Source organism: Mesorhizobium sp. WSM1497 (assembly GCF_001672455.2).
Lineage (GTDB): Bacteria > Pseudomonadota > Alphaproteobacteria > Rhizobiales > Rhizobiaceae > Mesorhizobium > Mesorhizobium ciceri.
Genome location: NZ_CP021070.1, coordinates 796,480 through 906,077, shown reverse-complemented (window position 1 = coordinate 906,077; position 109,598 = coordinate 796,480). Strand labels below are relative to the sequence as shown.

Genomic DNA, 109,598 nt, shown 5'->3' with positions numbered 1-109,598 from the left:
CTGTCGGCGAGCTTGCCGAGCAGCGCATAGATCAGGATCGACAGCACGACGACATCGATCAGCAGGAATTCGCGCGCCTGCATGGCCATGTAGCCGAGGCCCGAACTGGCCGAGATGGTTTCGGCGACGATCAGCGTCAGCCACATGATGCCCAGGGCATAGCGCAGGCCGACGAAGATCGCCGGCAGCGCGCCGGGCAGGATGACGCGGAAGAATAGCGTGCGACGGTCCATGCCGTAGACGCGGCCCATCTCGACCAGCTGTGGGTCGACGCTCTGGATGCCGAGCAGCGTGTTGACGTAGATCGGAAAGAACACGCCGAGCGCCACCAGGAACAGCTTGGCTTCCTCGTCGATGCCGAACCACAGGATGACCAGCGGGATCAGCGCCAGATGCGGAATGTTGCGGATCATCTGCAGCGTCGTGTCGGTCAGGCCGCGGCTGAGCGTCGACAGCCCGTTGGCAAGGCCAAGCGCAAAACCGATCGAGCCACCGACGGCAAAGCCGGCAAGGGCGCGCGCGGTCGAGACGCCGATGTTGCGGATCAGTTCGCCCGACAACGTCAGCCGCCAGAAGGCCTCGGCGACCGCGCTGGGCGCCGGCAGCACGTTGGCCGGCATGACGCCGGCGCGGCTGGCAATCTCCCAGCCGGCAATGATCAGCGCCGGCAGCAGCCAGCCGATGGCGTTGCTATGCAGGCGCGTGGAAAAGCTCATGACGAAGCCTGCAGGCGGTTGGCGCCATGGAAGCCGACCGAGAATTCGTTGGCGATGTTCTCATGCGCCCGCTGCCGCCTGGTGCCGAGCCCGAGCTTCGGAAACAGAAGCTCGGCGACGCGGTAGGCCTCCTCGAGATGCGGATAGCCCGAGCCGATGACGGTATCGATGCCGATCGCCTGGTATTCGCGGATGCGCCCGGCGAGCTGTTCCGGCGTGCCGACCAGCGCCGTGCCGGCGCCGCCGCGCACCAGCCCGACGCCGGCCCACAGATTGGGCGACACCACCAGCCTGTCACGGCGGCCGCCATGCAGCTCCGCCATGCGGCGCTGGCCGACCGAATCCATCTGGTTGAGGAAGCGCGCCTGCGCGTTTTCGATCTGGGCGTCGGTGACATGGCTGATCAGCCGGTCGGCGGCGCGCCAGGCTTCGTCCTCGGTCTCGCGCACGATGAAATGCAGCCTGATGCCGAAGCGCAGTTTTCTGCCGCGCCGCGCCGCCTTTGCGCGCGCCGCGGCCAGCTTCTCGGCCACCTGTGCCGGCGGTTCGCCCCAGGTCAGATACATGTCGACGAGGTCCGCGGCGAGGTCCTGGCCCGCATCCGACGATCCGCCGAAATAGAGCGGCGGCCGTTCCTGGTGCGGCAGAAGGTCGAGGCGGCCATTTTCGACGCGGTAATATTTGCCGTTGAAATTGACCCGCTCGCCGGACACTAGGCCGCGCCAGATGGTCAGGAATTCATGCGCCTGGGCATAGCGCTCGTCATGCGGCAGGAAGACGCCGTCGCCGGCGAGCTCGGTCGGGTTGCCGCCGACCACGACATTGAGCAGCAGGCGGCCATTGCTCAAGCGATCGAGGGCGGCGGTCTGGCGTGCGGCGAAAGTCGGCAGCGTCACGCCCGGCCGCAGCGCGACCAGGAACTTCAGTTTTTCGGTGAGTGTCGCGAGGCCCGTCGCGGTGATCCAGGAATCCTCGCAATTCTGGCCGGTCGGCAACAGCACGCCGGGAAAGCCGAGCCGGTCGACCGCCTGCGCGATCTCCTTGAAGTAGCCGAATTCGGGCGGCCGCTGCTGCTCCTCGGAACCGAGATAGGAGCCGTCGCCATGCGTCGGGATGAACCAGAAGAAATCGAGCGGTGCGGTGCTGGCAGGCGCGGTCATGTCTGGCACAGTCACGGGCGGATCTCCTGGAGATATGGGTGCGAACGCAAATGGCGCCGGGCGTTCTCATCCGGCGCCGTCAGGGGACAAGTCAGTTGCCGGGTGCCGTCCACACCGCGTCGGAGATGCGGACCGCGTTCGGGATCAGCCCGAGCTTGAAGAAGCGGTCTGCAGTCGCCTGCTGGCCGGCGATGATCTCGTCGGTGATCGGGAAGACGCCGAATTTGGTGCGGTTGGCGGCGATGATCTGCGCGTCGAGCGGCACGCCGGTCACCTCATGCAGCGCCGCGGCCACCTTGTCGCGGTTCTGGTCGGCCCATTTCGCCGCCTCGCCCAAGGCTGATATCGTCGTGGTGACGGTTTCGGGATGCGCCTTGGCGAAATCCTTGTTGGCGAGGAAATAGGTGTTGACCTTCAGCACCTCGCTGGAGCGGGCCAGCACACGCGGCTGGTAGCGGGTTTCGGCGATGGCGAAGAACGGATCCCAGACGGTCCAGGCATCGATCTGGTCGCTGGCAAAGGCTGCGGCCGCATCCGCCGGGCTGAGATAGACCGGCGTGATCTGGTCGAACGGGATGCCGGCCTTCTCCAGCGCGGCGACAAGCAGATTGTGCGCGCTGGTGCCCTTGCCGACACCGACGCGCTTGCCCTTGAGATCGGCGACCGACTGGATCGGCGACGCCGGCTTGACGAAGATCGCCTCGCCCTCGCCATTCGACGGCAGCGCTGCGGCATAGACGATGTTGGCACCGGCCGACTGGCCGAAGATCGGCGGCGCGTCGCCGGTCCAGCCGACATCGATGGCGCCGACATTGAGCGCCTCGACCAGCGGCGGACCGGCGGTGAACTCGACCCACTTGACCGTCACGCCCTTGTCTTCAAGTGCCTTCTCGATCACCTGCTGCTGCCTGGCGATCACCGGCAGGCCGGTCTTCTGATAGCCGATGCTGAACTGCTTCAGCTCCTGCGCCGTGGCGCCGAACGACACGGCAACCGTCGCCGCCAGCAGGCCGATGCCGAAAACACGTCTCGTTAGATTGAACATTGATCCCTCTCCTTCGCTGCGGATCGGCGCCGGAAATGGCCTCGCCGGTTGGAAGATGGATGAGGTTAGGTAATTCTATAAATTTAGTAGAGGAATGATTTTGCGAATTAGAGGGGAGAATGGGAATTATCTTCTTTGGCTACCTGGAATTCGTCATCCTGGGGTCTGCGCTGCGTCGCTTCGCTCCTTGCTCCGCCCTAGGATGACGAAGACGCGGGGGCTAGTGCCAATCGCCAATCCCCTCACTGCGACCAGTACTGCCAGGCCCAGTAAAAACTCTCGTCGCGTGGCGGCAGGCGGTCGCGCTCGGCGTCCCAGCGGACCGGCGTTGGCGATTTCGGTTGCTGTTCAAGCGGCTGGCTTTCCCTGGTCCAGGCGAGAAGCCAGTTGCCGGCTTGGGCGAACAGCACGGCGGTGGAATGGGTCATCGGCATTCTCTCCTGCTCTTCTGGTTCCCAATCATTCGCGTCCCGCCCACGGGACGAGCACGCGCTCGATCCTGCGGAGGGTGAATTCCAGCACGAAGGCAATGGCCGCGATCACCAATATGCCCATCACCACCACGTCGGTGACGAGGAACTGGGCGGCCGACTGGATCATGAAACCAAGCCCGCGCGTCGCCGCCACCAGTTCGGCGGCGACCAGCGTCGACCAGCCGGCGCCGAGCGCGATGCGCAGGCCGGTCAGGATCGCCGGCAGTGCGCTCGGCAGGATCACATGGCGGACCACTTGGCGCTGAGTAGCACCCAGTGAGCGCGCCGCATTGATGCGTTCCTGCGAAACGCCGCGAACGCCGGACGCGGTCGACAATGCCACCGGCGCCAGCATGGAAATAGTGATCACCAGGATCTTCGACGGTTCGCCGATGCCGAACCAGATGATGACCAGCGGCAGGTAGGCGAGCGGCGGGATCGGCCGCAGGAACTCAAGCAGCGGATCGAAGATGCCGCGCCCGATCGTGCTGATGCCGATGGCGAGCCCAACCGGCACGCCGACGAGGATGGCGGCGACCAGCGCGGCGAAAACCCGGCCCAGGCTGGCGACGGCATGCTGCAGCAGCGTCGCATCGACGAAGCCGTCGCGGGCGACGGTGATGAACTTGTTCCACACCGCAACCGGCGAGGGCAGGAACACTGGCGACACCAGTTGCAGGCGGGCCGACAGCGCCCACAGCGCCAGCACCACCAGGATGGTCACCACGCTGACCGCGCGCGCGGAAACGCCTTTGCGTTTCGGGCTGGACCGCGACCACGGCACCGACAGGCCGTCGGTCTCGTCGACCTTGTGTCCCGGCCGCTCGGTGTAGGAGGTAACGGTCATGCCGCCTCTCCTTCGAAGATCGCGTCGGTTAGTTCGCCGCGCGCCGCGGCGAAGGCCGGGTCGGCCTTGATGGTGCGGATGGCCTCGCCCGATGCGTAGCGCCTGGAGAAGCCCGGTTCGAAAGTTTGCACCACGCGGCCCGGGCCAGGCGCCAGCACGACGATGCGGGTGGCCAGCACCAGCGCCTCCTCGATGCCATGCGTCACCATCAGCACGCCGACATCGCTTGCCGTCCACAGATCGAGCAGCGTCGTCTGCATGCGCTCGCGCGTCAGCGCATCGAGCGCGCCGAGCGGTTCGTCGAGCAGCAGGAATTCGGGTTCGGCGGCGAGCGCCCGGGCCAGGCCGACACGCTGGCGCATACCGCCGGAAAGCTCCCAGATGCACTTGTCGCCGGCGTCGGCGAGCTTCACCAGCGCCAGCAGCTCATCGGCGCGCCGCGCCCGCTCGGCCGGAGCGACACCGCGCAGCCTGAGCGCGAAGGCAACGTTTTCGCGCGCCGTCAGCCATGGGAACAAAGCATCGTTCTGGAACACCACCGCCCGGTCCGAGCCAGGTGCTGTGATCGGCTTGCCGTTGATTGAAGCCGTACCGCGCGCCGGCGCGACAAGGCCGGCGGCGACGTTGAGCAGCGAGGTCTTGCCGCAGCCGGAACGGCCGACCAGCACGACGAAATCGCCCTTGGCGACATCGATCGACACCCGCTCGACCGCAGGCGCTGCCTGGCCGTCATAGTGGATCGAGACCTTGTCCAGTACGAGATGGGGGTCGAGCACGAGATGCGGCATGGATGCCTCGCGGTTCGTTGAAATCCGACTGCCCCGGCCCTCGTCAGCGGTTCCGGGGCAGTCAGCACGCGGCGTTAGGGAAAAAGATCCGCGCGCGTTCAGAGCAATTCCAGGAAAAGTGTGAAGCGGTTTTCCGTCCGGAATTGCGTTAAGCGAGTACTAGTTCGAGGCGAGCGCCTCGGTGACGTATTTCGACGATACGTATTTCGAATAGTCGGGAAGCACGGCGTCGATCTTGCCTTGCTCCTTGAGGAAGGTGGATGTCGCTTCGATCGCCTTGACCGTGCCGCCGCCGAGGAATTTGTCGGAGGCCTGCTCTTCGAGCGTCGGGAAGACATAGCCCTTGAGCAGTTGCGGCACTTCTTCCAGTTTGGCGCCGGTGAGTTTGGCGATCGCGGCCGCCTGCGGCGACGATACCGACCAGGCTTCGGGCTTGGCGAGGAACTCGGCATATGCCGCGCCCGTCACCTTGACGAAGTCGCGCACCGCTTCCGGGTTCTTTTCGGCGAAGTCGGTGCGCACGATCCAGGCGTCGAAGGTCGGCGCGCCCCAGGCGGCGACCTGCGAGGAATCCACCACCACCTTGCCCGTCGTCTTGATCTGGCCGAGCGCCGGATCCCAGACATAAGCGGCGTCGATGTCGCCGCGCGAAAAGGCGGCGGCGATTTCCGGAGGCCTGAGATTGAGGATCTCGACCGACTTCGGATCGACGCCCTCATGCTTCAGTGCCGCGAGCAGGCTGTAATGCGTCGTCGAGACGAACGGCACGGCGACCTTCTTGCCGGCGAGGTCGGCTATTTTCTCGATGCCGGCGCCGTTGCGTGCCACCAGCGCCTCGGATTCGCCGATCAGGCCGACGATGAAGATGGTCTGGATCGGCAATTCGCGGCTCGCCGCCGCCGCCAGCGGACTCGAGCCGACATAGCCGATATCGACCGAACCGGAAGCGACCGCGGCGATGACATCGGCGCCGGAATCGAATTTGCGCCAATCAATGGTGGCCTTAGTCGCCTTTTCATAGGCGCCGTCGGCCTGCGGCACTTTCGAGGGTTCGACCACCGTCTGGTAGCCGATGGTGATCTTGAGGTCGTCGGCCAGGGCCGGGCCGAGGAAGGCCGCGCCGGCAAGTGCCGCTGATGAGAGGAGAACAATGCGTCGCGAAATGGTGGACATGAAGGGCTCCTGAAAAGAGAAAAACCGGAATGCTTCATAATAGTCAGCTAATTCTATGGTTCTTGTAGAGTTAAATCCTTCCAACGAAGGCGGGCTTGTTAGAAAAAAGCTGTCGATGGTGAGGTGGTGAGGCGGATAGGGTGGTTGCGGTGGGCAGAGTGTCGCCACAGGGCAGACCTTTCGACGCCGGCGGGCCAGCGCCCCCTCTGTCCCACCGACCTTTAACCTCCTGAACTGCCGTGATGGCTCCGCCTACGCCCACCGCGAACTAGAATTCCCGCTTCCGGCCTCTTCCAGGCAAATTCATGCCTCAAACAACCGCCGATTTGACAACCCATTCCGCGTGTTCGAGGGTAAGTATAGTAATCTTATCGACATTGAGACTGGAGGCGACGATGAGCAGTCACCATATCGCGATGATCGCGCCCCCACTCGTGCGCTTTTGTGTCCCTGTGGGCACAAAGGCTGGTCAAAATGGCCCGCGCGGCTTGAAAACGAAGCAAAATCAGCAGTTCTCGGCTTGTACATCATGTCACTAGAATTTATGTGTCATGCGGGCTTGGACGCGGCGGCAACGCACGCCAGGCGTTTTGCAACCGATGGTTCCATGCAGTCGCATGCCAGAGAAAATTTGATCTCATGCTCACCAAAAAAGGTAAGTACGGCCTCAAGGCGCTTGTCCACCTCGCGCGATTGCCGGCCGGGCAGCTCGCCTTCGTCAACGACGTCGCCACCGGCAACAACATCCCGAAGAAATTTCTCGACGCCATCCTGGGCGAGTTGCGCAATGCCGGCTTCGTCCAGAGCCGCAAGGGCAAGGATGGCGGCTATCGCCTGGCGCGGCCCGCCGACGAGATCAAGGTCGGCCATGTCGTGCGCGTCCTCGACGGTCCGCTGGCGCCGATCCCCTGCGCCAGCCGCACCCAGTACCAGCGCTGTGAAGATTGCAACGAGGCGACATGCCAAGTCCGACATCTGATGCTCGAGGTCCGGCAGGCGATCGCCGAGGTGCTCGATCAGCGCAGCCTCGCCGAAATGCGCGATATCTCTCTCGACGACCTGTCGGTCGGCATCGGCGATCTGCCGGTCGCGGTGAAGGTCCAGGCCTGACACTGGCGCTGCGCAGAGCGAAGGCATGCCTATGACCGGGCGCGCCAACTCCATCATCATTGTCGGTGGCGGCGCCAGCGGCGTCGTGCTGGCCGCGCATCTCCTGAAGTCGCCCAATCCCGACCTGCGCGTCACGCTGATCGAAAGGCGCCCGCATTTCGGTCAGGGCATCGCCTATTCGACGCTGCTGTCGGCGCATGTACTGAATGTCAGCGCCGCCGGCATGAGCGCCTATGCCGACGATCCCGGCAATTTCTGGCGCTGGCTTCAGGAACGCGGCCTGGCAACGGCTGAGGAGGCGCCCTTCTATGCGCCACGCAGCATCTATGCCCGCTATCTCGGCGAGTTGCTGGTCGATCTGGAAGCGCGGGAAAAGCAGAGCGGTCGGCTTCGGCTGATCCGCGAGGAAAGCCTCTCGATCACGCCCACCGCCTCCGGCGTCGAAGTGGCGCTGGCCAACGGCACCAGCGTGGTTGCGCATCTCGCCGTGCTGGCCACCGGCCATGACGAGGAGCCGGCGCAAGGCCATGCCATCAGGATGGGATCGGAAGCCGATACAGCACTTCCCCCGGACGCCGGCGTCATGGTGCTGGGCACCGGCCTCAGCATGGTCGATGCTTTCCTGGCGCTGGAGCAACGCGGCCATCGCGGCGACATCATAGCTGTGTCCAGGCGCGGCCTGCTGCCCTCGCCGCATCGCAAGGGCAATCCGATCAAGCTCGACGTCGCCGACATTCCGCTCGGCACGCAGCTCTCCTATTTCGTCGGCTGGTTCCGCGACCTGATCAAGGAAAACCAGAAGGCCGGCATCGACTGGCGTGACGTCGTCGACGGGCTGCGGCCGTTCAACCAGAAGATCTGGCAGAACTGGCCGGCTTCCGCCAAGCGCCGCTTCGTCGAGCACACCAAGGCCTGGTGGGACATCCACCGCCATCGCATGGCGCCCGAGGTCTACGCCCGTGTCACCGAGGCCGTGCAATCCGGCCGCATCCGCCTGGTCGCCGGCCGCGTCGTCGACATTGCGCGCAACGGCGAATTCACCGTCCAGGTCCAGTCGCGTCACACGCAGCGTCTCGAGACCTTCGAGGTCGCCCGCATCTACGATTGCTCTGGCATCGTCAGGGACATCTCGACCTCGTCGAACAGCGTCGTGCGCTCGCTGGTCGACCGCGGCCTGGCAAGGCCGGATCCGCTGCGCATCGGCCTCGACGTATCGACCAAATGCGAGATCATCGCCGGCGACGGAACCGTTTCGGCCAAGATCCTCGCCGTCGGCCCGCTGACGCGCGGCACCTTCTTCGAGATCGACGCCATCCCCGATATCCGCGTGCAGTGTGCGAGGCTGAGCAAGCAGCTGCTGGGGTAGGCTGTGTCGATATTCAGGTGATGCCGGCCTGCAAATGCGGCTTCCTGTGGCTTCCGGTGCTCACGTACCCAAAAGTACGCTCTGCTCCGGTTCTCGGAATCTGCCATTTTCGGCTCGGCCTGACCTGAATCTCGACACACCCTCCAAGCCCTTGAGGCACAAACCGGAATTTCATTCCGCATCTGGCCGGTTGATTGGCACGATCTATCTTCTTTCCGACTGCAAAGGGCTGGAAAAGAGGCTACGCTGCCGCCCTGCCCAGAGGCGGTCGCTTGGTCATGGAGCATCGATATGAGCGAGCATGAGATCGCCGCACTGGACAGTGCCCCCTCGGAAGCCGAATTGTCCCGCCTGCGTCCGCCCTACAAGTCGGTACTCGACCTGATCGGCCAGACGCCGGTGGTCGAGCTGACCAAATTCGACACCGGCAAATGCCGGTTGTTCATCAAGCTCGAAAGCCAGAACCCCGGCGGCTCGATCAAGGACCGCATCGCGCTGTCGATGATCGCCGCAGCTGAAAAGCAGGGCAAGCTCAAGCGCGGCGGCACCATCGTCGAGGCGACCGCCGGCAACACCGGGCTTGGCCTCGCCCAGGTCGGCATCCCCAAGGGCTACCGCATCGTGCTGGTCGTGCCCGACAAGATGTCGCGCGAAAAGATCCAGCACCTGCGCGCGCTCGGCGCCGAAGTGCGCATGACGCGCTCCGATGTCGGCAAGGGCCATGCCGAATATTACCAGGACATGGCCGAGAAAATCGCGGCGGAAACGCCCGGCGCCTTCTATGCCAACCAGTTCGCCAACCCGGCCAATCCGCTGGCGCATGAAACCACCACCGGCCCGGAGATCTTTTCGCAGCTCGACGGTGATGTGGATGCCGTGGTGGTCGGCGTCGGCTCGGGCGGCACGCTGACCGGGCTTGGCCGCTACTTCGCAAAAGTGTCGCCGAAGACCGAAATGGTGCTGGCCGATCCGGTCGGCTCGGTGCTGGCGCCGCTGATCAAGACTGGCAAGATGGAAGAGGCCGGCAGCTGGACCGTGGAAGGCATCGGCGAGGATTTCGTGCCGCCCAATGCCGATCTGTCGCTGGTCAAGAAGGCCTATTCGATCCCCGACAAGCAGAGCATGCTGGCGGTGCGCGACCTCTTGTCCAAGGAAGGTATTCTTGCCGGCTCATCCTCGGGCACGCTGCTGTCGGCGGCGCTGCGCTATTGCCGCGAGCAGACGGTGCCCAAACGCGTCGTCACCTTCGTCTGCGACAGCGGCAACAAGTACCTGTCGAAGGTGTTCGACGATTTCTGGCTGGCCGAGCAGGGGCTGGCCGAGCACGAGCAGCATGGCGATCTGCGTGACCTGGTGATGCGCTCGCACCGCACCGGCGACACCGTCTATGTCGGCCCGGACGAAAGCCTGCTCAATGCCTATGGCCGCATGCGCCGCTCCGATGTCTCGCAGCTGCCGGTGCTCGACAATGGCAAGCTCGTCGGCATCGTTGACGAAAGCGACATCCTGGCCAAGGTCGACGGCCCTTATGACGGCCGCTGGGAGCGCTTCAACGGCCCGGTGCGCACGGCCATGACCTCCAACCTGCACACGCTGCAGGCCAGCCAGACGCTGGACGCGCTGCTGCCGGTGTTCGACCGCAACGAGGTCGCCATCATCTTCGACGGCGACGAATTCGTCGGCCTGATTACCCGCATCGATCTGATCAACCATCTGAGGCGCGCACGATGACCAGCAATACTCCGCCAGCCGGGAAAAACCGTCTGGCTTTCTCGACGCGCACCATCCATGGCGGCCAGAGCCACGACCCGCTGACCGGCGCGGTGATGGTGCCGATCTACGCCACCTCGACCTATGGCCAGCAATCGCCCGGCGTGCACAAGGGCTTTGAATATGCCCGCAGCCAGAACCCGACGCGCTTTGCGTTCGAGCGCGCCGTGGCCGATCTCGAAAGCGGCTCGGCTGCGTTCGCCTTCGCGTCCGGGCTGGCGGCGATCGCCACCGTGCTGGAGCTGCTCGATTCCGGTGCGCATATCGTTGCCACCGACGACATCTATGGCGGTTCCTTCCGGCTGATGGAGCGGGTGCGCAAACGCTCGGCCAATCTGCAGGTCTCGTTCGTCGACTTCACCGACCTTGCCGCCGTGGAGGCCGCGATCCGGCCCGAGACGAAAATGCTGTGGGTCGAAACCCCCACCAACCCGCTGCTGCGCATCGTCGACCTCGAAGGCGTCGCCGCACTTGCCAGGCGCAAGGGCATTTTGTCGGTCGCCGACAACACCTTCTGCAGCCCCTATATCCAGCGGCCGCTGGAGCTCGGCATCGATATCGTCGTGCATTCGACGACCAAATATCTCAACGGCCATTCCGATATGGTCGGCGGCGTCGCCGTCGTCGGCGATAACAAGGATTTGGCCGCCCAGCTGAAATTCCTGCAGAACGCCATCGGCGCCATTTCGGGCCCGTTCGACAGTTTTCTGGCGCTGCGCGGGCTGAAAACGCTGGCGCTGCGCATGGAGCGCCATTCCGCCAACGGCCTGAAGATCGCGCAATGGCTGGAAGCGCGCCGCGACGTCCGCCGCGTCATCTATCCCGGCCTCGCCAGCCACCCGCAGCACGCCGTCGCCGTCCAGCAGATGCATGCCTTCGGCGGCATGATCACGGCCGTGCTCGACCGCGACCTAGCCGGCACCAAAAAGTTCCTCGAACGCACGCAATTGTTCACGCTCGCCGAAAGCCTCGGCGGTGTGGAGAGCCTGATCGAGCACCCGGCGCTGATGACGCATGGCTCCATACCGGCGGAGAAACGGGCCGAGATCGGCATATCGGATTCCCTGGTAAGGTTGTCGGCGGGGATCGAGGATGGCGATGATCTGATCGCCGATCTGGATCAGGCGCTGGGGGGTTAAAAGCTCAATCAACTTGCAACTTCAGCGTTGCCCCTCATCGCCCTGCCTTGGCTCCTTTCCTTTCCCTCCGGAGGGGGGGAGAGGTGGCTCGGCGAAGCCGAGACGGAGTGGGGGAAGGCGTTCGCAGACGCGCAGTCGCCGCAAGACAGGCACAATCTGACGAGCAAGAGACCTCAGGCGCGCGGCGAGGGTCGACCCCCACTCCGTCGAGCTTCGCTCGACACCTCTCCCCCGATCGACGGGGGAGAGGAAGGGCAAAGGGCGGCGCCGACGTCTTATGATGATGGACCGGCCAATTGACCCCGAACCCCATCTGCCCGAAATGTAGCGCCCCATGGCCACGCGCGAACCACCCAAGCCCACTGAACCCCTCACTTTCGCCGTGCTGGTGTTCCCAGGTTTTCCGATGATGGCGTTCAGCTCGGTCATCGAGCCGCTGCGCGCCGCCAATGTCCTGGCGAAAAGAGAATGCTATCGCTGGATCATCGTCGGCGGCACGAAGGGTGCGGTCGAGGCGTCGAACGGCGTCGTCATCCAGCCGGGCTTTTACGCCGAGGATGCCCCGAAGGTCGACCGCATCGTCGTCTGCTCGGGCGGCGATGCCGATCACCTCGTCGCCGAGGACGCGGCACACTGGATCCGCAAGAGCCTGCGCAATGGCGCCCATATCGGTGCGGTGGCGGATGCCGCGTTCTTCCTGGCGCGCGCCGGCCTGCTCGACGGCCATGCCTGCACCTTGCACTGGACCAGCCAGGCCGCCTTCACCGAAGCCTTCCCCAACATCGAGCTCAGGCGCGACCTCTATGTCATCGACCGCAAGCGCTTCACCTCGGCCGGCGGTGTCGGCAGCCTCGACATGATGCTGGAGATCATCACCCGCGATTACGGCGCCGAGCTTGCCGCCGGCGTCGCCGAATGGTTCGTGCACAGCCAGCTGCGCTCCAGCATCGACCGCAAGATGATGCCGCTGCGCCTGCGCACCGGGGTCCAGAACGAGCTGGTGCTGTCGGCCATCGCCATCATGGAGGATGCGGTCGAGGAACGGCTCGGCATGGCCGAGCTGACCGCGAAGCTCGGCGTGTCCTCAGACAAGCTCGAGCGCTCCTTCCGCTCCGAACTCGCCATCTCGCCCAATGGCTACTACCGGCGCCTGAGGCTCAAACGCGCCGCCGATCTTTTGGCGCATTCGACGCTCGCCGTGCGCGACGTGGCGCTGGCATGTGGGTTTGCCTCGATGTCGAGCTTTGCCCGGGCGTTTCGCGAGGAGCATGGGCACCCGCCGAAACTGGCGAGACGACATTGGGCTTGGCGCTCGCTGACGCTGTGAGAGGTTAGCGCATCTCTTGTTAGGCCAGCGGCATCCCGCACAACACATGCGGTTTTCCGCACAATCCATCCGCCTCGCCTGCGCCATGCTGCGACCTCGCAACCCAGCCAAGGCCGAGCCCATGAGCATCGTCGTTTTCGACCCCGACAGCACCGAGGACGTGGACTTCAAGGATCGCATGCGCCACCCCGCGGCGGCCGATCCGGCCGGCGGCATGTGGCTGTCGGACACCGAACCGTCCTTCATCGATGCCGACGCCCTGCGCAAGGGCCGGCTGGCCAAGCTGCGCGGCTGGATGCGCAAGGCCGGCTATGGCGGCGTGGTGCTGTTCGATCCGTACAACCAGCGCTACGCCACAGGCTCGCGCAACATGTTCGGCTATTTCCTGCGCAACTCGACCCGCTATTTCTTTATCCCGACCGACGGGCCGATCGTGCTGTTCGAATATCCGCAGAGCTATCATGTCTCCATGGTGCTCGACACGATCGACGAGGCGCGGCCTTCCAAGCTGGTCTGGTCGTCGGTCTCAGGCCGCGACGACGAGACCGCAGGTCCGTTCGCCGACGAGATCGCCGAGCTTTTGAGAAAGCATGGCGGCGGCTCGATGAAGCTCGGCCTCGACCGCTGCAGCCATCTGCAGGCGCTGGCGCTTGAAAAGCGCGGCTGTGAGGTCAGGGATTGCCAGGGCGAGATTTTGGCGGTGCGCGCGGTGAAGACGCCGGAGGAAGTGAAATGCCTGCAGGTGTCGATGGCCGGCGCCGAGGCTGCCGTCTATGCGGTGCGTGAGGCGATCAAGCCCGGCGTTTCCGAAAACGACCTGTTCGCCATCATGTATGGCGAGGTCATCCGCCAGGGCGGCGAGTTCATCGAGACGCGGCTGCTGACATCAGGCCAGCGCACCAACCCCTGGTTCAACGAGGCCAGCGGCCGCAAGATCCGCCCCGGCGAACTCTTGGCGCTCGATACCGACACCATCGGCTGCTACGGCTATTATTCGGATTTCTCGCGCACCTTCCGCTGCGGGCCGGGCAAGCCGACGCCCTACCAGAAGTCGCTCTACCGCATGGCGCACGACCAGGTTCAGCACAACATCGGGGTCGTCAAGCCCGGCATGGCCTTCCGCGAGATCGCCGAGCAGGCGTGGAAGATCCCCGACCGTTTCGTCGACCAGCGCTACACCTCGGTCATGCACGGCGTCGGCATGCATGGCGAAACGCCGTTCATCGCGCATGCCATGGATTACGAGACCTATGGCCGCGACGGCCATATCGTGCCAGGCATGGTGGTGAGCGTCGAAAGCTATATCGGCGAAAAGGGCGGCCGCGAGGGCGTCAAGCTGGAGGACGAGATCCTGATCACCGAGACGGGCACGGAGTTGCTGTCGCGCTTTCCTTATGAGGACGAGTTTCTGGAGACACAGGTTTGATACGGGCAACCAATGAGCGCCTCGTTGCCTGGCGCCCCCCTCTGTCCCGCCGGCATACGGAAGGGTCTTTGACTGCCTCGCCCATGCATCACGCAGGCGCCGCATGAAAACGCCCATCTCCATCAAGCGCGGCACCGTGGCCGCGATCTTCATCGACCTGCAGGAAGAGCACCGGCAGGACCCGCGTTATCTGGTTGAAGGCTTCAGCAGCATCCTCGCCAACGTCCAGCGCCTGCAGGCGGCGGCGCGGCGGAACCAGGTGCCGCTCTACCACTGGGCCTACATCGTCGATCTCGACAGCCAGGACCGCCCCTTTCATCCGCTTGGCGAGGACGGCAAGTCGGCCTTTTCCGACAAGAGCGATCCGCTGACCGAAATCTGCCATGAGGTGGCGCCGGCCAAGGGCGAGGCGCTGCTGATCAAGGCCGAGGCCAGTGCCTTTCGTTCGGGGCCGGCGGCGCGCGACATCAAGTCTTCAGGCATCGAATGGCTGGTTGTCGCAGGCGTCTGGACCGAGGCCTGCATCGACGCCTCCGTCAAGGATGCGGTGGCCAAAGGCTTTCGCGTGCTGCTGGTCAAGGATGCCTGCGGCAGCGGCAGCGCGGCCATGCACCAGACCGGCATCCTCAACCTCGCCAACCGGCTCTATGGCGGCGCCGTCACCGACACCGACGGCGCCTGCCGGCTGCTGGCCGGCGAAACCGTCACCGTCTGGCAGGTCGAGGGCTCGGTGCCGCTGCGCTTCTCCTTCGACAACGCGGCCGCGCTCTACGCCGATCTATGACGCGCGGCCCCTACGAAACACGGCTCGACCCGGCCCTTTGGGCCTATATCGACGCCGTCAACGCCTGGTATCCGCCCGAAATCATCGGCCTGCCAATCGACAAGCAGCGCGCCGTCTATGACCGGATGAGCCGGGCCTTCCACCAGGGCCGCCCGGCCGGCGTCAAGGCCAGCGACGGGCTGATCGCCGCCGCCGGCCGCGATATCCCGGTCCGCCGTTACCGGCTTGCGGGCAAGGCCGCCCAGGCGATGGTGATCTACTATCACGGCGGCGGCTTCATCCTCGGCGGGCTGGAAAGCCATGACGACATCTGCGCCGAGCTCTGCGCCGGCACCGGTTTCGACGTGCTGTCGGTCGACTACCGGCTGGCCCCGGAGCATCTTCATCCCGCCGCCTTCGACGATGCGGTGGCCGCCTTCGAATGGGCAGCAGCGACATCAGGCCTGCCGCTGGTGCTGTGCGGCGAAAGTGCGGGCGGCAATCTCGCCGCCGCGGTGGCGCAGGCGACGCGCCGCCATGCCAGCGCTGCCATTGGCCAGGTGCTGATCTATCCCGAGCTCGGCGGCGACGAGCGCGCCGGCTCCTACATCGAGCACGCCGAGGCGCCGCTGCTGTCGGTGGCCGACATCGCCTTCTACCGCGACGTCCGTTCGGCCCGGCGGCAGTCACCCGACGATCCGACTTTTGCGCCGCTGCGCGACAAGGATTTCACCGGCCTGCCGCCGACGGTGATCGTCACGGCGCAATGCGACCCGCTGTCGTCGGATGGCGAGGCCTATCGCGACCGCATTCTGGCCGCCGGCGGCAAGGCGTGGTGGCACGAAGAGCCGAGGCTGGTGCACAGCTTCCTGCGTGCACGGACGACTGTGCCTGCGGCGGCGGAAGCGTTTGCGCGGATTGTTGGCGCGCTGGGTAAGGGCGAGTGGCCGTATTGAGCAGTTGCCGACGGTAAAGCGCCAATCTCCCCCCTTGAGGGGGAGATGCCCGGCAGGGCAGAGGGGGGCGCTGTCCCGCCGACCTACCTTTCTGATTGAAGTTCAGACTGACGTGTCTTGGTAACGAAGTGCACCGAAGGTTTGCGATCCTTGGCGCCCCCCTCTGTCCTGCCGGACATCTCCCCCTCAAGGGGGGAGATTAGCCCTGCGGAACCCCGCACAATCACTGCGGAAAAGCGAACACTCCGCAGCGTCACCCCGCTCTATCATTCCCCCTCAGGCAACGGCGCCCCGGCGGTCGCGTCCGCCCCCGCGCCTGTCGATCGGCCGGGGCGATTTTTCTGTGCATGCATTGTCCCAAAACCGCTGGGCACCTTTGGGCGGCATGCATCAACAACAGGGGAACGACGATGAAATTCATGCTGACCGACCGCAAACTCCACCCGCAAGCCAAACCCGTTGCCGACGATTTCAGGACCGGCGGCATCAACCGCCGCGAATATCTGGCGCTGATGGCCGGCCTCGGCGTCAGCGCCGCCGGCGCGCTGGCGCTGGGCGGGCTGGCCGCCACGCCGGCCCGCGCGGCGGAACCCAAGAAGGGCGGCGTCCTGCGCGTCGCCATGAACGTCAAGGGTTTCAAGGACCCGCGCACCTTCGACGGCGTCGAGATGTCGAATGTCGCCCGCCACTGCAACGAATATCTGGTGCGCTGGAACACCGACTTCTCCTTCGAGCCCTGGCTGCTCGAAAGCTGGGAGGCGAGCGACGACGCCAGGACGCTGACCCTGCATGTGCGCAAGGGCATCTCCTGGTCGAACGGCGATGCCTTCAACGCCGACGATGTCATCCACAACCTCACCCGCTGGTGCGATGCCTCGGTGCCCGGCAATTCGGTCGCCGCGCGCATGGGCGCGCTGGTCAATGCCGACACCAAGAAGGTCGTCGATGGCGGCATCGAAAGGGTCGACGACTTCGCCATCAAGCTGAACCTGCCCAAGCCCGACATCTCGCTGATCGCCGGCATGGCCGACTATCCGGCACTGATCATGCACCGCTCCTATGAGGGCGACGGCGATCCCCTGAAGGCGCTGGCCATCACCACCGGTCCCTGCGAGCTGGTAAGCTGGGATGCCGAGACGGGTGCCGAGGTGAAGCGCAAAGACAAGCCCTGGTGGAAGGGCGAATTCTACTTGGACGGCATCAAATGGGTCGACTACGGCTCCGACCCCAACGCCATGCTCTCAGCCTTCGAATCCGGCGAGATCGACACCGACCACGAGACCGCTTCCGATGCCGTCTCGCAGACCGAGCAGATGGGGCTGATGAACTCCGAGATCGCCACCGGCTCGACCATCGTCGCCCGCTTCAATGTCGCCAACGCGCCCTATGACGACGTCAAGGTGCGCCGCGCCGCCCAGCTCGCCGTCGACAATGCCGCCGTGCTGGCGCTCGGCCTCGGCGGCCGCGGCAAGCCCGCCGACAACCACCATGTCGGCCCCATGCACCCCGAATATGCCGATATCGGCCCGGCGAAGCGTGACGTCGAGCAGTCGAAGAAGCTGTTGGCCGAGGCCGGCAAATCAGACCACGAGTTCGAGCTCATCTCCGTCGATGTCGAATGGCAAAAGAGCACCGGCGACGCCATCGGCGCGCAGATGCGCGAGGCCGGCCTCAAGATCAAGCGCACCGTGCTGCCCGCCGCCACCTTCTGGAACGACTGGAGCAAATACCCCTTTTCCTGCACCGAATGGCTCGGCCGCCCGCTCGGCGTCCAGGTGCTGGCGCTGGCGTATAAATCCGGCGCCGCCTGGAACGAAAGCGCCTACGCCAACCCCGAATTCGACACGCTGCTCGACAAGGCGCTGGCCACCCCCGACGCCAAGGCGCGCAAGGAGATCATGGGCAAGATCGAGCAGAATCTGCGCGATTCAGGCATCATCATCCAACCCTACTGGCGCTCGGTCTACCGCACCTACCGCAAAGGCGTCGAAGGCTGCGAACAGCACCAGGCGCTGGAGCAGCACTTTGAGAAGGTGTGGATTGAGAGTTGAGAGGCGGTCCGCGCTAGCGGACGTAAAGCCAATTGCTTGGCTTTACGAGCCTCGAACGCTCTGAGCCTGCGAAGGGCCGGGCGACGGTGATGCGCCGGCATTTCTAACCTTCTCCCCTTGTGGGAGAAGGTGGATTGCCGCGCAGCGGCAAGACGGATGAGGGGTGTTCCAGCTTGGCGATACGCCAACAGTAAACGCCCTGAACCAGAGCAGAACCTTCACCGCCTCACTCCGTCACGCACCCCTCATCCGTCTCGGCGCTGCGCGCCGATCCACCTTCTCCCACAAGGGGAGAAGGTCAGAAGCGTCAGCGCCCCTTCAAGTGCAGGGCTAGCCGGTGGATCGCTGCGATCATCTGCGGGTTGAAAATGGCCGGCGCGAATGCCGGTGAGGCAGTTGCCTGAGCCCGCGCCGGCCACTGGCGAACCTGGGTCCGCCGCCCGGATTTTTTACCGCCCCGCCGATGCCCGATCAACCAGGCCGGACGTTTGGTACGCAAGCGGACAAAGCCTCACCGGGCCGGCTTCAGCAGCGTCCAGATCCAGCCGGCAAAGGTCAGCACCAGGAACGGATAACCGGCGGCGGGCAGCGGCGCCGAGGTCGGCAGCAAGGGCGCGCCCCAGATAATCATGCAAGCCGAGACGACAAACAGCACGGCCGCCACGAGCGCGGCGAGCCGCATCCACAGGGCGAATGTCTTCGGCGCGCTGACCATGACCAGGGCGGCCGCCCAAAGCGAGATGCCGCCGACATAGGAGGGCACGCTGGCCTCCAGCCCCGCCGCATTGCCGGCCATCAGCAGCGTCTCGCCGGCCAGGAAGGTCAGGAATCCGGCAGCGACACAATCATTGCCGAGCCGCTGGTATTTCATCGTCAGCAGCGCGGTGGCGACCACGAGAGCCACGCCGTCGATCGTCCAGAGCGTTTCGCGCAGCGGAGCGCTGGCGACGAAGGTGCCGGCAAGGCCGAAGGCACCGCCGATGGCGAGGCCGAGAGAGGCGACGGTGTCTGCTGTGGTGCGCATGTGATGTTTCCCCCCAAGCTTCGGGAGGATACGGCAGGTTGACGGGTTGTCAAAGGGGAGCGCGATCTTTCCCAGGGCTCCGAACTCAGCTTAACAAAAGGCCGGAGGACGGCCAATCCAGCGGTGTCGGCAGCTTTTGCGCCAATGGGTTTTCACGTAGATAGGAATTTATTCTTGACAGGGTGACGGCAGCTATGCTACATTTTTCCCTATGGTTCTGATTTGCGTCAATGATCCGCTGCCGAGGCGGGTTTTTACGTTTGATGAACCCCGCTGTCGAACCCGCTGCTCGCCTTGTACAACCCCTAGCCGAGGCAGCCGCGCGGGGTGTCTGACGAAGCGCCCTCTACGCCAACACCCCGGCAATCGCCGCGCCGACAAACGGCGCGATCAGCTGGAAGCTGTTGCTGGAGGCGCTGCTGCGGATTTCGACGGGGGCGGACATGGCTGGGGAGTGAAGCGGAAACGGGCGGAAGTGCCGAGAGGCGGAACCTACTCTGACGTTTAGCCTTCTACTTCTTCAAAGAACTCATCAATGTTTATGCAACGCACACCGACCTGCTCCGCCAGAACCTTAACTCTTGTAGTTGTGGATACAAATTCGCCAGTCACCACGGTCACGTCACAGCGAGAAGCAGTTGCCAACAACGAGATTTTATCCTGAACTTCTTCCGAATCTATATCAGGATAATTTTGCAATTGATCTGTAAATGCCGCAGCAATCCTATTGTCCGCGACCTTCTTCCTAAGAATCTTGAACTTGGCAATCTTCTCCTTTTCGTCGGGAAAGACGTTCAAAAAAACGTCTTTCGACGCACTCGTAAGACAAAGTTGTCCATCCTCGCAGCCGTCAATGACATCATGCTTTTCTTCTGTGCCCTCGGCCAAGGATCGCTCGAGAGCTTCGTCATCAAACAGATAACATCGGGGCGGATCGTCAGGTCCCTTCATACGACCGGACCTCCGAGAGCCGCTGTTTCGCTGCTCTAGATAAATCCGGCAAATATCCAGGCTTCAATCTGCTGGCCTTGTACACGGCCATCCCCGTCAGACCATTCTCCCGAAACCGATCCGGAACTAGTTGACCAAAAAGGAATCCGAAATAGGCCAACTTTACGAGGCCTTGATCAACACCCTCTTCGGAGCCGCCACCGCCGCCTGCGTCCTCTTCGCTTGGTAGATACCCGCTAAATTGTGACTTCCAAGTCTGCCAAAAACCGCTCTCGGCAAATCCACATTCGACAAGACGAATGACCACAGCTTCCAGACTCACCTTAAGCTTGTTTGAAAGCCATTTGATTGTTGCGTTTGACGTAAAAGAACCTCTGCGTCGTTGCAAAAGTTCTGACATCAAGTTTCTAGGCATGAGAATCGCGGCCGCAAAATTGTTGCAAAACCGCTCAATTCGGGTCGAAGGATCGTACGGATTCGACACGCCGTCTTCCTCTAAGAGCACATGCCCGAGCTCGTGCGCGAGCGTAAAAGTCCTAGAAGATTTCTGCTGTTTGTATGAATTAATCAGTACTACCGGCACATCTTCTTTTGACCCAAAAGTAAGGCCTTTGAATGCCTTCTCTTCGAACGAGTATACAAGAACACTTATACCTTTTTGCTCCACACGACTCCGAAAAAACATAAAGAACTTGTCGTGCGACGGGATATCGAGCTGGACTGAATCTTCAATGGCAAGGCTTTTTCGCCACCATTGAGCCTCAGTCTCAACATCCGAGTTTAAATTTAAGGATCGAGTGTTTTGAGATCGCCAGAGACTTCGCGTATCAGACACAGAAAGTAGAAGTCGTTGTATACCAGATGCAAATTCAATCGCGTCAAGAATCGGGCCTGGCTCTCCCTTATATCGAGGCATCCGGGCTCTAAAGTTAATTTCCTTAGATTTGCTAGGCGCAGACCTCCTCAGGAAGCTAAACTCTTTAACACGAAAAAACTTTGCAAGCCTTTTAAGCTCGGCGCTTTTCGGTTGTGCCTCGCCAACTTCCAGAGCATGGTATCTGTCGGCAGGGATATTGCTCAATCCGGCTACCTCATTAGCAGAATAGGCTAACTGAGTGCGCAGCGATCGTAAGACGGCTGGATTGAACTCAACAGATTCATAATTTGCCATGGTAATGATTATGCCTACAGTAGCAGAATATTCAAGTGTTATTCAGGTCGGATTTGGACTGAATTTGGCCGTCAGCTATGTGAATTTATTCGTGAATCCAGCCTTGTCTCGCTCCCAGCGGGATGTAGAACGCTTCAGTTGGTGGATAGAATCTCCTGAACGACTGGCGGAAATTGCCGGTAAGCATCTAGACCCTGCTGAATTTGAAGAAGCGCTTAGCCATTGGCTTCAAAAGGCAGATCGGATGAAACTTGCGATCGAAAAGCATCAGCGGGGACCTGTCTTTTTCGCACTTATAGCTGCCTTGGCTCTTTACGTGCTGATGTTATTTCCGGCTATCGAGCTGAGTATTTGGGACATCGCGGCCATGGTATTTACGTCGGTCGCCCCCGTTATCCTAGGGTCCGCATACCTTTGGCTTCGAACCAGCGAAGAACGAGTAGCGGAGAGAGACGCTTGTAATAAAGCCAATAGGCTTTTTATGGCTCACGGCTGACTGTCCATATGAGCTAGCCACGTATTGGGGCGCGAGTTGATCGCCTCTTCATGAGGCCGAGGCGACGGTAGGATGGATGGGCAAAAATCTCCACCGCGCAGCTTCAACGCCGCGCTGGCGGGGGACCCGCTGCCTCCGGCAGCTCCCCCGCTTTCGAAGCCTGTCATCGATCCACCGGATCGATGACTTGGCGCGCTATGCGCGCCAACCGGCTTCTCAATCCCCCATCTTCAAGGCCTGGATAAACGCCTCCTGCGGAATATCCACCTTGCCGAACTGCCGCATCCGCTTCTTGCCTTCTTTCTGCTTGTCCAGCAGCTTGCGCTTGCGCGAGACGTCGCCGCCGTAGCATTTGGCGGTCACGTCCTTGCGCAGCGCCGAGATGGTTTCCCGGGCGATGACCTTGCCGCCGATCGCGGCCTGGATCGGGATCTTGAACAGGTGGTTCGGGATCAGCTCCTTCAGCTTCTCGCACATCTGCCGGCCGCGCTTTTCCGCCGCCGTGCGGTGCACCAGCATGGAAAGCGCATCGACCGGCTCCTCATTGACCAGGATCGACATCTTCACCAGGTCGCCCTCGCGGTAGTCGGTCAGGTGATAGTCGAAGGAGGCGTAGCCCTTGGAGATCGACTTCAGCCGGTCGTAGAAATCGAAGACGACTTCGTTGAGCGGCAGGTCGTAGATCAGCATGGCGCGCTTGCCGACATAGGACAGGTCGGCCTGGATGCCGCGCCGGTCCTGGCAGAGTTTTAGAATCCCGCCGAGATAGTCGTCGGGGGTCAATATGGTGGCGCGGATCCACGGCTCCTCGATCGCCGAGATCTTCACCACGTCCGGCATGTCGGCCGGGTTGTGCAACTCCTTCATCGAGCCGTCGGTGAGAGCCAGCCGGTAGACGACGCTGGGCGCGGTGGCGATCAGGTCGAGGTTGAACTCGCGCTCCAGCCGCTCCTGGATGATTTCCAGATGCAGCAAGCCAAGGAAGCCGCAGCGATAGCCGAAGCCGAGCGCGGCGCTGGTTTCCATTTCAAAAGAGAAGCTGGCGTCGTTGAGGCGCAATTTGCCGACCGCGGCGCGGAGATCCTCGAAATCGGCGGCATCGACCGGGAACAGGCCGCAGAACACCACAGGCTGCGCCGGCTTGAAGCCGGGCAGCGCCTTGGCGGTGGCGCGCTTGTCCTCGGTGATGGTGTCGCCGACGCGGGTGTCGGCCACTTCCTTGATCGAGCCGGTGAAGAAGCCGAACTCGCCGGGGCCGAGCTCGTCGACATTGATGCGCGCCGGCGTGAACACGCCGGTGCGCTCGACCAGATATTTGGCGCCGGTGCCCATCATGCGGATGGTCTGGCCCTTCTTCAGCACGCCGTCGATGACGCGCACAAGCACGATGACGCCGAGATAGGCGTCGTACCAGGAGTCGACCAGCATCGCCTTCAGGGGCGCCGTGGCGTCGCCTTCACGCGGCGGCGGCAATTGGTGGACGATGGCCTCCAGGACGTCCGGAATGCCAAGGCCGGTCTTGGCCGAGATCAGCACGGCGTTGGAGGCGTCGATGCCGATCACCTCCTCGACCTGCTCGCGGATGCGCTCGGGCTCGGCGGCCGGCAGGTCGACCTTGTTCAGCACCACGACGATCTCGTGGTTGTTGTCGATCGCCTGGTAGACATTGGCCAGCGTCTGCGCCTCGACGCCCTGGGAGGCGTCGACCACCAGCAGCGAACCCTCGCAGGCGGCCAGCGACCGCGACACTTCATAGGCGAAGTCGACATGTCCGGGCGTGTCGATCAAATTGAGGATATAGTCCTCGCCATTGTTGGCGCGGTACTTCAGCCGCACCGTCTGCGCCTTGATGGTGATGCCGCGCTCGCGCTCGATGTCCATCGAGTCCAGCACCTGCTCCTTCATGTCGCGCAGCTCCAGCCCGCCGGTCAGCTGGATCAGCCTGTCGGCAAGCGTGGATTTGCCATGGTCGATATGGGCGACGATGGAGAAATTGCGGATGTGGTCGAGGGGCGTGCTCATGGCGCGCGTTTAGCAGGGGTGGCTTGCCCGAGCAAGCTGTGCGCCTTTGCCGGAGCAGGCAGCACGGGCACCTGTCGCTTTTTTCGCGCTTTTCGCGAAAAATCTATAAATTTTAACCAAGCCCGTTAGAGCATAATTTGCGAACGGGATGTTAGCGGAGGGAAATATCTGATGTAAGGACGAAGGCATGCGGGGGCTTGCAGGCAGTTTTATCGAGTCGCGGAGCGGCTCGTTCGCACCGATACTCATTCTTGCCATGATACCGTTGATCACCGCGATCGGCTTTTCCGTCGACTACACCTCCGCTGTCCAGACCAGGTCGACCGAGCAGGCGGCACTCGACGCCGCGATCCTGTCGATCACCACGATGGATACGGCCTCGACGAAGCCGCAGCGCCAGGTGGCGATGCAGGCTTCCTACGTGGCCAATGGTGGACAGGGCACCGCGACGCTGAACAGCTTCGACGTCAGCGCCAACGGCACCGCCACCGCGCAGGCCTCGGCAAGTTTCGCCATGCCGACCGTGTTCATGCAGATCGCCAGGATTCCTTCGGTGGCAGTCGGCGTTACGTCGGCGGTGAACAAGGCGCCGGCTTTGGTGGAGGCCACCTTCAAGGTCACCGGCGTGTCGGGCTACTGGAACAAGAAAATGACGCTCTACGGCACGATGTTCGGCGCCGCAGCGGGCAAGCCGCTGATGACGATCGACTATGCCTATGGCAAGACTGGCGATCCGAAAGGCTACGGCACCACGACCGTCAGCGTTCTCACCACCGATTCAGCCGGCAAGACGGTCACCACGGTGGCCCAGAAGCAGGTCTGCAAGCTCGTCGATTCCAGCACGCCCGCTGGCGCGGTGATCCTGACCGACGGGTTCCAGACGAAATATTACTGCGTCGATACGATGTATCCCGCCGATGGCGCCGGCGCGCAGATCAATGTCAGCCAGATGGCCGGCCTCTATCTGCAGATGGATGTGCCATCGGGCAACCCAAGCAAGCTCATGTCGAACGATCCGACCACGTCCAACAGGCTCTACAGCGGCCTCAAATCGGACCAGACGGGCGCTATCGACTACAACGAGATGGCGACCGGCCAGATCGTTGATATCTTCGGCCTCGTGCCTTGCGGCGCGACAGCCTACCAGGCCTGGGAAGACGGCGGCAACAAAGTCCCGGCGCCCGTCAGCAACGCCGACTTCTTCTACAACGTGACCGGCAAATGCGACTTCAACAAGCGGCCCAACAACACGCGGCTGACGCAGTAGATGCTGCTCCTCTTGCCTTCTCCCCTTGCGGGAGAAGGTGGATCGGCGCGTAGCGCCGAGACGGATGAGGGGTGCTGGACGGAGCGCAATAGCCGGCTAATCTAAGCCATGCCGCATCAACCTGTCCCGCCAGCCAAACGAAGCTTCGCCCGTTCGCTCCGGTGTGTAATGACGGAAGCGGAAGACCGGCTGTGGCATGAACTGCGCGACCGCAGGCTCGACCGGATAAAATTTCGGCGCCAGGTTCCCATTGGAAAGTACATTGCTGATTTCGTCTGCTTCGAAGCACGCTTGGTCGTCGAGATCGATGGCAGCCAGCATGCGGAGTTGGAGTCTGACAGCGTCCGCAAAACTCACCTGGAAGAGAAAGGCTTTCGCATTCTGCGCTTTTGGAACGATGACGTTCTGAAAGACATGAACGCCGTTTGCGATACCATCATCGCCTATGTACGGGATACCAGCCTACAGCCTTGGCGGTAGGGGCGCGTTCTTCCCTTCTCCCCCTGTGGGGAGAAGGTGGATCGGCGCGTAGCGCCGAGACGGATGAGGGGTGTTCCAGCGGAGTGAGACGTTGGCTTTCCCTGGAACACCCCTCATCCGTCGCCTGCGGCGACACCTTCTCCCACAGGGGGAGAAGGGAAGAACGCCTGCGGCCCGATCACAAACCGGTGAGCGCTGTAACGAAGGCGCCGACAGCGGCGAAGTGGGGATATCTGCGGTGCTTCCAGGCGCCGCCGCCCACGGAGCAAGCCGATGTCAGGGTCCAACACGTTCATCAAAATGCCCAGCCTCTCGGCGATTGCGCTGGCAGCGTCGCTCGGTGCGGCCGCCGCCCAGCCGCTCAGCGTGGTCGAGCTGTTCACCAGCCAGGGCTGCTCGTCCTGCCCGCCGGCCAATGCCAATCTGATCAAGGTCAAGGACCAGCCCGGTGTGCTGGCGCTGTCGTTCAACGTCACCTACTGGGACTATCTCGGCTGGAAGGATATTTTCGGAAAACAGGAATTCACCCGCCGCCAGGTCAGTTATGAGCCGGCGCTCGGTCATGACGGGCCGTTCACGCCGCAAGTGGTGGTCAACGGCCATGCCGATGTCGTCGGCGCCGCACCCGGCGAGATCGAAAAACTGATCTCGGTGAGCGGCCGGACGAGCGGCCCGGCATTGTCGCTCGATGGCGGCAAGATCAGCATCGGCGCCGGCGCCGCACCTGGCGGCCACGCCGATGTCTGGCTGGTGCGCTATGCCAAGGGCGTCGTCGAGGTGCCTGTGGCGCGCGGCGAAAATACCGGCCGCACCTTGCCGCACGCCAATGTCGTGCATGCGCTCGAAAACCTCGGCAGCTGGACCGGCGCGGCCGCGACGTATCCGCTGCCCGCCGCATCCGGCGGCCTGAGCACCGCCGTGCTCGTGCAGTCGCCCGGTGGCGGACCGATCCTGGCCGCCGCGACCGACTAGATCGCGCTTCGACAAGAGATTGCGCAACGCCGCATGGAGCGGCGCCGCATAGCACGGCCGTCAAGAGGACGCGCCTTCAACGACCGACCAACCCCAAGGAGATCATCATGACCACTTCCCGCCTGACGCTGCCGGCGCTCGCTCTCGCTCTGTGCTCGACGGCGCTGTTTGCCGGCGGCATCGCCCGTGCCGACGACGCGACCAATGCGATGAAACCGGCCGCGGATGCGATGAAGCCGGCCGCAGACGCCATGAAACCTGCAACGGATGCGATGAAGCCTGCCGACCCGATGGCCACCAATTCCATGAAGCCGGCGGCTGACGCCATGAAGCCGGCAACGGATGCGATGGCTCCGGCCAAGTAAAGGCGGTGCTGTTTCCGGCTTCGGTCCCGCGGGTCCGAAGCCGGATGCACGTGAAAGTGAGGCTTCGGCCGCAACTCGCCCGTCGCATGATCGTATCTTATCCAATAGACTCCACATGATGGACGTCACAGGAGCTCAAGCCATGACCGACATTCAAAAACCAGTCATCAGACAATCGTCGAACGTCTTCCGCAGCGCGCTCGCCGCTCTTGCGCTGGCCGCCGCTGGCGCCGCCTTCTGGCTGACGCCGGCGGTTTCGGCCGAGGACGCGGTGAAGATCCCGCCGCCGGCACTCGACGAGAAGGCGGCCACCGGCACTGAAAAGGCAATCTTCGCCGGCGGTTGTTTCTGGGGCGTGCAGGGCGTGTTCCAGCACGTCAAGGGCGTGACCAGGGCCGTCTCCGGCTACACCGGCGGCGACAAGGACACCGCCGTCTACGAGACGGTCGGCTCAGGCCGCACCGGGCATGCCGAATCCGTCGAGATCACCTACGATCCGTCGAAGGTGACCTACGGCCAGCTGCTGCAGGTCTATTTCTCGGTCGCCCACAACCCGACCCAGCTGAATTTCCAGGGTCCGGACTCCGGCACGCAGTACCGCTCGACGATCTTCGCCGAAAACGATGCCCAAAAGAAGATCGCGCAAAGCTACATCGCCCAGCTCGACCAGGCCAAGGTGTTCCCGGAGCCGATCGTCACCACGCTGGAAACCGGCAAGACCTTCTATCCGGCCGAGAACTATCATCAGGATTTCCTGACGCTGAACCCGACCTATCCCTACATCGTCTACAACGACCTGCCCAAGGTGGCGAACCTGAAGGCGCTGTTCCCGACGCTCTACAGCGAGAAACCGGTGCTGGTGCTGGCGGCAAGCAACTGAGAACGCGCAATCTCCCCCTCGCGGGGGGAGATTGCGCACTCAGCCGCCCCGCCTCTGCCGGCTACATGGCCTTCATCGCGTCACACGTCACAGTCGGGTTCATGTCGGCGAAGGTACCGGCCGGGTTCTTCTTCCAGGCCCAGACATGCAGTTCATAGAACGGGCCTAGACCGTAGCGGTTGGGCGCGCTGTCGAAATTGAACAGCTGCCCTTCCAGCGAAGCCGGACCTTTCGAGGTGATGTACTCGACGGCCACCAGCCTCAGCTTGCCGTTTGCCATCGGCTCGTACATCACCGCCTCGGGCTTGGCGAGTTCGACCGCATCGTCCTTCAGATAACCGGCATTGACATAGTGGATGCCCATGGCGCCGCCGGTGATGCCGCTGGCGCAAGGGATCGGCGCATAGCCCTCGGCCGTCGCCATCGCCACGTTCTCGAAGCGGCTGTTGGCTGCCCGCACCTTCTCGTCCAGCGCGCCAGCGTTGTGAGCATTGGCCGCCGTGGCCGCGATCGACAGGATCGACAGGTTGATGAGGTGTTTGGTCCACAGATGGATGTTCATGTTCTCTCCTCCTTGTTGATGGCGCGCGGGAGCAGCCGCTCCCGCTGCGACGTCGGATCTCGGCTGCACGCATCATTGGTACCGGGTGAAGTCCCAGTAGTGCGGCAGACCCTCGAGCTCCGGCAGGCCGATGTCGCGTCTCAGATAATCGTCCTGCGGAGGCAATCGACGCCGACTCTTGCGCAATGGCGCGAACAGCAGCGAGGCCAGCCGCCAGAAAGCCCGGCCCGGTAACGGGTCTCGTCCGACGGGTCTCGACGCCGCCGACGGCCCGCTGAACGATTCGTCAGGCACGCTGCCGTCGCCGCGAAGGGCAGTTTGATGCTCATCGATCGGGTCAACGGTAAAAGTAAGGGTCAAGAACCCGCACCTCCGTGATCTTGTCGACAGGCAGCGCGTTTTTCTGGGCCGTGCTGCGGATCGCTTCCGGCGAAGGCGCGTCATAGATGCAGAAGCTCTGCTTCTTGTCGGGCGAGACGAAGGACTGCACCCAGGTCACGCCTTTCTCCGCGTTGCGCATGATGACGCCGCCCAGCGCATCGGCGCCGGCATCGTTCACCGGCACGCTGAGGCCGTTGGGAAATGTACGTTCAACCACATAGCGAGGCATATCAGGTTCCTTTTTTACTGTTTCACGCCCGGTTTTGAGCGCGGAGGACATTGATCACGCTCGCCAGGGGCGCGCATCGGAACCTTTCCCTATGTTTCGTGGGACGATTCCCCATGTTAACGGCGTTCACTGCTGGAGCCACAAAGCCGATACCGGGCCGCGCTATCCTGCCTGACGAAAGCGGGGTGCGGCAGCGACCCGGATCACGAAAAGCGGACGATCATGCTTCTGGAACGGCAGACACAGCTGGAGCAGCTTGACGGACTTCTCGCCGAAGCCGCGCGTGGTCGCGGCAGCGTGGCGGCGTTGTCGGGCGAGGCCGGCGCCGGCAAGACCGCACTGGTCGAGGCCTTCGTCGCCGGCGCGGCCAAGGCTACGCGCATCTTGCGCAGCGCCTGCGAGGACCTGTCGATCCCCGATCCGCTCGGACCGCTCTATGACCTCGCCCGCGAGGCGCAATGGGCGATGCCGCAGGCGATCGACGCCAGGCAGGGTCAGCGGCTGCCACTGTTCTCCGGTGCCCTCGACGTGTTCGAGACAAGGACCCAGCCGACGCTTCTGGTAATCGAGGATCTGCATTGGGCGGACGACGCGACGCTCGATTTCGTCCGCTTTCTTGGCCGGCGCATCGCCAACACCCACATCCTGGTCCTGTTGACGGCGCGCACCGACCGCAGCGAAGGACAGGCGCGTGTGCGCCGGGCGCTGGGTGAAATTCCGTCGGGCAACGTTGCCCGTATCGACGTGCCGCTGTTGAGCGAGGCGGCCGTCCTGTCGCTCGCCAGCGCTGCCGGCCGCGATGGCGACGCCATCTACCGGGTCACCGCCGGCAATGCCTTCTTCGTCACCGAGCTCCTGTGCGCCGACAATGAGATGACGCCGCCGGCCAGCGTGCGGGACGCCGTTGTGGCGCGGGCCGAACGGCTGTCCGCCGGTGCCCGCTCGATGCTCGACGCGGTGTCGGTGTTTCCCAGGCGGGCCGATGCTTGGGCTCTGCAGGGCCTGTGCGGCGTCGCCAGCGCCGGACAGCTGGCAGAATGTGTGTCGAATGGGCTGCTCGACGATCTGGGCGATGGCTATGCCTTCCGCCATGAAATCGCACGCCGCGCCATCGAGATGATGCTGACGACAAGTTACAGGAGACTGTTCAACCAGCGCGCGCTGTCGGCGCTGCTTGAAAACGGCGGCGTCGCCACCGCACGCCTGGTCCATCACGCCGTGGAAGCGCACAATTTCGAGGCGGTGCGCGAATTCGCGCCGATCGCCGCGCGCGAGGCTTCGCGTGTCGGCGCCCATCGCGACGCCGCCGGCTACTATGAGGTCGCCTTGCGGCAGGCCGACACCTTGCCCGTGGAAGAACGCGCCGGACTTTACGAGCAGTATGCCTTCGAGTGTCACTTGATCGCCCGCATTGACGAGGCCATCAAGGCGCAGGAACAAGCCCGCGCGTTGCAAAAGGCGCTTGGCAACACGCTGAAGGAAGGCGACAGCCTCAGGTGGCTATCGCGCTTCGCCTATCTGTTGGGCGACCGCCCGGCAGCCGACCTGTTCGGCGCCCAGGCGGTCGCGTTGCTGGAGGCAGTTCCCGCCAGTGCCGAACTTGCCATGGCCTATTCGAACCTTTCGCAGCTGGCGATGCTGGCCGAGAGGCTCGACGAGACCCTGTCGCTGGGCGGCAGGGCGATCGAGCTTGCCGAGCAGCTGGACCGGCAGGATGTCGTTTGTCACGCGCTCAACAATGTCGGCGCCGCCGAGCAGTGGCTGGATCTGGCCAGCAGCCGGCTGCATCTCGCCCGCAGCCTTGAAATCGCGCTGGAGCAGAATTTTCAGGAGCACGCCGCGCGTGCCTTCACCAATTGCGCCTGTGGCGAGATCAACCAATTGGGCTACAGCCAGGCTCAATCCTTCCTCGATCGCGGCATCGACTATTGCGTCGACAACGATCTGGCGACTTGGCGTGACTATATGCGTGGGGTTCGGGCACAGTTGTTGTTGCGTCAGGGATACTGGAACGAAGCTGCCGCCGAGGCTCTGGATGTCATAAGCAATGACCAGGCGACGGCGCTGGTCCGCTATCCCGCTTTGGTGGCCCTGGTGAAACTGCGTCTTCGGCGCGGAGATCCTTCGGCCGAGCCGCTGCTGGCGGAAATGAATCGGTTCCTGGAAAGGGGAGCCGAATTGCAGCGGCTGTTGCCGTACGCCGCCATCGTCGCCGAGCAGGCATGGCTCGGCGAGGCGGAAATCGCCGAGGCGCTGCGGCTGATCGACCTTGCCGAGACCCTGTCGCCGACGCGGGCTATGTTTGCCGAACTGGCCAGCTGGCGCCAGATCCTCTCCGCCGGTAGCGACGCGGGGGATACGGCCGGCATGGCCGCGCCGTACCGAATGCTCCTGGCTGGCGACTGGCAAGGGGCGGCCGCGGTCTGGGCGGATCTCAACGCACCTTATGAACGTGCGCTCGCGCTCGCCCAGGGCGATGAGCCGGCGCAGCGTGCGGCACTCGAGATATTCGAGACCCTTGGAGCCAAGCCGGTTGCGAGCCATGTGCGCGAAATCATGCGGCGCAACGGCGTCATTCGCATCGCCCGGGGGCCGCGCCAGACCACGCGCGCCAACAGCGCCGGCCTGACCCAACGCCAGATGGAAGTGCTGCAACTGATCGAGCGCGGCTTCTCCAACAAGCGGATCGCAGAGCATCTGACCATTTCACCAAAAACCGTCGATCACCATGTCTCCGCGGTTCTGGGTAAGCTGGATGCCATCTCGCGTGGCGAGGCCACAGCTGCCGCGCGCGATTCCGGGCTGATCTGAAAGCAGCCCTTCCTGGGGAAAGCGCATGGCGCTTTTGCGTCAAAGAGGTGGAGCGGATCAATCGTAGGTCAGGTCGGTCGCCTTGCCGCCGAACACCCGGTAGGCATAGAAGGAATAGAAGATGATGATCGGCAGCACGACCACGGTGCCGGCCAGGATGATGGCTAGGCTTTCCGGTGCCGAGGCTGCCTGCCAGATGGTCAGGCGATCCGGCACCACGAACGGGTAGAACGACCAGGCGAGGCCGGCAAAGCCAAGCGCGAAGATGGCCGCCAGCGTCAGGAACGGCGTCAGTGAATGGCGGTCGTCGGGCTTCGGCAGATGGAAGGTCTGCCGCCACAGCCACAGGAACAGCAGTGCCGACAGGATCGGCAGCGGCGACAGATAGAGCATCTCCGGCCAGACGAACCATTTGTCGAAGATGCGCGGGCTGGCGAAGGGCGTCGCCAGCGACACTGCCGCCATGCCGAGCGCGGTCAGCACCAGCGTCGTGCGCAGCCAGCGCACCGCCTTCTTCTGCAGCTCGCCTTCGGTCTTGTAGATCACCCAGGCAGCGCCCATCGCCGCGTAGGCGGCGGCAAGGCAGAACGCCACCAGCACGCCGAACGCCATGCCGCCGAGGCCGACATCGAGGCCGAGCACATAGACACCCAGCATGTAGCCCTGCGCCAGCGAGGCGATGAGCGAACCCAGGAAGAAAATACGGTTCCAGCGATGCTTCCGGCCAGCTGGCACCTTGGCGCGGAAATCGAAGGCAACGCCGCGCAGGATCAGCCCGAGCAAAAGCACGAAGACCGGAATGTAGAGCGCCGTCAGGATGACGCCATGCGCCAGCGGGAAGGCGACCAGCAGCAGGCCGACGGCCAGCACCAGCCAGGTTTCGTTGGCGTCCCAGAACGGGCCGATCGCGGCGATCATCGTATCCTGTTCGGCGTCTTCGGCGGCGGCGAACAGGATGCCGATGCCGAGATCGAAACCGTCGAGAATGACGTAGATCAGGATGGCGAGGCCCATCAGGCCGGCGAAGATGAGGGGAAGCGCGGTTGGCCAGTCGAAGCTCATCTTCTTCTCCTACTCGCCAGCCGCCGGCTGCGACATGGCGGCGTTCATGACGCCCGGCAACGGCGATGAATCGCCGTCCTTCGCCGCCTTCAGCGCCAGGTGCACCAGCACGCCGAGATAGGCGATCAGCAAAAGCACATAGAGAACGAGGTAGGTCGCCAGCGTCAGCGCGACATGGCTGCCCGCCACCGGGCCGACCGCGTCTGCCGTTTTCAGCACGCCCGTCACCAGCCAGGGCTGTCGGCCGATTTCGGTGGTGTACCAGCCGGCCAGCGTTGCCAGCCAGCCCGACAGCGCCATCGGTACCATCAGCATGGCGAGCGGCTTCGGCAGGCTGTGCCGGCGCTTGAGGAAGAAGGCGGCCGACCACGAGACGAGCAGCATCAATATGCCTGTGCCGACCATCACGCGGAAACCCCAGAACACCGGAAAGACCGGCGGATGGTTGCCGGGATAATCGTTCAGTCCCGGCACGACACCGCTGGTCGAGTGCCGCAGCACCAGGCTGGCGCCGTCGGGAATGGCGATCTCGAATTTGTTTTCCTTCGCGGCCTCGTCGGGAAGCGCAAAAAGCACCAGCGGCACGTTGGGGCCGGTGTTCCAGTTGGCTTCCATGGCGGCGATCTTCTGCGGCTGGTGCTCCAGCGTGTTCAGCCCATGCTGGTCGCCGGCGAAGATCTGGATCGGGATCAGGATCGCGGCCGTGAAGACGCCGGTGCGCAGCGCCTTCCACATCGATTCCGAACGGTCGCCGGTGAGATAGCGCAGCGCCGACAGGCCAGCGATCAGGAACGACACCGTCAGCCCGGACGCCAGCAGCATGTGGGTCAGCCTGTAGGGCATCGACGGGTTGAAGATGATTGCCCACCAGTCGACCGCATGCGCCACGCCGTCGCGCATCTCGAAGCCGGCCGGCGTCTGCATCCAGGAATTGAGCGCGATGATCCAGAACGCCGAGACGGTGGTGCCGCCGGCGACAAGCACCGTCGCCAGCGTGTGGATGCGGTTGGAAACGCGGCGGAAGCCGAACAGCATGATGCCGAGGAAGGCCGCTTCGAGGAAGAAGGCGGTGAGGATCTCGTAGGCCAGCAGCGGCCCGGCGATGTTGCCGACCTTTTCCATGTAGCCCGGCCAGTTGGTGCCGAACTGGAAGCTCATGGTGACGCCCGAAACCACGCCCATGGCAAAGGACAGCGCGAACACCTTCACCCAGGTGAAATAGGCGCGCATCCAGGCGGAATCGTTGGTCGCGTTGTAGCGCAGCTTGAAGAACAGCAGCACCCAACCCAGCGCAATGGTGATCGTCGGAAATAGAATGTGGAATGAAATATTCGCGCCGAACTGGATACGCGAAAGTATGAGCGGGTCCATGATGGGCTCCGGCTGCTGCAAATACTCGCGAAGAATAGGCCCGAAGCGAGTTCAGGTCAAAGCGGCGTCCTGCCGCGAGGCTGAACGCCACAGGACAATTTTCCCGGTTGCATGCCGCGCAACTCCGGGCCTGTGCGCCGCACCTGCAATGGCCGGCCGGCAACGATTGTCGAGAACTGTCAGCAGGGCATTGACTTGCGGTTGCAAGCACCGACATTCGGCCTATATCAGGGGACCTCTTTCAAGCAGCCGTTTTCATCCATGCCTTCCATCCTGTCCATTTCCGGGGTCTCCAAGACCTACGCCACCGGTTTTACCGCGCTCAAGGAAGTCAATCTCGACATTCAGCGCGGCGAAATCTTCGCGCTGCTTGGGCCCAATGGCGCCGGCAAGACGACGCTGATCTCGATCGTCTGCGGCATCGTCAACCGCTCGTCGGGCACCGTCACCGTCGACGGCCACGACATCAACAAGGATTATCGCGCCGCGCGCGGTCTGATCGGGCTGGTGCCGCAGGAACTGACCATCGATGCCTTCGAGAGCGTCTGGGCGACGGTCAATTACAGCCGTGGCCTGTTCGGCAAGCCGGCCAACCACGGCTTTGTCGAGAAGGTGCTGCGCGATCTCTCACTGTGGGACAAGAAGGACGCCAAGGCGATCACCCTGTCGGGCGGCATGAAGCGCCGGCTGATGATCGCCAAGGCGCTGTCGCATGAGCCGCGCATCCTGTTCCTCGACGAGCCGACCGCCGGCGTCGACGTCGAGCTGCGCCAGGACATGTGGGCGATGGTGCGCCGGCTGCGCGAGGACGGCGTCACCATCATCCTCACCACGCACTATATCGAGGAAGCCGAAGCGATGGCCGACCGCGTCGGCGTCATCAACCGCGGCGAGATCATCCTGGTCGAGAACAAGGCCGAACTGATGCGCAAGCTCGGCCGCAAGCGGCTGGTGCTGGAACTGCGCAATCCGCTGACGGCCATTCCCGAGGCGCTCTCGCGCTATGCGCTGGAATTGTCGCCCGATGGCGGGCAGCTGACCTACACCTATGACAACCAGGCCGAGCGGCCCGGCGTCGCCTCGTTGATGCGCGATCTCGAGGCCGGCGGCATCCAGTTCCGCGATATCGACACGCAAAACTCTTCGCTCGAGGAGATCTTCGTCAATCTGGTGAGGAGGGAGCCATGAACCTTCGCGCAGTATGGGCGATCTACCGGATGGAAATGGCACGTGCTTTCCGCACCGTGCTGCAGAGCATCGTCTCGCCGGTCATCTCGACGTCGCTGTATTTCGTCGTCTTCGGCTCGGCCATCGGCTCGCGCATCACCGAGATCGACGGCATCAGCTACGGCGCCTTCATCGTGCCGGGTCTGATCATGCTATCGCTGTTGACGCAGTCGATCTCCAACGCCTCCTTTGCCATCTATTTCCCGAAATTCGTCGGCTCGATCTACGAGCTTCTGTCGGCGCCGGTCTCCTATCTGGAGATCGTCATCGCCTATGTCGGCGGTGCCGCGACCAAGTCGATCATCCTCGGCCTGATCATCCTGGCCACCGCCTCGCTGTTCGTGCCGCTCACCATCCTGCATCCGTTCTGGATGCTCGCCTTCCTGGTGCTGACGGCGGTGACCTTCAGCCTGTTCGGCTTCATCATCGGCATCTGGGCGAAGAGTTTCGAGCAGCTGCAACTGGTTCCGCTGCTGATCATCACGCCGCTGACCTTCCTCGGTGGCAGCTTCTATTCGATCAACATGCTGCCCGAGGTCTGGCGCACGATCACGCTGTTCAACCCGGTCGTCTATCTGATCAGCGGTTTCCGCTGGAGCTTCTACGGCAAGTCCGACGTCTCGGTCGGCGTCAGCCTCGGCATGACGGTCGTCTTCCTGCTGATCTGTATAACGATCGTCGCCTGGATCTTCAGGACAGGGTATCGGTTGAGGAATTGACGGCAGGACGCCGCCAGGTCTGTTGAGATTCAGGTCAGGCCGAGTCGAAAATGGCGGATTCCGAGAACCGGAGCGGAGCGTACTTTTCGTACGTGAGCACCGGAAGCGCAGGAAGCCGCCATTTGCAGGCCGGCCTCACCTGAATATCGATAGATCTAGATCGCCTTGACCAGCCGCAGCAACCCCAGCATCTCGACATACGTCCCCTTGCGGAAGGCGATGTAGACCGGCTCCTCGACACCGTGGAAGCGGCGCTTGAAGGCCGCCTGGCCCTGCAGGTTGAACCTGCGGCGATTGACCCAGGGCGAATCGTAGGCGCGCTGGAAGGCATTGCGCCAGAAATCGCTTTCGGCAAAGCCGCTTGGCCCGATATCGAGCATCGGCGACAGGCCGAGCGTGACCACCGAGATGCCCTCTTCGCGAAAACGATCGACGGCGAATTTGGTCAGGCCGACTTCGGCATGCGGCGAAGCGTCGATATGCTTGCGCTTGAAGGCCGTCGTGTAGCCGATGACCTTTCCGTTGCGGCACAGCGGGTCGAAGTCGAGCAGAGCGACCAGTCCGCCGTCGGGACCGTGCAGGACGAAACGGCGCATGTCGGTGCCGAGATGGTCGGCAAAGTGGCGGTTGAGAAAGCCCATCTCCCAGCGCTTGACGATGCGGTCGCCGCGCCAGTTTTCCGAAAGCCGGGCAATTTCATCCAGAAAAATCGTGCGCTTGTCCTCGTCGAACGAAAAGCCTTTCTTCAGCAGCCAGCGCTCGGAGTAGCGCACGGTCTCGTTGCGCTTCCCGGAAAAATCATGCTCGGGCAGGGTGAGGCGGGTGTCGATGCCGAGGCGATTGACCTTGTAGCCAAGGCCGGCCAGCACGCGTGCGGTTTCCTCGCCGACCTGCACGAACCACGGGCTGCCGGCGGTCTCGACGAAGCGCTTGATGTAATCGGCCCGACGCGCCGGAGCCGCCACCGGGTCGCCGAGCGCGAAATGGTGCTTCATCTTGGTACCGAAGGCGATGTAGCCGTCGGCGTCGCCGAAATAGGAGAGCTTGCCTTGCACGGCGGTGGAATAGGCGAGCGAGAAGTCGCCATAGCGGCGCACCAGTGCCAGGCGTTCGACATGGGTCAGCGCCTGCCGCTCGACCTCGGGCGCGGCGGCCTCAAGGATCTTGTCGAAATAGAACCGCAAGGAGGGCATGGTCGAGATTCCGCGTGCCGCCTACAGCGCCGGCCGTCCAGGACGCGCCAAGGTGCTGTAACACTTTGATTCTGCGCATGACTCGAAATCGGAGTCGATTTCGGGCATGCGCGTGGGGATAACCGAGACCCGCCAGCCACCCCGAGCCTCGAATCAATCACATTGCCGCGACCTGATTACCGTTGATATCGCGCATATGCCATATAGAGCGCAACCGCGGCCCGGCGTACGGAGCTAATTCGCATCGCTCGAAATTTCGGCCGCGGTTTGCTGCAGGGATCCTGCGCGGGATCAAACGGTTACAGCGTCCTGCCAGCCTGGCGTCGAACGGGATTCGAGTGAATGACTGATACGACAATCAGATCGGTTGTGGATCTGCCGGCCAAGGTCGAGCCGGCAATCGTCGTCGGCGCCGGTGCTGCCGGGCTGGCCGTCGCGCACGCCTTGATGAACGCCGGCGTGCCGACGGCGATCCTGGAAAAGGAAAGCCGGTTGGCTGAGCCATGGCACCGGCGGCACCAGCAATTGCATCTCAACACCCACCGCGATCTTTCTTCGCTGCCTGGTCTCCCCTATCCCCCCGGCACCCCCGCCTTTCCGCACCGGACGGTCGTCATCCGCCACATGAATGATTTCAGGGAGGAAAACCGGCTGCCGGTGCAGTTTGGCGTCGCTGTCGAAGAGATTGCCTTCAAGGGCGATCACTGGGCGGTACGGACCAGCGCTGGCCTGCGGCTGGCCCGCAATGTCGTCGTCGCCACCGGCCGCGACAGGCAGCCGTTCATTCCCGAATGGAAAGGCATGAAGGATTTCGTCGGGCGCATCATCCATTCGGCGGATTTCGGTGACGCACAGGCCTATGCGGGCCAGAAAGTGCTGGTCGTCGGCGCCGGCAATTCGGGTTTCGATGCGCTCAATCATCTGGCCGGCATAGACACGGCCGCCATCTGGCTGTCGGCCCGCAGCGGTCCCGCCCTGCTGCCCAAGCGCATCGGCAAGATCGCCGTGCACCGGCTTTCGCCGTTCATGGCTCGCTTGCCGTTGCGGGTCGCCGACGCGGTGATGTCGGCGACGCAGCGCCTGGCTTTCGGCGACCTGACCAAATTCGGCCTGCCGCCCGCGCCTGCGGGCGGCGCCAGCCGCCTGACCTCGGATTACACCGCGATCGCCGCCGACGACGGCGCCGTCAGCGCCATAAAGGCCGGCAAGATCACCGTCGTACCCGGCATAAGGGAATTCACCCGTGACGGCGTGATCCTGGCCGATGGCAGCCTGATCTATCCTGACATCGTCATTGCCGCGACAGGCTACCGCACCGGGCTGGAGCCGGTGGTCGGCAAGCTCGGCGTGCTCGACGCCAAGGGCGTTCCGCTCTTCAACGGCGGGCAAGCCGATCCGAAATTGCCCGGTCTGTGGTTCACCGGCATGCGGCCGAGCATTCGCGGCTGCTTCGCCAATGCCGGCATCCTGGCCAAGGCGATCGCCAAACGGATTGCAGGGTCGGCCTCGCACCAACCCGGCGCATCACGCTGATTTGGGTTCCAGCCGCCGGAAACCGACGGCCTCCATCAGCATGTCCTCTTCCACCATGCCGGCATTGTGCAGGGCGAGCAGGTTAAGCGCGATTTCCCGCGCGTCGGCGGAATCGGGATGTGCCTCGCGCCGCCGGCAGGCCTCGTCGAACACGCGCTGCAGCTTGGCGATATCGGCTGGCTTGAGCAAGCCACGGTCATAGACGGACTTCGACATGGCGATCTCCTGATGAAGATCTAGGGCGCCATGCTTAAATTGCCAATCTTTCCCGAGGCTTGACCAACTTCACCCTATGCCGCGACATCAAAGGGCGACAGCGGTGCAAATCTGCTCCGCTGCTGCGCCCCATGCTGGAGGGCAATCAGACCGCGATCTTGCCGCCGCCCTGTCTGGTGATGGCGACCACCGACGGCCGCACCGGCATGTCGGGCTTGAAGTCGGGCCAGCGCGTCGACAGATCCTCATAGTAGGACGGGCGGCCGAACGCTTCCCAGTCCTCGCCGCCATCGCCCGGATGCTGGACGGCGACGAAGGCGGTCTGGTCGTCGGGCGCAAACAGCGGACCGCACATTTCGGCGCCGATCGGCACGCGGAAGAACAGTTTCGAGGTCGCCCGCGCCGCCCCCTCCGTGTCCACCGCCCACAGACCATCCGTGCGGCCGGTGGCTTTCGGGCCCTGGCCGTCGGTCGCGACCCAGAGACGCCCGGCCGAATCGACCGCGCAATTGTCGGGCATGCCGAACCAGCCATTGGCCGTCGTTGCCGTCGAGAAGGTGGCGCCGACATCGGCAACCGCCGGATCACCGCATTTCAGCAGCACTTCCCACTTGCCCTTGGCGGCGGTGAAATCACCGCCGTCCTCGGCGATCTCGATGATGTGGCCAAAGGCGTTTTCGGCGCGGGGGTTGGCGGCGTCTACCTGATCGGCCTTGCGCTTCGAATTGTTGGTCAGCATGACATAGACCTTGCCGTTGACGGCATTGGGCTGGATGTCTTCGGGGCGGTCCATCTTGGTGGCACCGAGCAGGTCGGCGGCGCGGCGCGTCTCGATCAGCACGTCGGCCTGGCCAGTGAAACCGTTTTCAGCCGTCAGCGGTCCCTGGCCGAAGACGATCGGCAGCCATTCGACCGTGCCATCTTCGGCGAACCTGGCGACATGCAGCGTGCCATCATCGAGCAGGTCCCTGTTGGCGGCATGATCGTTCGGATCGAACGCGGCCTTGGTCACGAACTTGTAGACATAGTCGAAGCGCTCGTCGTCACCGAGATAGAAGACGACGCGGCCGTCCCTGGCGACAATCGATTCGGCGCCCTCATGCTTGAAGCGGCCCATGGCGGTGCGCTTCCTCGGCGTCGAGGTCGGGTCGTTGACATCGACCTCGACGATCCAGCCGAAGCGGTTGGCCTCATTGGGCTCCTTGGCGAGGTCGAAACGCTCGTAATGCGCCGCCCATTCATAGGCGCCTTCGGGAATGCCGAGACGCTTGTAGTTCGCGGCTTCCTTGTGGCCTTCCGGCAACTCGCCGGAGAAATAGCCATGGATGTTCTCCTCGGCCATCACATAGGTGCCCCAGGGCGTGACGCCGCCGGCGCAATTGTTGAACGTGCCGAACACCTTGGTGCCGGACGGATCGGCATTGGTCTTGACGCGGTCATGGCCGGCAACCGGACCGGACAGCGCCATTTCGGTGTTGGAGGTGATGCGGCGATTGAGCTTGCCGTCGCGCACCACCTGCCATTTGCCTGATGTCTTGCGGATCTCGACGATGGTGCCGCCGTGAGCTGCCATCTCGACATCGACCTGCTCCTTCGAGAGGGGTGCGACTTCGGCCGACTTCTTGCCGTCCTTCTCGACGATCTTCACGATGCCCGGGAACATCAGATGCGGATTGGTGTATTCGTGGTTGACCACCAGCAGGCCATGTTCGGCCGAGCCGTCGACCGGGATGTAGCCGACATAATCGTTGTTGTAGCCGAACTGTTTCGCCTGGGCCTCGGCCGACTGTTTCGTCGGGTCGAAGTCGGGCGAATCGGCAAACAGCGGATCGCCCCAGCGCAGCAAGACATCGGCGTCGTAACCCGGCGCGACATGGTGCTTGTCGTCGATGCCGGCCTCGAGTTCGTCGAACGTGAAGGCCGAGCCTTCAGCGGCCCGGGCCTCGTCGGCGCTGATCAGCGCCAGCGGGCTGACGGTGGCGGCGATGGCCGAGACAGCCAGCGAACCCTTGAGGAAGCCGCGGCGCGAGAACCGCGCGGCGATGATCTCGCCCATGGTGCGGTTGTCGGAAGCGTTGATGGCCGGGCCGTCGTTTTCCTCGAGCAGGCTGGTGCGGAATCGAGTGTCGGGGGAGCGAAGGTCAGTCATGGCTTGCCTCTGGCTGTTGGATTGGCTGGAGCGTGGGTACCTGTTTGACCCCCTTATAATCGCCGGATCACATTTTCGTGACATCGGGAGACCTTTCAGACGCGACAGGCATTGCGCGCAGCGCTGGCTAAGCATTCCCGCAGACCGTGAACTGCTCCAGAATCGCCGGTTCGAGATGAAAGGAGACCTTAGGCGGCATCTTGGCCGCGCATCCTGCGACGGCGGACGACATCAGTCGTTTGCAAAAAACAGATCAACGGGCAACTGCACCCTCGACAAGTCACCTCCGCCGCCCCCGGCGGAGGTGACTTGATGTTCGGCGTCTGCCGTCGTCAGGCATCGGGAAAGCCAGTCTCCCGTTTAGCGATGGCGGTCACGGCGCCGTTCATGCGAAGCTAATGTAGCATATACTTGGGACTTTAGTCCAACCTTGCGCTTGCAATGGTCCTGGTTGACAACCGCAACGGTCGGAGGTCGCTTCCGGGCGCCGCGTCTTTCGGCAATGTTGGTTGCACTGCAACGTTGGGGTGGGGCGCGCCGGGCTCAGTCGTCGGAGATCAGAATGCACAGATCGGTCACGACCCGTTGTTGCCGGCTGGCGCTCAAATCGGCAGCGGCGCTGGTGTTGACGATTGCGCCCTATCAAATTGTCCTGGACGGCTCCGTTTCCGGCATCCACACCGCCAGCGCATACGCCGGCAAGGGTGGCGGCGGCAACGGTGGCGGTGGGGGCGGAGGCAACAGTGGGGGCGGCAACGGCGGCAATTCCGGCGGAAGCAATAGCGGGAACAGCGGCAACGGCAATGGGAATAACGGCAACAGCGGCAACAGTGGCAACAACGGCAAATCAGGATCCAGTCAGGGTAAGAGCGGGAGCCATGTCAATGCAAAGACCGGTGACAAGGTCGACGTGACCGGCAACAAGATCACAGTCAGGCATCCCGACGGCATAACGGAAAAGCTCGAGAACGGTCGTTTCAGCATGAAAGACGCTCTCGGTCGCACGATCATCGACCGCCAGGCCACGCCGGCCGATGCCAATCGTCTCAAGGCCTTGTGAAGCTGGCCAACAGGCAACGGTCAGCTTTGCACGTCACCTCCGCCGCCCCCCGGCGGAGGTGACCTCGTTTCCGGCCGGCGTCGTCCCGGTTTTCGGCACCGCAATGGCTGCGGTCCCGAGGCGCGACGCGCTTTTGCGCAATCCGGGACGGGAAACCGCTGCGCATTTCTTCGGACCTGCCCAGAGCAATTCTAGAAAAAGTGTGAAGCGGTTTTCCCGGGAAATGCGCGTAGCGCTTTTCCCTTGGGAATTGCGTCAAAACAAAGAGTTAGAGCAGCTCGCCGTTTCCGTGAAACGGTGAAATGCTTTAGGAGGGCCTGTCGCGGTCGCGCCACTCACGCATCATCAAGGCCGCTTCGGTGCGATTTCGCACATTGAGCTTCGACAGCACTCCGGTCATGTGATGTTTGACGGTCTTCTCCTGCAACTCAAGCCGCAAGGCGACTTCCTTGTTGCTCAGCCCCTCCGCCACCAGCCGCAGGATTTCCGTTTGCCGATCGGTGAGCTGCCGCAGCCGTTCCGCCAAGCCGTCGGTCGGCTGCTGGGACTGGAGATCCGAAAGCAGCCGGGCCGATAGTGTCGGCGAGAGATAGCTTTCGCCGGCTGCGACATTGCGCAGGATGTCGGCGAGGCCGCGTGACCCGACGCCTTTGAGGACATAGCCATTCACCCCTGCGTTCAGCGCCTTGGTTACATCGGCATTGGCCTCCGAAACGGTCAGCATGACGATCTTCTGGGCGGGATGGTTGGCGAGGATGCTTGCGACCGCGCTCAGCCCGCCGCCCGGCATCGAGATGTCGAGCAGCAAGATGTCGGGCCGCATCGTCGCGGCGAGGCGTTCGGCATCCTGCGCCGTGGCGCCCTCGCCAACCATCTCGAAGCCTCCGATCTCCGACAGGCTGCGCGTCACACCTTCGCGAAAGAGGGGATGATCGTCGACAATGGCGATGCGAATGGTCCCAGTCATGCTTGCTCCTCGACCGACAGACGGATCACCAAACGCGTACCTTGCGGCCCGGTCAAGGTTTCGAACTGTCCGCCAATACTTTCGACCCGTTCCCTGAGGCCGGCGAGCCCGAGGCCTTCGACCCGTGCCGTCGGATCGAAACCCGGCCCGCGGTCCGACACTTCGACAAAAAGCCTGCCACCTTTCATCCCGGCACTCACCGCCTGATCCTTGCCTAGCCCGTGGTGATAGGCATTGTTCAGCCCTTCCTGGACGAAACGATAGATGCTGATCTTCTCGGAGGCGCCGGGTTCAGGCAACTGTCCGGCCAGCGTCAGCGTCACCGACGTTCCCGTCCTCTGTTCGTGTTCCTTGACGGCCAGCCGCAGAATGTCGGTTGCGGCAGCCGTCTCGATCTGCGGCAGGACAAGGCCGGTGCAGATGCCGCGTATTTCGCGCATCGCATCCTCCAGCGTCTTGCGAATCATCGTGACCTCGGTCGAGCGGCTTGCGCCCGAATGGCCATCGCTGGAAAATATCGGGCTGTCCATGCGCAGCGCCGCCAGGGCCACGAGTTGGGCCGGGCCGTCATGAAGGTCGGCGCCGATGCGGCGCAGATATCTTTCGTTGAGCGCGGTGGCGCGGCGCGAGGCCTGTTGCACGCGCAGTCGCAAGGCACTGTTTTGCGCCACCAGGCCCTGCAGTTCCGACACCTGGCGGCGCAGCGCCCCACGCTGGTCGTCGATGGTGCGGCTGCCGCGCAGGACGATGCCCGACAGGAGCAGGAATGCCGCCAGGGTCGCGCCGGCCACGATCAGCCAGCTCGACCACAGAGCGGAAGCCAGGGTGGCCTGGAAATCGTCGGCGATCTCATAGAACTCGGTAACCGCCACCACCTCGCCCGACCAGGGCTCGCGCACGGGATTGTAGATCTCCAGCAATGGCAAGCCGGTCGCCTTCTCCTCGCTCTCATCCTCATCGAAAGTATTGAATTCAGCGACGACATTGCCTTGGAAAGCGGAACGCAGATTGTCGCTCGGAGCGAAGCGGCGGCCGATCAGGGCCGTCTCCTTGGCATAGAGGACCGTCCCGTCGCGGCGCCAGAGCATGAACGATTCGAGGCGCTTGCCGAGCGCGCCCTGGCCAAGCGTCTCGTCCAGCGCCTGCTTGACGGAATCGCTGAGCTCCTGCTCCTTGCGCAAGTCGGGTAGCAGCGGCGCAATCACGCTGTCGACATAGAGCGCCGTCGTGGCGGCCGAATTGCGGATGACGCCCTCTCTGATCTGCGCCGTCACCCAGGCGCCCACCACCAGCATGACGGCCAGCAGGCCAAAACCGCCGGCAACGACGAATTGCAAGGCAAGAGAGAGTTCGCTCCAGCGTCGCGTCAAGTTCTGCAGAATACGAATCATGAACCCCTGACCGCCCTTCAATCGACTGGCTGGACGATGTCGGTACATTGAGCCTCCGTCTTGCCATTGCCAAGAGCTTCGTTTGGTCGAGCGCTTGACGTCCCGGCGCGCTTCGGAAACAACGTCCGCGACACATGCGGCGGGAGCCGCTTCGAGAGGGGACGGAACGTTGAGTTTTTCGGGACTGCTGCAGCTCGGCTTTTCAACGGTCATTTTCCTGCTGGCGGCGACAGCCGCCAAGCAATGGGGCCTGGCGCCGAGCCTTGGCAAGATCGCGCTGACGCTGGCGCTCTATTCGCTGGGCAATCTGATCATGCTGCGGCTGATCCGCGAATTCGGCATGTCGGTGTCGTTCAGCCTGTCTGCCGTCATCCAGCTGGTCTCGGTGAACGTCGTGGCACTGGTCTTCTTCGGCGAGCGCGTCAACGCGCTGCAGGCGACCGGCATCATGCTGGCGATCGCCGCAGTGGCGCTGATCACGCTCGGACCCTATCTGCAAGGCCGGCTGTAACGGGCGGATTGCCGATGAAGAATGCCGCGAACGCTTTGTTCAACCGGGTCGAATTCCCGGTGCTGCTGGCCGGCCTGGTCATCGCGGCCGGCCTTTGGGGATTCGAGGAGCTGATGGAGATGGCGCGCGCCACCACCCCGCACGCCTTCGACACCGAAATACTGCTCGCCTTCCGCCAGGCGGGGCGGCCTGACAGCCCGATCGGCCCGCTGTGGCTGCAAGGGGCGATGCGCGACGTCACAAGCCTTGGCAGCGGCAGCGTGCTGGTGCTGATCGTGACGGCGGTAATCGTCTATCTCCTGCTTATCCGCAGGCCGGCGACCGCCCTTTTCATCTTCGTGGCGGTGGCCGGCGGTCAGGTGCTGTCGAGCCTGCTGAAAGCCGGAATCGACCGGCCGCGCCCCGAACTCGTCTCGCATCTCGTCAACGAAACGACGCTGTCTTTTCCCAGCGGCCACGCCATGCTGTCGGCGGTGACCTATCTGACGCTCGGCGCGCTGGCGGCACGCTTCCTGCCCGGTCGAACGACGAAGATCTATGTGCTGTCGCTGGCGGTGCTGACGACGCTGCTGGTCGGCATCAGCCGCGTCTATCTCGGCGTCCACTGGCCGTCGGATGTGCTGGCCGGCTGGTGCGCCGGCTTCGTCTGGGCGATGCTGTGCTGGCTCGCTGCCCGGACGTGGCAGCGATGGCGTGGGCAGCACCCGGACGGCGAGACTGGAGACTAGATCAGCCGGTTGATCAGCCCGTGCCCGCAGCCGGCCAACAGGAAAACCGCCGACAGCAAGGCTGCCGATGTCATGAAAGTCTTGAAGATATTCAACCGCGTTACTCCCTGCCCAGATGGAAGACCTTAGCGCGCAATCCCGGGAAAGTATCTAAAAAATGGCCAGTCAGGCGCCGCTACTTACGTCTCAAACATTCATCCTAATGCTTGAAACATCAGAATGATGATATTATACCTTACTCCTGCAGACTCAGACGGGGATTCCGGCCGATGATCACTGCCGCGCAGATGCGCGCCGCAAGGGCGCTGGCCGGCATCGATCAGAAGACGCTCGCCGAGCGCGCCGGCGTTTCGCTTCCGACTATCCAGCGCATGGAGGCGAGCGATGGCGTGGTCAGGGGCGTGGTCGACACGCTGATGAAGGTCATCCAGGCCCTCGACGAGGCCGGGGTGGAGCTGATCGGCGAGAATCAGGCCAGCGAGCGCGGCGGCCGGGGCGTGCGCCTCAAGTCTGCCGTGCCGCCGGATCCCAAGGCTGAGCCGGCATAAAGTCGCGACGGCGACCGCCGACAGCCCTGCCGACGATCCCGCCGCCTTTCAGGGTGCGAAAGGCAGTCCATGGATCAGACGCAGCGGGCAGTGCATGAACCGGCCCACAGATCGGCCCAAAGGTCGGCCCACCAGTCGGCAAAGCCGACATTTTCCGAATTGTTCATGCCAAAGCTCGTGACGGTCTGGCGCGAGGGCTACACGTTCGCCGACTTCAAGGCGGACGCCATTGCCGGGCTGACGGTGGCCATTGTCGCGCTGCCCTTGTCGATGGCCATCGCGATCGCCTCGGGAGTCACGCCCGAGCGCGGCCTCTACACCTCGATCGTCGGCGGCTTCATCATTTCGGCGCTCGGCGGCAGCCGCTTCCAGATCGGCGGCCCGGCCGGCGCCTTCATCGTGCTGGTGGCCGCGACGGTTGCCCGGGTCGGTATTGACGGGCTGCTGCTGGCAACGATGATGGCAGGGGTCTTCCTGCTCGCCATCGGCTATCTCCGTCTCGGCACCTACATCAAGTTCATTCCCTATCCGGTGACGGTCGGCTTCACCGCCGGCATCGCCGTCATCATCTTTTCCGGACAGATCGTCGAACTGTTCGGGCTGAAGCTTGCCGGCAAGGAGCCGGGACCGCTGGTCCCGAAGCTGATCGCGGTCGGCGAGGCGGCCGGCACCATCAACCCGGCGGCGACCTTCGTGGCGGTGTTGACCATCGCCACCATCGCTGGCCTGAAGCGCTGGCGACCGACATGGCCCGCAATGCTCATCGCCATCGGGCTGGCATCGCTGGTCGTGGCGCTTCTCGCGCTGCCGGCGGAGACGATCGGCACCCGCTTTGGCGGTATACCGCGCAGCCTGCAAATGCCCGCTTTGCCGCCGATCAGCCTGGACAGGATGATTGACGTGCTACCGGATACCATTGCCTTCGCCTTGCTGGGCGCCATCGAATCGCTGCTTTCGGCGGTGGTCGCTGACGGGATGACGGGCCGCCGGCATCGTTCCAACTGCGAACTGGTGGCGCAAGGCTTCGCCAACATCGCATCCGCCCTGTTCGGCGGCATTTGCGCCACCGGCACCATCGCCCGCACGGCGACCAATGTGCGGGCCGGCGCCCACGGACCGGTTTCGGGCATCGTCCACGCCGCCATCCTGCTCGCCTTGATGTTGGTGGCGGCGCCGCTCGCCAGCTATATCCCGCTCGCCGCCCTGGCCGGCGTGCTGGCGGTCGTGTGCTGGAATATGTTCGAGAAACAGGCCTTCGCCACCTTGCTGCGTGCCTCGCGCGGCGATGCGCTGGTGCTGATGGCGACCTTTCTGCTCGTCATCTTCCGCGATCTCACCGAAGGCATCGTCGTCGGCTTCGTGCTCGGGTCGATCCTGTTCATCGACCGCATGGCCAAGTCGATTGCGGTCGAGGCCGATCAGCCGCTGGTGCAGGAGGATGTCGCCGACAGCACCAACGCCTACGATGCCAGCGAGGCGACCGACGCCGACACCGTCGTCTATCGCATTTCGGGCGCCTTCTTCTTCGGCGCCGCATCGACCGTCGGCACCGTGCTCGACCGCATAGCCGACCAGCGCAGGAACTTCATCCTCGACTGCTCGGCCGTACCGTTCTTCGATTCGACGGCGGCCAACGTCATCGAAGGCGCCGCCCACAAGGCGAAACGCGCCGGTGTCCGCTTCATCATATCAGGCGCCGCGCCGCAGATCCGACGCATGCTGATCACCCACGGCGTCAAGCGCCCGCTGGTGACCTACGCCGCCTCGATCAAGGATGCGCGGGCGCAGCTGAAAGGGAAGATCGAGGCGGGGTAGGGGCCGGGATTTGCCGGCCGGTGGCCATTGTCAGGACAAGGTGTCCACCTGTTGAATGCCAACTTCTTGACGTTGAGCTGACTCACGCACGGCGCGACGTGAACACCGCTTTGCGCCGCTCCTCGCGGTTTGTCCGATACCATCGCCCGCGCCTTCGAAATTGATGCGGTGACGAAATGGCGTCGGAAAGAATACGAGATACTCTCGCAATCTTCACACCTGTCCTATATAGCCGCTGCACTGACGATCTTGTCCGGAAAGCTCGGTCAAGAAGAGGTGTTCGCACCCGCCATTTTCGAACTAGCCTCAGTGCACTCGCCTCACACGATCTTCTACGCTGCGGCTACTACATGGTATTTTTCGCGGCTTAGCAACTCGGTCCTGCTAGGGAAAAAGGCGGGTGAATGTGCAATCGTCCTCGACAAGGAGAACGACTGGCATCAGCGAATGGTAGCAGTACGCGACACCCTATCTGACGTGATGCTGAAACATCGGTCGACCCAAACCGGTGGTCACGTCGAGGTTTAGTTTCGGTGAAGAACATCCTTTGGGTCGTCGCATGACAGACGACCGCAACGGGCCAGACGTCGTTAATTAGCCGCACTGCGAGTTCGAGTTGGTGATCATCGCCGACGAACGAACTTTCCCCTCACGGCTGCGAACGTCTCGCAGCTCTGCCCTGAGGCGCCGACCATGGCTCTCAGTCGAGCTTCAGCGCCACAACCTCGCCATCGTTCATCAACGGCACATAAAGGATCGACTTGCCATCGGTGCCGATGTCGGCGCTGCCCGGCTTGAACTGCGCCACCACCTCCGGCGCGCCGCCCGCATGATAGCGGTAGAGCGTGCCGGTCATGTAGGCGGTGGCGTAGATGGTGTCGCCGATGGCTACGACGCCGTCGAGATCGGCGAATTTCTGGGCAGCCGGCAAGGGCGAAACCACCTTGCTGGCGATGTCGACCGACAGCAGGCCGCCAAGCTCCGTCGTGCTGAAGTCGGGCTTGATGCCCTTGCCCCAGGAGGCGACGATCAATCGGCCGCCATCGGCAAAGACGCCGTTGGGCGAAGCCAATCCCCCGTCCTTGACGAACAGCTCCGGCCGGTCGCCATCGATGCGGTAGATGGCGTCGGCCAGCATGTCGGTGACATAGACCTTGCCGGATTGGTCCGATGTCATGTCGTTGAGGAAGACCGCGTTCGGCACCGAGATGCTGGCGACCAGCTTGCCGCTGGCGAGGTCGACGACGCGGACTTTCGTGATGTCGGCGACATAGAGCTTGCCGCCCGAGATCGCCATACCCTTGGGTGCGTCCATGCCGTCGGTCCAGTGCTGGGTGACCGTCTTGCCGTCCAGCGACAGCACGGAGAGATAACCGTTGCCGTCGGCCTCGCCGGGATTGCCTGATATGTTGGAAACGATGATGCGATTGTCAGCGGCGTCGAACAGGGCCGATTCCGGCTGTTCGAGCCCGGTGGCGCGCCAGAGTTCGCCGGCCTCCGCGGCGGGCACCGCGGCAATGCCGATGACGGCGATAAAGGTTGAGGTGATGAGGGTGTTCATGACTGCTCTCCTGAGATGACGAGGCAGAGCTATGGCTTTCGATACTTTTCGGAAAGGCCTGACGCCGCTAGTATCGAATATCGATACGAAACTAGCGGCAAGAGGTGCATCCAATGAACGGTCTGATCTTCCAGGCGCTGAAGCGGACGTTGAAGGCGAAGGGCGTCACCTATCGCGCGCTGGCCGAACGCATGGGCGTTTCCGAACCGACGGTGAAGCGTATCTTCCATGAGCGCAATTGCAAGCTCGACCGGCTGATGGAGATTTGCGCTGCGGCCGGTGTCGAACTGGAAAACGTGCTCGGCTCGATGAACCGGGGGCCTGGGCCGGTCAACCACATCGCGCCGGAGGTCGAGCGCAAGCTCGCCGGCCGGCCGGCGCTGCTGTTCATCTTCGTCATGCTGTCAGAAAAGTTCACGCCCGAAGGCATCATGCGCTCGCAAGGCCTGAGCGAGGCTTCGATGTTCCTCTATCTGCGCGATCTCGAGGAACTCGGCCTGATCGCGCTCGGACGGGGTCTTTCGGCGAGACTGCTGGTCGAGACGCCGATCCAGTGGAACTTCGAAGGGCCGCTCAGGGCCGCTGTTCGAGATGACCAACAAGAATTTCATCGGCTGGGCCATCACCCATATCGACAAGGAAGCGACCTTCGTCAGCTTCTCCAGGCGGATGCGGCCGGAGACGGCTGAAATGGTGCGGCGCGAGGCGGAGGATCTCGCCGACCGCGCCAAGCTGCTCGCCCATCACGACCAGCACACGACGCCGGAGGATGGCCTGATCGGCTACAAATGGACGTTTGCCTTTGGCGCGACGCCATTTCCGGCAATCATGCCGATCGGGCCGCACGCGCGAGATGCCGGGGCGAGGCCTGATACGCCCGCCGCCGCGAAAGGACGGCGGCCGCTGCCGGCCTGACCAGGCACCGCGTCAATCGTCTCAGCACGATTGCATCTGGCGGCTGAGCTTGCCGCGCACGACCCTGGCAGTGCCGACCGCCACCATTTTTGCCGCTGTCTTGCCCCCCGGACCCGCCATGCGACCGGCGACGCCGACCGCGCCATTGACGGCGCCCATCGTCTTCATCTGCCCGACCGTCTCGTTCATCCGCGCCCGGCAGTCCCGCATTTTCCTGGTCGCCTCGACTGCAGCCAGGGCCTCGCCAAGGCCTGCCGGCGAGTCCGGGCCGGCCGCCAACTCCGCCAATTGCGCATGCTGGTCTGGCGTGATCGGCGGGCTGGCGGCCGTCTGGCTGCAGCCGGAGGCCAGCAGGCAGATCAGCATCGCGATCGGGCTGCCTCGCCCGGCACGTGCCGTGGCTGGAAAAATATCGCGATGTTCGGCCTCAAGGCTCCCGCCCGGAGTTGCTTTTCCGGCCACCCGTTTCCTGTTGCCCAACATCCTATTGCCCCACCGCCGGGCCGAGGATGAGGCTGCGGATTTTTGGCGTCAGCGGCCTGACGACATCGGCGAAGGGATCGCCCTCGGCCCGCAAGGCCATCAAGCCTTCGACCTCTTCGTCGATCGCGGCGATGGTCTCCGTCTTCTGTGCCTCGGTCAGCTCCCTCATGCCGGATATGGCATTTCTGAGCTTGGCGAAAATGGCATCGAGTTCTGCGACCGGCATCGTCGCCAGGAACCCGCGCATGGTCTCTCCAAGCGCGACCTTCCAGCTGTCGGCGGTGAAACCGGCGCTGCCGATCAAGCCCTTGTCCGCGGCATCGCGCTCGTACCAGTCGGCGGCGATCTCCTCGTCATAGGCGAACTGACCGAATTCGGGCTGCAAGGCCTCGATCAGGCCGACGACCGCCGACGCATCCCGCGCTGTCAGGGCCAAGGCAGGCGGGCTGTCGAAGATCATGCCGGCAAGTGCGAGCGCGCCGGCCAGCCGGCGCATGGCTGCGAAACGCCGCTCAGCCATAACAGTCCTGCGCAATGCCGGCCCGGGCACTGCTCGTTGCCTGGGACTGCAGAACCGAGCCGCCGATCGAGGCGGCCTGGCCGGCAATGACCCCACCATTGCCAGCCAGACCGCCAAGACCCCCCGCCATCGACAGCACACCGCCGAGCAGAGCCGCATTGGTCTGCGCCTTCGCCGCCTTCTTGGCCGCATCGGCGCAGGCCGTTTCCGTCGTCGGTTCGTTCCGGGCCTTCTTGCTGCCGGCCGCGCTCGCGATCGATGCCGGCCTGTCGTCGACCTGGCCCGTTTGGCAGCCCGCCAGGGCAATGGTCAGGGCCAGGAAAATGCTCTTTTTCATGGTGCTGCTCATCATCGGGCAGCGCGCGGCGGCAGCTTGGCCTCGCGATGATCGGTCACTGCGTTGCCCAAGGCGATCGACAGCAGATAGATGCGCGGATTGAACCCTGCCGCAGCCAGTGCCGACAGCGTCTTGAACAGTTGCAAATGAAACATCGTGCCCCCTTTGGATTGCCGCCAATGCGGTTCCGGTTCCGGAATCGCGCCGCAAACTAGGGGCATAAAAGGGGGTCAGCTTGGACAGAACGGCACTGAAAGCGGCCAAAACGGCCCGGGATTGACGTTTTGCAGGCTCCGGCGCATATGACCGCGCTCTTGGGCATGGGGGGTGTCGATGACTGCGACGATGGGGACGTCAGCCTCATTCAGGCTGTCGACGGAGATGTTTCCGGAGCGGGATCGCGTCGAGATCACGCGTGAGGTTTACGGCCGCACGGTTCTGAGGGTGGACCTCGATCCGCTGGCGCCGGCGCAGATCGACATGCGGGTGCGCGCGTTGCCAGGCCTCGGCATCGCCACCGGCAGCTCATCGGAATTCCGGGTGCATCGTACGTCGTCACTGATCGACAATGACGACTTCGTTCTCCTGGCGGCCCTCGACGGGGGCAGTGTGATGAAGCATCGCGGCCGCGAGGAGGCGGTCGGCAACGGCCAGGCGCTGATGATGAGCGGTGAAGAGGTTGGCCTCAACCTGATCGGCGCCGGCGGGTTTCGCTTCGTCAATCTGAGTTTTTCGCGCAAGCAGCTTTCGCCTCTGATCGGCGATCCGGCCGCGGTTCTTATGCGGCCCTTGCCGACCCAAAGCGGGGCGATGCGGCTGTTGCTCGACTATATCAGCTCGATCCAGGAGGTCGGAGACGAGTTGACTGCGGAGGCCTGCCACCTTGCGGCGGCGCATGTCTTCGACCTTGCCGCACTCGCCATGGGCGCGACCAGGGATGCGGCCCAGATCGCACGCGGCCGCGGCGTCAGCGTTGCCCGCTTGCGCGCCATCAAGGCCGATATCGTCGCGCATGGTGGCCATGTCGACCTGTCGGCGCAGGACGTCGCCGCCCGCCACGGACTGTCGGCCCGCTACGTCCGCAAGCTGTTCGAGAGCGATGGCACATCCTTGATTGATTTCATGATGACCCAACGGCTGGCGCGCGCGCATCGCATGCTCGGCGATCCGCGCCATGCCGGACGCAGCATCACCGCGATCGCCTACGAGGCCGGCTTCAACGACCTTTCCTATTTCAACCGGGCGTTCCGTCGCCGTTATGACGCCACACCCTCGGACGTGCGGGCCGCGGCTTGCAAGCACTGACGCCCGGCCGCCGGCCAGCGGTCCTGTGCAGCGGCTGGACTCATTTGATCGCGTTTATTCGGCGGCCTTGGCCCCGGGATCGGCAAGCTTGTCGTCCCAGGTCACCGCCCGGTAGTCGAAACCATATTCCAGCGTCGGCTTGACGATGCGGAAATAGGGCGACAGGTCGAAATCGCGCGGCGTGTAGAGCGAATGGTGGCGGATGTGCAGGATTTCCTTGCGCGAATAGTTCGACTGCGCCGAGGCGCGGCCGGGCGCACGGGTGATCTCGGGCAGGATCGGATAGCGGATCTGGCCATAGGCCTCGGCAATCAGCGTCGAGCAGATCGCCCGTGTCGGATCGCCGGAACCGAAGGCCAGCATGCGGCGGCGCCAGCGCACCGGCACCGGCGGTGTCGGGAAGAAAAAACGCAGCATGTCGAAAATGTTCTTGAGGTCGTATTTCAGGCCGAGCTTGCCGATCATGAAGGCGACGACCTTGTCGCGATCCTCCGGCGCCAGCCCACTCGCCCGGCAGATACGGGTGTTGTAGGTGCGGTAGCGCGACAATGGAACGGCGACGCAGCCTTCGCCGATCGTGACCTCGATCAGGCGCGGCCGCTCCGAGCCGTCCGCCGGCGCGGGCAAGGCATCGCCGATATAGAAGGCCGCATGCGACCAGGTCGACTGGGTCAGGTACTTGATCGCCGCCGAGATCTTCTGGTTGCCCTCGATCAGCAGGATGTCGCCGGGCTCAAGCGTGCGACGCAGCGTTTCGGCATCGGAGGGGGTGTAGGGCTCGTAGCCGGACGATTCTTCCTGCAGCCGGCCGGCAAGCCAGCGGCCAAGTCGATCCAGAAGCGTGTCGCCGGGCTCGGTCATACTCCATGGCGATTAGCATGGGCGGGTAATGAGGGCTAGCGCACGCCTTTCTTCCCCCCGTCAGGACCGAGAGGAAAAGCGCCAAGTCATCCTACGATGCCGCGGCCTCTTCCGGCGGCGCAGCCAGATCGTCGCGCGCCTTGCGGGCCAGTTTGCGTGTCGAGCGTTTGGGACTGTCGCCGAACAGCTCGGCCGCCGAGGCAAGGCAGCTCTTCTTCAGCTGCTTCTCCGACCGCTTCAAAAGCTTGGCCAGAAGTTTCGTGTCCTCGGGCGGCCCGAGCAGCTGGTCGTCGGCCTCGAGCAGGGCGCGCATCACCAGCACATCGTGCAGGTCGCCCAGCCGCTCGCCCAGTTCGTCGACCGCCTTGCGCCGCGCCTTGATCGGTGTCGGCCACAGCCTGCCGAGCAGCGACAGATGCATGCCGTGGGTCTTGGCCGCCTTGCGCAGATCGTGGAAATCATCGGCCGCTCCCCGCGATCCGGCCTTGTCGAGCGCCTTCCTGGCGCGGCGCAGCGTGACGCGGGCGCCTTCGGCAAGCACGTCGGCCGCCTGTTCCGGCTGGTCGGGCAAGGCCAGCGTGCCGATGCGGTGCAGGCCCTCCTCGCAGGCGGCGGTCGCCGCGCCGATCGCCGCTTCGAGCCCTGTACCTTCGTGCAATTCATGCTGGCGCGCGATCAGCCTGTCGCGAACCGCGCCCAGCCCATCGTCGGCGCTCTCCTTGGGAAAGCTTGCCGCCAGGCGGTCGATGGTCTCGATCAGCGCTGTCGCCTCGCGCGGGCCGGCAAGCAGGGCCGCCACGTTGCGGTAGCACTGGTTTTCTGTCTCACAGAATGTTTCGTCACCGGAACGAATAAGCCGCAACAAGGCGCGAGCGCTCTTCAGCCGCTTGCGGCATTTGTGCAGCGCCTGTTCCGGCCGGCTCCGTGCGGCGTCAAGATGATGCAGCGCCTTGCCGATCTCCTCGGCAAGGATTCTCCTGACCTCGCCGGTCAGCGGCAGGCGCGGATCGATGCGAAAGCTCATGCGGCGATCTCCGGAATCCCACCAAGGGCGAGCGACGCGTTGTAGAATTTCTGCTCGCCGGTGACTTCACGGCCGAGCCAGTCGGGCAGCATTTCGTCCGGCACGTCCTCCGGCGTCTCAAGCTCGGCGACCACAAGTCCCGCAAGCGATCCGCCAAAGACATCGACTTCGTAGAGATAGCCACGGTGCCTAACATGGTGACGTGTCTTCTCGATGACACGTCCGATGGCGAAGTCCAGCATCTCCACCGCCTCCGACAGCGGGATCGGGTATTCGAATTCGTCGCGCTCGCGCGCTTTGCTGCCGAATTTGAGCGTCAGCTTGGCGGAAGTGCCGTCGCTGATGCGGATGCGCACTGTGCGCCCGGGGCCGGCAGCGAGATAGAACTGGAGAATGCGGATATTGGCCTCGGCCAACTCCCGCCATGCGGTGCTGGTGACCAGGAATTTTCGTTCGACTTCCTTGCCCATGGCCGCGCACTAAAGCGTTTGCCGCCGTCGATGGCAAGACAATGACGAACAGAAGTTGACTTTAATCAATCGATTGATTAAAGTGCGCTTATGATCAAACTACCTGAGCCCAAAGTTCTTCGTCGCGAGCCCGCCGAGATGACGCGCGCGGCGCTTGTCCAGGCGGCACTGAAGCTGTTCGGACGGCAGGGCTTCGACGGCACCTCGACGCGCGAGATCGCCGCCGAGGCGCGAGCCAATATAGGCTCGATCGCCTATCATTTCGGCGGCAAGGAGGGTCTTCGCACGGCCGCCGCCGACTTTATCGTCGAGACCATCCAGACGGTCGCCGGCCCGGCGCTCGGCAATGCGCAGGCGCCCGCGCCGGTCGGTCCGGAGGCAGCGCAGGCGCAGCTCTTCGCGGCGCTGGAGCGAATGGTCGGCTTTGTCGTGGCCAGTCCGCAGGCCGGTGAGATCGTGCAGTTCATCCTGCGCGAACTTTCCCATCCAACGGCAGCCCTCGATCGTATCTATGACGGTGTCTTCGAGCCGAGCCATCGCCGGCTGTGCCAGCTGTGGGAACAGGCAACTGGCGAGCCCGCCGAAAGCGAGGCCACAAGGCTCACCGTGTTCACGCTCATCGGCCAGGTCATCTATTTCCGCATCGGCCGTGAGGCGGTGATGCGCCGCATGGGCTGGCCCGATATCGGCGCCGCGGAGGCCGCCAAGGTGGTGGCGGTCACATCGGGCAATCTCAAGGCCATATTGGCCGCCAGAAAAGGGGCAAAGACAAAGGGGCAAAGACCATGAGCTTTCTGTGTTCGCTGCCGCTCGCCGCGCAGCTCTTCTCGGCCTGTGCCCCGGCAGCACCGCTGGCCGTCGGCTATGTCGAAGGCGACTACGTGCTGCTGGCGCCGATCGAGGTGGCGCAGGTAGAGACCGTCACGGTCAAGCGCGGCGACCGTGTCATGCCCGGCACCACCGTTGTGACGCTGGAAAGCGCCGATGCAAAGATCGCTGTGGCGCAGGCGCAGGCAAGCCTTGCACAGGCGCAGGCACAACTCGCCGACCTGCAGATCGGCAAGCGGCCGGAAGAGATCGCCGTGCTGAAGGCCGAGGTCGATATGGCCAGCGCCCAGGCCGCCGACGCCAAGCGCAAATACGACCGCGCCGCCGATCTGTTCAAGCGCGGCGCCGGCACGCAAGCGGATTTCGACACCGCGTCGGCCACGCTCGAAACGGCCAATGCGCAGGTCGGCCAGGCCAAATCCAATCTCGCCGTCGGCGGCCTGCCGGCGCGCCCCGAGACGATCAAGGCCGCCGACAATCAGGTCAAGCAGGCGCAGGCCGCGTTGGAGCAGGCGCAGTGGCGGCTGTCGAAGCGCGTCCTGGCAGCCCCTTCGCCGGGCCGCGTCAACGACGTCATCCGCAATCCGGGCGATACATCAGGTCCGACCGCGCCTGTGATTTCGATCCTGCCCGACGGCGCGGTCAAGCTCAGCGTCTATATCCCGGAGAGCGCCTTCTCCTCGGTCAAGGTCGGCACCTTGCTCGGCGTCCATTGCGACGGCTGCGGCCCGGATGTTAAGGCGCGCGTCAGCTACGTCTCGCCAGATCCCGAGTTCACCCCGCCGGTGATCTATTCGCTTGAGAACCGGCAGAAGCTGGTCTACCTGGTCGAGGCGCGGCCGGAGGGCGATGCCGGCCCGCTGCAGCCCGGCCAGATCGTCGATGTCGATCTGGCGGACAGCGCAAGATGAACGCCATCGACGTCCACGGCCTGGTCAAGCGCTTTGGCGACAAGACCGTCGTCGACCATGTGACGATGTCGGTTGCCGAGGGCGAGATCGTCGGCTTTCTCGGCCCCAACGGTTCGGGCAAGACGACCACCATCCGCATCATGTGCGGCCTGCTGACGCCGGACGAGGGCGAAGGCACGGTGCTCGGTTTCAACATCCGCACCGACAGCCTGCGCATCAAGCGCGAAGTCGGCTACATGACGCAGAAATTCTCGTTCTACGAGGATCTGACGATCGGCGAGAATCTCGAATTCGTGGCGCGGCTCTACCGGCTGAAGCCGGTCGAGGAGCATGTCGCGAGCACGTTGGAGGACCTCGGCCTGACGTCGCGCCGCAACCAGCTGGCCGGCACCTTGTCGGGCGGCTGGAAGCAGCGGCTGGCGCTGGCCGCCTGCATCATGCACAAGCCGAAATTGCTGCTGCTCGACGAGCCTACGGCCGGTGTCGACCCGAAGGCGAGGCGCGAATTCTGGGACGAGATCCATCGCCTCGCCAGCGGCGGGCTGACCGTGCTGGTCTCCACCCACTATATGGACGAAGCCGAGCGCTGCCACCGCATCAGCTACATCTCCTATGGCAAGATGCTGGCCACCGGCACTGTCGCCGAAGTGGTGAAAAATGCCGGGCTGACCACCTTCGTCCTGCAGGGTCCGCGCCTCGATCAGGTCGCCGAAGCGCTTCAGGGCCGCCCCGGCGTCGACCAAGTGGCGCCGTTCGGCGCGACGCTGCATGTCGTCGGCTCCGACAAGAAGAAGCTCGAAGCCGCGCTTGCCGATGTCGAGAGAGAGCACAAGGGCGTGAAAGTTTCGCCCGGCGAAACCAGCCTCGAGGACGTCTTCATCCAGTTCATGTCCGGCTCGAAGGACAACATGGCATGAACAGCGTCTTTTCCTTCGCTCGGCTTGGCGCCTTGCTGATCAAGGAATTCATCCAGATGCGGCGCGACCGCATCACCTTCGCCATGATGCTCGGCGTGCCGCTGATACAATTGGTGCTTTTCGGCTACGCCATCAACAACGACCCGAAAAGCCTGCCGGCAGCACTCGTGGCGACGAGCAACGATCCCTATACGCGCGCCATTGTCGCGGCGCTGCAGACCACCGGTTACTATCGTTTCGACCATGTCGCGCAAAGTGCCGCCGAGGCCGAGTTCCTGATATCGCGCGGCGACGTTGCCTTCGTCGTCACCATCCCGGCCGATTTCGCCAGGAGGGTGGAGAGCGGCAACAGCCCGCAGATACTCATCGAGGCCGACGCCACCGACCCGGCGGTGGCAAGCGGCGCCATCTCGACGCTCGGCACAGTCGCCAGCCAGGCGCTGCTGAGGGCGCAAGGGACGCAGGAAGCCGCCGCCGAGGCCGCCAAGGGTCAGCTCGATGTCGTCGTACACCGGCGCTACAATCCCGAAGGCATCTCGCAATACAACATCGTGCCCGGCCTGCTGGGCGTCATCCTGCAGATGACCATGGTGATGATGACCTCGATCGCGCTGACACGCGAGACCGAGCGCGGAACGATGGAGAACCTGCTGGCGATGCCGTCCAGCCCGCTCGAGATCATGATGGGCAAGGTGCTGCCCTATCTGGCGGTCGGCGGCGTGCAGGTGGTGGTGGTGCTGGCGGCGGCGAAACTTCTGTTCGCCATCCCCTTCACCGGATCGATGTCGCTGCTCCTGACCGCCGTGCTGATCTTCGTGCTGGCGCTGGTGCTGCTCGGCTACACGATTTCGACCATCGCCCGCACGCAGATGCAGGCGCTCCAACTCACCTTCTTCTTCTTCCTGCCGTCGATCATGCTGTCCGGCTTCATGTTCCCGTATCGCGGCATGCCGGACTGGGCACAAATCTTCGGCGAGATCTTCCCGCTGACGCATTTCCTGCGCATCACCCGCGCGGTGATGCTGAAGGGCGCCGAACTGCCGGCGGTGGCCGGCGAGATCGGTTGGCTGGTGGTGTTCGTGGCTTTGTTTGCCGGCGTAGCATTGGTGCGATTCCGGCGGACGCTGGATTAGACGCCGCGCTCGTGGAGGGCGATTATATATGTGAACTGGCGCGCAAGATTGAGACCACCGATTCCGAAGAGCCCGCAGCAACTAAGAAGGCGGTCAAGGCGCCTCCCGTGCCTGAAAAGAGGTCCAAGCCCATCAAAATAATTGCACCGGAACGGTGACGAAACGATTGCAAAAGCGGTCGAATACGGCCAAGATTCGCTTGTTAAAAAAAGACCCCGCCGAAGCGGGGCTTGGAGTTGAAGTCTCTTACTAATTACACCGTCGGGTAGGACCGACAATGCTCTCGGACGAATTCCAATCGTCCGAACCGTACACGCCAGTAAAATACGACGTGTACAGCCTTCGGCCATGAACATGCTACCATGTTCTTGTCCTCCGCCGGGATAACCCCCGGTTGACCAGGTACGCAGGATCGCGCCCCGCCTGTTATCAGGGCGGGGCCTGTGGCCGGTCTGGAGTAGGCCAAACCAAACATTAGGTGATTCGTAGGTGCCCGACGACCCTAAGGCGTCGCCGTACCCGGTTTTCACAGGCAAACACGGCACAAACGGGGCTAAGGAAACACATGCGCGTGCTTTAGCGGGCCAATCCCCCTACGGCTGGCTGGGTAGCGCCTAGGACTTCGATTCCTTTTTTATGATGTCGAGCATCCCGTGCCGCCAATAAAGCAGCGCTCCGGAGGCTATCCAAAGAGCGATACCGATATAGAGGCAAATGGGCTGCACTACGCCGACCATAGCTTGGGCTGCCGCTGGGATTTGCGCCGCCATCTCCGTGTCTTTGTAGACATCGAGACCAAAGGCGAAAAACGCCGATCCAATCCCAAACGTTCCGGAGATAGCCAGGTTCGCAAGCCCTAGCTGCTTCAGTTCGCTATCGGTGACGGTGTAGCACCTCATTTCGCGAGACCCCATGACAAGCCGGATCGGCTCTGCGGGTCTTTCTGTGTAAGTTGTCGTCTGAGTAATTTGCACCTCATTTTCCATCGGACGGGTCCTTTGGTATGACACCGGACGCGATGGCACTGAAGGTGAGCATGTGACTGCAATTGTTGCAGACGACCATGAATTGCGGATAATTCGGACCGCCCATGATGATGCTCCCGCCATAGTGAATCTGAGGGGTCAAAATATGCTCGACAATGGCAAACGAAGAATGCTTGCATGCCGGGCACACCATGTTCGGAGCTTTTCTGTTTAGCCAGTCTATCGCCTTCTTTTGCTCTTCTGGCGACATCTTTCCTTCGGTATCCGGCATATGCTTCCTTACACAATGAAATCTGTGCGCGACTCACATCACCGGCCTCCTGTCTAGCCTAGGGTCTGTCAACTATCTAATCCCCTCGTGGCGTCGTCGTCCCAAGGCGAAGCGGGTGTCCGCTGGCTTCCCTCGAGCCTCACCCGAGGCTGCCGGCGAAGCGCTCGGCAAAGTGTTCGCGTCGGAAAGCGTCGACGACGAAATCGATGAAGACGCGGGTTTTCCCGGGCAGCAGCCTGCGGCTGGCGAAGTAGATCGAGAGCGCGCCGGCATCGGCATACCAGCGGGGCAGCACCCGGACGAGGTTACCATTTTCAAGATGCTGCAGTGCGTCCGGCACCGCGATCATGGTGACACCAAGCCCCAGCAGGGCGGCTTGCCGCATGGCGGCCGGATCGTTGACGACAATGGTCTCGCGCGGTGAGCCCGCCATCTCATTGCCTGCGGCATCCCGCATCGTCCAGTGACGGATGCGGCCGGTACTGAGCGAGCGCATGAGAATGCCATCGAAGGCGGCAAGGCCGGAAGGATCGGTCGGAGGCGTCTGCGCTGCCATATAGGCGGGCGAGGCGACGGCGATGACGTGGACCGGCGCCAGCGACCGCGATACGACGCCCGGCGAGAGGTCGAAGCCACCGCCGATTGCCGCATCATAGCCCTCGGCCACGAGGTCCACCGGTCGGTTCTCGAAATGCCATTCCGGGCGGATGAGCGGATAGCGCATGAGAAATGCCGGCAGCAGAGGCAGGCAATAGGCGATGCCAAACGTCGGCGACAGGCTGAGCTTGAGCACGCCGGCTGGTTCGCTGCCGCCACTGGACGTTGCCGCAATGGCGTCCTGCAGCGCTTCGAGATTGCCGCCAATGTCGTGCAGAAAACGCTCGCCGGCTTCGGTCAGCGCGAGTTTGCGCGTCGAGCGATGGAACAGGCGCAGGCCGAGATTGCGCTCCAGCATGGCAACGTTGCGGCTGACGGCGGCAGGTGTCAGCCCGAGCAGCCGCGCGGCGGCGGAAAAGCCGCCGGCTTCCGCACTGCGAACGAAGGATTCGAGGTTGGCGAGCGTCTCCATCGTTCTCCGTAACGAACAATCTTCAACTGATGTTTGAGAATAAGACAAGCAAATACCGGCTAATCCTAGGCCAATAAAAGGGCGATATCCACTCCACACGAACCAACGGAGTGAAGATCATGAACAGCATCGGCATCATCGGCGCCGGCAATATCGGCCAGGCATTCGCCCGAACGCTGGCCAGGAACGGCATCGAGGCCACCATCGCCAACAGCCGCGGCCCGGAGACACTGGCGGAACTCGTTACGTCAATCGGCCCCTCGATCAAGGCCGGCACGCTGCAAGAGGCGGCGGCCAAGGACATTGTGCTTGTCGCGGTCAACTGGTCGAAGCTTCCGGGAGCACTTGCCGGCCTGCCCGACTGGAACGGGCGCATCGTCATCGACGCCAACAACTCGATCGAGGCGCCGCTGTTCAGGCCGGTCGATCTCGGCGGCCGTTTCTCAAGTGAGGTGTTTACCGATCTCGTGCCTGGCGCCAGGGTGGTGAAGGCGTTCAACCATTTGCTGGCACAGCTGTTGGCCGACGACCCGGCGGCGGAAGGCGGCAAGCGCGTGCTGTTCTATTCGGGTGACGACGCGCAGGCCAAGGCTGAAATCGGCGCGCTGATCGGCAGGCTTGGCTTCCATGGCATAGATCTCGGACCCCTGGCGCTCGGCGCTCGCCTCGTCCAATTTCCGGGCGGTCCGTTGCCGGTCCTCAATCTCGTTCGCTTCGAATAATGCACCCAGGCTGGCGTCCTCTTGCTGGCGACCAGCCCGTCGTCTAGCCGTTCAGCGAAGCTGGGCCGCTGACGAACGGGCTCTTTCTGACATGGAATCGCAGCAGGCGGTCCGCATCTTTCGAAATACCGATCCTGACGCTTTCCCCTATTTCGTCGGGTTCATGATCATCGCGTGCCAGCCATAGCGGGCCTTTGCGGCAGAGATCGAGCCCGTCGAGCGAACGATCGATCCGCAACGCCTGGGCCAGCCTTCCCGGTCCTCGCGCAAGGTCGCGCAAGCGCTCGATGCCGCGATTGAGCCGCATGAGCGCAATGCCTTCGAGCGGTTCGAGCGCCCTGATGAGCACGCCGGTTCCGACCCCTGCCATCTCGCTCGAGACGTTGAGCATGTAGGAGATGCCGTAGGCGAGATAGACATAGGCGTGCCCAGCGTCGAGAAACAGCGAACGGTTGCGCGGGGTCATCCCCCGATAGCCGTGCCCGGCGGCGTCACCGGTCACATAGGCCTCGGTCTCGACGATGCGGCCGCTGGCGATGCCTTCGGGCAGTTCGCGCACCACGATCTTGCCGATGAGAGTGCGGGCAAGGGATGCTGTATCGTCGGGCAGCTCAGAACGCGTGAGCGGGCGGTAGATGACCATGTTCAGCCCGCCGACGATTTGGAGGCGGGCGAGGAGTGATCCAAGGCAAAACCTGCCTCAGATCCATGTCGGACCCCTTGGACATCTCGTCTCAAGCCGCCGCCATGATCCCGGCATAAGTGCCGAAATCGACATTGCCGCCGGACAGCACCACGGCAACGCATTTGCCGGACAGTTCGATCTCGCCCGACGACAGCGCCGCCAACGCCACGCAGCCGCCGGGCTCGACCACCAGCTTGAGATAGGCCATGGCGTCGCGCATCGCCTGTGCCGTCGCCTTGTCGGAGACGGCGATGCCGCCTGCCAGGTTCCTGCGGTTGATCTCGAAGGTGATCAGGCCGGGCTCCGCGGTCAGGATCGCGTCGCAGATCGACGCGTGGCCGGGTTCGTTCGACACCCTGGCGCCGGCGGCCAGCGACCGGCGGGTGTCGTCGAAATGCTCGGGCTCCACCGCCCAGACCGCAGTGTTGGGCGAGGCGTCCTTGACGGCAACCGAAATGCCGCTGGTCAGGCCGCCGCCGCCGCAGGGAATGACGACCGCGTCGAGGTCGACGCCAAGCGCTTTTGCCTGGCGCATCAATTCGAGGCCGATCGTGCCTTGGCCCGCAATGATGGCCGGGTCGTCGAAGGGTGGCACCAGCACCATGCCTCTTTCCACGTAAGGGCGAACCACGCTCATGCGGTCGTCGCGAAAGCGGTCGAACGGCACCACCTCCGCCCCCATCTTGCGGACGTTAGCGATCTTCATCGCCGGCGCGTCTGAAGGCATGGCGATGACCGCCTTGACGCCGAACATCGCGGCCGAAGCGGCGACACCCTGCGCATGATTGCCCGACGAGAAGGCGACGACGCCCTGGCTGCGTTCTTCGTCGCTCAGCGACGACAGCTTGTTGTAGGCACCACGGAACTTGAACGAGCCGGTACGCTGCAGCGTCTCCGGCTTGAACAGGATGCGGCCGCCGAAGCGCTTGTTCAGCTCCTGCGATTCGATCAACGGGGTTTCGACGATCAGGCCGGCGAGACGCGCGGCGGCGGCGTGGATGTCGGCGATGCCGGGAGGGGTGGTGGCGGTCATGTGAGGTCCAGTGGACAGGGGTCTTTCCATGATGCCCGCAAAGGGAGGCGGCGCACCATGGGAAAAATGTGACCGTTACAAGGTTTAGCGAGGCGGTCGCCAACGCCTCGGCTGCACGCCCCCCTCTGGCCTGCCGGACATCTCCCCACGGGTGGGGAGATCGGCTGAGTATCCGCTTTCGCCAATTTCCAACGTTGAAGAAGGGGCACACCTAATGAAGCTGACAATCTCCCCCTCGTAGGGGAGATGTCCGGTAGGACAGAGGGGGGCGCCGTCCCGCCGCCGTCTCACGAGTTTCACCCCAACAGCGTCCTCTGCCTCTTGCTCCCGCCCAGCTTGCGCCAGTTGTTGAAGCGGTGGCTGGCGGCGGCAAAGGATATCTTCATCTGCTGGGCGACCGAATAGCGCGACTTGCCCTCGTCGAACATGCGGTAGCAGCACTCGACGCCTTCCTCGGTCAGTTTGCCGTCCGGCGCCTTGTTGTGCGGATTGGCGGGGTCGAATTTCTCGACCTGCTGCTCGACCAGGCCTTTCAGGCGCTGCAGATCGGCTTCGATGCTGGCGATGAGATCGAGAACGGGCTTTGGGTCATAGGGATGCGGAGGCTGTTTTGCCGTCATCTGCGGGTTCCTTGTTCTGGCTGGGTTGAATTATATAGGTGAACATTCACTGATAATGAAGGGGTCGGCCCGGCATGCGAGCTTCAACAATTCTTGACCGCGACCCAAGCGCGCAATTGACCGGAGGCACCTTGAGCCCTAGTTTAGAATTATTCTAAACTAGGGTGAATTCCTCATGCTTTCCCGTGTTTTCGGCTTCGGCCGCCGCCCCTTCGAATCGCTTTCCGAACAGGAGATCCTGGCGCTGGCCATTTCGTCCGAGGAGGATGACGGTCGCATCTATCGGGCCTATGCCGACGGCCTGACGGAAAACTTCCCCCAATCGGCAAAAGTGTTCGAGGAGATGGCCGAGGAAGAGGATGGCCATCGCGATTCGCTGATCGAGCTTTTCCGCAAGCGTTTCGGCGAGCGCATTCCGCTGATCCGGCGCGAACATGTGAAGGGCTATTACGAGCGCAAGCCCGACTGGCTGGTCCGGCCGCTCGGCATCGAGCACGTGCGCAGCCAGGCCGAGGCGATGGAGCGGCAAGCCTACCTTTTCTATGTCGAGGCTGCCAAGCGCACGGCGGATGCCTCGACGCGAAAACTGCTCGACGATCTGGCGGTGGCCGAACTGGGCCATGAGACACTGGCGCAGCGGCTGGAGCAGAAACATGTGCCGGGCGAAGTGAAGGACGAAGAGACCGCCGCCGAGCAGCGCCAGTTCATCCTCACCTATGTGCAGCCAGGGCTGGCCGGGCTGATGGACGGATCGGTGTCCACACTGGCGCCGATCTTTGCTGCCGCCTTTGCCACGCATGACACCTGGCAGACGCTGCTGGTCGGGCTTGCCGCCTCGATCGGCGCCGGCATTTCGATGGGCTTTACCGAAGTCGCTTCAGACGACGGCAAGCTGTCGGGCCGCGGCTCGCCGCTCAAGCGCGGTCTGACCGTCGGCATCATGACGACGCTGGGCGGTCTCGGGCATGCACTCCCCTATCTCATTCCGCATTTCTGGACGGCGACCGGGGTTGCCGCGGTGGTGGTGTTCTTCGAATTGTGGGCGATCGCTTTTGTCCAGAACCGCTACATGCAGACGCCCTTCCTGCGCGCCGCCTTCCAGGTGGTGCTGGGCGGCGCCCTGGTGTTCGCGGCCGGCGTGCTGATCGGGAATGCGTGAGTAGCCTCACTCACCCATTCACCGCCCGACTGTCGGCCGGCGCCTCGTCCCTTTCCGTCAGCCCATAGTCCCTCACGACATGGGCGATGCGCAATCGGTAGCCGGCAAAGATGCCGCCGCGACCGGCCTTCTGCGCCTGCCGGTGTTCCTCGGTGTTGCGCCAGTCCTTCACGGCTTCCTCATCTCGCCAGAACGACAGCGACAGGATGCGGTTCGGATCGGCCAGACTCTGAAAACGCTCGATGGAGAGAAAGCCGTCAATGCCGTCGAGCAGCGGACGCAGGTCCGCGGCGATGCTCAGATAGGCATCGCGCCGACCCTCCGCCGGTTCGACCTCGAAGATGACGGCAATCACGGCAGCACCAGTTTCGCGTGCGGGCCTGAGGCCAGTTTCAGGAACATGCGATCCTCCTTCAGGATGAATCTCTCGCGTTTGGCGAACTCGTAGTTTGCCTTGCCGGCGGGATCGGCGGCAAGCCGGGCGCGATAGGCTTCGTAGGCGGCCAGGCTTTCGATGTTATAGGCCGCATAGGCGGTCGTCGCCGAGCCCTCATGCGGCGCGTAATAGCCGATCAGATCGGCGCCGCAGCGCGGAATGGCCTGGCCCCAGTTGCGCGCATACTCCTCGAAGGCCGCCTTGCCGAACGGGTCGATCTCGTAGCGGATGAAGCAGGTGATGGTCATTGTGGTCTCCTCGGCTTGCGTCGATAGTTTGAGCGGCATTGAAACGTCGTGCCGACTGGTCTGCTAGGGCTGCCAGAAGGACTTCGCGCATTCGCGGCGCACGTCTTGCGGCGTCAGGCCAAGGTCGCGCAGCTGATGGTCGTCGATCTCGGCAAGGTCGAGACGCTGGAGATGGCGGTCATACCAGCGGGCCAGCAGCCGCGAACGCAACCAGCTGACGAACGGGAAGAACCGACGGCTGTGGAGCGGGGCTGAGGGGAAAGCGGTTCGTGCGGCCATCGTCGTCTCCTTGATCTCACCGGAGAATAGTGATTATCTGACAAGAACGCTTCGATGAGGAACGAACTATGCGCGAAGGACCCGACATCGCCCGCATCGCCAGCCTGGTCGGCGACCCGGCACGCGCAAACATGCTAAATGCCCTGATGGGCGGCACGGCGCTGACGGCAAGCGAGCTGGCGCTCGAGGCAGGCGTCTCGCTGCCGACCGCCAGCTCGCACCTGGGCAAACTGATGGAAGGTGGGCTGCTCACGGTGGCGAGCCAGGGCCGGCATCGCTATTACGGCCTCGCCGGACCGCAGGTGGCGGGCATGATCGAAGCCATCACAGGCGTCGCGGAAGCCGTCGGTCCAAAGCGTGTGCGGCCGGGTCCGCGCGATGCAGCGATGCGCGTGGCGCGCGTCTGCTACGATCACCTCGCCGGCGAGCAGGCAGTGGCGATGCTCGACCGGCTCGTCGCCAAGAACGTACTGGTCCGCGACGAACAAGAGATCAGGCTCGGGCCATCGGCGGCTTCGCATTTCGCCGCGATCGGCATCGACGTCTACACCAAGCCGCGCCGGCCGGTATGCCGCGCCTGCCTCGACTGGAGCGTGCGCCGTTCGCACCTCGCCGGCACGCTGGGCGCCGCCATCCTCGACAAGATCCTTGCCGAGAAATGGGCGCGCCGCGAGAAGGACAGCCGCGCGGTGATTTTCTCGCTGCCGGGCAAGCAGGCTTTCGAGAAGGTGTTTCTGAGCTGAGGAGCCGACGCTGATTTCGTCACGCTGGCAGGCCAGAGGGGGCGCGAAGGATCGCTGCGCTGGCAAATTGCGCGAACTACCCCCGCTTCAACGCCTTCCCCTGCTTGAAAAATTCCCTCCACGGATCGGCTTTCGCCAGCTGCTTCAGCGTCGTCTTGTCGCCGATCGGGAAAGCGTTCGGCGGCAAGCCGGCCTCGATCTCTGGCCAGGTCACCGGCATCGACACGGTGGCGCCCTTCTTGGCGCGCGAGGAATAGGGCGCGACCGTCGTCGAGCCCCTGCCGTTGCGCAGATAGTCGACGAAGATCTTTCCCGTGCGCGCTTTTTTCGACAGCGTCGCCGTGTAGCGATCGGGGGCACCCTGCTCCAACGCGCGGGCAAAGTCATGGGCGAAGCCCTTCACCGCGTCCCATTCGGCACACGGCTTCAACGGCACCAGCACGTGATAGCCCTTGCCGCCCGAGGTCTTGACGAAATTCGGCAGCGACAGCTCGTCGAGCTTGCCTCTGATATCGAGCGCCGCCTCGCGCACCGCCTTCACGTCGACGCCTTCATCCGGGTCGAGATCGAAGATGATCTGGTCGGGCTTTTCGATCTCATCGATCGTGCACCCCCAGATGTGGATCTCGACCACGCCATACTGGACCAGTGCGGCAACACCATCGAAATCCCGGATGAACAGGATCTCCTCGCCGTCGGTCGGGTCCTTCATGCGCGCGATCTTGTCGCTCATGCCAGCCGAGGCATGTTTCTGGAAGAAACGCTGGCCGCCGACACCGTCCGGCGCCCGCACCAGGCTGAGCGGCCGGTTGACCACGAACTGTTCCATGCGCGGCCAAACCTGTGCGTAATGGTCGAGCAGGCCCTGCTTGGATATGTTTTCGTCCGGCCACAGCAGCTTGTCGGGATGCGAGAGTTTGACCGTGGTCGTCATCGACCCGGCGGCTTTGCCGCCTGATGCCGGCTTGGCCGTGCTCTTGCCTGTCGATGGCTTGCCTGTCGCCGCTTTGGGCTTTTCCTGCACGACTTCCTCCGCCGGCTTGTCCTCGCGCAACCCCTGGAACGAGGCGTGGCGTATTATACGGTCCGAGGTCCAGCTGCGAAACTCCACTTCGCCGACAAGTTCAGGCTTGACCCAGACCAGGCCCTTGCCCTTCGGCACGGCGGTGGAGAAGGGCGATGATTTTGCCGTCAACGCATCGAGTTTTGCCTTCAGCTCATTGGCGCCCTTGCCCGAAAAACCAGTGCCGACGCGGCCGGCATAATGCAGCTTGCCGCCCTCGTGGAAGCCGACCAGGATCGAGCGCAGTCCGCGCCCGGTCTTGTCCGACGGCAGGTAGCCGCCGATGACGAATTCCTGCCGCGCCGTGCATTTCGATTTGACCCAGGTCGGGCCGCGGCCGCTGCGGTAGGGTGCATCGGCACGCTTGGAGACGACGCCTTCCAGGCCCATGCGGCAGGCATGCTCCAGCATGATCTTGCCGGGTTCGGCGAAATGGTCGCTGAAGCGGACCGCCGCATTGTCGGACTGTTCGCCGAGCAGTTCCTGCAAGGCCTGCTTACGCTCGACCAGCGGCTCGCGCCGAAGATCCTGCCCATCGAGCCGCATCAGGTCGAACACGTAATAGATGAAGCGATTGGTCCGCTTCGCCGACAGGTCCTGCTGCAGCAGCGCGAAAGACGAGACGCCGCTGTCGGCCAACACCACCACCTCGCCATCGAGGATGGCATCGCTGCACTTCAGCCCGGCCAACTCCGCGACGATCTCGCCGCCGAATTTCTTCGTCCAGTCGAGGCCGGTGCGGGTCAGCAGCCGCACATCGGTGCCGGCGATCTGCGCCTGCATGCGATAGCCGTCGAACTTCACTTCGTGCAGCCAGTCCTTGCCCGGCGGCGCATCGCGCTCGAGCGTGGCCAGCTGCGGCTCGATAAAGTCGAGGCGTTTGCCGGCTTTTGTCTTGACGGCGGCCGGCTTGTTGGAATGCCAGACTTTCGGCTTCTCGCCCTTCGCGGTCTTGCCCTCGCCGACCTCCTCGATCGTCAGGCCGGACTTCACCGATTCAGGCGCTTCCTTGAGGATGTCCTCGCCGGGACGCGCTGCGGCATCGTCCGACTTGATCAGCAGCCAGTTGTCGCGCTTTTCACCCGCACGCGGCTTCAGCCGCACCAGATGCCATGCCCCATGCAGCTTGTGTCCCCTGAGCTCGAAGCTGATATGGCCCTTTTTCATCGCCTTGGCCGGGTCGATCTCGGGAATCCAGGTGCCCTCGTCCCAAACGATAACCGAACCGCCGCCATATTCGCCCTTGGGAATGGTGCCTTCGAACGGCGCATAGTCGATCGGGTGATCCTCGACATGGACAGCCAGTCGCTTCTCATGCGGGTCGAGGCTCGGGCCGCGCGTCACCGCCCAACTCCACAGCACGCCATCATGCTCGAGCCGCAAGTCGTAATGCAACCGCGTCGCGGCATGCTTGTGGATGACGAAGATGCCGCCCGCGCCGCCCTGCTTGGTCCGGGCGACCTTGCCGGCCGGTTCGGCGGTTTTCTTGAAATCGCGCTTGGAATGATATTGTTCGAGGCTGGCCATTCGTTGGGGTTCCTCACGCCGATTTGCGTTTGGGCGCGCTGGCTTTCGACTTGGCGCGTTTGGCCGCTGGCTTGGCCTTCGCCGACGAAGATGTTTTCGATGACCCGGAGTCCGACAGGCTCTTCTTCAGCGCGTCGAACAGATTGACGACATTGGAAGGTTTAGGCGCCGCCTTAGCCTTCGGCGCCTTGTGGCCGGCCTTCTTGGCGCGGATCAGCTCCAGCAGCGCGTCCTCGTATTTGTCGTCGAATTTCGAGGGATCGAACTTCGTCTTCTTCTTGTCGATGATCAACTCGGCCAGATCGGTCATCTCCTGATCGGTCTTCACGGGCTCGATGTCGCCGAAGACGGTGTCCGGTTGACGTACCGTGTTGTCGTAGCGCAGCGTCGTCAGCACCATGCCCTTGCCGAGCGGTTCGATCACCACCGGCCGTTCGCGTCGGTAGAGCACGATACGCGCCAGCCCGGCCATCTTCTTGCCCGCCATCGCATCGCGAATGACGGCGAACGCCTCTTCCGACACCTTGTCGGCGGGCGCCACATAGTAGGGCGTGTCGAGATAGATCTGCTGGATCGAAGCTTTGTCGACGAAACCGTCGAGCGCCATCGTGTGCGAGGATTCGATCTGCACCGCCTCGATCTCGTCTTCCTCGATATGGATGAAATTGCCATCGTCGAGTTCATAACCCTTGATCTCGTCATCCTCCTCCAACGGCTTGCCGGTTTCGGCATCGACATAGAGGCGCTTCACCGTGTTGCCGGTCTTGCGGTTGAGAATGCGAAACGAGACCCGCTCCGTATGGGTGACGACATTGGTCAGTTCGACGGCACAGGTGACCAGCGAAAGCTTCAGATAGCCTCTCCAGGCCGGACGCGGCGCCATGATATCTTCCCTTCAGAACCAGATGAAGGTGAGAACGGACAGATCGCGCTCCAGTTCCGCGCTCCCGCGCCGATCTGGATGCCAAGGGGCCGCCTGGTTGGTTCTGGCCGCCAGCACGGAAATTTCGCGGGCTCGGCAAAAGTTGAAACAGAACCGCGCGCAGGCGACATTCAAACGAAACATATGTGATGCAAAAGTCACATTGGCCGGAATGCCAACCAACTGCACGGAAAGACCCCGAATCAGCCGCATTCCAGCCACGAAGCAAGGCACTTTCGACCAGATATTAACATCACGTTCACCGACTATTCACGCCTCGACGCTATGATGACCGCAATTCGGAAGGGACATCCGAAAATCGGGACAGGGACAAGGTAATGAACTTCCTCGCGCACCTCATCGGCTATGCCGCCGCCATCCGCGAATTCGTCGCGCCGACCTACCGGCCCGAACGCTATTACATGCGCGGCCCCGGCCCGGCCTGCGCCCGTCGCGGCAACTCGCTGGGCGCGCACTGATCATGGCTTTCGAAAATCGCCACAACAGCCGGATCTGCAGGCCGGCCGCCTCCACCCGCGCCACCACCTATCGCGCCGAGCGTCCCGCTCTCGCCGACAGGCGCCGTGCGACATCGCCACGGCTTTGATACCATCGCTGGCCGGCTTAGTGTCATAGGACACGAGCAGCCGAGGCCAGCGTGACGGACCATCCTCAACCAGTTCGACCCCAGTCAACTCGTCCTTTCGAAACAGTTCTCGACTCACGCCATCCATTGATCGTTTTCGATGGCGTCTGCGTGCTCTGCTCCGGTTTCGTGCGCATGGTGGTCAGGCTCGACCGCCAAGGCCGTTTCCGCTTCGCCACCGCGCAGTCGCCCTTCGGTGAAGCGCTGTTCCGGAAGCATGGACTGCGCACCGACTCTTACGAAACCAATCTCGTCCTGATCGACGGCGTCGCCTTCACGCGGCTGGACAGTTTTGTCGCCGTCATGGCGGAACTCGGCTGGCCTTGGCGGGCGGCCAAGGCACTGTTGCTGTTGCCGCGCCCGCTGCGTGGTTGGCTCTATGATCGCATCGCCAGGAACCGCTACGCCCTGTTCGGCAGGAAGGACGCTTGCGACATTCCTTCTCCGGAGCTGCGCGAGCGGTTCCTTGGCTGAGGGTGTGGCTATGCGCTACCGCGGCTGGCTCGTGCCATCCGGCCGGCACGGCTCGAGCACGATCGGTCCGCCTGCCGTCCTCCCCAATTCCCGGCAGCCCTGAACCGTGCACAGTGTCCAGCCGTCGCTGGTTGCACCTGAAGCGGCGAGCACGACGCGCCGCTGCGGGCCGACATCAGGCGCATAGCTCCACCAACCCTCCTTCAGCACAGCGCCTTCCGGTGGCTCCATGCCGGCGCCCGAGCCCTCGATCCGGGCTTCGACCACCTGCAGGCCGGAGAACGTGACCTTCCAGTCTTCTTGCCAGCGCGTCCGTTCCACCGAATGCGTCCAGGACAGCGTGAAGGCGGCGACGGAGAGCGTTACCGTCTTGCCCGCGGCCAGGATGCACAGGCTCATGTTCTGACTGAAGCCTGCCGCGCGCGAAAACAGTGCCAGCCGATCCAGGCCAGCGCCAGCACCCAGCCGGCCTCGTCGGTGAGCGGCACCGCGGCGACCAGCAGCACGCCGGCCGCGAAGGCGACGAGCCGCTCCCACCACGCCATGCGGGTGACCAGAAAACCGACGGCGGCGGCACCCCACAGCACGATGCCCATGCACGCCTTGGCGACGATGTAGCCGACCTCGACGGGATAGCCGAACTGGGCGGCGATCGGACCTGCGTCCTGCAGCATCAGCGCCGGCGTGTAGACAGCCAGGAACGGCACGACGAAGCCGGCAATGGCCAGCTTGGTCGCCTGGATGCCGATTTTCAGGCCGCTTTCCCTGGCCATCGGTGCGGCGGCGAACGCCGCCAGCGCCACCGGGGGCGTCAAATCGGCCATGATGCCGAAATAGAACACGAACATGTGGCTGACCAGCAGCGGCACGCCAAGCTCGAGCAGCGCCGGCCCGGCCAGCGACGAGGTGATGATGTAGTTGGGAATGGTCGGAATGCCCATGCCCAGCACCAGGCAGGTGACCATGGTCAGCACCAGCGACAGGAACAAATTGTCCTCGCCGATCGAGATGATCCAGCCGATGAAGGTCGAGGCGATGCCGGTCAGCGTCAGCGTGCCGATGACGATGCCGACAATGGCGCAGGCAATGCCGACCGGCAGCGCGTTCTTGGCGCCTTCGGCGAGCGAGTCGACACAGATTTGCAACGTCTCGCGGCCGCCCTTGAACGTGAAGCAGGCGACGACCAGTGCGGCGATCACCAGGCCGAGGAGGTTGACGCCGAACTTCATGAACGAAGCGGCGGCAAGCCCGAGCGCGATCCAGAAGACGATGCGGAAGGCCAGCGGCCCGATCGCTGCCGCCAACGGCGTGCCGAGGATGAGCACGATGGTCAGCGCCAGGCCCATCGTGCCGGCGAAGATCGGCGTATAGCCGGCAAACAGCAGGTAGATGAGCGCGGCCAGCGGCAGCACCAGCGGCCAGTGTTGCCGCACCGCGTCCCACGGATTGGGCAGCTCGGCCTTGGCCATGCCGTGCAGGCCTGCCTTGCCGGCTTCCAGATGCACCTGCCAGAAGCAGGCGCCGAAATAGAGCAGCGCCGGGATGATCGCCGCCTTGACCACTTCGGCATAAGGCACGTTCAGCGTCTCGGCCATGATGAAGGCGACCGCGCCCATCACCGGCGGCATGATCTGGCCGCCCATCGAGGAGGTCGCCTCGACGGCGCCGGCAAAAGCCGAGCGGAAGCCGAAGCGCTTCATCAGCGGGATGGTGAACTGGCCGCTGGCCACCACATTGGCGACACCCGAGCCGGAAATGGTGCCCATCAGCGCCGAGGACAGCACGCAGACCTGCGCCGGGCCGCCGCGCCACGAGCCGACCAGGCCAAGCGCGAAATCGTTGAACAGCGCGATCATGCCGGCGCGTTCGAGAAAGGCGGCAAAGACGACGAAGATGAAGATGTAGGCAGCCGAGACATAGATCGGTGTGCCGTAGATGCCTTCGGTGCCGTAGGCGAAGGTGTCGACGAGCTGGGCGAAATCATAGCCGCGATGGATGAGCGGCGGCGGCAAATGGTTGCCGAAAAAGCAGTAGGCGAGGAAGATGAAAGCGATGACCGCCAGCGGCAGGCCCATCAGCCGCCGCGCTGCCTCGAAGACCAGCACCACCAGCACCGCGCCGACGACGAGGTCCGGCGTGGTCAGGAAGCCGGAGCGGCGGATCAGATCAGTGTAGAACACCCAATTGTAGAGGCCGGTGCCGAAGCCGAGCGCCCCGAGCGTCCAGAACGCGGCTTTCGCCGGCATGCTCTTGGCGCGTAGATTGGCGATCAGGCCAAAGCCGAGCAGCAGCAGGAAGCCGACATGCATGGCCCGCACCACCTGGCTCGGAATGCTGCCATAGGCGGCGACATAGATCTGGAACACGGAAAAGGCGACGGCGATGAGAAAGGCGGCCTTGCCCGCAAGGCCGTCGCCGAAGCCCGGCGGCAGCCCTTCGACCTGTTCTTCGACGGCAGGTAGATGGAAGGTGGCGGATTTGCCGTCGGTTGACGTTCCAGACGTTGCTTCGGTCATCCGACGGACCCGCCCTACTTCAACAAGCCCTTCTCCTTGTAGTACCGCTCGGCACCGGGGTGCAGCGGCACCGGCATGGCGTCGAGCGCCTTGGCCGGGTCGATCGCCTTGGCGGCGGCATGTGCCGCAGCCAGTTGGTCGAGATGGTCGAACATCAGCTTGGTCATCTGGTAGGCGGTCTCGTCGGAGACATCGGCGCGGGTGATGAGGAAATTGCCGACGGCGGCGGTGGCGACATCCTCGCTTTGGCCTTCATACGTGCCCTTGGGAATGACCACCGACAGATAGGGCGCGCCGATCTTGGCGACGTCCTCGGCCGGCACCGCCACGACATTGATCGGCACGGAGGTGGCGAGGTCGCGGATCGAGGCGACGCCGAGCCCGGCCGATTGCAGCGTGGCGTCGAGCTGCCGGTTCTTGATCAGCTCGACCGATTCGGCGAAGGGCAGATACTCGACCCGGCCGAGATCCTCATACTTCAACCCGGCGGCGGCGAAGATGGCGCGGGCGTTGAGCTCGGTGCCGGAGGCCGGCGCGCCGACCGACAGGCTCTTGCCCTTGAGGTCGGCCAGCGTCTTGATGCCGGACTCCCGGCTGGCGACGATCTGGATGTAGTTGGGATAGATGGCTGCGATGCCGCGCAACTTATCGAGCTTGCCGGGGAAACCGGCCTCGGCATTGCCTTCGGCGGCCAGCTTCACGGAATCGCCCAGCGCAAACGCGATCTCGCCCTTGCCCTGCTGCAACAGATTGAGGTTTTCGACCGAAGCCTTTGTTGCCTGCACCTGGGTGCGGGCGCCTTCGATGCCCTTGCCGTAGATTTCCGACAGTGCCACGCCGAGCGGATAATAGACGCCAGATGTGCCGCCGGTGAGCACATTGATGAATTCCTGCGCCTTGGCTGAAACAGCGCTCAGGCCAAGCGACAGCGCCACGGCGCCGGCCGCAACAAGTTTCGTCCTGAAATGGAACATCTGATTTCCTCCCTGAAATAGCAGCCGCATCACCTCCCTGACGCGAACAGAAGCGAGTTTAGACAGCGAGATGGAAATGCCAACCCGCAATCCCATGCGTTAGACGAATGGTTGAGTGCGGGATGCACAGATGGCCGCTTGCGTGAAATGTCTTCGGAGCCGAAAGATTTTTCCAATGCCTGTCGAAATCGGCCAGGGCCGCGCGACATACGTCCGGCTCGCAAACGAAGCAGCCTTCGAAACAACGGGAGAAGACCATGCGATACATGCTTTTGATCTACGTCAATGAAGCCGCGATGGCGGCCGCGCCGACCGATAAGACCTACGAGATCAGCGCTGCCTATGGCGCGTATACCGATGCGTTGAAGAAATCCGGCGCCTGGCTGGCCGGCGACCGGCTGAAGCCGACCCAGGCCGCCACTTCGGTGCGGATGGTCAATGGCAAGACCAACGTGCTCGATGGCCCCTATGCCGACACCAAGGAGCAGCTTGCGGGCTTCTACATGATCGAGGCCGAGGATGCCGATGCCGCTATCGCCTGGGCGGCGCGCTGCCCCGCGGCCAGCGCCGGCACGGTCGAGCTGCGGCCGATCTGGGAACAGACCATGTGATGGAAAGTGGCCTGGAGATCGCGCGGGCGGCAGCGGAAACCGCCGCCCGGCAAAGCTACGGCAAGCTTGTCGCCTGGCTCGCGGCCCGCACGCGCGACGTGGCCGCAGCCGAGGACGCGCTGGCCGATGCCTTTGCCGCCGCCCTCGAACGCTGGCCAAGAACCGGCGTACCCAAGAAACCGGAAGCCTGGCTGCTGGCGGTGGCAAGGCGGCGCCGCGTCGATGCGGTGCGGCGCCGGCTGACCAGCGAGGCCGGCCGCGAGCATCTCAAGCTGATTGCCGAGGAAGCGGAGGCGCGCATGACCGACGAAGACCTGCCCGACGAGCGGCTGCGGCTGATGTTCGCCTGCGCCCATCCGGCGATCGAATCGAGCGTGCGTTCGCCGCTCATCCTGCAGACGGTGCTGGGGTTCGACGCCGCGACGATCGCTTCCGCCTTCCTGGTCTCGCCGGCAACGATGGGCCAGCGCCTGGTGCGAGCCAAGTCCCGCATCCGTGAAACCGGTATTCCGTTCCGCGTGCCGGAGCAGGCCGAACTCGGCGAACGGCTGGATGCGGTGCTGGAAGCGATCTACGCCGCCTTCGCCGAAGGCTGGTCCGACCCGGCGGGAACCGAGACGCGAGGGCGCAATCTGGCGACCGAAGGCATTTGGCTCGGCCGGCTGGTGGCTTCGCTGTTGCCGGAGGAGCCGGAGGCGCTGGGCCTCCTGTCGCTGATGCTGTTTGCTGAGTCGCGCCGCGCCGCACGGCGCAGCGCCGCCGGCGACTTCGTGCCGCTGGCGGAACAGGATTGCCTTCTATGGGACCGCGCCCTGATCGATGAGGCGGAGGCGCTGCTTTCCAACGCCGCGGCCAAGGGCATCATCGGCCGCTACCAGCTTGAGGCGGCCGTGCAGTCCGCGCATGCGGCACGACGGCTGACCGGCCGCACCGACTGGGCGGCGATCCGCGAGCTCTACGATGCGTTGCTTTCGATCGCAGGATCGCCGGTGGTGGCGATAAACCGCGCGGTGGCGATCGCCGAGGCCGAGGGCGCAGTGGCGGGATTGGCGGCCCTCTACGTGCTGGGCGACGACAAACGGCTTGATGACTATCAGCCCTATTGGGCCGCACGCGCCGGTCTCCTGGCCAGGCTTGGTCAGGTACTGCAAGCCTGCGAAGCCTATGACCGGGCGATCGGCCTCGAGCGCGACCCGGCGGTGCGCCGCTTCCTGCAGGAAAAGCGGGCAGTGCTCAGAAATTGAGCTTCAACCCGGCCACATCTCGTGCGAGGTGTTGAGCGCCTTCATCAGCGGATGGTCGCGCAGCCGCGCCCACAGGCGTTCAATGTTCGGCCATGCCGTCCGCGCGCTGTCGATGTCGGGATGCCAGGCCACCAGCATGACCAGATAGATGTCGGCCAGCGACATCCGCTCGCCGACCAGCCAGTCACGGCCTTCAAGCGCGGCATCCAGAACGGCAAAGCCACGGTCCATCTCGGCCACGGCTGCCTGCTTGACCGCCTTGGTGCCTTCGGGATCGGCAGTGTAGCGGTATGCGTAGTAGAAACGCAGCACCGCCGGATAGAGCACCGACGACATGAAGGCCATCCAGCGCAGGAAATCGGCGCGGGCAGGCGCGTCTGCTGCCGGCGCCAAATTGGCATCGGGATGACGCTCGGCAAGCAGGATGCAGATCGCCGCCGATTCCGTCATCGAGCTTCCGTCCGGCAAGGTCAGCACCGGCACCTGGTTCAACGGACTGATGTCGAGGAAGGCGGGGTCGGGCCGGTCGGTCTTCGGCACGTCGATCTGCTCGAACTGTGCATTCGCCAACGCCAGCGCTGCCTCGACGACGAAGCCGCCGCTGCCAGGACGGGTATAAAGCTTGTACATGAAATTCTCCCCCGGCCGCGCAAAGCAGGCCGGGGCGATATGAACCGGAAGCGGTGCCGCGCTCAAGCCGCCGATGGCGGCCACGCGCGTTTTTTCAGCGGGCCAGCTTGGACGCGAAGGAGCGTCGGACTACGATCCCAGCCCCTCGAACAGGATTGTCGACAGATAGCGCTCGGCGAAGGACGGGATGACCACCACAAGATTTTTGCCCTTGTTCTCCGGCCGCGAGCCGACGACGATGGCCGCCTGCAGGGCGGCGCCCGAAGAGATGCCGACCGGCACGCCTTCGAGGCGGGCGACGAGGCGGGCATTGGCCACCGAATCCTCGTTCGACACCTTGACGATCTCGTCATAGATCGTCGTGTCGAGGATCTTGGGCGCAAAACCGGCGCCGATGCCCTGGATCTTGTGCGGGCCGGGCTGGCCGCCCGACAGAACCGGCGAGGAGTCGGGCTCGACGGCGACGACATGCACGGAGGGCTTGCGCTTCTTCAGCACCTGGCCGACGCCGGTGATGGTGCCGCCGGTGCCGATGCCGGCGACGAAGATATCGACCTCGCCATGCGTATCGTTCCAGATTTCCTCGGCCGTCGTCGTGCGGTGGATTTCCGGATTGGCCGGGTTCTCGAACTGCTGCGGGATGATCGCATTGGGGATCGTCGCTGCCAGTTCGTCGGCCTTGGCGATGGCGCCCTTCATACCTTTCGGACCCTCGGTCAGCACCAACTCGGCGCCGAGCAGCGCCAGCATTTTCCGGCGCTCGACCGACATTGTTTCGGGCATCGTCAGGATCAGCTTGTAGCCCTTGGCCGCGGCGGCGAAGGCAAGCGCGATGCCGGTGTTGCCCGACGTCGGTTCGATCAGCGTTGTCTTGCCGGGAGAAATCTTGCCTGATGCCTCAAGCGCCTCGATCATCGCCACGCCAATGCGGTCCTTGACCGAGGCGATCGGATTGAAGAATTCGAGCTTGGCGATGAGATTGGCGACGATGCCCTTTTCCCTGGCGAACTTGTCGAGCCGCACCAGGGGAGTGTCGCCGATCGTATCGGTGATGGAATTGTAGACGCGGCCGCGGCCGGGCACGCGGGCTGATGTGGCGGACTTGTTCATTTGTTTCGCTCCCAGAACTTCAGGCGAGTAAGGATTTCAGGCAGTGGAATTGCAGCCGGCAAGATAGGGCCTTCGGTCGCGCAAGATAGACTGTCGGCTGAAAATATCCGAGTGGGACCTGTGTCTAAAACCGTGCCGTCCCGGAAAAGCATTTCTCGCAAAGGCCCGTTTGCGAAATGCTTTGGCGGAAAGCTCTCTATTGCCGAGCGGCAATCGCTGCAGCAGCACCGACCATGAAGCCGGCCGCCGTGCGGTTCAGCGCCTTGAGCGCGCGGGGCGATTTCAGAAACCAGCGCGCCTTGGCCGCCAGCGCCAGATACGGCACCAGCACCACCAACAGCACGACAACGGTCAGCGCGACGAGGATGCCGTAATCCGCCAGCGTGATGGTTTTCAGGTCGACGATGGTCGGCGTGATCGCGAGATAGAAGATCATCGTCTTCGGATTGCCGAGGGTAACGGTCAGGCCGGCGGCAAAGCTCGACAGCAAGCCGCCCTTGCCTTTTCCGGCCTCGACGGTCTCGGGCGTGATGCCGCTGTTCCAGAAGCGCCAGCCGAGAAAGGCGAGATAGGCGACGCCGAGCCATTTGATGGCCAGGAAAACCATGCCGAAGGATTGTGCGACGAAGGCGAGGCCAAGCACCACGGCGGTCAGATAGGTGATGTCGCCAACCATCAGGCCAAACGACATCGCCAGCGACGATCGGAAGCCTGAGCCGAGCGCACGGGCGACCAGCGCGGTGATGCCGGGACCAGGAATCGCGGCGGCGATGCCGAGGGCCGCACTATAGGCGAGGAATCCGGTAAGGGTCATGGCACTGGTCTCGGATCAGAGCGTTTTATTGCATGGGACAGGCCAAGATTGAATTCCCTGGGGCCGGATTCTATTGCACCAGATATTGAGGGCTCGCCTTACGAAGCCCCCTCATCCGGCCGCTTCGCGGCCACCTTCTCCCCGAGGGGAGAAGAGACGGGCGCCAGCGTCTGCTGACTCCTCTCCCCTCGGGGAGAGGTCGGATTGTCCCGAATTGCTCTTCGCAATTCGGTTGGCAATCCGGGTGAGGGGGCCTGCGTTACCTGAGCAGATCAGGACGGACCGTCGCCATGGGTGACACGCCAGATGGTGCCGTTGCCGTCCTCGCTGACGATCAGCGCACCGTCGCTCGCAATCGCCACGCCGACCGGCCGGCCCCAGACCTCACCGTTGGAAACGACGAAGCCGGTGATGAAATCCTCATACGCGCCGGTCGGCTTGCCGTCCTTGAACAGCAACCGCACCACCTTGTAGCCGGTCCTGTTGCCGCGGTTCCATGAACCATGCAGAGCGACGAACGCATCGCCCTTGTATTCAGCTGGAAAGCTCTTCCCCTCGTAGAAGGCGATGGTGAGCGGCGCCGAATGCGCCTGCATCAGCACATCGGGAACGGTCGTTTTGCCGGCAAGATCGGGGCGCTCACCCTTGTGGCGCGGATCCTCATTGTTGCCGATATAGTACCAGGGCCAGCCATAGAAGGCACCCTCCTTGACCACGGTCGCGTATTCGGGTGGCACATTGTCGCCTAGCGCATCGCGTTCGTTGACGACGCACCACAGCGCGCCGGTCGCCGGCTGCACGGTCATACCCGAGCAGTTGCGCAGGCCGGCGGCAAAGATGCGGCCGTTCTTGCCATCGGGATCGAAGGTCAGCACGTCGGCGCGGCCGTCTTCAGAACCCCAGGCTGCACCCAGCGGCTGCGATTTCGCCCAGGCATCGAGTCCGCCTTTCGGCTCCCGGCCCATGTCCTCGGCGACATTCGATCCCGAGCCGACCGAAAGGTAAAGCGTCTTGCCGTCCGGCGAGAAGGCGATATCGCGGGTCCAGTGATGACTGGCGGGGATGTTGCCGACGATGGTTTCCGGATCGCCGGAGGCCTTCAGTTCGCCATTGCGGTAGGCAAAGCGCACGATGCTGTCGCTGTTGGCGACATAGACCCATTGTGGGTCAGGGCCCGGCGGATAGAAGGCAATGCCATAGGGTCGGTTGAGATTGCCGGCAAAGATGCCGTCCTGCGCCGGCTTCGCACTGCCTTCGGCGAGGCGATAGATGCGGACCTGGTTGGCTTTGCTGTCGGCGACGAACAGGTCGCCATTCGGCGCGACGCGCACGACGCGTGGATTGTCGATGCCCGATGCAACCAGCTCGGCCGAGAACCCCGGCGGCAGTTGCAGCTTCGCGTCTGCCGGCATGTCCGCGATGCCGGCGCTGTTCGAGGTCGACCGGGTGGCATTGGGCTTGGGCAGATCATCCGGTCTGATCAGGCGGCGTGTGCCCGGCTTGTCCGCTCGCCAGTCGCCGAAGGCGGCCGCGCCCTTCAGCACCGGCTCGTCCGCCTGCTGGGCGAATGAAGCGGTCGAGACAAACAGTGCGGCGGAAAGTGCCGGGCCGGCAAAACGCATCATTCGGTCCTCCAATGTTCGGCGTGAAAACAGGAACGACCGGTTTCGTCGATCGTTCCACGGCACACGATGAGGTGAAGGAAGCTTGCGGTTTCCCGGTTCAGGTCCCGGCGGCGTAGAAATCGTCGTCGAGGCGTTTTTCCAACTCGACGAGGTCGGCCGGCAGCGGCAAGCCCATGGCGCGCATTTCCTGCAGTTTTTCGCGCAGCTGCTCCTGGATCTCGTGCTGGTCTTCCGGCTGGTTGACCATCTCCTCGAGCAGCAGGCTGATCCGGGCCTTGAATTCTTCGAGCGCCATCGTCGTCTCCTCGGTTGGATCAGCTCAGCGCAGCATGCGTGAAATCAGCTGCGCCGTATAGTCGACCATTGGGACGATGCGCGCGTAATTCAGCCGGGTCGGGCCGATGACGCCGAGCGCGCCGACGACGCGGGCATCCTTGTCGCGATAGGGGGCGACGACCAGCGACGAGCCCGACAGCGAAAACAGCTTGTTTTCCGAGCCGATGAAGATGCGCACACCCGAGCCCTGCTCGGCGAGGTCAAGCAGCTGGATAAGCCCGTCCTGCGTCTCCATGTCCTCGAACAGATGGCGCAGCAGCTCGATGTCGGCCTGGGCGGTGACGTTTTCAAGCAGATTGGCACGCCCGCGCACGATGAGCCGTGCCGGCAGGCCGCTGTCGGCGCCGGCCCACACCGCCAGCCCCTTCTCCACCAGGTCCTGCGACAGCGTGTCGAGCGCGGCCCTGGTTTCTTCCTTGATGCGAGCGATCTCGATCCGCGCCTCGGCAAGCGTGCGACCGCGTATATGGGCGTTGAGGAAATTCGAGGCCTCGTGCAGTTGCGAGACGGTGATGCCGGCGGGCAGGTCGACGACGCGGTTTTCGACGTCGCCATTCTGCGACACCAGCACCGCCAGCGCCTTCGTCGGCTCAAGCTGGATGAATTCGATGTGCTTCAGCGCCACCTCGTTCTTGGCGGCCAGCACCAGGCCGGCGCCGCGCGACATGCCCGACAGCATCTGGCTGGCCTCGGTCAGCATGTGCTCCAGCGTCGCACCGGAGCCGGACGCCCGCACCTGTGCCTCGATGGCGCGGCGCTCCTCGTCGGAAAGGTCGCCAAGCTCCATGAAGGCATCGACGAAGAAACGCAGGCCGGCCTGCGTTGGCAGCCGGCCGGCCGAAATGTGCGGCGCGTAGATCAGGCCGAGATGCTCGAGGTCGCTCATCACGTTGCGGATGGTCGCCGGCGACAGTGAGGACGGCAGGATACGCGACAGGCTGCGCGATCCCACCGGTTCACCGTCCCTGAGATAGGAATCGACGATGCGCCGGAAGATGTCGCGGGAACGCATGTCGAGCGCCTGGAATACTGGCGACTGAAGCGCGGGCGACTGCGAACTCGGATCGACTGCCTTGGTCATACGGCCAAAAACCTCCGGCCCAAGGATATAGACTTACACTGCACCCGCGCAACCCGGTGTCTGTGTCAGATCGTCAGGCCATTTTCCTTTGCGCCACGCGTCCCATGCGGTTACAAGCCGGCCAAGATTCCGAAAAATGACAAGAAAGCAGCCCTGAATGCGCCCTTCCAAACGCCAATTCGACGAAATGCGTGCCATCTCCTTCGAGCGTGGCGTCTCCAAGCATGCCGAAGGCTCATGCCTGGTGAAGTTCGGCGACACGCATGTCCTGTGCACGGCCAGCCTCGAGGAAAAAGTGCCGGGTTGGATGCGCAACTCCGGCAAGGGCTGGGTGACGGCGGAATACGGCATGCTGCCGCGCTCGACCGGCGAGCGCATGCGCCGTGAGGCTTCGGCCGGCAAGCAGGGCGGCCGCACGCTGGAAATCCAGCGGCTGATCGGCCGCTCCTTGCGCGCCGTGGTCGATTTGCAGGCGCTGGGCGAACAGCAGATCACCGTCGACTGCGACGTCATCCAGGCCGATGGCGGCACCCGCACTGCCTCGATCACCGGCGGCTGGGTGGCGCTGTATGACTGCCTGCGCTGGATGGAAGCCCGCCAGATGGCCAGCGTCGCCAAGGTGCTGAAGGATCATGTCGCTGCGATCTCCTGCGGCATCCATGACGGCCAGCCGGTCATCGACCTCGACTATATCGAGGATTCCGCGGCCGGCACCGACGCCAATTTCGTCATGACAGGCAAGGGTGGCATCGTCGAGATCCAGGGCACCGCCGAGGGCGAGCCTTTCTCCGAGGAGCAGTTCGCGGACCTGATGGGCCTGGCCAAGAAAGGCATCCAGCGGTTGGTGAGTTTGCAGCAGATGGCAGTGGCTTAGTTTTTAGATGTCGAGCCTGAGCGCCCCCCTCTGGCCTGCCGGCCATCTCCCCCTCAAGTGGGGAGATCGGATGTCGTCTAGGGCTTCGCCAATCTCCGGCGTTGTAGGGTGCGCGACAATGCAGAAGCTGCCAATCTCCCCACCTGAGGGGGAGATGGCCGGCAGGCCAGAGGGGGGCGCCTCGTGACACCCTCCGCGATCCTGGAATCGGCCCTCTACGTCACAGACCTGCCCGCCGCCGAAACCTTCTACACCGACATCCTCGGCCTCAATCCCCTCGGCAAGGTCGACGGCCGCCACCTGTTCTTCCGCTGCGGCCCCGGCGTGCTGCTCGTCTTCAACGCCGAGGCAACCAAAATCCCGCCGGCGCCCGGCGCGAGGCTGCCGGTGCCGCCGCATGGCGCGGTCGGCCAAGGTCATCTCTGCTTTGCGGCGACCGCCGATGAAATCGCCGGCTGGAAAGCGCATCTCGAGGCAAAGAAGATCGCCATCGAGAGCGAATTCGAGTGGCCGCAGGGCGGCCGTTCGATCTATATACGCGACCCCTCGGGCAATTCGATCGAATTTGCCGAGCCAAGAATCTGGGGCCTTTGATGCATTCTCTCGATGGCAAGAAGATCGTTGTCGCCAGCCATAATGAGGGCAAGCTGCGCGAATTCGCCGACCTGATGGAACCGTTCGGCTTCGAAGCCAAGTCGGCCAGGGAGTATGGCCTGCCGGAGCCTGATGAGACCGGCACCACCTTCGAGGAGAACGCCTACATCAAGGCGCTCGCCGCCGCCAAGGCGACCGGCCTGCCGGCGTTGTCGGACGATTCCGGCCTGTGCGTCGACGCGCTTGACGGCGCGCCCGGCGTCTACACCGCCAACTGGGCCGAAACCCCGGACGGTTCGCGTGACTTCGGCATGGCCATGCAACGCACCGAAGTGGCGCTGCAGGAGGTCGGCGCCGCCTTGCCGGAGCAGCGCAAGGGACGCTTTGTCGCCGTCATCTGCCTGGCGTTTCCCGACGGCGAGGCCGAATATTATCGCGGCGAGGCCGAGGGCACGCTGGTCTGGCCACCGCGCGGCGAGCTCGGCTTCGGCTATGATCCTGTGTTCCTGCCCGAGGGCTTCGAAAAAACCTTCGGCGAAATGAGCGCCGAGGAAAAGCATGGCTGGAAGCCCGGCCAGGCCACGGCGCTGTCGCACCGCGCCCGCGCCTTCCAGAAATTCGCCCAAGCTCGATTGGGCTCGGCATGAGCATGCTGCTCGACCGGACGCCCGGCTTCGGCGTCTATGTCCACTGGCCGTTCTGCGCGGCCAAATGCCCCTATTGCGACTTCAACAGCCATGTTCGCCACCAGCCGGTCGACCAGGAGCGCTTTGCCGCCGCCTTCGAGGCCGAACTGGCGACGATGCGCGAGCGCACCGGGCCGCGCGAGGTGACCAGCGTTTTTCTAGGCGGCGGCACGCCCTCGCTGATGAAGCCGGAAACCGTGGCCAGGGTTCTGGACGCCGTGGCGAAGAACTGGACGGTGCCCGCCGGCATCGAGGTGACGCTGGAGGCCAATCCCTCCTCGGTCGAGGCCGAACGCTTTCGCGGCTACCGGGCAGCCGGCGTCAATCGCGTATCGCTCGGCGTGCAGGCGCTGAACGACAAGGATTTGCGCTTCCTCGGCCGTTTGCACAATGTCGAACAGGCCCTGCACGCCATCGGCTTCGCGCGGGAAATATTCCCAAGGCTGTCCTTCGACCTGATCTACGCCCGCCCCGGCCAGACGCCGGAGGCTTGGGCATCGGAGCTGGAACAGGCGATCGGCCATGCCGCCGACCATCTGTCGCTCTACCAGCTGACCATCGAGGAAGGCACGCCCTTCCACGCGCTGCATGCGGCAAAGAAATTCGTCATCCCCGACAACGACCATGCCGCCGACCTCTATGCGCTGACGCAGGAGATCACCACGGCGCACGGCCTGCCGGCCTACGAGATTTCCAACCACGCCAGGCCGGGCGCCGAGAGCCGGCACAACCTGACCTATTGGCGCTATGGCGAATATGTCGGCGTCGGGCCGGGCGCGCATGGCCGCTTCGTCGAGAACGGCCGCCGCACGGTGACAATCGCCGAGCGGATGCCGGAAACCTGGGCCAATCTGGTCGAGGCCAAGGGCCATGGCGTCACCGGCGGCGAGATCCTGACGCGCTCGGAAGAGGCCGACGAATTCCTGCTGATGGGCCTGCGGCTGGCCGAAGGCATCGATCTCTCCCGCTACGAGGCGTTCTCCGGGCGCGGCCTGTCGAGCGCGCGGCTGTCGATGCTGCAGGGCGAAGGGCTGGTGGCGCCGATCGGCAATGCGCGCCTGCGTGCCACGGCCGCCGGCATGATCGTGCTCGACGCGGTGGTCGCCGATCTGGCGCGCTAACCCTTGAAGAACGTCCTTTTCGTCTGCAGCCAGAACCGCTTGCGCAGCCCGACCGCCGAACAGGTGTTTTCAACGCGCCGCGATATTGAGGTGGCCTCGGCCGGAACCAACCACGATGCCGACACGCCGCTGACGCATGAGCTGGTCGCTTGGGCCGACATCATCTTCGTCATGGAAAAGGCGCACCGCACCAAGCTGCAGAAGAAATTCAAGGCCAGCCTGAAGAAGGCGCGTGTGATCTGCCTCGACATACCTGACAATTATGAATTCATGGATCTGGAGTTGATTGGCCTTCTGAAGGCGCGCGTTTCGCGGTATCTCGGTTGAGACGTCATCCGCGAAGGCCACCTTGATGAACCTGACCGTATCCTCCTGGCAATTCTGGGCATTGCTCTCGGCTGCATTCGCTGCCCTGACGGCGATCTTCGCCAAGGTCGGCATCGAGAACATCAATTCCGATTTCGCCACCTTCATCCGCACGATCATCATCCTGATCGTGCTCGGTGCCATCCTGCTCGCCAGCGGCCAGTTCCAGTCGCCGGCTACGATCTCGGGAAAGACCTGGGCTTTCCTCGCCCTGTCCGGTCTGGCGACCGGCGCTTCATGGCTCTGCTATTTTCGCGCCCTGAAGATCGGCAATGCGGCGCAGGTGGCGCCGATCGACAAGCTAAGCGTCGTGCTTGTGGCGGTGTTTGGCGCGGCCTTTCTCGGCGAGCGGTTGTCCGGAGCGAACTGGCTTGGCGTCACCCTTATCGCGGCGGGTGCTGTGCTGGTCGCCTATCGAGGGTAGTTGCGCGCCATGGCGTGCGTTCTTCGTTTCAAGACGGGTGATGAAGATATCGAAGCGATTGGGCATCGTCCGGTCAGTGCTCCGTCGTGCTGTCGGGTTTGTTGTCGGAAAGGCTGACGTTCGTCGGCAAGGTGCTGGCGACGCGCTCTTCGGTCAGGCTGTGCTCGGTCTTGGCAGACGGGCGCTTGTCCCTGGGGGTGGCAACGCGGTTGCGGCCGGCATAGTAGGGCTCGAAAGCGTCTTGTATCTTGAGGCTGTCCATCCTGTCCTCCTCCGGAATCAGGGGGCTAATCTGCCAACGCCGGTTTGGTTCCCCACTGTGGCAAAGGAAAGGCGAATTCCCTACATCGGCGTCAGCTTTTGCAAGCCCGCGCCAGCCGTGCCAAACAGGGTCGAACGGAGACTTGATCAGTGACCGCAGAGACGGGCAAGCGCAGCTATGTGGTCGGGCAGACCGAGATCGCGGCCCGGCCGCTGGAGCCGGCGCTCTATCTGGTGGCGACGCCGATCGGCAATCTCGCCGACATCACGCTGCGCGCGCTGGAGACGCTGGCCGCCGCCGACATCGTCGCTTGCGAAGACACACGGGTGTCGCGCGTGCTGCTCGACCGTTATGGCATCCGCCGCCGCACCACAGCCTATCATGAGCATAATGCCGGCGAGGCCGGGCCGAAGCTGATCGCGGCGCTGCAGGCCGGACAGAGCGTGGCGCTGATCTCCGATGCCGGCACGCCGCTGGTGTCCGATCCCGGCTACCGGCTGGTCGGCGAGGCGCTCGACCACGGCATTCGCGTCGTGCCTATCCCCGGCCCATCGGCGCCGCTCGCGGCGTTGACCGCATCCGGCCTGCCCTCCGATGCCTTCATGTTCGCCGGATTTTTACCGGTGAAGACCGGGCAGCGGCTGACGCGGCTGGAGGCACTGAAAGCCGTGCCGGCGACATTGATTTTCTTCGAATCGCCGCGCCGGCTGGCCGAATCCCTCGGTGCCATGGTCGAAGCGCTGGGCGGCGAGCGCAAGGCCGCGATCGGCAGGGAATTGACCAAGACCTTCGAGGAGATGCGAACCGGCACGCTGCAGGCGCTGGCCGACCACTATGCCGCGGCCGATACGCCGAAGGGCGAGATCGTCGTCTGCGTCGCTCCGGCCGAGGCCAGGGTCGACGAACCCGCCGACATCGACCGTTTGCTTCTGTCGCTTGCCGCCGAGATGCCGGCCTCCAAGGCGGCGGCGGAAGCCGCGAAGATGACCGGCGGCCAGAAACAGGCGCTCTATCGGCGATTGCTGGAGCTCAAGGATGCTTCGGGAGAAAGCGACGGTGGCTGAACGCCCGAGCGCCAGCCGCCAGAAAGCCTATCGGCGCGGCCATCGCGGCGAATGGCTGGCGTCGGTAGCGCTGATGCTGAAAGGCTATCGCATTCTCGCCCGCCGCCACCGCACGCGCTTCGGCGAGATCGACCTGATCGCGCGGCGCGGCGACCTGGTGCTGTTCGTCGAGGTCAAGGCGCGCCGGTCGCTGATGGAAGCCATGGAGGCGATCGGTCACGAATCGGAGCGTCGCATAGAAGGCGCGGCCGACATCTGGCTCTCGCGCCAAGCGGACTACGGCAGACTGTCGATGCGCTTCGACATGGTCGCGGTGCTGCCCTGGCGCTGGCCGGTGCATGTCGAGAACGCGTTTTATGGGAAGAGTTAGAGGGGGCAGCCCTCCTTCATTTGTCATCCACGGGCGGAGCAGGAGCGAAGCTCCGTCGCGGAGACCCGAGGATCCATGCCGCGACCTTTAAGCGCCTCTACGGTGCAGAAAGTGAAAGACTTCGCAGGCGATAGCGAGCCTAGTGATGGCTATTTTCTACCGCCGCGCTCTTCGGTCCACGTCGCGGCATGGATCCTCGGGTCTGTGCCGCGTCGCTACGCTCCTTGCTCCGCCCGTGGGACGAAGCGTGAGGGCTGCTACGCGGAACACTCCTCACCCCCAGATCATCAACGCCACCAACCCGACACCGCCCACCACCAGCCGCCACCAGCCGAACAGCGAGTAACCCTTGCGCGAGACGTAATCGAGCAGGAAGCGCACGACGATGAGCGCCGTGACGAAGGCGGCGACGAAGCCGACGGCGATGATCGGCAGGTCGGCGCTGCTCAGCACGTTGCGGTTCTTGAACAGGTCGAAGGCGAAGGCGCCGACCATGGTCGGGATTGCAAGGAAGAAGGAAAATTCAGCGGCCGCGCGCTTATCGACGCCCAAAAGCAGGGCGCCGACGATGGTCGAGCCCGAACGCGATGTGCCGGGAATGAGCGACAGGCACTGGAAAAGCCCGATCTGCAGGTAAAGCCGGGTCGGGAAGCGCTCGACGTCGCGATAAACCGGCTTGAGGTTCATGCGGTCGACCACCAGCAGCACGACGCCGCCGATGATCAGCATGATGCAGATCAGCCTTGGCGATTCGAACAGCACCGTCTTGATGAAATCATGCGCCAGCGCGCCGATGAATGCCGCCGGCAGGAAGGCGATGAGGATGCCGATGACGAAATGCCTGGTCAGTCGGTCGTGCGGCAGTTCGAGCAGCATTTTCCAGAGGCGGCGGAAATAAACGCTGAGGATCGCCAGGATGGCGCCGAGCTGGATCAGGATCTCGAAGGCCTTGCCGGTCGAGTGGAAGCCGAGGAAATGGCCAGCGAGCAGGATATGGCCGGTCGAGGACACCGGGATGAACTCGGTCAGCCCCTCCAGCAGGCCGAGCAGCAGGGCTTCGACGATGGTCTGGCTTTCCATGGCTACCTCGGCATTGGCGTGACGGCTGACAGAAGGGCTTGCTTGTCATGGCGTTGAAGTCCCCCTATAGGTCGCAACACCCTGACGGCCCGCTAACCGGGCGGCCAAGACTTACCGGTGCGCCCTGCGATTCGCCAGTGCGCTTTATCATCGCGGAACCATGCTGACGCTTTTCCACCACCCCATGTTCGCCACCTGTCGCTTCGTCCGCCTCGCTTTCGGCGAGTATGGCGAGGAGCTGGCCCTGATCGAGGAAAAGCCGTGGACCCGGCGCAAGGAGTTCCTGGCGCTGAACCCGGCTGGCACGCTGCCGATCCTGCTGGCCGAAGGCGACGTGCCGATCGTCGGCGCGACGGTCATATCGGAATATCTCGATGAGACGCGCGGCGTGCTGAAGCGCGACAAGCGGCTGTTCGCCGAGGACCCGATGCAGCGCGCCGAAATCCGCCGGCTCATCGACTGGTATCTCAACAAGGCTGAAAGCGAAGTCACCCGCCATCTGGTGCGTGAGCGCGTGCTGAAGCCGGTCATGCCGGAAACGGCGGGCGGCGGCTCGCCCGACTCGGGCGCGATCCGTGCGGCGCGCGCCAACATCCGCCAGCACATGAAATACACCAACTGGCTGGCCGGCACCCGCCACTGGCTGGCCGGCTCGAGGGTCACCTATGCCGATCTCGCGGCCGCGGCGACGCTGTCGGTGCTCGATTATCTCGGCGAGATAGACTGGCGCGAGCACAGCGCTGCTCGCGAATGGTACACGCGGGTCAAGTCGCGGCCTTCCTTTCGGCCGCTTTTGACCGACCGGGTGCGCGGCCTGTCACCGGTGTCGCATTATGCGGACCTCGACTTCTGACGCCGCAAAACTGCGCGCGCTGATCGACGCGGAGGCGCAGCGCGCCGGCTTCGATGCCGTCGCCGTCACCTCCCCCGATGCGATCCCGCTGGCGCCGGCGCGCCTGGCCGAATTCGTCGCCGATGGCTTTCACGGCTCAATGGACTGGATCGCCGAGACGCTGCAACGCCGCAGTGAACCAACGGCCCTCTGGCCGCAGGTACGCTCGATCGTCGTGCTGGCGATGAACTACGGCCCCGACCATGATCTTCGCGAAGTGCTGGCCAAGCGCGACCGCGGCGCGATCTCGGTCTATGCGCAAAACCGCGACTATCACGATGTGATGAAAGGCCGGCTGAAGGAGATCGCCGGCAAGCTCGTTGCCCGCGCCGGCGGTGACGTGAAGGTGTTCGTCGACACCGCACCTGTCATGGAAAAGCCGCTGGCCGAAGCCGCCGGGCTTGGCTGGCAAGGCAAACACACCAATCTGGTCAGCCGCGAGCACGGCTCCTGGCTGTTCCTCGGCACCATCTTCACCACCGCCGAACTGGTGCCCGACCGCGCCGAAATCGACCATTGCGGCTCCTGCCGCGCCTGCCTCGACGCATGCCCGACCGATGCTTTTCCGGCGCCCTACCGGCTCGATGCGCGGCGCTGCATTTCCTATCTCACCATCGAGAACAAGGGGCCGATTCCGCACGAATTCCGCGAAAAGATCGGCAACCGCATCTATGGCTGCGATGACTGTTTAGCCGCCTGCCCGTGGAACAAATTCGCCCGGGCGGCTTCGGAAGCAAAACTCGCCGCGCGCGATGATCTGCGCGAACCACCGCTCGCCGACCTTTTGGGTCTCGATGACGCGGCCTTCCGCGCTTTCTTCTCCGGTTCGCCGATAAAACGCATCGGCCGCGATCGGTTCATCCGCAACGTGCTGATCGCCGCCGGCAATTCCGGCGAAGCGTCGCTGTCCGGCGCGGTGCTTGCGCTGCTCGGCGATCCGTCCCCGCTGGTGCGGGGCGCGGCAATTTGGGCGCTGGCGCGGCTGGTGCCCGATGCCGAATATTCAGAAAGGGCAGCCCTCGGCCTGAAAACCGAGAGCGACGAAGCCGTGCGCGACGAATGGCGTCTGGCGCGGCCAACCAGGGCGAATGCATGAGCGAAAAGCAGATATTCATCTTCGGCGCCGGCTATTCCGGCAGGGCTTTTGCTCGGGCCAACAAAGGCGCCGCGACGATCTTCGGCACGACACGCTCGCCGGAAAAATTCGAGACGCTACGGCAGGCCGGCATCGCGCCGCTGCTGTTCGACGGCGCGATGAGGGATGAGATTGGCGATGCATTGCGGAAAACAACGCATCTGCTGATCTCGGTCGCCCCGGAGGAGGCCGGCGATCCCGTGCTGGGTGCGGCGCGAGAGGCAATCGCTCAAATGCCTTTGCTGGAATGGATCGGCTATCTCTCTACAGTCGGGGTTTACGGCAATTATGACGGCGCCTGGGTCGATGAAACGGCTGAATGCCGGCCGGTGTCGAAGCGTTCGATGATGCGGGTGGCGGCAGAGCAGGACTGGCTGGAGCTGGGCCGCGAGATTCGCCGGCCGGTGGCGATCCTGCGACTCTCCGGCATTTACGGGCCGGGCCGCAATGCCCTGGTCAATCTGGAAAACGGCAGCGCAAGGCGGCTGGTCAAGCCCGACCAAGTGTTCAACCGCATTCATTGCGACGACATTGCAGGCTCCCTGTGGCAGCTCATCCAAGGCAATAAAGGCGGCATCTTCAACGTCACCGACGATCTGCCGGCGGCGCCGCAGGACGTCGTCGCCTATGCCGCATCATTGATGGGCATCGAACCGCCGCCCGAGATTCCTTTCGACGCCGCCCAACTTTCGCCCATGGCGCGGTCCTTCTATGGCGAGAACAAGCGCGTCGGCAACGCGGCGATCAAGGCGGCGGGCTATTCCCTGCGCTTTCCGGACTACCGCGCCGCCTTCGACCATATGTGGGCGAGCGACGACTGGCGCGACGGCGAGGCGCGCAGCCCGATGAAGCGCTAAAAGCAATTTCAGGAAAAGTGTGACACGGTTCTCCGTCCGGGATTGCGTCAAAACAGAGATAGAGCGGTTCACCGTTTCGGTGAACCGCTCTGTCGATCGAAGCGTTCCGCGTTGCATGCTATGATTCGGCCTGGTGGGGATCCGGTTTCATGAAAACACCGATACAGCCATCTCTCGGCAAAAAATTCAGGCTGGCGGCCGCTCTCGGCCTGTTCGTCCTTACCGGTCTAGCCGTACGGCCGGCCGCGGCCGAGGAACGGGCAAAAGACCTGTTCGGCGCCAAGAAACTGCCAGCCGCGAGCGCGGCGCAATCGATCGGCTTCTATTCCAAGGGCTGTTTTGCCGGCGGCGTCGCCATTCCCATGGACGGTCCGACCTGGGAGGTGATGCGGCCGTCCCGCAACCGTCGCTGGGGCCATCCGGCTATGATCGCGGTGATCGAGAAATTGTCGCGCGATGCGGCAGCCGACGGTTGGCCGGGCCTGCTGATCGGCGACATTTCGCAGCCGCGCGGCGGCCCGATGCTGACCGGGCATGCCTCGCACCAGATCGGGCTCGACGCCGACATCTGGCTGACGCCGATGCCCAGCCGCCCGCTGTCGATGGCGCAGCGCGAATCGATGAGCGCCACCTTGATGGTCGATGAGAAGACCCATCTGGTGAAGGACGCGCTGTGGACGCCGGCGCACACAAGGCTTCTGAAGCGGGCGGCGAGCTACAGCCAGGTCGAGCGCATCCTGGTCAATCCGGGCATCAAGAAGAAACTCTGCGACACCGTCAGGGGCGACCGCGGCTGGCTGCGCAAGATCCGGCCGTTTTGGGGCCACGACTATCATTTTCACATGCGCATCGGCTGTCAGCCGGGATCCCCCGGCTGCAAGGCGCAGGAAGCGACGCCGGACGATGACGGTTGCGGCAAGCCATTGGCCTGGTGGTTCACGCAGGAGCCGTGGCGGCCCAACAAGAACCCGGATGCCCCCAAGGCACGCGACCTGATGACGATGGCGAACCTGCCGAGCGAATGCCGCGCCGTGCTCGACGCGCCGGGGCCGGCCTCGGCCGAGGCGGCGACCTATCATGGCGGCGGCGTGCCGGTCGCGGCTGCCGCACCCGAACCCGAAGCGCCGTCATTGTCCGCCACGCCGGCCGCCGCCGGCTTGCCAAGTACGGTGAACGCCTTCACGGCGACCCCCGAGACCGGCGTGCCGCTGCCGCGACCGCGGCCGCCAGGAAACTGACGGTCACGGCCCAATCGGTTCGGGGCCTTATTTTTGCGAAACCGTGTCGGTTTGGCCGCACAGCCGGCCTCAGCGCGCCGCCGGGGTCGAAAACCGTTTCCCTTTTCAAACCCATGCGCTAGTCAACGGAAGAACGGCTAGAGGCCGTCGGTGGCGCCGGAGACGGACGAGAGCATGCCAGGCACAGGCGACGACGATACTTTGTTGCGGTTTCCGATCCTTATCGGCGACATCGGCGGCACCAATGCGCGCTTTTCGATCGTGCTCGACGCCAATTCCGAGGCAGGCGAGCCGACCATCGTCCAGACGGCGAACTACAACACCATCGACGAGGCGATCCAGGCGGCCGTGCTCGATCGCTCGTCGGTGCGTCCCAATTCGGCGGTGCTGGCGGTGGCCGGTCCGGTCGACGGCGACGAGATCGAACTGACCAACTGCCCCTGGATCGTCAAGCCGAGAAAAATGTTCGCCAGCCTCGGCCTGAGCGACATCGTCGTGCTCAACGATTTTGAGGCGCAGGCGCTGGCCGTCGTCGCGCTCGGCGAGGAGCACATGGAAAAGATCGGCGGCGGCACGCCGGAGCCCAATGCCGGCCGCGTCGTGCTCGGCCCCGGAACCGGGCTCGGCGTCGCCGGGCTGGTCCATGCGCTGCACCACTGGATACCGGTGCCCGGCGAGGGCGGCCATATGGACATCGGTCCGCGCTCGGCCCGCGATTTCGAGGTTTTTCCGCATATCGAGAAGCTGGAGGGCCGCATTTCGGGCGAGCAGATCCTGTGCGGACGCGGTCTGGTCAATGTCTATCGGGCGGTTGCCAAGGCGGACGGCAAGCCGTCGCCCTTCACCACGCCGGCCGAGATCACTGCCGCGGCACTTGCGAAAACCGATCCGGTTGCCGAGGAAGCGCTGGAGACCTTCGTCACCTGCCTTGGGCGCACGGCAGGCGACCTTGCTCTGGTGTTCATGAGCCGCGGCGGCGTGTTTCTCACCGGTGGCATCGCGCAGAAGATCGTGCCGGCGCTGAAAGCCGGCAATTTCCGTGCCGCTTTCGAGGACAAGGCGCCGCACAGCGCGATGATGCGCACCATGCCGGTGTATGTCATTACCCATCCGCTGGCCGCACTTCTGGGCCTTGCCGCCTATGCCAGGAACCCCTCGCTGTTCGGTGTCCAGACTTCGGGCCGGCGCTGGCGCGACGAAGTTAGTCACCCCGAGGCATAGGCAAGCTGGCTGCTTGGCGTTAAGAGGGGTGCCAAATTGCCCGGCCGCGGGAAGCGGAAATCTACGAAGCGCTCCAATTTGACATTTCAGCCCCCCAATTTGTCGAAACCCCGTGCGGGAGAGATCGTGGCGGTCATCCGCCGTATCCTCCAGGAAAATGGCCGCGACTATCGGGGCGCGTATGTTTTCACCATCCTCTGCCTGCTGACCGTGTCGGCGACGACGGCGCTTGCCGCCTGGATCATGAGCCCGGTCGTCAACCAGATCTTCTACGAACGACGCGGCGACCTGATCCCATGGATCTGCGCCGCACTGCTCGGTGCTTTCATCCTGCGCGGCCTTGCCGGCTACGGCCAGGCGGTGACGATGGCCAGGATCGGCAACAATCTGGTGGCGCGCTATCAGCAGCGCATCTTCAACCATCTGATGAAGCTTGGCGTCTCCTTCTTCAACGACACAAGGTCCGGGCGGCTGGCCGCGCAGGTCAACGAGAACGTCAACGGCATTCGCGACCTGTTGTCGATGACGGTGACCTCGACCGCGCGTGATGCCGTCTCGCTGGTCGGCCTGGTCGGCGTGATGATCTATCAGGATCCGATACTCTCCTTGAGTTCGCTGCTGATCGGGCCGCCGCTGATCTGGACCGTCACCTATCTAATGCGCCGGGTGCGCCGCATCACGCGCGAATCGGTGCAGATCAACTCTCGGCTGATCGGCGCCATGCAGGAAGCCACGCAAGGCATCGCCATCGTCAAGGCCTTCACCATGGAGGACGAGCTGTCGCGCCGGATCAGCCAGCTCGCCGAGGATGCCGAGCAGCGGTCGAACAAGATCGCTCGCGTCTCCGAGCGGCTGACGCCGGTTTCCGAACTGCTGGCCGGCATCGCCTTCGCCAGCGTCATCGCCTATTCCGGCTACCGGGCCACCGTTCTCGGCCAGCCGCCGGGCGCGGTGTTTTCCTTCATCACCGCGCTGACGCTCGCCTATGATCCGGCCCGCCGTCTGGCGCGCATGCAGGTCGGCATGGAACGCGCGCTTGTGAATGCGCGCATGATCTACGAGCTTCTCGACATCGAGCCGCAGCAGAGCGACGCCCAAGGCGCCGCCGAGGCGAAATTCACCTCCGGCGAAGTGCGTTTCAACAACGTCTCCTTCCGCTATGTCGAGGAGGCTCCGGTGCTGCAGGATCTGAGTTTCGTCGCCGCGGCCGGCAAGGTGACGGCAATCGTCGGCGCTTCGGGCGCCGGCAAGACGACATTGGTGGCGCTGCTGCAGCGCTTCTACGATGTCGAGGCTGGGTCGATCGAGATCGACGGCCAGGACATCTCGAAGGTCACCAAACAGTCGCTGCGCGGTTCCATCGCCTATGTCTCGCAGCAGCCCTATCTGTTCGAAGGCACTATCCGCGACAATATCCGCTACGGCCGGCTGAGCGCCACCGATGCCGAGATCGAACAGGCCGCGGGCCAAGCCGCGGCCGACGACTTCATTCGCCAGCAGCCGCAGGGCTACGACACGCCAGTCGGCGAGAATGGCGTGACGCTGTCCGGCGGCCAGCGCCAGCGCGTCTCGATCGCGCGGGCCATCGTGCGGCAGGCACCGATCCTTTTGCTCGACGAAGCGACATCGGCGCTCGACAACGAGGCCGAGGCTCGCGTCCAGCAGGCGCTGACAAAGGTCATGGAAGGCCGCACCACCATCGTCATCGCGCACCGGCTGTCAACGGTGGTCAATGCCGACCACATCATCGTCATGGAACAGGGACGGCTGGTCGAGGAAGGCACGCACGCCTCGCTGATGGCCGATCCGCACAGCGTCTATGCCCGCTTCCACCGCATCCAGGGCGTCAAGGGTCTGGGGCTTGTCGACGACAGCGCGCCGATCCGGACTTCGGCGCAACGCCTGTCACAAGGCATCGACACGCAGAGCATCGCCGGGAGCACGACATGAGCGCCACGCCCGCAACCGACGGACCGGCAAATGATATGGGCCTGGTGGTGGTAGGCGCCGCCGGCCGCATGGGCCAGACGCTGATCCGCGCCATCCACTCTATATCAGGCGCGCGGGTCATCGGCGCGGTCGAGCGGGCGGATTCGCCGCATCTGGGCAAGGATGCCGGCGAGCTGGCCGGCATCGGCATCATCAACGTGCCGATCAGCGACGATCCGCTGCCGGTGTTCGCCAAGGCCGACGGTGTGCTCGATTTCACCACGCCTGCTTCGACGGTCGAATTCGCCGGCTACGCGGCGCAGGCGCGCATCGTCCATGTCATCGGCACTACCGGCTGTTCGGCCGATGACAATGCCAGGATCGCTGCGGCGGCGCGCCATGCGACGATAGTCAAGTCGGGCAATATGAGCCTCGGCGTCAATCTGCTGGCGGTGCTGGTCGAGCAGGCGGCGCGCGCGCTCGATGCCGACGATTTCGACATCGAGATCCTCGAAATGCACCACAAGCACAAGGTCGACGCGCCTTCGGGCACGGCGCTGCTGCTGGGTGAAGCCGCCGCCGCCGGGCGTGGTATCGAGCTCTCAGGCAACGACGTGCGCGTCCGCGACGGCCACACCGGGGTGCGCAAGACGGGCTCGATCGGCTTTGCCACGTTGCGCGGCGGCTCTGTCGTCGGCGACCACAGCGTGATGCTGGCCGGAACCGGCGAGCGCATCACCCTGTCGCACCACGCCGAGGACCGCGCCATCTTCGCCCGCGGCGCCGTCAAGGCGGCGCTTTGGGCGCGCGGCAAAAAGCCGGGACTGTATTCGATGCGGGACGTGCTCGGCCTCAGCTGAGCCGGCCTGATCCATAAACCTGAAGGAGCAAACATGTCGCGAACCCTCGTGCTCGTGCGCCACGGCCAGAGCGAATGGAATTTGAAGAACCTGTTCACCGGCTGGCGCGACGTCGACCTGACCGAACAGGGCCACGCCGAGGCCAAGGCCGCCGGGCAAAAGCTCAAGGCGCGTGGCCTGAAATTCGACATCGCCTTCACCTCGGCGCTGATCCGGGCGCAAAAGACCTGCCAGCACATCCTCGACGCGGTCGGCCAGGGCGACCTGAAGACCATCCGCGACCAGGCGCTCAACGAGCGCGACTATGGCGACCTCTCCGGCCTCAACAAGGACGACGCCCGCAAGAAATGGGGCGAGGAGCAGGTGCATGTCTGGCGCCGCTCCTACGACGTGCCGCCGCCTGCCGGCGAAAGCCTGAAGGACACCGGCGCCCGCGTCTGGCCCTATTACCTGCACGATTTGCAGCCGCATGTGCTGCGCGGCGGCACCGTGCTGGTCGCCGCGCACGGCAACTCCCTGCGCGCGCTGATCATGGCGCTCGACGGCAAGTCGGGTGAGGAGATCGTCAAGCTGGAACTCGGCACCGGCGTGCCGGTCATCTACCAGCTCAACGCCGATTCCACCGTCGCTTCCAAGGAAGTGCTGGACGACTGAGCCGGCGAACGGAGCAACCGCGAAAAAAGCGCGTTGACACACATCGCTTGCCCGCTTACATGAGCCCGCACCAGCCCAGATGGCGGAATTGGTAGACGCGCACGGTTCAGGTCCGTGTTCCGCAAGGAGTGGAGGTTCGAGTCCTCTTCTGGGCACCATTTTTCCCGACTACCAACGGGATCAAGTAGACAAGCTCTTTCGGCGGTTTCCGCTCGGGTCCCCTGTTGGCGGCTCAGTGCCCACACGGGCATAAGCTAACCTCGCGCACCAGCACGAGCTCCGCAACCACTCCCAAGTCCATGATGCCGTGTCCATCTCATCACCGTCCCGGTGTTGCATGGTCAATCACTTAGCGCAGCAGACTTTGCGGACGTAGGTGTTGCCCCAGGTCATATATGCGTCGTCAGGGATGGCACGCCTCGCCTTAAGTTCCGTCACGAGACCCTTGGCCATCACTTGATCGAAGGTGTCTTCGAGGGTGACCGCAAACCATCCATTGGTCGCAAGGTAGGCCGATAGCGGGATGGGAGCGGAGCGAACATAGCCCGAAGCCTCCGCCAAGTTGTCGAAACTCTTTACCTGTATGTGACGCTGCTCGAATGGCCCGCTTTCATACTGATCCACGTAGACCCAGGTGTCGTGCATATAGCCAACTTGGCCATTGGCTTGCACGCGGTACCACCGAGCCACATTCCCCAGGATTATAACGGGGCTCCCGTTGCGAACGTTGACGAGGGTTGCAGACCTTCCATCCGCGAGAGCTTTTAACGGAGCTGCGCCCTTTGGGTGCCGGATGCGGCCGGAGTGCGCTTGGGGAATCTCAAGAGAGGCATGCTCCGGGGTCGTGGGCAAAGAGGCAACAGGCGGTTGCGAGAACGGCGGTGGTGACGTTGGTGCTTGGTTGGCAATCGATGGCTGGCCGGCGTCATTGTCCAAGGTGGTGACCCTGTATTTCGCCATCTCGCTTCTGGACAGGTACCGTATGTCATCACTGTCATATTGCAGTGAAAGCTGGAGTAGGGCTGGGTCTACGCCCATCTCGATCATATAGGTGATGATGTCGGCAGTAACCTGCTGGATACCGGAAACGGCGTCCTCGGTATTAACGGATACATCGCCACTGAAGGATGACTTATGGACGCCGATGGAGCCCGGCTCGGCGTATCGCACGGTACCGCCAAGAAAGGCCAGGGAGCATGCTGAAGCACACTCTACAGCCCTGAACTGGGCCGTGCTTAGGCCGAGTCTGCGGATGAGCCGTCCAAGGTCCATCGCCTTCTGAATATTCCCGCCAGGTGATTGGAAAGTTACTGCGATCGCCGAGTTAGACCGTGCCAGCGCCTCAAAGGCCGACAGGTCGTCCTGATTAGCGAAATCACCTGATACAAAAATATAGTGGATGCCGGCATCAGTCTGCCCGGCCTGGAACTTCAAACCAGCATATGCCGCAGGAGTTCCCACCAGCGCAGTCAACAGGCACGACAGGATACTAGCTAAGAAAACACGAGACATGTCTAAAGCCCAACCCCAAACCTTTAGTCTAGCGCTAGTGGGGCGAAGCTGTCGAATCTTGTTCCGAATGCTAGGGGGGGCTCTGAGTGCAATCCTCTTCTGGGCACCAAATTCCCGTTTCGAGCCACTCGACGGTTCAGAAACTTAGAGAAAAAGCCCGGTTCGTCCGGGCTTTTTCTTTTCAGCCAACCTCCCCTTCCGGCCAGTCCCCTCACAAACCGCTTCAAACTCCGCGGCCGCTTCGCTACGCTCAAAACCATGGCTCAATCCACCAACCCGATCTTCGGTGCCCGCCGCGACCAGGCGTTCCCCACGCTGGCCGAGGTGGACATCGACCGCATGCGCCGGTTCGGCGAGGCCAGCGCCTATGCAGCCGGCGAGCACATCATCGAAGCCGGCGATGTGGCGCCCGGCCTGATCGTCGTGCTGTCGGGTAGCGTGGACATCACCCAGGACGGCGGGCTCGGCCGGCGCGAGACGATCGTCACGCACGGCCCGGGCAGCTTTGTCGGTGAGCTGGCGCAGCTTTCGGCCCGTCCCTCGCTGGTGAATGCGCAGGCCGCCGAGCCGGTGGAGGCGTTCGTCATCCCCTCGCAGCGGCTGCGCGACCTGATGGTGCAGGAGGCCAATCTCGGCGAGCGCATCATGCGGGCGCTGATCCTGCGCCGCGTCGGGCTTTTGGAGAGCGCCACCAGCGGGCCGATCATCATCGGACCCCAGGACAATGCCGACGTGTTGCGGCTGCAGGGTTTTCTGGCGCGCAGCGGCCAGCCGCACCGCGTGCTCGATTCCGACAGCGATCCCTGCGCCAAAACGCTGGTCGAACGCTTTGAGGTCGATCCGCACCACCTGCCGATCGTGCTCTGTCCAAACGGCAGGCTGCTGATGAACCCCGGCGAAAAGGACCTCGCCCGCTGCGTCGGCCTGTTGCGCCCGATCGATGCCGATACGGTGTATGACGTGGCCATCGTCGGCGCCGGCCCGGCAGGGCTGGCGGCGGCGGTCTATGCGGCATCCGAAGGGCTGTCGACGATCGTGCTCGATTGCCGTGCCTTCGGCGGACAGGCCGGCGCCTCCTCGCGCATCGAGAACTATCTCGGTTTCCCGACCGGCATCACCGGCATGGCGCTGATGGCGCGCGCCTACAACCAGGCGCAGAAATTCGGCGTTGAAATGGTCATCCCGGACGAGGCGAAGCTTTTGAGCGCGGCCACCGACACGTCAGGCGCCCGCTATCTGCTCGATGTCGGTGACGGCGAGACCGTGCGCACGCGCAGCGTGGTGATCGCCAGCGGCGCGCGCTATCGCCGCCTCGACATCGCCGATCTTGCGCGGTTCGAGGGGACGTCCGTGCACTATTGGGCGTCGCCCATCGAAGGCCGGCTTTGCGCGGACCAGGAAGTGGCGCTTGTCGGCGCCGGCAATTCGGCCGGGCAGGCGGCTGTCTACTTGGCCAGTCATGCGCGGAAGGTGGCGCTGCTGGCGCGCGGCGGCAGCCTCGAGGCCAGCATGTCGCGCTATCTGGTCGAGCGCATCCGGGCGCAGCCGAACATCGAGGTGCTGACCGGGACCGAAATCGAGGCACTGGACGGCGAAGAGGGCAATCTTGCCACCGTGCGCTGGCGCAACCGCGCCAGCGGCGCGGAAACGACGCGCCCGATCCGCCATCTCTTCCTCTTCATCGGCGCCGATCCGAACACCGATTGGCTGGCCAACTGCGATGTCGCGCTGGACGCCAGGGGTTTCGTGCGCACCGGATCGGACATAGGATCGGCGCAGATGGAGACGAGCCGCAGCGGCGTGTTCGCCATAGGCGATGTCCGCGCCGGTTCGGTCAAACGGGTCGCGGCGGCTGTCGGCGAAGGCGCCCAGGTGGTCGCGGCTCTGCATGCCTACCTCGCGCGCGGCAACGCCGACACATTTCAAATGGCCGGGAGACCATGATGGATGAATGCAGACATACGCGCGACATCAGGAAGGTCACGCCGAGCGCGCTCGGCTGCGAGGAATGCCTGAAGAGCGGGTCGCAATGGGTGCATCTGCGGCTGTGCCGTACCTGCGGCCATGTCGGCTGCTGCGACGACTCGCCCAACCGCCACGCCACCAAGCATTTCCACGCCACCAAGCATCCGATCATCGAGGGCTACGATCCACCCGAAGGCTGGGCATGGTGTTATGTCGACGAGGTGTTTGTCGACCTCGGCGACGATGTGACCCCGCAGAACGGTCCGATCCCGCGCTTTGTTTGAGCGCCCTGGAGACGCCGAAGAAGAGCCCGGTTCGCCCGGGCTTTTCTTTGTCCAGCATTACGCGCTCGATGCCCGACTGTCCGCAAACTGACAGCTTACCCGTTCCAGTGTCCTGCCAGCTCACGATCATCCGAGCCCGACAAAGCTTTGACATGATCGCGGCTAGTTTAGAAACATTCAAAACTGGAAGGCTCGCATGCACCCCACCTATACAAGCGCACAAAAAGCCATTCACTGGGCGGTGTTTCTGCTGGTCATCGGCCTTTATGGCTTGACCTATGTGGAAGAACTTTTTCCGCGCGGCGATCCCGGCCGCGCGCTCGTCTGGTGGTTCCATATTTCGTTCGGGCTGCTGTTGGTTGCGCTGGTCGTCATCCGCGTCGGCCTGCGCCTGATACTGGGAACGCCAGGGCTGCCGACGGAAATGTCGGAGCTTGAACGATGGGCGGCCAAGATCGCGCATCTGCTGCTCTATGCGCTGCTGGTGACCATTCCGGCTCTCGGCATCCTGCTGACTTGGTACAGGGGCGACGCCTTGAGCTTCTTCGGCCTCTTCACCATCCCGGCCCCGGTATCGCCCGACCGCGACACGGCCCGGTTCATCAGGGAACTGCACAGCCTGTGCGCCAATTCGATCCTCATCCTCGCCGGAGTGCACGCGGCCGCGGCGCTATGGCATCATTTCATCCGCAAGGACGACGTGCTCAAGCGAATGCTGCCGGAAAGCACGCTCTCCTGGAGCAAGTCCGGGAAAGTGTGAAGTGGTTTCCCAGGAAAAGCGCATGGCGCCTTCCCTCGTTGATCGGGAGGGCCTTTCCCTCGACCTTCTTTTTCTTCAGAAGGCGCTCTCCCCGAGAGGGCTAACGCCGACCGATAGCGCCTACCGCACGGAGCCGGTGACGGTCGGGTCGATCATGCTGGGAACCGACTTGCGTTCGTTTCCGGCAAGCGCCGCTATGATAAGCAGGCTGGCAACCACCGGGACAAACAGGATGGCAACGCGAGCCTGCACGTAAAATATGGCGCGCCATTCATTGCGCTTGTCGGGGCTGTTGCTCATCATACTCACTTTGTCGGCCCCCCGGGCCGTGACATAGAAGCTAACGGTTAAACAACTCCTTCCGACTTCGTTAACCCGGCGGATTTGAGGCGAAATTCCCACGCGATCCCCAAGATGGCGATCCCGGGCTTCAGTTCAGCCCGATGCGGCTGGCGCCCTGCCGGAACAGCGCTACGGCATCCGGTTCGAAGCGGAAGGTGCCGATGAAATCGTCGGCGCAATAGTCCGGCCTTGTCTTGCGGATGGCGGCGGCGAAGCCGCGCGCCTCGTCGAGCCGTCCGGCCAGCGCCAGGCAGTGCGCGGCGATCGCCAGTATGATGGCGTGGGCGTTGGGCCGCGCCGCCGCCTTCAGCGCCCATTCGGCCGCCTCCTCGAACTGGCCGAGCCGGACATGCGCCATGGCGCGTGCACCCAGCATGCCGAATAGCAGCGGGTCGAACGGGCTGAGATGGCGCGAATGATCGGAAGAGCCTATCGCCGCTCGCGGGTCGCCGGACTGCGAATGCACGAATGACAAAGCGTAGTGGCCGAGCGCGAAGTTGGGGCTGAGATCGACCGCCCGCTCGAGTTCGAGCAGCGAGCCGTCCTGCTCGCCGCGCAGCCACAGCGCCCGGCCCATCGCCCAATGGGCGGCCGGATTGTGGTCGTCGACCAGCAGGCTGTGGCCGGCGCTCTCGAACGCCAGCGCGCTTTCGCGGTCGCGATCGCCCCAGCGCTGGAAGGCGTTCTGCCAGTGGGTGAAGGACAGGCCGGCATAGGCACGGGCGAAGGTCGGGTCGAGCTGCAAGGCCTGCGCAAAAAAATGCCGCGCCTGCTCGTTTTCGGCCTGGGTGAAGCGGTACATGTGCCAGAGGCCGCGATGGTAGGCCTCCCAGGCGTTGAGCGAGCTGGGCGCCTTCAGCATGGCGCGGTTGCGCTCGACCGTTTCGATCTCGGCCGAGATCGAGGAGACGATGCTGTTGCCGATGTCGTCGAGCACGGAAAAGATGTCATCGGGCCTGCGCTCGAAGGTCTCGGCCCAGACGATCCTGGCGCTGCGCACCTCGATCAGCTCGACGCTGACGATGAGGCGGCCGGACGCGCTACGCACCGTGCCGGTGGCGACATAGTCGACATTCAGCCGGCGGCCGGCATCCTCGGGCGCGATGTTCTGCTCTGCCAGCGCAAACACCGATCCGCGCGCGATGACGAAGAAATCCCTGAGCTTGGCCAGGCGGGTGATGATGTCGTGGGTGAAACCGCCGGCCAATCCGCCGCGCGTGCCGCCGCTCTCCTCGACAAACGGCATCACCGCCAGCGAGGCGTGGCTGGGCTCGACCGGGCCGGGTGCGGTGGGCATGGTAGCCACCAGTGGCGATAGCGTGGACAGGCAGGCCGTTCGAAGCGAGGTGCCCGACTGTCGGTCACGGATCGCCCGCCAGGCCGCGCGAAGCGGTGCGAAATCGAGCTCCTCCGACCGAAACAATCGTTCCGCCGCGGCCAGATGCTCTTCGGCCGCGCCGACCTCGCCGCGCCCGGCCAGATTGGACAGCAACGCCAGATGTCCGCACGTGTCGAACGGCGCCAGTTCCACCCATGTGTCGAGATGGGCGATCGCCTCGTCACTATAAGCCGGCAGGCTCGCGACAAGGCGTTCCAGCACGGCGGCATGGCAAGCGCTGAAGCGGCGGCGCTGCGAGATCAGCCAGCTGTTGAAATGCGGGCTGCGCTCGAGCTCCAGCCCGTCGAGGAAATCGCCGGCAAACAGTCCGGCCAGCACGCGCAAGCGCTCGACGTCAAGCGTGCCGATCCCTTGCGCGGCGGCGCGGCTGACCTCCAGCACATCGACCAGGCAATCGTCGAGATCGAGTGCGACCGTATCGCCTTGGGTGGAGACCCGGCGCCGGGCCGGCATGTCAAGCGCGCCGCGCAGCTTGCTCAGGCACCAGCGCAGTTCGCCCCTTGGGTCGTTCGGCACATCCCACAACAACTCGCACAGGCGACTGCGGCTGACCGGATGCGGCGCCAGCGCCAGATAGGCGAGCAGCGCGCGCAGCTTGCGTGACGCGGGCAGGGCAACCGGAGCGCCGTCGCGGGAGATCATCAGCGGTCCGAGCAGGCGCACGGAAAGGACCGGCATGTCGCCGTCCGGCCTCGATCGAGTGGATTCCACGTGCGTTTCCACGCCTGCTCCCACGCTGGCCTGTCGGCCTCTCCTGTATCACCAAACACGACACGGCGCATCCGGCAGCGGATCTCAGCGCCGGATACGGCCATTGCCGCTGTGCGGCATGTCAGTCCTAGCGCGGCAAGGTCACCAAACCTCGCCGCCCAACCCGCCGGTTTGTAACCGGCCCGTGAAGACAAAACGCGATGACAATCAAGGAGACCAAGATGTTGCAGCAACAGAAGATCAGAACCACGGCCGGGCGCGGCCGCCTGTTCGACAGCATTCTCGACACCGTCGGCGACACGCCGGTGGTTCGCATCAACAATCTCGGACCGTCCCACGCGACGATCTACGTCAAAGCCGAGTATTTCAATCCCGGCGCCTCGGTGAAGGACCGGCTGGCGCTCAACATCATCGAGGAGGGCGAGCGCAGCGGGGCGCTGAAGCCGGGCCAGACGGTGGTCGAGGCGACCAGCGGCAACACCGGCATTGGCCTCGCCATGGTCTGCGCGCAAAAGGGCTATCCGCTGGTCGTCACGATGGCCGACAGTTTTTCGGTCGAGCGCCGCAAACTGATGCGCATGCTGGGCGCCAAGGTGGTGCTGACGCCGCGCGCCGAAAAAGGTTTCGGCATGTACAAGAAGGCGGTGGAACTGGCCGAGGCCAATGGCTGGTTCCTTGCCCGCCAATTCGAGACGGCCGCCAACGCCGCCATCCACGAGGCAACGACGGCGCGCGAGATCGTCAATGATTTCGCCGGCTCGCGGCTCGATTGCTTCGTCACCGGCTATGGCACCGGTGGCACGGTGGTGGGCGTGGCGCGCGTGCTGCGCCGCGAGCGGCCGGAAACCCGCATCGTGCTCTCCGAGCCGGCCAACGCGCAGCTCATCGGCAGCGGCAAGGTCCAGCAGCGCGGCGTCGATGGTGCTCCCGCCGCCAGCCATCCAGCCTTCGAGCCGCACCCGATCCAGGGCTGGACGCCGGATTTCATCCCCAACGTGCTGCAGGAGGCGATCGACACCAGCCTCTATGACGAGGTGATGCCGATCGCCGGGCCCGAGGGCATCAAATGGGCGAGGGAATTGGCGCGCAAAGAGGGCATCTTCACCGGCATTTCCGGCGGCGCGACCTTCGCCGTGGCGCGGCAGGTCGCTGAGAAGGCGCCGGCTGGCGCGGTGATCCTGTGCATGCTGCCCGACACCGGCGAACGCTACATGTCGACGCCGCTGTTCGACGGCATCGAGGCCGAGATGGATGCCGACGAGACCGCCCTGTCGCGCTCGACGCCCGGCTGCCAGTTCCCGGCGGCTTGACGGGAGATCTGGTATGGACGCCGTGCAAGATAACCTAGGCCTGTTGGCCGAGGAAACGCTCGACCCCCTGGATTGGGCCGATGTGCAGGCCCTGTCGCACCGGGTCATCGACGATGCGGTCGATTACCTCCGCGATGTGCGCGACCGCCCGGTCTGGCGGGAGATGCCGGCCGATGTGAGTGGGGCCTTCTCGGCGCCGCTGCCGCGCTCGCCGGCGCCGCTGGATGCCGTCTATTCTGAGGTGTCCCGCACGGTGATGTCCTATCCAATGGGCAACATCCATCCGCGCTTCTGGTCCTGGTATATGGGGTCGAGCAATTTCACCGGTGCGCTCGGCGATTTCCTGGCGGCAATCCAGGGCTCGAACCTCGGCGGTGGCAACCACGCCGCCGGGCTGATGGACAGCCAGGTGGTGAACTGGTGCAAGGAGATGCTGGGCTTTCCCGCTTCTGCCGGCGGCACGCTGGTCAGCGGCGGCTCGATGGCCAACATCATCGGGCTGACCGTGGCGCGCAACGTCAAGGCCGGCATCGACGTGCGCGAGCATGGTGTCGCCGCCATCGAAAAGCCGCTGCGCTTCTACGGCTCGGAGCAGATCCACTCGTGCCACCGCAAGGCGATGGAGGCACTTGGCCTCGGCAACCGGGCACTGCGCCGCATCCCGACCGATGCCGGGCTGCGCATCGATATCGCCGCCTTGCGTGCGGCGATCACAGAGGATCGCGCGGCAGGGTTCAAGCCGGCCTGCGTCATCGGTACGGCGGGCACCGTCAACACCGGGGCGATCGACGATTTGCAGGCGCTTGCGAAGCTGTCACATGAGGAAGGCCTCTGGTTCCATGTCGACGGCTGCATCGGCGCGCTGATCGCCATTGCGCCTGAGAATGCCCATCGCGTCGCCGGCATCGAACGGGCGGATTCGGTCGCGCTCGATCCCCACAAATGGCTGCACGCGCCGTTCGAAGTCGGCTGCGCCCTGGTCAGGGATGCCGCCGCGCATCGCGGGACCTTCGCGGTGACGCCGGAATATCTGGAATCGACGCCGCGCGGCCTCGCTTCCGGCGAATGGCTGCACGACTACGGCCTGCAGACGTCGCGCGGTTTTCGCGCGCTGAAGGTGTGGATGGCGCTGAAGGAGCACGGTGTCGAGAAATTCGGCCGCCTGATCGACCAGAACATTGCCCAGGCCGTCTATCTTGCCGGCTTGATCGAGGCCGCGCCGCGGCTGCAGCTGGCGGCATCGCCGACCGTCAACATCGTCTGCTTCCGCTATCAGCCCGGTCTGACAGGCGAGGCTCTGAAGGCGCTCAACACGGAGATCATGCTGCGGCTGCAGGAACAGGGCATTGCGGCCCTTTCGGACACCACGGTGCATGGCGAGCACTGGTTGCGCGTGGCGATCACCAATCATCGCACACGGCGCGAGGATCTCGACCTGCTGGTGCGTGAAACGGTGCGGCTGGGGCATGAGATCGCGACGCAGGGTTCCGCACCTTCCTAGTTGCGGGCAGGCATGCGATTCTGCCGCGGTGATTCGGGAGATCCAGGCCGTGACGCTGTTTCGTATGGTTGCACTGGCGGCGCTGGTCTTCACCGCCTCGGCGCAGGCCGCCGACATGGCCTTCTTCGTCAAGAACCTGCGCAAGGAAGCAGTCGCGGTCGAGCTGTTCAGCCGCGACCGCGAGACGGTCTGGCCGGGCAACGACAAGGTGTTCCTGATCGCCCCTCGGTCGCAGAAATCCGTGCCGTTCTCCTGCAATCAGGGCGAACATATCTGCTATGGCGCCTGGGCCGACGGCAATGACAGCCTCTCGGCCGGCGTCGGGCCGGACAATGACCAGCCTTGCGACACCTGCTGCTTCATCTGCGTGGAACACTCGACAGAGACGATCGATCTGGTGCCGTAGAGCGCGCAAGGTTTCGTTGGACCCAAATTAAGTCAGGGATCGGCTCGTCCGGTCCACTTCCGCGATTCAGCGCTGCGTGCGATGGTCGCCCCGCGGCCGGGTGGGCCGCTTATTCAGGGGGTTACTCATGTTTCATGCCTATGCGCGCCGCGTGCTGGCCGCGCTGTCTCTCCTCATGCTGCTCGTGCCGGCGGCGCGTGCCGACGATGTCACCTTTGCCATCAAGAACGGCCACCCCAACGCCATGCGCGTCGAACTCTACAGCCAGGACCGCGACTATGTCTGGCCGGGCGATGACAAGGACTTCTACCTCGACGACGGCGAGACCAAGCAGCTGCCGATATCCTGCAACGCCGGGGAATCGATCTGTTACGGCGCCTGGGTCGATGGTGACGAGGGCACCTATTGGGGCGTCGGCCCCGGCAACAAGGAAAAATGCGAGGATTGCTGCTACACCTGCAGCGGCGGCGAGACCGAGGAG

Annotated in this window: 117 protein-coding genes and 1 tRNA gene (2 of these 118 only partly in view); 63 read left to right on the top strand and 55 right to left on the bottom strand. The window is 63.8% G+C overall.

The window, feature by feature from the left end:
* The 7 genes from A9K65_RS04395 to tauA all read right to left on the bottom strand — a co-directional run.
* Positions 1-716, bottom strand: the 5' portion of a protein-coding gene (locus tag A9K65_RS04395; RefSeq protein ID WP_064992678.1) for an ABC transporter permease subunit. 61 nt of this gene lie to the left of the window's left edge; only the first 716 of its 777 coding nucleotides appear in the window; it begins with the start codon at positions 714-716; its stop codon lies off the left edge, out of view.
* The gene (gene ssuD, locus A9K65_RS04390; RefSeq protein ID WP_064992679.1) at positions 713-1,876 is read right to left on the bottom strand and encodes an FMNH2-dependent alkanesulfonate monooxygenase; all 1,164 of its coding nucleotides are present in this window, start codon (positions 1,874-1,876) and stop codon (positions 713-715) included. The genes A9K65_RS04395 and ssuD overlap by 4 nt, the downstream gene beginning before the upstream one ends.
* 91 nt (positions 1,877-1,967) lie before the next feature.
* A complete protein-coding gene (locus tag A9K65_RS04385) occupies positions 1,968-2,921 on the bottom strand; it encodes a sulfonate ABC transporter substrate-binding protein (protein WP_157678448.1) in 954 nt (317 codons plus the stop codon).
* Between the two features lie 242 nt (positions 2,922-3,163).
* The gene (locus tag A9K65_RS04380) at positions 3,164-3,349 is read right to left on the bottom strand and encodes a hypothetical protein (protein ID WP_013528709.1); all 186 of its coding nucleotides are present in this window, start codon (positions 3,347-3,349) and stop codon (positions 3,164-3,166) included.
* A 31-nt stretch (positions 3,350-3,380) separates the two neighbouring features.
* Positions 3,381-4,241 carry an ABC transporter permease subunit gene (locus A9K65_RS04375; protein ID WP_064992680.1) on the bottom strand — a complete coding sequence of 287 codons (861 nt, stop codon included), beginning with the start codon at positions 4,239-4,241 and terminating at the stop codon, positions 3,381-3,383.
* Complete coding sequence (locus A9K65_RS04370) at positions 4,238-5,029, bottom strand: taurine ABC transporter ATP-binding protein (RefSeq protein WP_013528707.1); 792 nt, start codon at positions 5,027-5,029, stop codon at positions 4,238-4,240. Before A9K65_RS04370 ends, A9K65_RS04375 begins: the two co-directional genes overlap by 4 nt.
* 159 nt (positions 5,030-5,188) lie before the next feature.
* Positions 5,189-6,202, bottom strand: coding sequence for a taurine ABC transporter substrate-binding protein (tauA, locus tag A9K65_RS04365; protein WP_064992681.1), 1,014 nt, complete (start codon positions 6,200-6,202; stop codon positions 5,189-5,191).
* Positions 6,203-6,841: 639 nt separating this feature from the next.
* On the opposite strand from tauA, the gene A9K65_RS04360 reads away from it, so the two are divergent.
* From A9K65_RS04360 to A9K65_RS04320, 9 genes are all read left to right on the top strand, one after another.
* Positions 6,842-7,312 (top strand): Rrf2 family transcriptional regulator, encoded by a 471-nt coding sequence (locus A9K65_RS04360; protein WP_013528705.1) that lies wholly within the window; start codon positions 6,842-6,844, stop codon positions 7,310-7,312.
* A 31-nt stretch (positions 7,313-7,343) separates the two neighbouring features.
* Positions 7,344-8,678 carry an FAD/NAD(P)-binding protein gene (locus tag A9K65_RS04355; protein ID WP_064992682.1) on the top strand — a complete coding sequence of 445 codons (1,335 nt, stop codon included), beginning with the start codon at positions 7,344-7,346 and terminating at the stop codon, positions 8,676-8,678.
* Positions 8,679-8,969: 291 nt separating this feature from the next.
* A complete protein-coding gene (locus A9K65_RS04350; RefSeq protein ID WP_064992683.1) occupies positions 8,970-10,409 on the top strand; it encodes a pyridoxal-phosphate dependent enzyme in 1,440 nt (479 codons plus the stop codon).
* Positions 10,406-11,587 carry a PLP-dependent aspartate aminotransferase family protein gene (locus A9K65_RS04345; protein WP_064992684.1) on the top strand — a complete coding sequence of 394 codons (1,182 nt, stop codon included), beginning with the start codon at positions 10,406-10,408 and terminating at the stop codon, positions 11,585-11,587. The genes A9K65_RS04350 and A9K65_RS04345 overlap by 4 nt, the downstream gene beginning before the upstream one ends.
* Before the next feature lie 334 nt (positions 11,588-11,921).
* Positions 11,922-12,914: a GlxA family transcriptional regulator gene (locus A9K65_RS04340; RefSeq protein ID WP_064992685.1), complete on the top strand. Its 993-nt coding sequence runs from the start codon at positions 11,922-11,924 to the stop codon at positions 12,912-12,914.
* A gap of 121 nt (positions 12,915-13,035) precedes the next feature.
* Positions 13,036-14,340, top strand: coding sequence for a Xaa-Pro peptidase family protein (locus A9K65_RS04335; protein WP_064993007.1), 1,305 nt, complete (start codon positions 13,036-13,038; stop codon positions 14,338-14,340).
* Between the two features lie 103 nt (positions 14,341-14,443).
* Positions 14,444-15,124, top strand: a complete 681-nt coding sequence (locus tag A9K65_RS04330; protein ID WP_064992686.1) for an isochorismatase family protein — start codon at positions 14,444-14,446, stop codon at positions 15,122-15,124.
* Entirely contained in the window at positions 15,121-16,059 is a 939-nt protein-coding gene (locus tag A9K65_RS04325; protein ID WP_064992687.1) for an alpha/beta hydrolase, read from the top strand. The genes A9K65_RS04330 and A9K65_RS04325 overlap by 4 nt, the downstream gene beginning before the upstream one ends.
* 410 nt (positions 16,060-16,469) lie before the next feature.
* Entirely contained in the window at positions 16,470-18,110 is a 1,641-nt protein-coding gene (locus A9K65_RS04320) for an ABC transporter substrate-binding protein (protein ID WP_064992688.1), read from the top strand.
* Positions 18,111-18,621: 511 nt separating this feature from the next.
* Here the strand turns inward: A9K65_RS04320 and A9K65_RS35590 are convergent.
* The 3 genes from A9K65_RS35590 to A9K65_RS04305 form a co-directional block, all read right to left on the bottom strand.
* The gene (locus A9K65_RS35590; protein WP_064992689.1) at positions 18,622-19,134 is read right to left on the bottom strand and encodes a hypothetical protein; all 513 of its coding nucleotides are present in this window, start codon (positions 19,132-19,134) and stop codon (positions 18,622-18,624) included.
* A 504-nt stretch (positions 19,135-19,638) separates the two neighbouring features.
* Positions 19,639-20,085, bottom strand: coding sequence for a hypothetical protein (locus tag A9K65_RS04310; RefSeq protein ID WP_086081289.1), 447 nt, complete (start codon positions 20,083-20,085; stop codon positions 19,639-19,641).
* Positions 20,072-21,256, bottom strand: a complete 1,185-nt coding sequence (locus A9K65_RS04305) for an XRE family transcriptional regulator (RefSeq protein WP_084015499.1) — start codon at positions 21,254-21,256, stop codon at positions 20,072-20,074. Before A9K65_RS04305 ends, A9K65_RS04310 begins: the two co-directional genes overlap by 14 nt.
* 10 nt (positions 21,257-21,266) lie before the next feature.
* Here A9K65_RS04305 and A9K65_RS35080 point away from each other — a divergent pair, with 10 nt between their 5' ends.
* Positions 21,267-21,752, top strand: a complete 486-nt coding sequence (locus tag A9K65_RS35080) for a hypothetical protein (RefSeq protein ID WP_127385193.1) — start codon at positions 21,267-21,269, stop codon at positions 21,750-21,752.
* A 216-nt stretch (positions 21,753-21,968) separates the two neighbouring features.
* Here the strand turns inward: A9K65_RS35080 and lepA are convergent, their stop codons facing one another.
* On the bottom strand, positions 21,969-23,774 hold the full coding sequence (gene lepA, locus A9K65_RS04295; protein ID WP_063169622.1) for a translation elongation factor 4: 1,806 nt from the start codon (positions 23,772-23,774) through the stop codon (positions 21,969-21,971).
* A 187-nt stretch (positions 23,775-23,961) separates the two neighbouring features.
* Between lepA and A9K65_RS04290 the strand changes: the two genes are divergently transcribed.
* The 5 genes from A9K65_RS04290 to msrA all read left to right on the top strand — a co-directional run bounded on the left by A9K65_RS04290 (position 23,962) and on the right by msrA (position 27,738).
* On the top strand, positions 23,962-25,041 hold the full coding sequence (locus A9K65_RS04290; RefSeq protein WP_027161264.1) for a TadE/TadG family type IV pilus assembly protein: 1,080 nt from the start codon (positions 23,962-23,964) through the stop codon (positions 25,039-25,041).
* A 108-nt stretch (positions 25,042-25,149) separates the two neighbouring features.
* On the top strand, positions 25,150-25,521 hold the full coding sequence (locus A9K65_RS04285; RefSeq protein ID WP_063173440.1) for an endonuclease domain-containing protein: 372 nt from the start codon (positions 25,150-25,152) through the stop codon (positions 25,519-25,521).
* Positions 25,522-25,794: 273 nt separating this feature from the next.
* Positions 25,795-26,493 carry a DUF1223 domain-containing protein gene (locus tag A9K65_RS04280; RefSeq protein ID WP_064992693.1) on the top strand — a complete coding sequence of 233 codons (699 nt, stop codon included), beginning with the start codon at positions 25,795-25,797 and terminating at the stop codon, positions 26,491-26,493.
* 107 nt (positions 26,494-26,600) lie between these two features.
* Positions 26,601-26,858 (top strand): hypothetical protein, encoded by a 258-nt coding sequence (locus tag A9K65_RS04275; RefSeq protein WP_064992694.1) that lies wholly within the window; start codon positions 26,601-26,603, stop codon positions 26,856-26,858.
* Positions 26,859-27,000: 142 nt separating this feature from the next.
* Entirely contained in the window at positions 27,001-27,738 is a 738-nt protein-coding gene (gene msrA, locus A9K65_RS04270; RefSeq protein ID WP_064992695.1) for a peptide-methionine (S)-S-oxide reductase MsrA, read from the top strand.
* A 61-nt stretch (positions 27,739-27,799) separates the two neighbouring features.
* Here the strand turns inward: msrA and A9K65_RS04265 are convergent, their stop codons facing one another.
* From A9K65_RS04265 to A9K65_RS04255, 3 genes are all read right to left on the bottom strand, one after another.
* A complete protein-coding gene (locus A9K65_RS04265; protein WP_064992696.1) occupies positions 27,800-28,300 on the bottom strand; it encodes a hypothetical protein in 501 nt (166 codons plus the stop codon).
* 72 nt (positions 28,301-28,372) lie between these two features.
* The gene (locus A9K65_RS04260) at positions 28,373-28,660 is read right to left on the bottom strand and encodes a hypothetical protein (protein ID WP_082827512.1); all 288 of its coding nucleotides are present in this window, start codon (positions 28,658-28,660) and stop codon (positions 28,373-28,375) included.
* A complete protein-coding gene (locus tag A9K65_RS04255; RefSeq protein ID WP_013528685.1) occupies positions 28,638-28,910 on the bottom strand; it encodes a DUF4242 domain-containing protein in 273 nt (90 codons plus the stop codon). The genes A9K65_RS04260 and A9K65_RS04255 overlap by 23 nt, the downstream gene beginning before the upstream one ends.
* Before the next feature lie 222 nt (positions 28,911-29,132).
* Here A9K65_RS04255 and A9K65_RS04250 point away from each other — a divergent pair, with 222 nt between their 5' ends.
* Positions 29,133-31,721, top strand: a complete 2,589-nt coding sequence (locus A9K65_RS04250) for an AAA family ATPase (protein WP_064992697.1) — start codon at positions 29,133-29,135, stop codon at positions 31,719-31,721.
* A 57-nt stretch (positions 31,722-31,778) separates the two neighbouring features.
* Here the strand turns inward: A9K65_RS04250 and A9K65_RS04245 are convergent, their stop codons facing one another.
* Positions 31,779-32,783, bottom strand: a complete 1,005-nt coding sequence (locus A9K65_RS04245; protein ID WP_013528683.1) for a cytochrome d ubiquinol oxidase subunit II — start codon at positions 32,781-32,783, stop codon at positions 31,779-31,781.
* A 9-nt stretch (positions 32,784-32,792) separates the two neighbouring features.
* On the bottom strand, positions 32,793-34,154 hold the full coding sequence (locus A9K65_RS04240) for a cytochrome ubiquinol oxidase subunit I (protein WP_013528682.1): 1,362 nt from the start codon (positions 34,152-34,154) through the stop codon (positions 32,793-32,795).
* A gap of 261 nt (positions 34,155-34,415) precedes the next feature.
* On the opposite strand from A9K65_RS04240, the gene A9K65_RS04235 reads away from it, so the two are divergent.
* Both A9K65_RS04235 and A9K65_RS04230 read left to right on the top strand, forming a co-directional pair.
* The gene (locus tag A9K65_RS04235) at positions 34,416-35,342 is read left to right on the top strand and encodes an ABC transporter ATP-binding protein (protein WP_024502216.1); all 927 of its coding nucleotides are present in this window, start codon (positions 34,416-34,418) and stop codon (positions 35,340-35,342) included.
* Positions 35,339-36,100, top strand: a complete 762-nt coding sequence (locus A9K65_RS04230) for an ABC transporter permease (RefSeq protein ID WP_013528680.1) — start codon at positions 35,339-35,341, stop codon at positions 36,098-36,100. Before A9K65_RS04235 ends, A9K65_RS04230 begins: the two co-directional genes overlap by 4 nt.
* A gap of 155 nt (positions 36,101-36,255) precedes the next feature.
* Here A9K65_RS04230 and A9K65_RS04225 read toward each other — a convergent pair whose 3' ends face one another.
* Entirely contained in the window at positions 36,256-37,293 is a 1,038-nt protein-coding gene (locus A9K65_RS04225) for a phosphatidylglycerol lysyltransferase domain-containing protein (protein WP_013528679.1), read from the bottom strand.
* A 342-nt stretch (positions 37,294-37,635) separates the two neighbouring features.
* Here A9K65_RS04225 and A9K65_RS04220 point away from each other — a divergent pair, with 342 nt between their 5' ends.
* Positions 37,636-38,826, top strand: a complete 1,191-nt coding sequence (locus tag A9K65_RS04220; RefSeq protein WP_064992698.1) for an NAD(P)/FAD-dependent oxidoreductase — start codon at positions 37,636-37,638, stop codon at positions 38,824-38,826.
* Here A9K65_RS04220 and A9K65_RS04215 read toward each other — a convergent pair.
* Both A9K65_RS04215 and A9K65_RS04210 read right to left on the bottom strand, forming a co-directional pair.
* Positions 38,818-39,042 carry a hypothetical protein gene (locus A9K65_RS04215; RefSeq protein WP_013528677.1) on the bottom strand — a complete coding sequence of 75 codons (225 nt, stop codon included), beginning with the start codon at positions 39,040-39,042 and terminating at the stop codon, positions 38,818-38,820. The genes A9K65_RS04220 and A9K65_RS04215 overlap by 9 nt on opposite strands.
* 145 nt (positions 39,043-39,187) lie before the next feature.
* Positions 39,188-41,191, bottom strand: coding sequence for a PhoX family phosphatase (locus tag A9K65_RS04210; protein ID WP_064992699.1), 2,004 nt, complete (start codon positions 41,189-41,191; stop codon positions 39,188-39,190).
* A 562-nt stretch (positions 41,192-41,753) separates the two neighbouring features.
* On the opposite strand from A9K65_RS04210, the gene A9K65_RS04205 reads away from it, so the two are divergent.
* On the top strand, positions 41,754-42,251 hold the full coding sequence (locus A9K65_RS04205) for a hypothetical protein (RefSeq protein WP_064992700.1): 498 nt from the start codon (positions 41,754-41,756) through the stop codon (positions 42,249-42,251).
* Positions 42,252-42,558: 307 nt separating this feature from the next.
* On the opposite strand, the gene A9K65_RS04200 is transcribed toward A9K65_RS04205, so the two are convergent.
* Positions 42,559-43,218 carry a response regulator transcription factor gene (locus A9K65_RS04200; protein WP_013528674.1) on the bottom strand — a complete coding sequence of 220 codons (660 nt, stop codon included), beginning with the start codon at positions 43,216-43,218 and terminating at the stop codon, positions 42,559-42,561.
* Positions 43,215-44,609, bottom strand: coding sequence for a sensor histidine kinase (locus tag A9K65_RS04195; RefSeq protein WP_024502211.1), 1,395 nt, complete (start codon positions 44,607-44,609; stop codon positions 43,215-43,217). Before A9K65_RS04195 ends, A9K65_RS04200 begins: the two co-directional genes overlap by 4 nt.
* A gap of 169 nt (positions 44,610-44,778) precedes the next feature.
* On the opposite strand from A9K65_RS04195, the gene A9K65_RS04190 reads away from it, so the two are divergent.
* The 5 genes from A9K65_RS04190 (at position 44,779) to A9K65_RS04170 (ending at position 48,739) form a co-directional block, all read left to right on the top strand.
* Positions 44,779-45,120, top strand: coding sequence for a hypothetical protein (locus A9K65_RS04190; RefSeq protein WP_013528672.1), 342 nt, complete (start codon positions 44,779-44,781; stop codon positions 45,118-45,120).
* Between the two features lie 14 nt (positions 45,121-45,134).
* Positions 45,135-45,848 carry a phosphatase PAP2 family protein gene (locus A9K65_RS04185; RefSeq protein WP_064992701.1) on the top strand — a complete coding sequence of 238 codons (714 nt, stop codon included), beginning with the start codon at positions 45,135-45,137 and terminating at the stop codon, positions 45,846-45,848.
* Between the two features lie 269 nt (positions 45,849-46,117).
* A complete protein-coding gene (locus A9K65_RS04180) occupies positions 46,118-46,396 on the top strand; it encodes a helix-turn-helix transcriptional regulator (protein ID WP_063169634.1) in 279 nt (92 codons plus the stop codon).
* Between the two features lie 165 nt (positions 46,397-46,561).
* Positions 46,562-48,211, top strand: a complete 1,650-nt coding sequence (locus A9K65_RS04175) for a SulP family inorganic anion transporter (protein WP_245321977.1) — start codon at positions 46,562-46,564, stop codon at positions 48,209-48,211.
* A gap of 129 nt (positions 48,212-48,340) precedes the next feature.
* Positions 48,341-48,739, top strand: coding sequence for a hypothetical protein (locus A9K65_RS04170; RefSeq protein ID WP_064992702.1), 399 nt, complete (start codon positions 48,341-48,343; stop codon positions 48,737-48,739).
* Positions 48,740-48,911: 172 nt separating this feature from the next.
* Here the strand turns inward: A9K65_RS04170 and A9K65_RS04165 are convergent, their stop codons facing one another.
* Positions 48,912-49,772 (bottom strand): ATP/GTP-binding protein, encoded by an 861-nt coding sequence (locus A9K65_RS04165; RefSeq protein ID WP_064992703.1) that lies wholly within the window; start codon positions 49,770-49,772, stop codon positions 48,912-48,914.
* A 113-nt stretch (positions 49,773-49,885) separates the two neighbouring features.
* Between A9K65_RS04165 and A9K65_RS04160 the strand changes: the two genes are divergently transcribed.
* Both A9K65_RS04160 and A9K65_RS35880 read left to right on the top strand, forming a co-directional pair.
* Positions 49,886-50,461, top strand: a complete 576-nt coding sequence (locus A9K65_RS04160) for a helix-turn-helix transcriptional regulator (protein ID WP_245321975.1) — start codon at positions 49,886-49,888, stop codon at positions 50,459-50,461.
* A complete protein-coding gene (locus A9K65_RS35880; RefSeq protein WP_245322143.1) occupies positions 50,364-50,687 on the top strand; it encodes a hypothetical protein in 324 nt (107 codons plus the stop codon). The genes A9K65_RS04160 and A9K65_RS35880 overlap by 98 nt, the downstream gene beginning before the upstream one ends.
* Before the next feature lie 21 nt (positions 50,688-50,708).
* On the opposite strand, the gene A9K65_RS04155 is transcribed toward A9K65_RS35880, so the two are convergent.
* The 4 genes from A9K65_RS04155 to A9K65_RS04140 are packed head-to-tail and all read right to left on the bottom strand — an operon-like array spanning position 50,709 to position 52,182.
* Positions 50,709-51,149 (bottom strand): hypothetical protein, encoded by a 441-nt coding sequence (locus A9K65_RS04155; RefSeq protein ID WP_164753792.1) that lies wholly within the window; start codon positions 51,147-51,149, stop codon positions 50,709-50,711.
* A gap of 22 nt (positions 51,150-51,171) precedes the next feature.
* A complete protein-coding gene (locus tag A9K65_RS04150) occupies positions 51,172-51,690 on the bottom strand; it encodes a hypothetical protein (protein ID WP_063173454.1) in 519 nt (172 codons plus the stop codon).
* Positions 51,683-52,027 (bottom strand): hypothetical protein, encoded by a 345-nt coding sequence (locus A9K65_RS04145; RefSeq protein WP_032898771.1) that lies wholly within the window; start codon positions 52,025-52,027, stop codon positions 51,683-51,685. The genes A9K65_RS04150 and A9K65_RS04145 overlap by 8 nt, the downstream gene beginning before the upstream one ends.
* An 11-nt stretch (positions 52,028-52,038) precedes the next feature.
* On the bottom strand, positions 52,039-52,182 hold the full coding sequence (locus A9K65_RS04140; protein WP_082826609.1) for a hypothetical protein: 144 nt from the start codon (positions 52,180-52,182) through the stop codon (positions 52,039-52,041).
* 178 nt (positions 52,183-52,360) lie between these two features.
* On the opposite strand from A9K65_RS04140, the gene A9K65_RS04135 reads away from it, so the two are divergent.
* Positions 52,361-53,332, top strand: a complete 972-nt coding sequence (locus A9K65_RS04135) for an AraC family transcriptional regulator (protein ID WP_064992705.1) — start codon at positions 52,361-52,363, stop codon at positions 53,330-53,332.
* A 54-nt stretch (positions 53,333-53,386) separates the two neighbouring features.
* Here the strand turns inward: A9K65_RS04135 and A9K65_RS04130 are convergent, their stop codons facing one another.
* From A9K65_RS04130 to A9K65_RS04120, 3 genes are all read right to left on the bottom strand, one after another.
* The gene (locus tag A9K65_RS04130) at positions 53,387-54,193 is read right to left on the bottom strand and encodes a hypothetical protein (RefSeq protein WP_013528661.1); all 807 of its coding nucleotides are present in this window, start codon (positions 54,191-54,193) and stop codon (positions 53,387-53,389) included.
* Between the two features lie 91 nt (positions 54,194-54,284).
* A complete protein-coding gene (locus A9K65_RS04125) occupies positions 54,285-55,217 on the bottom strand; it encodes a CHAD domain-containing protein (RefSeq protein WP_064992706.1) in 933 nt (310 codons plus the stop codon).
* Complete coding sequence (locus A9K65_RS04120; RefSeq protein ID WP_064992707.1) at positions 55,214-55,687, bottom strand: CYTH domain-containing protein; 474 nt, start codon at positions 55,685-55,687, stop codon at positions 55,214-55,216. Before A9K65_RS04120 ends, A9K65_RS04125 begins: the two co-directional genes overlap by 4 nt.
* Positions 55,688-55,777: 90 nt before the next feature.
* On the opposite strand from A9K65_RS04120, the gene A9K65_RS04115 reads away from it, so the two are divergent.
* From A9K65_RS04115 to A9K65_RS04100, 4 genes are read left to right on the top strand one after another with little or no spacing between them, the layout of a single operon-like run.
* The gene (locus tag A9K65_RS04115) at positions 55,778-56,476 is read left to right on the top strand and encodes a CerR family C-terminal domain-containing protein (protein WP_063169644.1); all 699 of its coding nucleotides are present in this window, start codon (positions 55,778-55,780) and stop codon (positions 56,474-56,476) included.
* A complete protein-coding gene (locus A9K65_RS04110; RefSeq protein ID WP_013528657.1) occupies positions 56,473-57,426 on the top strand; it encodes an HlyD family efflux transporter periplasmic adaptor subunit in 954 nt (317 codons plus the stop codon). Before A9K65_RS04115 ends, A9K65_RS04110 begins: the two co-directional genes overlap by 4 nt.
* The gene (locus tag A9K65_RS04105; RefSeq protein WP_013528656.1) at positions 57,423-58,343 is read left to right on the top strand and encodes an ABC transporter ATP-binding protein; all 921 of its coding nucleotides are present in this window, start codon (positions 57,423-57,425) and stop codon (positions 58,341-58,343) included. The genes A9K65_RS04110 and A9K65_RS04105 overlap by 4 nt, the downstream gene beginning before the upstream one ends.
* Positions 58,340-59,476, top strand: a complete 1,137-nt coding sequence (locus A9K65_RS04100; protein ID WP_064992708.1) for an ABC transporter permease — start codon at positions 58,340-58,342, stop codon at positions 59,474-59,476. The genes A9K65_RS04105 and A9K65_RS04100 overlap by 4 nt, the downstream gene beginning before the upstream one ends.
* A 614-nt stretch (positions 59,477-60,090) precedes the next feature.
* Here the strand turns inward: A9K65_RS04100 and A9K65_RS04095 are convergent.
* From A9K65_RS04095 to A9K65_RS04085, 3 genes are all read right to left on the bottom strand, one after another.
* Positions 60,091-60,462, bottom strand: coding sequence for a hypothetical protein (locus A9K65_RS04095; RefSeq protein ID WP_063173458.1), 372 nt, complete (start codon positions 60,460-60,462; stop codon positions 60,091-60,093).
* Complete coding sequence (locus A9K65_RS04090) at positions 60,452-60,733, bottom strand: hypothetical protein (protein ID WP_063173459.1); 282 nt, start codon at positions 60,731-60,733, stop codon at positions 60,452-60,454. The genes A9K65_RS04095 and A9K65_RS04090 overlap by 11 nt, the downstream gene beginning before the upstream one ends.
* 139 nt (positions 60,734-60,872) lie before the next feature.
* Entirely contained in the window at positions 60,873-61,802 is a 930-nt protein-coding gene (locus A9K65_RS04085; protein WP_027161224.1) for a LysR family transcriptional regulator, read from the bottom strand.
* A gap of 119 nt (positions 61,803-61,921) precedes the next feature.
* Here A9K65_RS04085 and A9K65_RS04080 point away from each other — a divergent pair, with 119 nt between their 5' ends.
* The gene (locus tag A9K65_RS04080) at positions 61,922-62,524 is read left to right on the top strand and encodes an NAD(P)-binding domain-containing protein (protein ID WP_027161223.1); all 603 of its coding nucleotides are present in this window, start codon (positions 61,922-61,924) and stop codon (positions 62,522-62,524) included.
* 43 nt (positions 62,525-62,567) lie between these two features.
* On the opposite strand, the gene A9K65_RS04075 is transcribed toward A9K65_RS04080, so the two are convergent.
* The 3 genes from A9K65_RS04075 to A9K65_RS04065 all read right to left on the bottom strand — a co-directional run bounded on the left by A9K65_RS04075 (position 62,568) and on the right by A9K65_RS04065 (position 64,862).
* Complete coding sequence (locus tag A9K65_RS04075) at positions 62,568-63,167, bottom strand: DNA-3-methyladenine glycosylase (RefSeq protein WP_063173460.1); 600 nt, start codon at positions 63,165-63,167, stop codon at positions 62,568-62,570.
* 91 nt (positions 63,168-63,258) lie between these two features.
* Entirely contained in the window at positions 63,259-64,242 is a 984-nt protein-coding gene (locus A9K65_RS04070; protein WP_027161221.1) for a threonine/serine dehydratase, read from the bottom strand.
* Positions 64,243-64,538: 296 nt separating this feature from the next.
* Positions 64,539-64,862: a hypothetical protein gene (locus A9K65_RS04065; protein WP_024502197.1), complete on the bottom strand. Its 324-nt coding sequence runs from the start codon at positions 64,860-64,862 to the stop codon at positions 64,539-64,541.
* A gap of 175 nt (positions 64,863-65,037) precedes the next feature.
* Between A9K65_RS04065 and mbfA the strand changes: the two genes are divergently transcribed.
* Complete coding sequence (gene mbfA, locus A9K65_RS04060) at positions 65,038-66,021, top strand: iron exporter MbfA (protein ID WP_013528652.1); 984 nt, start codon at positions 65,038-65,040, stop codon at positions 66,019-66,021.
* Between the two features lie 10 nt (positions 66,022-66,031).
* Here mbfA and A9K65_RS04055 read toward each other — a convergent pair whose 3' ends face one another.
* From A9K65_RS04055 to A9K65_RS04045, 3 genes are all read right to left on the bottom strand, one after another.
* Positions 66,032-66,376 carry an antibiotic biosynthesis monooxygenase gene (locus A9K65_RS04055; RefSeq protein WP_013528651.1) on the bottom strand — a complete coding sequence of 115 codons (345 nt, stop codon included), beginning with the start codon at positions 66,374-66,376 and terminating at the stop codon, positions 66,032-66,034.
* Positions 66,373-66,705: an NIPSNAP family protein gene (locus A9K65_RS04050; protein ID WP_013528650.1), complete on the bottom strand. Its 333-nt coding sequence runs from the start codon at positions 66,703-66,705 to the stop codon at positions 66,373-66,375. The genes A9K65_RS04055 and A9K65_RS04050 overlap by 4 nt, the downstream gene beginning before the upstream one ends.
* A gap of 63 nt (positions 66,706-66,768) precedes the next feature.
* The gene (locus tag A9K65_RS04045; protein ID WP_027161220.1) at positions 66,769-66,984 is read right to left on the bottom strand and encodes a DUF1127 domain-containing protein; all 216 of its coding nucleotides are present in this window, start codon (positions 66,982-66,984) and stop codon (positions 66,769-66,771) included.
* Between the two features lie 68 nt (positions 66,985-67,052).
* Between A9K65_RS04045 and A9K65_RS04040 the strand changes: the two genes are divergently transcribed.
* Positions 67,053-67,727, top strand: coding sequence for a winged helix-turn-helix domain-containing protein (locus A9K65_RS04040; RefSeq protein WP_013528648.1), 675 nt, complete (start codon positions 67,053-67,055; stop codon positions 67,725-67,727).
* Between the two features lie 76 nt (positions 67,728-67,803).
* Here A9K65_RS04040 and ligD read toward each other — a convergent pair whose 3' ends face one another.
* From ligD to A9K65_RS04025, 3 genes are read right to left on the bottom strand one after another with little or no spacing between them, the layout of a single operon-like run.
* On the bottom strand, positions 67,804-70,317 hold the full coding sequence (ligD, locus tag A9K65_RS04035) for a DNA ligase D (RefSeq protein WP_064992709.1): 2,514 nt from the start codon (positions 70,315-70,317) through the stop codon (positions 67,804-67,806).
* Positions 70,318-70,330: 13 nt separating this feature from the next.
* Positions 70,331-71,200: a Ku protein gene (locus tag A9K65_RS04030; RefSeq protein ID WP_064992710.1), complete on the bottom strand. Its 870-nt coding sequence runs from the start codon at positions 71,198-71,200 to the stop codon at positions 70,331-70,333.
* Between the two features lie 12 nt (positions 71,201-71,212).
* The gene (locus A9K65_RS04025; protein ID WP_024502193.1) at positions 71,213-71,452 is read right to left on the bottom strand and encodes a hypothetical protein; all 240 of its coding nucleotides are present in this window, start codon (positions 71,450-71,452) and stop codon (positions 71,213-71,215) included.
* 125 nt (positions 71,453-71,577) lie between these two features.
* Between A9K65_RS04025 and A9K65_RS04020 the strand changes: the two genes are divergently transcribed.
* Both A9K65_RS04020 and A9K65_RS04015 read left to right on the top strand, forming a co-directional pair.
* Complete coding sequence (locus tag A9K65_RS04020) at positions 71,578-71,718, top strand: hypothetical protein (protein WP_013528645.1); 141 nt, start codon at positions 71,578-71,580, stop codon at positions 71,716-71,718.
* A gap of 254 nt (positions 71,719-71,972) precedes the next feature.
* A complete protein-coding gene (locus A9K65_RS04015; RefSeq protein WP_275953346.1) occupies positions 71,973-72,359 on the top strand; it encodes a DCC1-like thiol-disulfide oxidoreductase family protein in 387 nt (128 codons plus the stop codon).
* A 15-nt stretch (positions 72,360-72,374) separates the two neighbouring features.
* On the opposite strand, the gene A9K65_RS04010 is transcribed toward A9K65_RS04015, so the two are convergent.
* The 3 genes from A9K65_RS04010 to A9K65_RS04000 are packed head-to-tail and all read right to left on the bottom strand — an operon-like array spanning position 72,375 to position 75,849.
* Positions 72,375-72,758, bottom strand: coding sequence for a DUF1850 domain-containing protein (locus tag A9K65_RS04010; RefSeq protein ID WP_064992712.1), 384 nt, complete (start codon positions 72,756-72,758; stop codon positions 72,375-72,377).
* Positions 72,755-74,875, bottom strand: a complete 2,121-nt coding sequence (locus A9K65_RS04005) for a TRAP transporter permease (RefSeq protein ID WP_064992713.1) — start codon at positions 74,873-74,875, stop codon at positions 72,755-72,757. Before A9K65_RS04005 ends, A9K65_RS04010 begins: the two co-directional genes overlap by 4 nt.
* A gap of 14 nt (positions 74,876-74,889) precedes the next feature.
* Positions 74,890-75,849: a TAXI family TRAP transporter solute-binding subunit gene (locus A9K65_RS04000; RefSeq protein ID WP_064992714.1), complete on the bottom strand. Its 960-nt coding sequence runs from the start codon at positions 75,847-75,849 to the stop codon at positions 74,890-74,892.
* A 257-nt stretch (positions 75,850-76,106) separates the two neighbouring features.
* On the opposite strand from A9K65_RS04000, the gene A9K65_RS03995 reads away from it, so the two are divergent.
* Complete coding sequence (locus A9K65_RS03995; protein ID WP_013528640.1) at positions 76,107-76,460, top strand: YciI family protein; 354 nt, start codon at positions 76,107-76,109, stop codon at positions 76,458-76,460.
* Positions 76,460-77,704: an RNA polymerase sigma factor gene (locus tag A9K65_RS03990; RefSeq protein ID WP_064992715.1), complete on the top strand. Its 1,245-nt coding sequence runs from the start codon at positions 76,460-76,462 to the stop codon at positions 77,702-77,704. Before A9K65_RS03995 ends, A9K65_RS03990 begins: the two co-directional genes overlap by 1 nt.
* 3 nt (positions 77,705-77,707) lie before the next feature.
* Here A9K65_RS03990 and A9K65_RS03985 read toward each other — a convergent pair whose 3' ends face one another.
* The 6 genes from A9K65_RS03985 to hrcA all read right to left on the bottom strand — a co-directional run bounded on the left by A9K65_RS03985 (position 77,708) and on the right by hrcA (position 83,300).
* Complete coding sequence (locus A9K65_RS03985; RefSeq protein ID WP_064993009.1) at positions 77,708-78,334, bottom strand: glutathione S-transferase family protein; 627 nt, start codon at positions 78,332-78,334, stop codon at positions 77,708-77,710.
* 129 nt (positions 78,335-78,463) lie between these two features.
* Positions 78,464-79,444 (bottom strand): cysteine synthase A, encoded by a 981-nt coding sequence (gene cysK / locus A9K65_RS03980; protein ID WP_013528637.1) that lies wholly within the window; start codon positions 79,442-79,444, stop codon positions 78,464-78,466.
* A gap of 196 nt (positions 79,445-79,640) precedes the next feature.
* Positions 79,641-80,258, bottom strand: a complete 618-nt coding sequence (locus A9K65_RS03975; protein ID WP_013528636.1) for a LysE family translocator — start codon at positions 80,256-80,258, stop codon at positions 79,641-79,643.
* Positions 80,259-80,530: 272 nt separating this feature from the next.
* Positions 80,531-81,883: a sorbosone dehydrogenase family protein gene (locus tag A9K65_RS03970; protein WP_082826610.1), complete on the bottom strand. Its 1,353-nt coding sequence runs from the start codon at positions 81,881-81,883 to the stop codon at positions 80,531-80,533.
* Between the two features lie 97 nt (positions 81,884-81,980).
* Positions 81,981-82,178 (bottom strand): hypothetical protein, encoded by a 198-nt coding sequence (locus A9K65_RS03965; protein ID WP_023814156.1) that lies wholly within the window; start codon positions 82,176-82,178, stop codon positions 81,981-81,983.
* Between the two features lie 24 nt (positions 82,179-82,202).
* Positions 82,203-83,300, bottom strand: a complete 1,098-nt coding sequence (gene hrcA / locus A9K65_RS03960) for a heat-inducible transcriptional repressor HrcA (protein ID WP_027161211.1) — start codon at positions 83,298-83,300, stop codon at positions 82,203-82,205.
* 157 nt (positions 83,301-83,457) lie between these two features.
* On the opposite strand from hrcA, the gene rph reads away from it, so the two are divergent.
* The 6 genes from rph (at position 83,458) to A9K65_RS03925 (ending at position 87,365) form a co-directional block, all read left to right on the top strand.
* On the top strand, positions 83,458-84,174 hold the full coding sequence (gene rph / locus A9K65_RS03955; protein ID WP_013528632.1) for a ribonuclease PH: 717 nt from the start codon (positions 83,458-83,460) through the stop codon (positions 84,172-84,174).
* 183 nt (positions 84,175-84,357) lie between these two features.
* Positions 84,358-84,768, top strand: coding sequence for a VOC family protein (locus A9K65_RS03945; protein ID WP_064992716.1), 411 nt, complete (start codon positions 84,358-84,360; stop codon positions 84,766-84,768).
* Positions 84,768-85,415 carry an RdgB/HAM1 family non-canonical purine NTP pyrophosphatase gene (gene rdgB, locus A9K65_RS03940; protein ID WP_064992717.1) on the top strand — a complete coding sequence of 216 codons (648 nt, stop codon included), beginning with the start codon at positions 84,768-84,770 and terminating at the stop codon, positions 85,413-85,415. The genes A9K65_RS03945 and rdgB overlap by 1 nt, the downstream gene beginning before the upstream one ends.
* Positions 85,412-86,575, top strand: coding sequence for a radical SAM family heme chaperone HemW (gene hemW, locus A9K65_RS03935; protein ID WP_027161208.1), 1,164 nt, complete (start codon positions 85,412-85,414; stop codon positions 86,573-86,575). Before rdgB ends, hemW begins: the two co-directional genes overlap by 4 nt.
* Positions 86,576-86,578: 3 nt before the next feature.
* Positions 86,579-86,902, top strand: a complete 324-nt coding sequence (locus A9K65_RS03930; RefSeq protein ID WP_024502182.1) for a low molecular weight protein tyrosine phosphatase family protein — start codon at positions 86,579-86,581, stop codon at positions 86,900-86,902.
* Between the two features lie 25 nt (positions 86,903-86,927).
* Positions 86,928-87,365: an EamA family transporter gene (locus tag A9K65_RS03925; RefSeq protein ID WP_063173476.1), complete on the top strand. Its 438-nt coding sequence runs from the start codon at positions 86,928-86,930 to the stop codon at positions 87,363-87,365.
* A gap of 73 nt (positions 87,366-87,438) precedes the next feature.
* Here the strand turns inward: A9K65_RS03925 and A9K65_RS03920 are convergent, their stop codons facing one another.
* Positions 87,439-87,627 (bottom strand): hypothetical protein, encoded by a 189-nt coding sequence (locus tag A9K65_RS03920; protein WP_013528626.1) that lies wholly within the window; start codon positions 87,625-87,627, stop codon positions 87,439-87,441.
* A gap of 149 nt (positions 87,628-87,776) precedes the next feature.
* Here A9K65_RS03920 and rsmI point away from each other — a divergent pair, with 149 nt between their 5' ends.
* Positions 87,777-88,691, top strand: coding sequence for a 16S rRNA (cytidine(1402)-2'-O)-methyltransferase (gene rsmI / locus A9K65_RS03915; RefSeq protein ID WP_063169658.1), 915 nt, complete (start codon positions 87,777-87,779; stop codon positions 88,689-88,691).
* The gene (locus A9K65_RS03910) at positions 88,684-89,061 is read left to right on the top strand and encodes a YraN family protein (protein WP_024502180.1); all 378 of its coding nucleotides are present in this window, start codon (positions 88,684-88,686) and stop codon (positions 89,059-89,061) included. The genes rsmI and A9K65_RS03910 overlap by 8 nt, the downstream gene beginning before the upstream one ends.
* Positions 89,062-89,334: 273 nt before the next feature.
* Here the strand turns inward: A9K65_RS03910 and A9K65_RS03905 are convergent, their stop codons facing one another.
* On the bottom strand, positions 89,335-90,141 hold the full coding sequence (locus tag A9K65_RS03905; RefSeq protein ID WP_013528623.1) for an undecaprenyl-diphosphate phosphatase: 807 nt from the start codon (positions 90,139-90,141) through the stop codon (positions 89,335-89,337).
* Between the two features lie 160 nt (positions 90,142-90,301).
* Here A9K65_RS03905 and A9K65_RS03900 point away from each other — a divergent pair, with 160 nt between their 5' ends.
* The 9 genes from A9K65_RS03900 to A9K65_RS03860 all read left to right on the top strand — a co-directional run bounded on the left by A9K65_RS03900 (position 90,302) and on the right by A9K65_RS03860 (position 99,085).
* Entirely contained in the window at positions 90,302-90,994 is a 693-nt protein-coding gene (locus A9K65_RS03900; protein ID WP_013528622.1) for a glutathione S-transferase family protein, read from the top strand.
* Positions 90,975-92,129: a tRNA epoxyqueuosine(34) reductase QueG gene (queG, locus tag A9K65_RS03895; protein ID WP_064992718.1), complete on the top strand. Its 1,155-nt coding sequence runs from the start codon at positions 90,975-90,977 to the stop codon at positions 92,127-92,129. Before A9K65_RS03900 ends, queG begins: the two co-directional genes overlap by 20 nt.
* Positions 92,126-93,025, top strand: coding sequence for an SDR family oxidoreductase (locus A9K65_RS03890; protein ID WP_064992719.1), 900 nt, complete (start codon positions 92,126-92,128; stop codon positions 93,023-93,025). The genes queG and A9K65_RS03890 overlap by 4 nt, the downstream gene beginning before the upstream one ends.
* A 149-nt stretch (positions 93,026-93,174) precedes the next feature.
* Positions 93,175-94,263 carry a penicillin-insensitive murein endopeptidase gene (mepA, locus tag A9K65_RS03885; RefSeq protein ID WP_064992720.1) on the top strand — a complete coding sequence of 363 codons (1,089 nt, stop codon included), beginning with the start codon at positions 93,175-93,177 and terminating at the stop codon, positions 94,261-94,263.
* A 174-nt stretch (positions 94,264-94,437) separates the two neighbouring features.
* Positions 94,438-95,484 (top strand): glucokinase, encoded by a 1,047-nt coding sequence (locus tag A9K65_RS03880; protein WP_027161200.1) that lies wholly within the window; start codon positions 94,438-94,440, stop codon positions 95,482-95,484.
* A gap of 78 nt (positions 95,485-95,562) precedes the next feature.
* Positions 95,563-97,434, top strand: a complete 1,872-nt coding sequence (locus A9K65_RS03875; protein ID WP_024502175.1) for an ABC transporter ATP-binding protein — start codon at positions 95,563-95,565, stop codon at positions 97,432-97,434.
* Positions 97,431-98,273, top strand: coding sequence for a 4-hydroxy-tetrahydrodipicolinate reductase (gene dapB / locus A9K65_RS03870; protein WP_024502174.1), 843 nt, complete (start codon positions 97,431-97,433; stop codon positions 98,271-98,273). Before A9K65_RS03875 ends, dapB begins: the two co-directional genes overlap by 4 nt.
* 33 nt (positions 98,274-98,306) lie before the next feature.
* Entirely contained in the window at positions 98,307-98,927 is a 621-nt protein-coding gene (locus tag A9K65_RS03865; RefSeq protein ID WP_013528615.1) for a 2,3-bisphosphoglycerate-dependent phosphoglycerate mutase, read from the top strand.
* 73 nt (positions 98,928-99,000) lie between these two features.
* Positions 99,001-99,085: transfer RNA gene (locus A9K65_RS03860), tRNA-Leu, on the top strand.
* Between the two features lie 187 nt (positions 99,086-99,272).
* Here A9K65_RS03860 and A9K65_RS03855 read toward each other — a convergent pair.
* Entirely contained in the window at positions 99,273-100,439 is a 1,167-nt protein-coding gene (locus tag A9K65_RS03855) for a hypothetical protein (protein ID WP_064992721.1), read from the bottom strand.
* A gap of 258 nt (positions 100,440-100,697) precedes the next feature.
* On the opposite strand from A9K65_RS03855, the gene A9K65_RS03850 reads away from it, so the two are divergent.
* From A9K65_RS03850 to A9K65_RS03840, 3 genes are all read left to right on the top strand, one after another.
* On the top strand, positions 100,698-102,383 hold the full coding sequence (locus A9K65_RS03850) for an FAD-dependent oxidoreductase (RefSeq protein WP_064992722.1): 1,686 nt from the start codon (positions 100,698-100,700) through the stop codon (positions 102,381-102,383).
* The gene (locus A9K65_RS03845; protein WP_027161196.1) at positions 102,380-102,688 is read left to right on the top strand and encodes a UBP-type zinc finger domain-containing protein; all 309 of its coding nucleotides are present in this window, start codon (positions 102,380-102,382) and stop codon (positions 102,686-102,688) included. The genes A9K65_RS03850 and A9K65_RS03845 overlap by 4 nt, the downstream gene beginning before the upstream one ends.
* Positions 102,689-102,884: 196 nt before the next feature.
* A complete protein-coding gene (locus tag A9K65_RS03840; RefSeq protein WP_064992723.1) occupies positions 102,885-103,448 on the top strand; it encodes a cytochrome b in 564 nt (187 codons plus the stop codon).
* A gap of 120 nt (positions 103,449-103,568) precedes the next feature.
* Here A9K65_RS03840 and A9K65_RS03835 read toward each other — a convergent pair whose 3' ends face one another.
* Positions 103,569-103,748 carry a hypothetical protein gene (locus A9K65_RS03835; RefSeq protein WP_023814179.1) on the bottom strand — a complete coding sequence of 60 codons (180 nt, stop codon included), beginning with the start codon at positions 103,746-103,748 and terminating at the stop codon, positions 103,569-103,571.
* A gap of 130 nt (positions 103,749-103,878) precedes the next feature.
* Complete coding sequence (locus A9K65_RS03830) at positions 103,879-105,867, bottom strand: transcriptional regulator (protein ID WP_064992724.1); 1,989 nt, start codon at positions 105,865-105,867, stop codon at positions 103,879-103,881.
* A 254-nt stretch (positions 105,868-106,121) separates the two neighbouring features.
* On the opposite strand from A9K65_RS03830, the gene cysK (A9K65_RS03825) reads away from it, so the two are divergent.
* The 4 genes from cysK (A9K65_RS03825) to A9K65_RS03810 all read left to right on the top strand — a co-directional run.
* Positions 106,122-107,210, top strand: coding sequence for a cysteine synthase A (gene cysK, locus A9K65_RS03825; RefSeq protein WP_064993010.1), 1,089 nt, complete (start codon positions 106,122-106,124; stop codon positions 107,208-107,210).
* A 13-nt stretch (positions 107,211-107,223) separates the two neighbouring features.
* Positions 107,224-108,711 carry an aspartate aminotransferase family protein gene (locus tag A9K65_RS03820; protein WP_064992725.1) on the top strand — a complete coding sequence of 496 codons (1,488 nt, stop codon included), beginning with the start codon at positions 107,224-107,226 and terminating at the stop codon, positions 108,709-108,711.
* Between the two features lie 49 nt (positions 108,712-108,760).
* Positions 108,761-109,117: a hypothetical protein gene (locus A9K65_RS03815; RefSeq protein ID WP_013528608.1), complete on the top strand. Its 357-nt coding sequence runs from the start codon at positions 108,761-108,763 to the stop codon at positions 109,115-109,117.
* A gap of 127 nt (positions 109,118-109,244) precedes the next feature.
* Positions 109,245-109,598: the 5' portion of a hypothetical protein gene (locus A9K65_RS03810; protein WP_064992726.1), read on the top strand. The gene runs 18 nt beyond the window's last position; the window shows 354 of its 372 coding nt (coding positions 1-354); it begins with the start codon at positions 109,245-109,247; its stop codon lies beyond the right edge, outside the window.

Bases quoted from the DNA above. Each gene is read 5' to 3' on its own strand.
- A9K65_RS04150 (WP_063173454.1), bottom strand. From the start codon at position 51,690: ATGGCTGAGCGGCGTTTCGCAGCCATGCGCCGGCTGGCCGGCGCGCTC.
- rdgB (WP_064992717.1), top strand. From the start codon at position 84,768: ATGCATTCTCTCGATGGCAAGAAGATCGTTGTCGCCAGCCATAATGAG.
- A9K65_RS03970 (WP_082826610.1), bottom strand. From the start codon at position 81,883: ATGATGCGTTTTGCCGGCCCGGCACTTTCCGCCGCACTGTTTGTCTCG.
- A9K65_RS04280 (WP_064992693.1), top strand. From the start codon at position 25,795: ATGTCAGGGTCCAACACGTTCATCAAAATGCCCAGCCTCTCGGCGATT.
- A9K65_RS35590 (WP_064992689.1), bottom strand. From the start codon at position 19,134: ATGCGCACCACAGCAGACACCGTCGCCTCTCTCGGCCTCGCCATCGGC.
- dapB (WP_024502174.1), top strand. From the start codon at position 97,431: ATGAGCGCCACGCCCGCAACCGACGGACCGGCAAATGATATGGGCCTG.
- A9K65_RS04040 (WP_013528648.1), top strand. From the start codon at position 67,053: ATGCGCGAAGGACCCGACATCGCCCGCATCGCCAGCCTGGTCGGCGAC.
- A9K65_RS04225 (WP_013528679.1), bottom strand. From the start codon at position 37,293: ATGCCCTCCTTGCGGTTCTATTTCGACAAGATCCTTGAGGCCGCCGCG.
- A9K65_RS03965 (WP_023814156.1), bottom strand. From the start codon at position 82,178: ATGGCGCTCGAAGAATTCAAGGCCCGGATCAGCCTGCTGCTCGAGGAG.
- A9K65_RS04050 (WP_013528650.1), bottom strand. From the start codon at position 66,705: ATGACCATCACCTGCTTCATCCGCTACGAGATCGACCCGTTCGGCAAG.
- A9K65_RS04310 (WP_086081289.1), bottom strand. From the start codon at position 20,085: ATGAAGGGACCTGACGATCCGCCCCGATGTTATCTGTTTGATGACGAA.
- A9K65_RS04340 (WP_064992685.1), top strand. From the start codon at position 11,922: ATGGCCACGCGCGAACCACCCAAGCCCACTGAACCCCTCACTTTCGCC.
- cysK (WP_064993010.1), top strand. From the start codon at position 106,122: ATGTTGCAGCAACAGAAGATCAGAACCACGGCCGGGCGCGGCCGCCTG.
- A9K65_RS04265 (WP_064992696.1), bottom strand. From the start codon at position 28,300: ATGAACATCCATCTGTGGACCAAACACCTCATCAACCTGTCGATCCTG.
- A9K65_RS04095 (WP_063173458.1), bottom strand. From the start codon at position 60,462: ATGGAAAATGAGGTGCAAATTACTCAGACGACAACTTACACAGAAAGA.
- A9K65_RS35080 (WP_127385193.1), top strand. From the start codon at position 21,267: ATGCCTACAGTAGCAGAATATTCAAGTGTTATTCAGGTCGGATTTGGA.
- A9K65_RS03835 (WP_023814179.1), bottom strand. From the start codon at position 103,748: ATGAGCAACAGCCCCGACAAGCGCAATGAATGGCGCGCCATATTTTAC.
- A9K65_RS03985 (WP_064993009.1), bottom strand. From the start codon at position 78,334: ATGTACAAGCTTTATACCCGTCCTGGCAGCGGCGGCTTCGTCGTCGAG.
- A9K65_RS04020 (WP_013528645.1), top strand. From the start codon at position 71,578: ATGAACTTCCTCGCGCACCTCATCGGCTATGCCGCCGCCATCCGCGAA.
- A9K65_RS04110 (WP_013528657.1), top strand. From the start codon at position 56,473: ATGAGCTTTCTGTGTTCGCTGCCGCTCGCCGCGCAGCTCTTCTCGGCC.
- hrcA (WP_027161211.1), bottom strand. From the start codon at position 83,300: ATGACCAAGGCAGTCGATCCGAGTTCGCAGTCGCCCGCGCTTCAGTCG.
- A9K65_RS04130 (WP_013528661.1), bottom strand. From the start codon at position 54,193: ATGACCGAGCCCGGCGACACGCTTCTGGATCGACTTGGCCGCTGGCTT.
- A9K65_RS04180 (WP_063169634.1), top strand. From the start codon at position 46,118: ATGATCACTGCCGCGCAGATGCGCGCCGCAAGGGCGCTGGCCGGCATC.
- A9K65_RS04385 (WP_157678448.1), bottom strand. From the start codon at position 2,921: ATGTTCAATCTAACGAGACGTGTTTTCGGCATCGGCCTGCTGGCGGCG.
- A9K65_RS04380 (WP_013528709.1), bottom strand. From the start codon at position 3,349: ATGACCCATTCCACCGCCGTGCTGTTCGCCCAAGCCGGCAACTGGCTT.
- A9K65_RS03865 (WP_013528615.1), top strand. From the start codon at position 98,307: ATGTCGCGAACCCTCGTGCTCGTGCGCCACGGCCAGAGCGAATGGAAT.
- A9K65_RS04345 (WP_064992684.1), top strand. From the start codon at position 10,406: ATGACCAGCAATACTCCGCCAGCCGGGAAAAACCGTCTGGCTTTCTCG.
- A9K65_RS04045 (WP_027161220.1), bottom strand. From the start codon at position 66,984: ATGGCCGCACGAACCGCTTTCCCCTCAGCCCCGCTCCACAGCCGTCGG.
- A9K65_RS04370 (WP_013528707.1), bottom strand. From the start codon at position 5,029: ATGCCGCATCTCGTGCTCGACCCCCATCTCGTACTGGACAAGGTCTCG.
- hemW (WP_027161208.1), top strand. From the start codon at position 85,412: ATGAGCATGCTGCTCGACCGGACGCCCGGCTTCGGCGTCTATGTCCAC.
- A9K65_RS04350 (WP_064992683.1), top strand. From the start codon at position 8,970: ATGAGCGAGCATGAGATCGCCGCACTGGACAGTGCCCCCTCGGAAGCC.
- A9K65_RS04250 (WP_064992697.1), top strand. From the start codon at position 29,133: ATGCTTCTGGAACGGCAGACACAGCTGGAGCAGCTTGACGGACTTCTC.
- A9K65_RS04065 (WP_024502197.1), bottom strand. From the start codon at position 64,862: ATGACGGCAAAACAGCCTCCGCATCCCTATGACCCAAAGCCCGTTCTC.
- A9K65_RS04185 (WP_064992701.1), top strand. From the start codon at position 45,135: ATGAAGAATGCCGCGAACGCTTTGTTCAACCGGGTCGAATTCCCGGTG.
- A9K65_RS04335 (WP_064993007.1), top strand. From the start codon at position 13,036: ATGAGCATCGTCGTTTTCGACCCCGACAGCACCGAGGACGTGGACTTC.
- A9K65_RS03880 (WP_027161200.1), top strand. From the start codon at position 94,438: ATGCCAGGCACAGGCGACGACGATACTTTGTTGCGGTTTCCGATCCTT.
- A9K65_RS04125 (WP_064992706.1), bottom strand. From the start codon at position 55,217: ATGAGCTTTCGCATCGATCCGCGCCTGCCGCTGACCGGCGAGGTCAGG.
- A9K65_RS03905 (WP_013528623.1), bottom strand. From the start codon at position 90,141: ATGGAAAGCCAGACCATCGTCGAAGCCCTGCTGCTCGGCCTGCTGGAG.
- A9K65_RS04240 (WP_013528682.1), bottom strand. From the start codon at position 34,154: ATGGACCCGCTCATACTTTCGCGTATCCAGTTCGGCGCGAATATTTCA.
- A9K65_RS04290 (WP_027161264.1), top strand. From the start codon at position 23,962: ATGCGGGGGCTTGCAGGCAGTTTTATCGAGTCGCGGAGCGGCTCGTTC.
- A9K65_RS04195 (WP_024502211.1), bottom strand. From the start codon at position 44,609: ATGATTCGTATTCTGCAGAACTTGACGCGACGCTGGAGCGAACTCTCT.
- A9K65_RS04135 (WP_064992705.1), top strand. From the start codon at position 52,361: ATGACTGCGACGATGGGGACGTCAGCCTCATTCAGGCTGTCGACGGAG.
- A9K65_RS04165 (WP_064992703.1), bottom strand. From the start codon at position 49,772: ATGAACACCCTCATCACCTCAACCTTTATCGCCGTCATCGGCATTGCC.
- A9K65_RS04115 (WP_063169644.1), top strand. From the start codon at position 55,778: ATGATCAAACTACCTGAGCCCAAAGTTCTTCGTCGCGAGCCCGCCGAG.
- A9K65_RS04100 (WP_064992708.1), top strand. From the start codon at position 58,340: ATGAACAGCGTCTTTTCCTTCGCTCGGCTTGGCGCCTTGCTGATCAAG.
- A9K65_RS03820 (WP_064992725.1), top strand. From the start codon at position 107,224: ATGGACGCCGTGCAAGATAACCTAGGCCTGTTGGCCGAGGAAACGCTC.
- A9K65_RS04010 (WP_064992712.1), bottom strand. From the start codon at position 72,758: ATGAGCCTGTGCATCCTGGCCGCGGGCAAGACGGTAACGCTCTCCGTC.
- msrA (WP_064992695.1), top strand. From the start codon at position 27,001: ATGACCGACATTCAAAAACCAGTCATCAGACAATCGTCGAACGTCTTC.
- ssuD (WP_064992679.1), bottom strand. From the start codon at position 1,876: ATGACCGCGCCTGCCAGCACCGCACCGCTCGATTTCTTCTGGTTCATC.
- A9K65_RS03845 (WP_027161196.1), top strand. From the start codon at position 102,380: ATGATGGATGAATGCAGACATACGCGCGACATCAGGAAGGTCACGCCG.
- A9K65_RS04090 (WP_063173459.1), bottom strand. From the start codon at position 60,733: ATGCCGGATACCGAAGGAAAGATGTCGCCAGAAGAGCAAAAGAAGGCG.
- queG (WP_064992718.1), top strand. From the start codon at position 90,975: ATGCGGACCTCGACTTCTGACGCCGCAAAACTGCGCGCGCTGATCGAC.
- A9K65_RS04080 (WP_027161223.1), top strand. From the start codon at position 61,922: ATGAACAGCATCGGCATCATCGGCGCCGGCAATATCGGCCAGGCATTC.
- A9K65_RS03855 (WP_064992721.1), bottom strand. From the start codon at position 100,439: ATGTCTCGTGTTTTCTTAGCTAGTATCCTGTCGTGCCTGTTGACTGCG.
- A9K65_RS03900 (WP_013528622.1), top strand. From the start codon at position 90,302: ATGCTGACGCTTTTCCACCACCCCATGTTCGCCACCTGTCGCTTCGTC.
- A9K65_RS04330 (WP_064992686.1), top strand. From the start codon at position 14,444: ATGAAAACGCCCATCTCCATCAAGCGCGGCACCGTGGCCGCGATCTTC.
- ligD (WP_064992709.1), bottom strand. From the start codon at position 70,317: ATGGCCAGCCTCGAACAATATCATTCCAAGCGCGATTTCAAGAAAACC.
- cysK (WP_013528637.1), bottom strand. From the start codon at position 79,444: ATGAACAAGTCCGCCACATCAGCCCGCGTGCCCGGCCGCGGCCGCGTC.
- A9K65_RS04235 (WP_024502216.1), top strand. From the start codon at position 34,416: ATGCCTTCCATCCTGTCCATTTCCGGGGTCTCCAAGACCTACGCCACC.
- mepA (WP_064992720.1), top strand. From the start codon at position 93,175: ATGAAAACACCGATACAGCCATCTCTCGGCAAAAAATTCAGGCTGGCG.
- A9K65_RS04175 (WP_245321977.1), top strand. From the start codon at position 46,562: ATGCCAAAGCTCGTGACGGTCTGGCGCGAGGGCTACACGTTCGCCGAC.
- A9K65_RS04160 (WP_245321975.1), top strand. From the start codon at position 49,886: ATGAACGGTCTGATCTTCCAGGCGCTGAAGCGGACGTTGAAGGCGAAG.
- A9K65_RS04070 (WP_027161221.1), bottom strand. From the start codon at position 64,242: ATGACCGCCACCACCCCTCCCGGCATCGCCGACATCCACGCCGCCGCC.
- A9K65_RS04220 (WP_064992698.1), top strand. From the start codon at position 37,636: ATGACTGATACGACAATCAGATCGGTTGTGGATCTGCCGGCCAAGGTC.
- A9K65_RS03850 (WP_064992722.1), top strand. From the start codon at position 100,698: ATGGCTCAATCCACCAACCCGATCTTCGGTGCCCGCCGCGACCAGGCG.
- A9K65_RS04210 (WP_064992699.1), bottom strand. From the start codon at position 41,191: ATGACTGACCTTCGCTCCCCCGACACTCGATTCCGCACCAGCCTGCTC.
- A9K65_RS04325 (WP_064992687.1), top strand. From the start codon at position 15,121: ATGACGCGCGGCCCCTACGAAACACGGCTCGACCCGGCCCTTTGGGCC.
- A9K65_RS04275 (WP_064992694.1), top strand. From the start codon at position 26,601: ATGACCACTTCCCGCCTGACGCTGCCGGCGCTCGCTCTCGCTCTGTGC.
- A9K65_RS04145 (WP_032898771.1), bottom strand. From the start codon at position 52,027: ATGAAAAAGAGCATTTTCCTGGCCCTGACCATTGCCCTGGCGGGCTGC.
- A9K65_RS04005 (WP_064992713.1), bottom strand. From the start codon at position 74,875: ATGACCGAAGCAACGTCTGGAACGTCAACCGACGGCAAATCCGCCACC.
- A9K65_RS04320 (WP_064992688.1), top strand. From the start codon at position 16,470: ATGAAATTCATGCTGACCGACCGCAAACTCCACCCGCAAGCCAAACCC.
- A9K65_RS04200 (WP_013528674.1), bottom strand. From the start codon at position 43,218: ATGACTGGGACCATTCGCATCGCCATTGTCGACGATCATCCCCTCTTT.
- A9K65_RS04140 (WP_082826609.1), bottom strand. From the start codon at position 52,182: ATGTTTCATTTGCAACTGTTCAAGACGCTGTCGGCACTGGCTGCGGCA.
- A9K65_RS03920 (WP_013528626.1), bottom strand. From the start codon at position 87,627: ATGGACAGCCTCAAGATACAAGACGCTTTCGAGCCCTACTATGCCGGC.
- A9K65_RS03975 (WP_013528636.1), bottom strand. From the start codon at position 80,258: ATGACCCTTACCGGATTCCTCGCCTATAGTGCGGCCCTCGGCATCGCC.
- A9K65_RS04105 (WP_013528656.1), top strand. From the start codon at position 57,423: ATGAACGCCATCGACGTCCACGGCCTGGTCAAGCGCTTTGGCGACAAG.
- A9K65_RS04230 (WP_013528680.1), top strand. From the start codon at position 35,339: ATGAACCTTCGCGCAGTATGGGCGATCTACCGGATGGAAATGGCACGT.
- A9K65_RS03925 (WP_063173476.1), top strand. From the start codon at position 86,928: ATGAACCTGACCGTATCCTCCTGGCAATTCTGGGCATTGCTCTCGGCT.
- A9K65_RS04025 (WP_024502193.1), bottom strand. From the start codon at position 71,452: ATGCGGCTGATTCGGGGTCTTTCCGTGCAGTTGGTTGGCATTCCGGCC.
- tauA (WP_064992681.1), bottom strand. From the start codon at position 6,202: ATGTCCACCATTTCGCGACGCATTGTTCTCCTCTCATCAGCGGCACTT.
- A9K65_RS03830 (WP_064992724.1), bottom strand. From the start codon at position 105,867: ATGCCGGTCCTTTCCGTGCGCCTGCTCGGACCGCTGATGATCTCCCGC.
- A9K65_RS04305 (WP_084015499.1), bottom strand. From the start codon at position 21,256: ATGGCAAATTATGAATCTGTTGAGTTCAATCCAGCCGTCTTACGATCG.
- A9K65_RS04000 (WP_064992714.1), bottom strand. From the start codon at position 75,849: ATGTTCCATTTCAGGACGAAACTTGTTGCGGCCGGCGCCGTGGCGCTG.
- A9K65_RS04215 (WP_013528677.1), bottom strand. From the start codon at position 39,042: ATGTCGAAGTCCGTCTATGACCGTGGCTTGCTCAAGCCAGCCGATATC.
- A9K65_RS04360 (WP_013528705.1), top strand. From the start codon at position 6,842: ATGCTCACCAAAAAAGGTAAGTACGGCCTCAAGGCGCTTGTCCACCTC.
- A9K65_RS04375 (WP_064992680.1), bottom strand. From the start codon at position 4,241: ATGACCGTTACCTCCTACACCGAGCGGCCGGGACACAAGGTCGACGAG.
- A9K65_RS03840 (WP_064992723.1), top strand. From the start codon at position 102,885: ATGCACCCCACCTATACAAGCGCACAAAAAGCCATTCACTGGGCGGTG.
- A9K65_RS04285 (WP_063173440.1), top strand. From the start codon at position 25,150: ATGCCGCATCAACCTGTCCCGCCAGCCAAACGAAGCTTCGCCCGTTCG.
- A9K65_RS04120 (WP_064992707.1), bottom strand. From the start codon at position 55,687: ATGGGCAAGGAAGTCGAACGAAAATTCCTGGTCACCAGCACCGCATGG.
- A9K65_RS04245 (WP_013528683.1), bottom strand. From the start codon at position 32,783: ATGAGCTTCGACTGGCCAACCGCGCTTCCCCTCATCTTCGCCGGCCTG.
- A9K65_RS04030 (WP_064992710.1), bottom strand. From the start codon at position 71,200: ATGGCGCCGCGTCCGGCCTGGAGAGGCTATCTGAAGCTTTCGCTGGTC.
- rph (WP_013528632.1), top strand. From the start codon at position 83,458: ATGCGCCCTTCCAAACGCCAATTCGACGAAATGCGTGCCATCTCCTTC.
- A9K65_RS35880 (WP_245322143.1), top strand. From the start codon at position 50,364: ATGACCAACAAGAATTTCATCGGCTGGGCCATCACCCATATCGACAAG.
- A9K65_RS03890 (WP_064992719.1), top strand. From the start codon at position 92,126: ATGAGCGAAAAGCAGATATTCATCTTCGGCGCCGGCTATTCCGGCAGG.
- A9K65_RS04205 (WP_064992700.1), top strand. From the start codon at position 41,754: ATGCACAGATCGGTCACGACCCGTTGTTGCCGGCTGGCGCTCAAATCG.
- A9K65_RS04355 (WP_064992682.1), top strand. From the start codon at position 7,344: ATGACCGGGCGCGCCAACTCCATCATCATTGTCGGTGGCGGCGCCAGC.
- A9K65_RS04075 (WP_063173460.1), bottom strand. From the start codon at position 63,167: ATGGTCATCTACCGCCCGCTCACGCGTTCTGAGCTGCCCGACGATACA.
- lepA (WP_063169622.1), bottom strand. From the start codon at position 23,774: ATGAGCACGCCCCTCGACCACATCCGCAATTTCTCCATCGTCGCCCAT.
- mbfA (WP_013528652.1), top strand. From the start codon at position 65,038: ATGCTTTCCCGTGTTTTCGGCTTCGGCCGCCGCCCCTTCGAATCGCTT.
- A9K65_RS04255 (WP_013528685.1), bottom strand. From the start codon at position 28,910: ATGCCTCGCTATGTGGTTGAACGTACATTTCCCAACGGCCTCAGCGTG.
- A9K65_RS03995 (WP_013528640.1), top strand. From the start codon at position 76,107: ATGCGATACATGCTTTTGATCTACGTCAATGAAGCCGCGATGGCGGCC.
- A9K65_RS04085 (WP_027161224.1), bottom strand. From the start codon at position 61,802: ATGGAGACGCTCGCCAACCTCGAATCCTTCGTTCGCAGTGCGGAAGCC.
- A9K65_RS03990 (WP_064992715.1), top strand. From the start codon at position 76,460: ATGGAAAGTGGCCTGGAGATCGCGCGGGCGGCAGCGGAAACCGCCGCC.